Below are 96,559 nucleotides of genomic sequence, written 5' to 3'. Positions count from 1 at the left end.
CTGTATGCGCAGACGCTGGCGGAACAAGGATTTGTTACCCTGGCATTCGATCCCTCTTACACGGGGGAAAGCGGCGGCTATCCGCGAAACGTCGCCTCACCGGATATCAACACTGAAGATTTCAGCGCGGCGGTGGATTTCTTAGGGCTGCAAAAAGAGGTGGATCGCAACCGTATCGGGCTGCTCGGTATTTGTGGCTGGGGCGGCATGGCGCTGAACGATGCCGCGATGGATACCCGCGTTAAAGCGGTGGCTACCAGCGTGATGTACGACATGAGCCGGGCGATGGGCCATGGTGTGGGGGATGGCAAAGACCGTTATTCCACCGCCGACCGTCGTGCTGTTCTGCAATATCTGAATGAACAGCGCTGGAAGGATGCGCAGAGCGGCACGTTCGCACACGGTGCTCATGATATTAACGTCGACAGCAACGGCAAGGCCAGCGCGGGCGAGCGCGTTCTGCCAGAAACGCTGCCGGCAAATCCGCATCCGATACTGAAAGAGTTCTTCGATTACTATCGCATGCCGCGCGGCTTCCACGAGCGTTCCGTTAACTCGACCGGGGCGTGGACGGCAACGATGCCACTGTCGTTTATGAATATGCCGCTGCTGAGCTACGCCAGTGAAATCACCATCCCAACGCTTATTGTGACCGGTGAGAAAGCGCATTCACGCTATTTTGCTGAAGATGCTTTCAAGGCGATTGGCAGTAAAGACAAAGAACTGGTAGTGGTGCCAGGGGCAAATCATGTGGACCTCTACGATAACGTGGCCGGAAAAATACCTTTCGCGAAGTTCGAACAATTTTTCCAGACCAAACTGAAATAAACCCTCTCCTGAATTGATGCAAAGCCACCGGCCTCTGGCGGGTGGCTTTTATCCTGATCTTCGTGAAATTTCACTATGTCGACGCTAAACCAAACACCATCACATCCTCATCAGCGCGCATACTGGGGCGGTATTTTTGCCATGACCCTGTGCGTGTTTGTGCTGATTGCTTCTGAATTTATGCCCGTCAGCCTGCTCACGCCGATTGCCCGCGATTTAGGCGTGACGGAGGGGCTGGCAGGCCAGGGGATTGCCATCTCCGGCGCACTGGCGGTTCTGACCAGCCTGACGCTTTCAACGCTAGCAGGAAAGATGAATCGTAAATTCCTGCTGCTGGGAATGACGGTTCTGATGGCCGTATCGGGGCTTATTATTGCGCTGGCTTCCAGTTATCTGATGTATATGATCGGTCGCGCGATGATCGGTATGGCGATTGGCGGATTCTGGTCGATGTCTGCGGCAACGGCGATTCGTCTGGTGCCGCAGCAACAGGTCACGCGTGCGCTGGCGATTTTCAATGCCGGTAATGCGCTGGCGACGGTCGTGGCCGCGCCGCTGGGAAGCTATCTGGGTGCCACGGTCGGATGGCGAGGCGCTTTCTTGTGCCTGGTGCCCATCGCGGTGGTCGCCTTTATCTGGCAGTGCATCAGCCTGCCCAGTATGGATGCGAATAAAAGCCGCACGTCACCTGGCGATGTATTCCGCATACTTAGCCGCCGCGTGGTTGCGGTTGGCATGCTGGCCTGCGGCCTGTTTTTCATGGGCCAGTTTACGCTATTTACCTATGTGCGCCCGTTCCTGGAGACCGTGACGCGGGTTGATTCCTCAGGCTTGTCGTTGATTTTGCTGATTATCGGCGTAGCCGGTTTTATCGGCACGCTGGTTGTTTCGACATTCCTCAACAGAAAATTCTATCCCACGCTGATGGTCATACCCGGACTGATGGCCGTCATTGCCATCGGCCTGATGCTGACCGGGCATCTGGTCTGGACGGTTTCGTTGCTGTTAGGGCTCTGGGGCATGCTGGCCACCGCTGCGCCAACCGGATGGTGGACATGGATTGCGCGTACGTTGCCTGATAACGCAGAAGCCGGAGGCGGGCTCATGGTCGCGGTGATTCAGCTCTCCATCGCCCTTGGATCAACGGCAGGAGGCATCGTGTTTGACCACCTCGGTTGGCAGAGCACGTTTGCCATGAGTAGCGTGCTGCTCCTTTGCGCGGGCGTACTGACCTTTTTTACCGCACGCCAGAAGGCCGGTGCGCGTTAATCCGGCGAGGGCCCGCGCTCCAGAAAAGTGGAAAGCGCAATATAGCTGCGTACGGAACGTACGCCCTCAAGGCTCTGAATCTCCATCAGGAAATTTTCCAGCGATTCGGTATCGGCGGCGCGTACTTTGATAAAGACGCAGCCGTCGCCGGCAACGGTATGCAATTCTTCCACCTCCTTGCGGCTGGTGAACTGCAAAAGGGCGCGCGTCGCCTGATAGCTACTGGTGTCGATAACCAGAAACGTTAACAGCGTCCGTCCCAGCTTGCAGCCATCCAGGACCGCCACGGTACCCTTGATCACCCCATCGCGCTTCAGTCGTTTTACGCGATCGTGAACCGCCGGGGCTGATAAGTTCACAATCTCACTCAATTCCGTGTAGCTGCGTCCTGCATCCTCTGCCAGGGCACTTAATATTTTTCGGTCAATGGCATCCAATTCCGCCGGTTTATGTCTTGTCTGCCGAATACCATCTTTTTCTTTATCAAATGCGCTCATAGGGCTTCTCAATCTGAATAAAAATATGAATATACTTAATTCTACCTAATATTATTAAGCCATAAAACGAATAATGGAGTTGCAATGCCTATCGCACTTTTCGCCCTCGCCGTGGGCGCATTTGGTATCGGCCTGACGGAATTTGTCATCGCCGGGATCCTGCCACAAATCGCAGCAGAATTTAGCGTCAGTATCCCGAAGGCGGGAATGATGGCGACGTCATACGCGCTGGGCGTATTTATTGGTGCACCGCTGTTAACGATTATTGGCGCGAGGATCCCCCGCAAGGCCATGCTGATTACGCTGGCGGGTATTTTTACGGTCGGTAATATCATTACGGCCATCGCGCCGACGATGGCGATAGCAATTGTCGGTCGTATTATTACCTCTTTTAATCACGGTGCCTTTTTTGGTATCGGCTCGATTATTGCCGCATCGCTGGTGGCACCCGGACGCCAGGCAAGCGCCATTGCCTTTATGTTTTCGGGGCTGACGTTAGCCAATCTGCTTGGCGTTCCGGTGGGTACGTGGCTTGCGCAAACCTTTAGCTGGCGGCTGGTATTCTGGATCATTGCTGGTATCGGGGTGCTGACGATGGCAAGCATAGCCGTGCTGGTTCCGCATATTGCGAAAGGCAAAGCTATTGCTTTACGCAACGAACTGAGAGCCTTTGTTGACCCGCAGGTGCTGCTGGTCATGGGGATCACGATTTTCGGTCCGGCCGCCTTTTTCACCTCGATTACCTATATTGCGCCAATGATGGTGCAGGAGGCCGGTTTCTCCTCAGGCGGCGTGGCAGGGTTAATGGTGCTGTTTGGTCTGGGACTTGCTGTCGGTAACTGGATTGGTGGACGCTTCGCTGACCGCTCTCTGTTTGGCACGCTGTTCGTTACCCTCGCGGCTCAGGGGTTGGTGCTGCTGGTCTTCTGGGCGGGTGTTGAAAGCCAGTGGGTTGCCGGCATCTCAGTCTTCCTGATGGCGGCCTTCGGCTTCGCGACGGTCTCACCGATTCAGAAACTGGTTATGGAGCGCGCCAGCCATGCGGGAGCCCCGACAATGGCGGCCTCGGTCAATATCGGCATGTTTAATCTGGGAAATGCGCTGGGGGCATGGGCCGGTGGGGTAACCATTGCTGCGGGTTTTGGACTGGCTTCTCCGAACTGGGCGGGCGCAATTCTGTCCTTCATTGCGTTGGGCCTCGCTGTTCTTGCATGGCAAAATGCGCGTAAAGGTTATATTTTGCCGGTACTTGAATAAGTTACACAAGGCGATGAGCGCCCACTATGTGTTGGGCGCTCTTTTAAATGATTTAGGTGATTTTCTAAAACGGCTACTGCAAATTTTTCTCTTTCAAGAATTTACTCACCAAATCAGCAATCTGCACATTATTTAAATCAGAGAACGGGAAGTGGGTATTCCCTTTGATTCCCACTTCTGGCAGATGCGTCACAGTGACATCCCCGCCATGCTTGTTCACCACATCACGCCATTCGCGAGCCATCGCCAGACGTACGCGCCAGCTGTCCTGCGCGGGCATGGCGACAGGTTTATCCGGTATGTTATCGCCGTAAATAATCAGAATCGGGATTTTGGTCAGAGCCATAAACTGCTCCATCGGCACCGGCTCACCCTTCAGCGTGTCGAACGCGCTTGGCATAGGGGCTGGGAGTTCTTTTTCCGGGAAGACAAAGCTGCTGCCGGGCTCAAAGGCGACAATGGCTTTGACCTTGTTGTTTTTCAACGCCGTGTACCAGCCTGGTCCACCGCCCTGAGAGTGGGTGAAGAGGATAGCGGGGCCGGATTTATCCACGACGGCGGACATCGCATCAGAGATGACATTGATATCAAACGGCCCGGTGTTCGGGGTCATCTGACGGAAATACTGATTCAGTGCTTCTTTGTCGTGAGAGAACTGAACGTCCTTAAAATACTCTGGCCACACGCCAACGCGGAACTGGTTGAACCACATTTGTTCATCCGGTTTAGGCGTAACCGTACCTTCTACCGTCGTGCGCCCGGCGCTGCCACGGCGTGGCTGATCGACAAGATAGGTTGAGAACCCGCGACGCAGGAATATGTTCTGGAAACCTTCACGACCATCCGGGGTACTTTCCCAGGTACGGGAGAACTGACCTGCGCCGTGCAGCATGACAATAGGGTATTTATGCGGATTCTCCGGGATCTGGTAGAACACAGACGCATGATCGCCATGCCAGGTTTGGCCAGCTGAATCCAGCGGCTTTTTCGCATCAAATGTTCCTGGGGCGGTAATGATGGTGCCACCAGCAGAAAAGCTTCCTTGTTCCTGAATGACCAGCGGCTCGGCATAGACCGACTGAGCCACCAGGCCACCCGCCATTACGCAGATGGCCAGTGTTTTTAAGATTGTCTTCAAGATTACATCCTCTGTTATGTTTGCCGTTCAATCATATCTGAGTTGTCCGCGTTAATTATTTAGCACCCCTGATTGCCCTTATTTGGCAGACTCATGAATGCGGACGATTAACTGCGTATTGTCTCTAACCAGCTGGTGACCGTTTCAGTGGTTCTTCGCTCCTGGTCGCATTCAATGACCAGCGGTTTTTCCCGACGCGCAGTTGGGGCGAGACGGGCAAGGATGTCGTCGCTGTCTCCTTTACCGTAGCCACCGTGAGTAATGAAGGGGATGAGTAATTTGCCCCCAAGGTTGTGGCTGCTGAGAAATGCTTGCACGACAGGCGGCACGCTGGTCCCCCAGATCGGAAAGCCTAAATACACGGTCTCGTAGCGTGAGATATCTGCAACGCTATTTTTTAATGCGGGTTTGACTCCCCGCTCACGCTCATTTTTCGCCTGTTCAACGGTCTGAAAATAGTCTTCCGGATAAGGCGTAGCCGGTTCGATTTCAAACAGATTGGTATTCAGGCTGCGGTGAATGACGCCCGCAATGACGCGTGTATTTCCGCTGCGGGAAAAGTACGCCACCAGAACACGGCTTTTACCCTGCACGTTTGTGGTTTCGGTCGCAGCTGATGCCAAAGAAACGTTCGCCAGCGTCAGCCCGGCAAGTGCGGTGATTAACATTCTGCGGTTGGGATCATGCTCCATAACCCACTCCTAATTGTTTGCGAGCGCCTGCTGCAGCGCCTTTTCAGCCCGCGTTGCTGCATCACTTTCGCCATGTTCACGCAGAACCTGTGCCAGCTGGCGCAGCTGCGCTGCTGTCAGGCCGACCCGCATGCTTGCTCGGGTATGCGACAGCAGTTGTGATTCAACGCCTGGTGTAGCCGCTAATGCGCCAACCGTTGCCAGCTCGCGGCTTTGCCAGTCGAGGTTATCGCGGGCGAAAATGTCACCGAAAAGATGCGTTTGCAGGAACTGGTTAATCACTGGGGCAAAATCAAACAGCGGACCCTGGACGGGAGCGCCTGAGATTTTCGTCTGGTTTGCGGTACCGACACGGCGAAGCTCATCCCCGACAGGGATGGTGGCGACCGGTTCTTTACCTTCAACGTCTTCGATGCCACGTTGTTTACGTGCTTCGACGACCTTCATCAGTTCACTAAGCGCATTCAGGCTACGGGGGAAGCCCGTATAGGCGTAAAGCTGGACGAGAATCTCTTTGGTTTCGTTTATCGTGAGCCCGGCATCCAGTCCCTGATTCAGGGCTGCATTCAGCTTATCCATCTGACTGCTGGCCATTGATGCCGCAATCAGCGGGATGGCCTGTTGGCGGACTGACAGCGTATCTGAAACCGTTTGTTCGTGGTTCATTTCTGAGGCTCCTTTATTGACGGGGGCAGCATGTGCCGCGAGACCAAAACCAAAGGTCAGCAGTACCGCTGCCGCTAATGCTTTAATGGGCGTGGTATTGTTCATCTGTCACTAACTCCTTCCAGTTAACGCTTTTGCCATCCACAATCCCGGTTATCGCCAGATGCGTCATCGCGCTGCCGGGTGCCGCCCCGTGCCAGTGTTTGACGCCCGCCGGGCAAGAGACAACGTCACCGGCGCGGATAACCTGCACCGGCTGGCCTTCTTGTTGGGTGAGCCCCACACCCGAGGTTACAATCAGCCGCTGACCTGCCGGATGCGTATGCCAGGCGGAACGAGCGCCGGGTTCAAACGTGACATAAGCCCCGGAAACAGGGATGTTGTTATCCGGTCTGAAGAGAGGATCAACCCGGACGCGACCGGTAAAGTTCTCGGCGGGCCCATATACCGCGTTCTGACTTCCTGCGGGGGTGATATGGACAGCGGGATTTTGCTCCGCTGCCCAGGATGAAAATGTAATCGGCAGTAACAGCCCGAGGTAACGTAAATGTCTGATCATGCAAAGCGTCCTTATCAATGAAGAGGGGATTGCCTGCGATGATTTTATCGAGAGGGTGATGACGTCAGGCTGACGCCCCCCTGACAATTCTGTCAGTTAACCCGGGTCCCGGCTCAGTGCCGGATTGAGCATTGCCCGCCGCTTTATCCGCTTGTATCGCAAAGGTGAGGCCAAATGTATTGATGCCACCTTCACTACGGGCAAAGACATCTCCCTTGTGCATAATGGCGACGGCACGCACGATCGACAGGCCCAGTCCATGGTGGGTATCACTCCTCGCCCGGGAGGTGTCAACGCGATATAACCGCTCGAAAAGCCGGTGTAAGTGCTCTGGTGCTATCGGATCGCCCAGGTTTGACACTTCAACACAGGCTTGATGACCGGTTACGCTTAACCGCACCGTAACCGTGCTATTGGACGGCGAATGCCTTGCGCTGTTTTCCAGTAAATTAGCCAATGAGCGATGGAACAGACGTCGGTCGATGTGCGCGATCACGTCGCCCTGAACATCCAGAGAGAGCTGTTTTTCAGCAAAAGAAGGTTCAACGTACTCCGCTGTTTTCAGGGTTTCTTCTCGCAGCGACACTTGGGTCAACTGGGACGCATGTTCACCCGCGTGGGCATGGGACAGGAACAGCATGTCGTTAACGATAGACGCCATGCGTTCCAGTTCTTCCAGATTAGAGCCCAATAATTCTTCCAGTTCATCATGCGAGCGTCGGCGCGAGAGCCCCAGTTGCGTCTGGCCGATCAGATTCGTAAGCGGAGTCCGGAGTTCATGCGCAACATCGGCATTAAAGCTGTCGAGCTGTCGCCAGGCGACCTCTTGCCGTTCCAGCACGCCATTAAAAGATGATGCTAACTGCTGTAATTCGTCAGGTAATGCTTCGGTATTCAGGCGCTGGCCATGGTCTCCCGGTGCAAGATGCCGGGCCTGTTTACTGAGCGCCCCAACGGGACGAAGACCGATCCTTGAAACGATGTATCCCAGTAAAGCGACAATCACGACGCCCAGCGCGGTAATGATTAACAGCGTCCGGGTGAAGGCATTCAGTGTGCCCATATACGGCGTGGAGTCGATGGCAACGATATAGCGCAGCTCAGGCCTTTCACCGTTGGCGGGGATCGTTTTCACTAACAGAAACAGCGAGCAGGCACCTTCCGATGCGCCGGGCACTTTATTAAAGCCTTCCTGTAAAGAAGACCACTCAACACCCACCGGTGGTGTTCCCCCCATGCTAAAGCGTGGGTTATCGCTCACTATCCAGTAACGAACGCGTTCACCTTCAGAATTGGTTAACACGGTGAATTTATTGGCAAGCAGTGACCAGCCGTCAGCCGAGGTTCGTGCGGTGATCCACGGACTCATTAATGATTCCCGGAACAGCAGTTCGTTGTGCATCTGCTTTTGCAAAGAGTCATGCAAAGAGCTTCTGAGCAGGATGCCGATAACGGACACAATCAGCAGCGCGGATAAGGCAAACATCAGCGCCAGGTGAACGGAGATGGAACGCTCAGGCAAGCATATCCCCTTCATTTATTTGGACCGGACTTCGAGGACATAACCCATGCCACGAACGGTATGCAGCAGTTTGATATCGAACGGGGCATCCACTTTGGCTCGCAGGCGTTTAATGGCCACTTCAACCACGTTGGCATCGCTATCAAAGTTCATATCCCATATCTGCTCAGCAATCATCATCTTTGACAGGATCTCTCCCTGATGTCGGGCCAGAAGGCTCAACAGGGAAAACTCTTTCGCGGTCAGTTCCAGCCGTGTTCCGGCGCGAAATACCCGACGAGCCAGCAGGTCGAGATGCAGGTCGTGAATTTACAGTTGAGTGATGTCCACGCCATCCGTAGAACGACGACGCACCAGGGCCTGAATACGCGCCACCAGCTCAATAAGCGAAAAGGGCTTGGGCAGATAATCATCCGCGCCAAGACGCAGCCCTTTAACGCGTTCATCGACCGAACCCCGTGCCGAAAGCATCAGCACCGGCGTCTGTTTGGCTGCTCGCACACCCTCAAGTACCCGGTAACCATCCATCCCCGGCAGCATCACATCCAGTATTATCGCGTCGTAGTCGAACTCCAGCGCATAATGAAGACCTTCAGCGCCGTCTGCAGAGACATCTACCGTAAATCCGAACTCGCTCAACGCACGGTTAAGGTATGTTGACGTTTTTTCTTCATCTTCGACTAACAACAGGCGCATAACGGGACTTCCTCTTAGCTTTTCATCGGTGCTTCAATACCTGAACAACCCTGTTACTGAGACCATTTTGCCTTCTGATTGCCAACATAAAGCTGACGGTTACCTGACAAAAATGTTATTTCCGCGTCAGGATGCTGACAGCGCTCGCACCCTAATCTGAGCCTGCAAATTTAATCCGCGAGCCTGAATAACCAGGCTGACACTCATCGGGAGAGACCATGAAATTCACGCTTATCAGCGCAATATTGCTCACGGCAATGGCTGGAGTGACCTCAGCCAATGCGGCCGATTACAAAAAAAATCCATTCACGCTGGCCTATGACGGCGCCATCACTGAGAACGTTAAAGGCAAGGTCAATATTCACCCCGTGAAATACGATCTGCATGGCATCCAGATTGCTGCGAATGTCTATACCCCTGCTAACTACGATCCCGCCAAAAAATATCCTGCCGTGGTGGTGGCACATCCTAATGGCGGCGTAAAAGAACAGGTCGCCGGGTTGTATGCCCAGCGTCTCGCCGAACAGGGCTACATCACGATTACCGCCGACGCGGCTTATCAGGGGGCTAGCGGTGGGATGCCTCGCAGCGTGGATAAACCCGCTAATCGCATTGAGGATATCCACGGTATGGCTGATTACATCAGCCAGTACCCCGGCGTAGATACCGCCCGCCTTGGTCTGCTGGGTATTTGCGGAGGCGGCGGGTATTCACTGGTAGCCGCCGAAACTGACAAGCGGTTCAAATCGATAGCGACCATCAGTATGTTTAATTCAGGCCTGGTGCGACGTAACGGTATGCAGGATTCACAGCTGGATACTATCCAGCAGCGTCTTCAGCAGGCTTCTGACGCACGCGCTCAGGAAGCTGCCGGAGGCGAAGTGCTTTACTCCGGCGATGCCAATCTGACTGATGAACAGATTGCTAAATTACCCTTTGCCTTATATCGCCAGGGCTACGAGTATTACTGGAAAACTCACGCCCACCCGAACTCTACGTTTAAATACACCACCAGCAGTCTGCTGGATTTGATGAGTTTTGACGTCACGGACCATATCAATCTCATCAATCAACCGCTGCTGATGATTGCCGGTACAAAAGCGGATACGCTCTATATGACTGAAGATGCGTTCGCGAAAGCCACCGGTACGAAGGACAAAGAACTCTTATTGATCGATGGCGCTACTCACATCGAGACTTATTGGGTTCCTGAGTACGTTGACCAGGCGATGCAAAAGTTAGATGTCTTTTTTGATAAAAATATTTAATCCGTATCTGTCGATACCCCGAGGGGTATCGACTTATTCAGTATTTATTGTTCAGCTTAACGAAACTGGGCAGAAAGATAATTACGCACATTAAATAGCCGCTATGAATTAAATTCATAAAACAATTGGGCATGTGATGGCTATGTTTACCTGAATAAGTCTGTGAAATGAAAAATCCACGCAATTGCGTGGATTTTATAGTTTTTAGTGATTCTTATGAGATGTATTGAGATCTCATGAGACAGCAGATTTTATTTAGACGTTGAACAGGAAGTTCATCACGTCGCCATCTTTAACGATGTAGTCTTTACCTTCCGCACGCATCTTACCGGCTTCTTTCGCGCCTTGCTCACCCTTGTAGGTGATGAAGTCTTCAAACGCGATGGTTTGCGCACGGATAAAGCCTTTCTCGAAGTCGGTGTGGATCTTACCGGCAGCCTGCGGAGCGGTCGCACCGACAGGGATGGTCCACGCGCGGACTTCTTTCACGCCAGCGGTGAAGTAGGTCTGCAGGTTCAGCAGCTCGTAACCAGCGCGGATAACGCGGTTCAGGCCCGGCTCTTCCAGACCCATTTCAGCCATGAATTCTTCACGGTCAGCATCATCGAGTTCTGCGATGTCAGCTTCAACGGCAGCGCAAACGGCAACAACAACAGACCCTTCTGCCGCCGCGATTTCGCGCACTTTATCGAGGTATGGGTTGTTTTCAAAACCATCTTCGTTGACGTTGGCGATATACATCGTTGGCTTCAGCGTCAGGAAGCTCAGGTATTTGATGGCTGCTTTGTCTTCTTCGGTCAGCGTTTTCAAAGCGCGCAACATGCCGGCGTTTTCCAGCTGTGGCAGGCATTTTTCCAGCGCAGCCAGTTCCGCTTTAGCGTCTTTATCGCCGCCCTTGGCCTTCTTCTGTACGCGATGGATAGCGCGCTCACAGGTATCCAGGTCAGACAGTGCAAGTTCGGTATTGATAACTTCAATGTCGTCAGCCGGATCCACTTTGTTATTAACGTGGATGATGTTGTCGTTTTCAAAGCAGCGAACCACATGGCCGATAGCTTCGGTTTCACGGATGTTGGTCAGAAACTGGTTACCCAGGCCTTCACCTTTGGATGCGCCTTTTACCAGACCGGCAATGTCGACGAATTCCATCGTGGTTGGCAGGATACGCTGCGGTTTGACGATTTCGGCCAGCTGATCCAGACGCGGATCGGGCATCGGGACAACACCCGTGTTCGGCTCGATAGTACAGAACGGGAAGTTTGCCGCTTCAATACCCGCTTTTGTGAGCGCGTTGAACAGGGTAGATTTGCCTACGTTTGGCAAACCGACGATACCGCATTTGAATCCCATGTTTAAATCACCTTAATCTTTTGATATTCAATCTGTTATAGAAAACAGATTGTAGAAAAGTAAATAACTTTGCCTATTATACACAGCACGCGAGAAAAATGCCGCACATCGCTGCTTATTGCGCTTTAAAGGTGTGTAACCGGCTCGTTGCCTTGGTCAGGCCATCTTTGAATAAAATCTCGGTACAACGTGCCGCTTCGTCAATCGCTTCATCGATTAACTTCTGTTCTGAAACAGGCGGTTTGCCTAAAACAAATCCGACAACCTTGTTTTTATCGCCCGGATGCCCAATTCCGACGCGTAAACGATGAAAGTTAGGGTTATTGCCCAACTTACTGATGATGTCTTTCAGGCCATTGTGTCCGCCATGACCGCCGCCAAGCTTAAATTTGGCTACACCAGGCGGCAGGTCTAACTCGTCGTGTGCGACCAAAATTTCATCGGGATTAATTCGATAAAAACTGGCCATCGCGCCGACAGCCTTGCCGCTCAGATTCATAAATGTGGTCGGCACCAGCAAACGAACATCTTCCCCTTCGAGCGTTACTCTGGAGGTATAGCCGAAGAATTTCGGCTCATCGCGCAGGGGAGCGCGTAATCTCTCTGCCAGAAGATCGACATACCATGCGCCTGCGTTGTGTCGCGTTGCCGCATACTCTGCGCCGGGGTTCGCCAGGCCGACAATCAATTTAATCGCCACGTATTTTGTCCTGAGTGTTTCCATAAACGACGTGTAGTTTACTGTCTGAGGCTGCTGTTGACAAAAAACTGCGTACTAATCGCCAAAAGCTGAATAATTGCACAAATGGACTATTAGAAATTGAGTGTGTTCAGTAGCTTATTTGTAAAGTTTTGTTGCGTGAGTGTTTGTAATTGTGATCGCTCCCGCACTTGCGAACGGCAGTGTTGTCTATACTTTACACATAAGGATTAGGGGTATTCCCTGTAACAACCCAAAGTTCCGGAGGTGACACATGAAACGCAAAAACGCTTCGTTACTCGGTAACGTGCTCATGGCTTTAGGGTTGGTGGTGATGGTAGGTGGTGTCGGTTACTCTATTTTAAACCAACTGCCGCAATTTAATCTGCCACAGTTTTTCGCACATGGTGCCGTGCTCAGTATTTTTGTTGGTGGTGTTCTCTGGTTGGCAGGTGCCAGAGTGGGTGGGCATGAACAAATCAGTGACCGTTACTGGTGGGTGCGCCATTATGACAAACGCTGCCGTCGCGGTGATACCAATCATCGTCATAACTAAATAAGTGCTGCGTTAAGAACACAAAGTCCTGGTCGAAAAACCAGGGCTCTGTTTGTTCATTACACTTGCATTAAACGCTCTTCTGTTCACTACCGAATATAAGAAACGTTATTCGAATAATCGATAATGTAACGCCTTAACCGCGCTATCCGCAGCTTCAGCCGGTAACAGAATGCTCAGGTTATCGTTTGACGCACCGTGGCAAATCATTCGCACCGTATGCTCTTCGAGCCAGGCAAAAACGTCTTTGCAAACCCCCGCAGCCTGAGTCAGTTGATTCCCCACCAAAGTGACTAATGCCAGTCCGGTTTCCACTTCCACACGACAGTGCGAGGACAATGCGGTAAACAATGCCGTGGTCAGCACATGGTCTTCACCTGAGGTTGCATGAGTGGCGTCCAGCGCCAACGCAATACTATTCTCTGAGGTTGTAACCAAATCCACCGTGACCGCGTGGCGAGCTAAAATGGCGAAGGACTGTGCCAGGAAAGAACAGAACGGCTGTGCCTCGAGACGATGTAATCGCAACAACGTCTGTTTACGGCGCACGGCAAGCGCACGGTAGCGCGGTGGATTATCGGTGGTATTGTGTACCAGCGTACCTCCGGCGGCAGTATCCTTACTGGAGCCTACAAAGACCGGAATGCTTTTACGCATTGCCGGGAGCAGCGTAGCCGGGTGGAGGACCTTCGCCCCGTAGGCGGCCATATCGCTGGCCTCGGAAAATGAGATGTGGTCGATGCGTTTGGCCCGCGGCGCAATGCGCGGATCGGTGGTGTAGATCCCTGCAACGTCGGTCCAGATGTCCACGCGTGTGGCGTGAAGCGCCTCACCGAGAAGCGTTGCCGTGTAATCACTACCGCCGCGTCCAAGCGTTGTGGTATGCCCAGCGGCATCACGGCCAATAAATCCCTGAGTCACCATAACCGCTTGCTCAAGACGAGGGCGCAAGTGAGTTTCCACCTGGTGGTGCAGGGTGCTAAGTTCGGGTTCCGCGCAGCCGAAGTTCGAATTGGTACGCATTACGCTGCGGGCGTCAAACCACCCGGCCTCAGCATGCCGTTCACGTAACACTTCAGTAAACAGCAAAGAGGACATCAGCTCGCCGTGACTAACCAAATCATCGCTTAGCGCATCGGACGGTGAAACCGTCGCCGTTTGCGCAAGATGACGAATATTGTTGAGAAGATTATCGATTTCCGTACTGATAACGGACGGCTGCTTCAGGCGGGAAATAATGTTGTATTGGATGGCGCGTAAGGTCTCAAGCTTATCTAATTGTTGATGCGTTTCCAGACCTTCAGAAAGCTCGACCAGTAAGTTTGTGACGCCTGCGGAAGCAGACAGTACGACTAAACGGACATCGTGATCAGCAAGGACAATGCTGGCGCTGCGGTTCATCGCATCAAAATCAGCGACGCTGGTGCCGCCAAATTTGGCAACGACGGATGGTGGATAAATGCGAGTCATAACAATCTCATATCAGGGCGCCATAAAAGTATGGCTAGAAAATTTTCATTCTCGGCATAAGGGAACGACGTTCACCTTACGAAATGTCCGCCCGCGAACATTTCTGCTGACAACCCAGGGAATACCTGTTGTCGATACCGCGTGTCGCCTGTACGCGTTATCGGGTGCTGCGCATTAATTTTATCTACATAGCCTGTAAATAAGCGCGCCATACTAAGTGATTTATATTTAGGGATCGACTTTTTTATTCGATTTATCGATAAATAAGTGAAAAATCATGTCGTAACAAGAAAACGCGTACATTATTAATGGTAAAAACGTGTAAAAAAATAATAAAAACATGAAAATTCCATGGTTTTTATTACAACACAGGCGTTGCAACTGGGTACGGTTTTGTAAAATAAATAGCTATATTACTTTATGATTTCGTAATGTTGAATGAGTGTTACGTTTTGAATTTTAAGGTAAAAATGCTTATTTAAGCGACGGGAAAATAAATGATTGAGTCCTGTGCTAAAACAACATATATTAGCCGCGCTTTTTTACAGGTAATCCTTATAACCATTTATTCAATCAGGCGTTAATCTACACCTGGTTGTAGGAGTGATATGATGACGGATAAAGTCCGTATTGATACTTTAAGTGCTAATTCATTACCACAGAGCAATGATACCTTTTTAGCAAGACAGGCTGAGTTTGAATCTAATGTCCGCAGCTATCCGCGTAAACTGCCATTGGCAATTGCCAAAGCACAGGGCGTCTGGATTACTGATGTAGAAAATAATCAATATCTTGATTGTCTGGCAGGCGCCGGAACTCTGGCGCTTGGTCATAACCATCCTGAAGTGCTGCAAAGCATTCAAAGTGTCATCACAAGCGGCTTACCGTTACATACGCTTGACCTTACCACGCCGTTAAAAGATGAATTCTCATCTTATTTACTTTCCTTATTACCGGGCCAGGGCAAAGAATATTGCCTGCAGTTCACCGGGCCGTCCGGCGCTGATGCCGTTGAAGCGGCGCTGAAGCTGGCGAAGAAAGTCACCGGCCGTTCCAGCATCATTAGCTTCTCTGGTGGCTACCACGGGATGACGCACGGTGCGCTGTCCGTGACCGGCAACCTGTCGCCGAAAGAAGCCGTCAGCAACATGATGGCGGAAGTGCAGTTTATGCCGTATCCGCATCAGTACCGCTGCCCGCTGGGTATCGGCGGCGAGGCTGGCGTGAAAGCATTAACCTACTACTTCGAAAACCTGATCAACGACGTTGAAAGCGGCGTGCGTAAACCGGCAGCCGTGATCCTCGAAGCGGTGCAGGGCGAAGGCGGCGTGAACCCGGCTCCGGTCGAGTGGCTGCAGCGCATTCGTAAAGTGACGCAGGAACACGGCATTCTGCTGATTATCGATGAAGTTCAGGCTGGATTCGCGCGTACCGGTAAACTGTTCGCCTTCGAACACGCCGGTATTGAGCCAGACATCATCGTGATGTCCAAAGCGGTTGGCGGCGGTCTGCCGTTGGCGGTGCTGGGTATTAAGAAGCAGTTCGACGCGTGGTCTCCGGGCCACCACACTGGCACCTTCCGCGGTAACCAGCTGGCGATGGCGACCGGTCTGACAACGCTGAAGATCCTCAAAGACGATAAGATTGCCGATAAAGTTGCCGCCCAGGGCGAGTGGCTGAAAGGCAAACTGGCTGACCTGCAGAAACGCTACCCGGTTATCGGCCAGGTGCGTGGCCTCGGTCTGATGATCGGTCTGGAAATCGTGAAGCCGGGCGAAGCGCAGGATCACATGGGCTGCTACCCGGCCGATGGCGAACTGTCCGCGCTGCTGCAGAAAAAATGCTTCGAAAACGGCCTGATTCTGGAGCGCGGTGGTCGCAATGGCTGCGTCCTGCGTCTGCTGCCGTCTCTGCTGATCACCAACGCTGAGCTGGAAATTTTCCTCGATAAATTCGAAAACGCCCTGCTGGGCGCTGGCGTGAAGCCGGTTTAAACGGAGTTGGATCGAATGTCAGACGTAAACCCGATTCTGTCCGGCTCGGCGCAAAGTATCGCTGCCTATCAGGACGCTATCGAGCAGAGTACGCAAGCCGTCGTTGAATGGTTGAAGCAGCCTGAGATGTATCAGGGCAAAACCGTTGAACAGCTGCGTGAACGTATCAACCTGAATTTTACGTCTCAGGGCCTGGGCAACCAGGCCGCTATTGAGCGTGCGGTTGAATACTTTCTGAAAGACAGCTTGTTGGTTCACCATGCGCAGTGCGTCGCGCACCTGCACTGTCCAAGCCTGGTGATTAGCCAGGCGGCGGAAGTGCTGATCAATGCCACCAACCAGAGCATGGACTCCTGGGACCAGAGCCCGTCGGCCACCATCATTGAGATCAAACTGATCGAATGGCTGCGTGAGCAGGTAGGCTACGGCGCAGGCGACGCGGGCGTATTCACCAGCGGCGGCACCCAGAGCAACCTGATGGGTCTGATGCTGGCGCGTGATGCCTTCTTCGCACGCCAGGGGCACTCCATTCAGCAGAATGGTCTGACCGGCGATCTGAGCAAAATCAAAGTGTTCTGCTCTGAAAGTGCGCATTTTTCCGTACAGAAGAACATGGCGCTGATGGGGCTGGGCTACCGTTCCGTCACCCAGGTGAAGACCGATGCCTTCTCACGTATGGATCTGGCAGACCTGAAAGACAAGCTGGCCCAGGCGAAAGCCAACGGCGAGCAGGTGATGGCGATTGTTGCCACGGCCGGAACGACCGATGCGGGCGCAATTGATCCGTTAGCGGATATCGCGGCGCTGGCGGCAGAAAACCAGATCTGGATGCACGTGGATGCGGCATGGGGCGGGGCGCTACTGCTTTCTGAGAAGTATCGTCACTTCCTGAATGGCCTGGAGCTGGCGGATTCCGTCACCCTGGACTTCCACAAGCAGTTCTTCCAGACCATCAGCTGCGGCGCGTTCCTGTTAAAAGACGCGCGTCACTATGAGCTGATGCGCTATCAGGCGGCATACCTGAACTCTGATTTCGATGAAGAGGCTGGCGTGCCAAACCTGGTGTCGAAGTCGCTGCAGACCACGCGTCGTTTCGACGCGCTGAAGCTGTGGATGGGCCTCGAAGCGCTGGGCAAAAAGCAGTATGCCGAAATCATTGATAACGGCGTAACACTGGCGCGTGATGTGGCTGAGTTTGTGAAAACCCAGCCGCATCTGGAACTGGTGATGGAGCCGCAGCTGGCAAGCGTACTGTTCCGCTTCCGCCCGCAAAGTGACGACATGGCCTTCGTTGCGCTGCTGAACCAGCGTATTGGTGACGTTCTGCTGGCTTCCGGTAGCGCCAACGTCGGCGTGACCGAAGCAGATGGCGTCACCTGCCTGAAGCTGACGCTGCTGAATCCTACCGTGTGTCTGGAGGACGTTAAAGTTCTGCTGGCAAGCGTGAAGGCAACGGCTGAGCAACTGCTGAAAGCCTAAGCAATAAGCTTGTTATAAAAATGGCTCCCACATGTGGGAGCCATTTTTTTTTCTGTCATTTGTCGCCCCGGCGGCGCTTCGCCTGGCCGGGCTACGGTTAGATGATGTCTGCCAGCGCGGCGTCTTTATTCGGGAAGAAAGTCAGGCGCCCGGCAATCGGCTGAATGCCTGCGCGCGCCATGGTACGTAGCGGCTGGAATTCCAGATTACTGATGCGTAATTCACAACCTTCCGGCAGCCGTTTGACAAAACGCTGGAAAGCATCCAGACCACCGGCATCCAGTACCGGGACCGCGTCCCACTTCAGGACCACGATGCGTTTACCTGCAATACGTGACTCGAGGTCGGTAAATAATCCTTCCGCAGCGGCAAAGAATAGTGGGCCAATGACGCGCAATACCAGCACATCGTCCGGTACGTCAACGTTGACCGGCGCCAGACGCGTCATGCGTGCAATACGACGCATAAACAGCAGAGAGGCGAGAACGATACCGACGCTGATGGCGATAACCATGTCGAACAGCACCGTCAGCGACATACACATCAGCATGACGATGATGTCGTCTTTCGGCGCATGACGCAGCAGATCCACCACTTTATGCGCTTCACTCATGTTCCATGCCACCATCAGCAGCAGAGCGGCCATGGCGGAAAGCGGCAACCAGGAAAGTAGCGGCGCAAGCACCAGCAGGGCAAGGATCACCAGAATCGCGTGGATAACCGCAGAGATCGGCGAGGTCGCCCCGGCGCGGACGTTTGCCGCAGAACGGGCAATTGCCGCTGTGGCGGTGATACCACCGAAGAACGGCGCGACGATGTTACCCAGTCCCTGACCAATTAGTTCGCTGTTAGCTTTATGTTTGGTGCCGGTCATCCCATCGAGTACGACGGCGCACAGCAGAGATTCGATCGCCCCGAGCATCGCCATCGAGAAGGCCGCCGGTAACAGCGCCTGTAACGAACTCCAGCTCAGGGTAAAGTTTGACTCCGGCATATTCCACGGTAATACCAACTGCGGTAGCAGCTGTGGGATACCATTGCCCTGTGAGCCATCAGCCAGAATGTAGTGGAACTGAGAGCCGATGGTGGCAACATGCCCGCCGGTGAGGTTCACGATCCCCATTACCGCACAGCCTGCCAGCAGTGCAGGAAGGTGACCCGGCAGTCGAATCCCCAGACGCGGCCAGAAAATCAGGATCCCCAGCGTCACTACGCCAATAGCGGCATCGCCAACGTTGATGGTCGGCAGGGCCATAAACAGCGCGCCGACCTTCTGCAGGTAGTGCTCCGGGACATGAGCCATCTGCAGGCCAAGAAAATCCTTAATCTGCATGGTACCGATGGTGATACCAATACCCGAGGTAAAACCTAACGTAACGGACACCGGGATATATTCGATCAGGCGACCAAAGCGGGCGAGGCCGAAAAGGATCAGGAATATCCCGGACATCAGCGTGGCAACCAGCAGGCCTGCCAGCCCAAACTGTTGCGACACCGGATACAGAATCACCACGAAGGCGGCGGTTGGACCTGATACGCTAAAGCGCGATCCCCCGGTAAGGGCGATGACAATCCCAGCGACGGCTGAGGTATACAGGCCGTACTGCGGCGCAACGCCACTGCCTATTGCCAGGGCCATCGCCAGCGGAATGGCAATGATCCCAACGGTAATCCCGGCGATCAGGTCGCGGGTAAAGCGAGAAGCGGTATATTTTTCTTTCCAACAAGCGTCGATGAGGGCGCGGAAAGGCATCACATGTGAGGAAAATAATCTGTTCACAATAATGTTTCATCCATGAGCGCATCATCTGTCAACTAAATGGCAGGTGAAGTAGGCAAAAGTCATACAAATAAGTATTACAGATAAAAAAACCCGCCGCAGCGGGTTTTTGAGCCGGGCTCGATTAATGCTCGAACATGGCAGAGATGGATTCTTCGTTGCTGATACGACGAATCGCTTCGGCCAGCATACCCGACAGGGTCAATGTACGCACGTTTGGCAGTGCTTTGATTTCGTCAGTCAGTGGAATAGTGTCACAGACAACGACTTCGTCAATCACTGAGTTGCGCAGGTTGTTTGCCGCATTACCTGAGAAGATCGGGTGGGTTGCGTAAGCAAATACGCGTTTTGCACCACGTTCTTTCAGTGCTTCTGCTGCTTTACACAGCGTACCGCCGGTATCGATCATGTCATCAACCAGCACGCAGTCACGACCTGCTACGTCACCAATAATGTGCATCACCTGAGAAACGTTTGCACGCGGGCGACGTTTGTCGATGATAGCCATGTCGGTATCGTTCAGCAGTTTAGCGATAGCGCGGGCACGCACGACGCCACCGATATCCGGAGAAACCACAATCGGGTTATCCAGGTTCAGCTGCAGCATGTCTTCTAACAGGATCGGGCTACCGAATACGTTATCAACCGGTACGTCGAAGAAGCCCTGGATCTGTTCAGCATGCAGGTCAACGGTGAGGACGCGGTCAACGCCAACGCTGGACAGGAAATCAGCGACGACTTTAGCGGTAATCGGTACACGAGCGGAACGTACGCGACGATCCTGACGTGCATAGCCGAAGTAAGGAATAACGGCGGTGATACGGCCTGCGGAAGCACGGCGCAGCGCATCAACCATAACGACCAATTCCATCAGGTTGTCGTTAGTAGGGGCACAAGTGGACTGGATGATGAAAATATCACCACCGCGTACATTTTCATTAATTTGTACGCTGACTTCGCCGTCGCTAAAGCGACCTACAGCGGCGTCGCCGAGTGAAGTGTACAGGCGGTTGGCAATACGTTGTGCTAGTTCCGGGGTGGCGTTACCAGCAAAAAGCTTCATATCAGGCACGAGAAGAACCTCAGGCATGCGTCCATTGGTGGAAAGAATCTGCCGAAAACTGTGCGGGCCAGGCAGTATCCTCTCCATGCGGTGTATTAAAGAGCGCGATGCAACGTCTGGAACAGGGTGACGTTGTCACCGCAACTCAGCTTGCCCGGCTTACTCGTGATCCTTCGTGTTTCATGTGCGTTGGCATCAATTTCTCGCACCAGTCACATACTTTTGTATGCTCCTGGCGATTTGTCATCTCGCCATCTTCCTGAAACCCGAATGATTTAGAGTAACGCTCTATGCAATGGGGAGAGGTTGACACCTTTCGCCACAAAGCCTTTGAGCCATTCCGGGGCTTGCTCAAGCACCTGGCGAGCACGAGACTCAGTGTCAAATTCAGCAAAGACACAAGCCCCTGTACCAGTCAGGCGCGACGGCGCGTATTCTAACAGCCAGGAAAGCGCCGCATCAACCTCGCGAAAACGTTTTCTTGCGATAACCTCGCAATCATTGCCGAATTCACATTTTAGTAACGTTTTTATTGACCTTTTTGGCGTGTTACGCGGGAGGTCGGGATCTTTAAAAATCACCGGTGTCGGAATACTGACTCCCGGGTGTGCAACCAGATACCATTTTTCCTCTGGCTCGACCGGTGTCAGAATTTCTCCTACGCCTTCGGCAAAGGCCGCATGGCCACGCACGAACACGGGAACGTCTGCCCCCAGCGTTAAGCCGAGTGCCGCCAGTTCATCAACCGAGAGTCCGCATTGCCAGAGATGATTCAGCGCCACCAGAACGGTCGCCGCATTAGACGAGCCTCCGCCAAGACCGCCGCCCATCGGCAGGCGTTTTTCGATACTGATGTCGGCGCCGCTCCCTTGAGGAAGACGATTGCTTTCAGATGCCACCTTCATCAGCAAACGTGCCGCACGGACGATCAGGTTGTCTTCATGCGCAACGCATTCCACCGGGGTTAACAGGCGAATTTCGCCGTCGCCGCGCGGCGCAATATCTATCGTGTCGCCATAATCAAGAAACTGAAATAACGTCTGCAGCGTGTGGTAACCGTCCGCACGCTGCCCGGTGATGTATAAAAACAGATTCAGTTTTGCCGGAGAGGGCCAATGGGTCATCATTTCACAATCCAGTTATCCATCTTCAGCTTAATACGCTGGGAGCCGTCGGACAGTTCCATGTTTGCCGGCATCGCGGGCTGGGTTTTGCTGTCGTAGGCGCTATAGACCACTTTCCAGCTTTTACCGTCTTTGCTGTAGTTCACCTCACTCAGACGATATTGGTCATCGAGCTTGTAATCGGTGGCGTCACCTGGCAGACCAAGGATCCACTGGCGCAGGCTGTTCAATGGAATAGGCATGCCGGTCAGTTTGCCAATCATCTCTTCGGCGTCGTCGGCGGTGTAATGCTTGCCTTTGTTATCGACAAGTTCGACGCTGCCCGGCCGCGCATTGAGTTCCAGTTCAGTGCTACCCAGCGGGTTGGTCAGCAGGAGACGATAGCGATCCTGTCCGGTTTGTTGCCAGAAAAAGCGGGCATACACTTTCTGTTGATCGGAGATATAAGCAAACGCACCGCGCGTCTGATATTGGTTCAGGGCGCGTACTTCCTGCTGGTGCTGGCGCCACTGTGGCGAGTCGGGGCTTTTGCCGGGACCTTTCGGCGCGTTGATCGTACAAGCGGTAAGAACCAGGGCCGCCAGCGGCAGCAGGCGAATCAGGCGAAAATCGGGCAGGGTCATAATGATGACAAATCCTTGAGATACGTTGCAGTTATAATTCTTAATGCTAGCGCCGCCATCAGACATCGTCTACGTTCAAGTTATCTTAAATCGCTTAAATTTGTGCACTAAGCCATTACTCCAAAAGGGGTCAGTCTCTTTTATTGACCGCACGCATCCTGTATGATGCACCCAGTCTAACCTTATCAACGCTGGTACTATTCCCGCACACATGACCCTTTTAGCGCTTGGTATTAACCATAAAACGGCACCTGTATCGCTGCGAGAACGCGTAACGTTTTCGCCGGATACGCTCGATCAGGCGCTGGACAGCCTGCTCGCGCAGCCAATGGTGCAGGGCGGGGTGGTGTTGTCGACGTGTAACCGCACGGAGCTGTATCTCAGCGTTGAAGAGCAGGATAACCTGCAAGAAGCGCTGGTTCGCTGGCTGTGCGAATACCACAACCTCAATGAAGAAGACCTGCGCAACAGCTTGTACTGGCACCAGGACAACGACGCCGTTAGTCATTTGATGCGTGTTGCCAGCGGTCTGGATTCACTGGTGCTCGGTGAACCACAAATTTTGGGGCAGGTGAAAAAAGCGTTTGCGGATTCGCAAAAAGGCCACCTGAACGCCAGTGCGCTGGAACGCATGTTCCAGAAATCATTCTCTGTCGCTAAACGTGTACGTACAGAAACTGACATCGGCGCCAGCGCCGTGTCGGTGGCGTTTGCCGCCTGTACCCTGGCGCGGCAGATATTTGAATCGCTCTCCACGGTAACCGTGCTGTTAGTGGGCGCAGGCGAAACTATCGAATTGGTGGCGCGACACCTGCGTGAGCACAAAGTGAAGAAGATGATCATCGCCAACCGTACGCGTGAGCGTGCGCAGGTGCTGGCGGATGAAGTCGGCGCTGAGGTGATTTCACTGAGTGATATCGACGCGCGTTTGCAGGATGCTGATATTATTATCAGTTCTACCGCCAGCCCGTTGCCGATTATCGGCAAAGGAATGGTAGAACGCGCGCTTAAAAATCGTCGTAATCAACCTATGCTGCTGGTGGATATCGCCGTACCGCGTGACGTCGAGCCGGAAGTGGGTAAATTGTCTAACGCCTATCTGTACAGCGTAGACGACCTGCAAAGCATCATTTCGCATAACCTGGCCCAGCGCAAAGCGGCGGCCGTGGAAGCCGAAACGATTGTGGAGCAGGAAGCCAGCGAGTTTATGGCCTGGTTACGTGCCCAGGGCGCAAGCGACACTATCCGCGAGTATCGCAGTCAATCAGAACAAATTCGTGATGAACTGACCGCCAAAGCGTTGGCTGCTCTTCAACAGGGTGGTGATGCGCAAGCCATTATGCAGGATCTGGCCTGGAAACTGACCAACCGCCTGATCCATGCACCAACCAAATCACTTCAACAGGCTGCCCGTGACGGGGATAGTGAACGCCTGAATATTCTGCGCGACAGCCTCGGGCTGGAGTAGCAGCACACCAATCTTATTTTTTACAGGGTGCATTTACGCCTATGAAGCCTTCTATCGTTGCCAAACTGGAAGCCCTGCATGAACGCCATGAAGAAGTTCAGGCGCTGCTCGGTGATGCGGGTACTATCGCAGACCAGGACCGCTTTCGTGCACTGTCGCGTGAATATGCGCAATTAAGCGATGTATCTCGCTGTTTTACGGACTGGCAACAGGTTCAGGAAGATATCGAAACGGCTCAGATGATGCTCGACGATCCTGAAATGCGTGAAATGGCGCAGGATGAACTGCGTGAAGCAAAAGAGAAATGCGAGCAGTTGGAGCAACATCTGCAAGTTCTGCTGTTACCTAAAGATCCCGATGACGAACGTAACGCCTTCCTCGAAGTTCGTGCGGGAACTGGTGGTGATGAAGCCGCACTGTTTGCCGGCGATCTGTTCCGCATGTACAGCCGTTATGCTGAGTCCCGTCGCTGGCGGGTTGAGATCATGAGCGCCAGCGAAGGCGAACATGGCGGGTTTAAAGAGGTCATTGCCAAGATTAGCGGTGAAGGCGTTTACGGGCGACTGAAATTTGAGTCCGGCGGCCATCGCGTTCAGCGCGTACCTGCGACGGAATCACAGGGCCGTATTCACACCTCTGCCTGTACGGTCGCGGTTATGCCGGAATTACCGGATGCCGAACTGCCGGACATCAACCCGGCCGATCTGCGTATTGATACCTTCCGCTCATCAGGCGCAGGGGGTCAGCACGTTAACACCACCGACTCCGCAATTCGTATTACCCACTTGCCAACCGGCATTGTGGTAGAATGCCAGGACGAACGTTCGCAGCACAAAAACAAAGCGAAAGCGATGTCGGTGCTGGGGGCGCGAATTCGTGCCGCCGAAGTGGCAAGACGTCAACAGGCGGAAGCCTCTGAACGACGCAACCTGTTGGGTAGCGGCGATCGCAGCGATCGTAACCGTACCTATAACTTCCCGCAGGGTCGCGTGACCGATCACCGCATTAACCTGACGCTCTACCGTCTGGATGAAGCGATGGAAGGTAAACTGGATATGCTCATTGAGCCGATTGTCCAGGAATACCAGGCCGACCAACTGGCGGCGTTGTCCGAGCAGGATTAATGGATTATCAGCACTGGCTGCGTGAAGCGATAAGCCAATTACAGGCAAGCGAAAGCCCGCGCCGTGACGCCGAGATTTTACTCGAGTCTGTTACCGGTAAGGGTCGCACCTTTATTCTGGCTTTCGGCGAAACGGTGTTAACCGAGGCGCAGCGTCAGCAACTCGACACATTACTGGAACGCCGTCAGCGGGGTGAGCCGGTGGCACATCTTACCGGCGTGCGCGAGTTTTGGTCGCTGCCGCTGTTTGTGTCTGCGGCGACGCTTATCCCTCGTCCGGATACCGAGTGTCTGGTGGAGCAGGCGCTGGCTCGCCTGCCGGCCTCAGCGTGTCGTATTCTCGATTTGGGAACCGGCACGGGCGCCATTGCGCTGGCGCTGGCAAGCGAGCGTCCGGATTGTGCGGTGACGGCGGTCGATCGTATGCCGGATGCCGTGGCGCTGGCCATTCGCAACAAACAGCATCTGGGCATCGACAATGTTTGCGTGCTGCAAAGCAACTGGTTCAGTGCATTGCAGGGACAGCGGTTTGATATGATTGTCAGCAATCCGCCGTATATCGACGAGCAGGATCCTCACCTGGCGCAAGGCGACGTTCGCTTTGAACCGCTGTCGGCACTGGTGGCAGGCGATCAGGGACTGGCGGATATCGTACACATCATTGACCAGTCTCAGCATGTGTTAACGCCCGGGGGCTATCTGATGCTGGAGCATGGCTGGCAGCAGGGACAGGCAGTCCGCGACGCCTTTACTCGGGCGGGTTATCAGGCGGTTGAAACCTGCCGTGACTATGGCGGCAACGAGCGAATTACGCTTGGACGCATCCCATCATGAATACTTTCAGTGTGTTACTCAACGTCCATCTCATCAGCATTGCGCTTTCTGTTGGTCTGCTGACGCTGCGTTTTTGGTGGCGTTACACCGACTCGCGTCTTGCCTGCGCGCGCTGGACGCGCGTTGTGCCGCCGGTTGTGGATACCGTTTTATTACTCAGCGGCGTGGCGTTAATGGTTAAAGCGCACATCCTGCCATTCACTGAGCACGGGACATGGCTGACTGAAAAGCTGTTTGGGGTTATCATTTACATCGTTTTGGGTTTTATTGCGCTCGATTATCGTCGGGCGCGCAGTCAGCAGGCGCGATTAATCGCATTTCCGCTGGCGCTGGTGGTGCTGTACATCATCATTAAACTCGCCACCACAAAAATACCGTTACTGGGGTAAGCATGAGGTCGTTAGCTGATTTCGAATTTAATAAAGCGCCATTGTGTGATGGGATGATCCTGGCGTCGGAGTCTATCCGTCTGGATTTTCCAACACAAACTGTCTATGACGAACTGGAACGTCTGGTCAGTCTGGCGCAAGAAGAAATTAGCCAGCTCCTGTCTCAGGATGAGCAACTGGAAAAACTGCTGGCACTTTTTTATGGCGAATGGGGGTTTACGGATACCCACGGCGTCTATCGTCTTTCTGATGCATTATGGCTTGATCAGGTACTGAAAAATCGTCAGGGCAGCGCCGTGTCGTTGGGGGCGATCTTATTGTGGATTGCCAACCGGCTGGAACTGCCGCTGGTGCCGGTGATTTTCCCGACACAACTTATCCTGCGTATCGAATCGCTCGATGGCGAAATGTGGCTAATCAATCCGTTCAATGGCGAAACGTTGAATGAGCACACGCTGGAAGTATGGCTGAAGGGGAATATCAGCCCGGTCGCGGAGTTGTTTAACGAAGACCTGGATGAGGCGGATAATGCAGAAGTCATCCGCAAGCTGCTCGACACGCTGAAATCATCGCTGATGGAAGAGCGGCAAATGGAGCTGGCGCTGCGTGCCAGCGAAGCACTATTACAGTTTAATCCCGAAGATCCGTATGAAATACGCGATCGCGGATTGATATACGCGCAGCTCGAGTGTGAACATGTTGCGCTGACCGACTTAAGTTATTTCGTTGAACAGTGTCCGGAAGACCCGATCAGCGAAATGATTCGTGCGCAGATTAATACTATTTCGCACAAGCAAATTGTATTGCATTGATTAATGACACTTTACCTACCGTTTAAGGCGATCCTATGAAACAAAAAGTGGTTAGCATTGGCGACATCAACGTGGCAAATGACCTGCCGTTCGTGCTGTTTGGCGGAATGAACGTGCTGGAATCCCGCGATCTGGCGATGCGCATTTGTGAGCACTACGTAACCGTTACTCAAAAGCTGGGTATCCCTTACGTGTTCAAAGCCTCCTTTGATAAAGCCAACCGTTCTTCCATCCACTCTTACCGTGGACCGGGCCTTGAAGAAGGGATGAAAATCTTCCAGGAACTGAAGCAGACTTTTGGCGTAAAAGTGATCACCGACGTTCACGAAGCCAGCCAGGCACAGCCTGTTGCTGACGTGGTGGATGTGATTCAACTGCCGGCATTCCTCGCTCGTCAAACCGATCTGGTGGAAGCGATGGCGAAAACCGGTGCCGTTATCAACGTGAAGAAACCGCAGTTCGTAAGCCCGGGCCAGATGGGTAATATCGTGGATAAATTCCATGAGGGCGGTAACGATAAAGTTATTCTGTGCGACCGTGGTGCGAACTTTGGTTATGACAATCTGGTTGTGGACATGCTTGGCTTCAGCGTGATGAAGAAAGTCTCCGGCAATTCACCGGTGATTTTTGACGTCACCCATGCGCTGCAGTGCCGCGACCCGTTTGGCGCAGCAAGCGGTGGTCGTCGCGCGCAGGTTACCGAACTGGCGCGTGCCGGTATGGCGGTAGGCCTGGCAGGTCTGTTTATTGAAGCGCATCCGGATCCAGCCAATGCGAAATGCGATGGCCCATCCGCACTGCCGCTGGCGAAGCTGGAACAGTTCCTGACGCAGATTAAAGCGATTGATGACCTGGTGAAAAGCTTCGACGAGCTGGATACCGAGAACTAAGTCTGGTTTGACCGCCCGAGAGCCCAACGCTTATCGGGCCGACAAAACCGTAAGAAATGAAGTGAAACATACTCCAGGCCGGATAAGACGCATTGCGTCGTATCCGGCTTTTTTTCAGGCAAATATCGTCATCAGATAGGCGATAAACAGCGCCAGATGCGCCGCGCCGTTAAGCACGTTGGTGCGTCCGGTAGAGAAAGAGATATGACACAGTACCAGCGATGAAACCATCACAATCATCTCTGGCGCGCCCAGCGCAAAGACCAAATCATTCCCGGTTGCCCATGCGATCAGCGTTACGACCGGAACGGTCAGTGAAATGGTGGCTAACACCGAACCGAAGAACAAATTCATCGCCCGCTGAACCTGATTACTCAGAACCGCTTTCAGCGCGCCCAGACCCTCAGGAGAGAGGATCAGCAATGCGACCAGGAAACCGGTAAATGCCACTGGGGCATTCAGTTCAGTCAGCAATGTCTCCAGCGGGCTGGCGTTCATCTTGGTCACGGCGATTACAGCGATCAGATGAATGATAAGCCAGGCGGCGTGCCACATATTGCTGTGGGCTGACGGTTTACCGTGATGCGGGTCATCGTCGTCACCCTCGTCTTCATGCTCGTAAATGAACAGGCTCTGGTGGGTTTTAGTTTGTATCAGCAAAAACACGCCGTACATCGCCGCAGAAATTAATGCCACCAGCAGCGCCTGCGCGGTAGTGAAATTCGCTCCCGGTAAAGCCATTGGGAACACCAGTACAATAATGGCCAGCGGGAACAGGGCGATTAAATACTGCTTAATACCAAACAGGTTCATATACTGAGTGGCAAATTTACGACCACCTAACAGTAAAGAAAAACCGACCAGACCGCCGGTTACGATCATTATGATTGAATATAGCGTATCGCGCATGAGCGTAGGCGCAGCATCGCCAGTCGCCATTAATGCGGAGATTAAGCTGACTTCAAGAATAACAACGGACAGGCTGAGGATCAGCGACCCGTAGGGTTCGCCAAGTCGATGCGCTAATACATCCGCATGACGGACAACGCTAAATGCGCTGCTTAATATACCAATAAGGGCCAGCGCATTGATACCGATGACCACTGGTAGTGACTGACTGCTCCCCCAGAAGAACAGTACTACCAGCGCCAAAATCGGGAAGACGAGAGAGGTCTCCTTGTGGCGGGTTTTTACCGCCTCATGTACTTGTGTCATTGAACTAATTTCTCCATCTCTGCAGGTATTTATAATTATAAAAAGTATTAAAGAATGTAAAAAATAACAGAAAACCTGGTTTTGTAGGTGACATTTTACGAAATTTTACTACATCGCTTATTTTTCCTCTCAAAGCGGTCAAAAACAAATTCTTTGTTTATAGACTGTTTAATTAACAGAAGGTTAGATGAAGAAAGTTTCTAAAAATGTCTTTTGTTGGCGTATCGCCGCATTGTTAACCACACTTAAGGTTTAGCCTAAAAAGAGGAGTTCACAATGCCGTATAAATCTAAAAGCGATCTGCCTGACAGCGTGCAGCATGTTCTGCCAGCCCATGCTCAGGACATCTACAAAGAAGCTTTCAACAGCGCCTGGGAACAGTATAAAGATAAATCTGACCGTCGTGATGATGCCACCCGCGAAGAGACGGCGCACAAGGTGGCGTGGGCCGCGGTCAAAAATGATTATCAAAAAGGTGATGATGATAAATGGCATAAAAAGACGTAACAGTATCAATTATAATGCTTTTATGAACTAGCCAGCATCAGGCGTTAGCGAATCGTGCTACGCCGCGCCGTTGCTGGCTTGCAAGCGAGCGGTGAATTGCCTATTGTCCAGCTATTGGTTTCAAAATGAGCAGTAAAAAAGCCCGGAAGGCGTCAAAAAAGTTGTCGCAGGGAAGCTGCAGTGGCGGAGGTGTAAGGTGTTAACGCGTGATTTTTTATTGAATGCCGACTGTAAGACGGCATTTGGTGCTATTGAAGAATCACTACTCTGGTCAGCGGAACAACGTGCAGCCTCACTGGCCGCCACGCTCGCTTGCCGACCAGATGATGGACCGGTGTGGATCTTTGGTTATGGATCGTTGATGTGGAACCCGGCCTTAGAGTTTGAAGAGTCCTGTACCGGGACGTTAGTCGGCTGGCACCGTGCTTTCTGTCTGCGCCTGACGGCGGGGCGAGGAACGGCGTGTCAGCCAGGACGTATGCTGGCCCTGAAAGAAGGAGGACGCACCACCGGTGTGGCCTACCGCTTGCCGGAGGCATCCCTGGAACAAGAGCTTTCGCTGCTGTGGAAGCGAGAAATGATCACCGGCTGTTATCTGCCGACCTGGTGTCAGTTGGCGCTGGATGATGGCAGGACGGTGAACGCGCTGGTCTTTATTATGGATCCGCGTCACCCGCTGTTTGAGTCAGACACGCGTGCGCAGGTGATCGCGCCGCTGATTGCCGCCGCCAGTGGACCTTTAGGCACTAACGCCCAGTATCTGTTCTCGCTGGAACAAGAGCTGGTTAAGTTAGGGATGCAGGATGATTGTCTTAACGATTTGGTGATCACGGTCAAACGATTGTTGGGAGAGAACCTGCCAGAAGGCGTTATGCGACCAGGGTTTGCCTGACTCCAGCCTGGAACTGTATGCCCGAAAGCCAGACGCTCTTCGGGCATTTAACCCTTAGGCTGCAATATAACTTATCGAATGCTCGAGCGACTGGCTGTGGCTGTCGATCAGCACATTCCAGATGCCGGTATAGGGCACGGTCAACCATGCGTTATCACGATCCTGCACGCTTAAAATATCGGACTGCGTGTCTTTGACGTGATTTTTCTCGCTCATCAGATGGATATGACAGCGCTCAGAACAGCGCACCACCACCGTATCGCCACCAAATAACTTTAAACTCGCCTTCACTAATGCCATTTTTCACCCCGTTCTTGAAAACAACGTACTTTCTGTCGAAAGTGCTGCGTGATGTTGTTCACATTTCACTCATGGCATAACACCAAAGGGTGAGCCACAGGATGCTGATTTTGATCAAAAAATGGCATAACGATTAAACAAAAGTGACAAAATCCCTCAAAAGGGTTGAAAGGGCGTGCTAACGTTCAACGAAACCGCGCCCATCTACGATTAAATCCGGAAATTATCGACACTTTCAGTGTGCTTGCCTGAAAGCGGTGTATCAGAAGGTTAGCACTTTATCTGCAGCCAACGTCCATTGAGCCAGTTCTACCAGCGTACCGACGGCGACTCCGTCGATTAACGGCAGCTCCGTTATGCCTCGGCCATCGGTGCAGGTTTTGCACAGTTTTACCGGCACATTTTGCGCCGTCAGAATCTCCAGCATTTGCTGAATATTGTATCCTTCCGCTGGTTTCTGTCCTCGTAATCCCGCGGTTACCGCGTCCGACATTAAAAACAGGCGCAGGTCGAGATCCGATTCTTGTTCGCGCAGGGCGATAGCCAGTCGCAGGCTGTTAAATAAGGATTCACTTCCATAGGCCGCACCGTTCGCGACGATCACTATCTTTTGCATTTTTACTCCTGTTGTCAGGGGGGCATGGATATTGCTTGTCCTCAGGGATAACCCGTTATCGGTGAGGGCAGAGATGATGACAAATGCACAAAATTCCGGCGCGACGCAATGGTTTCGCCATGCCCGCCAGCTTGAGAACACCCAGCTTCGCCAACTGGCGCAGTCCGGTAAGCTGGTGATACGCATCAGCCATCTGGTGCATATGCTACAGTGCGAACGCGGTGCATCCAATATCTGGTTGTGTTCTCAAGGTACGCTTTATGATCGGGAGGTCCGTGCCAGTCGGGCGCTGGTAGATGAGGAGTGTCGGCAACTGCATATCCTTTTCCAGCACATTATGCCGGTGGCGGGCAGTGCGTTGTGTCACCGCATTGCTGGCACCGTCTGGTGTCTCGATCAGCTAACGACGCTGCGTGAGTCTGTCAGCGGACAGATTGTCGATGCGCAGCAGGCGATGGAGCATTATAGCCGGATGTTACGCCATCTGCTGGGTATTGTACCGCAGCTTAACGACAGCATCGATTATCCCCATGTCGCAGGTGGACTGGTAGCGCTGTACAGTTTTATGCAGGGTAAAGAACTGGTGGGGCAAGAGCGGGCATTAGGGGCCATTGGCTTTACCCAGGGCGAGTTTAATCCTCCGATGCGCCAGGAGCTGGTGGACAGAATCGACGGGCAGCAGCTGTGCTTTGACACCTTTATCTCCCTGGCTTCACCTGTGCTGGTGCAGCATTTTCGCCAGCAATGCGAGGCATCGGGCGAGATCGAACAACTGCGACGCCAGGCCTGTACGCGACAACCCCAACTCGATAACGGTGAAAGCGCGCTACGCTGGTTTACCCTACAGACGCAGCGCCTTGAACAATTACGCCATCTCGAAGAGATGCTGATTACCGAATTGCTGAACGCCGTGGCGCGGCGGCTGGCAGAAGAAACCTCCGCCTTGCCGCTCGACAACTGGCTTGATGACCGTGCTGAGGAACCCCTTTCGTTACGTCGGGATAAACAATTATTGTGGGTTGTTCGCCAGCAGGCTCGCCAGCTGGAACAGATGAGCGCCCAGTTGGCCTCATTGCAGGACGCCTTAGAGGAGCGCAAGGTGATTGATAAAGCAAAAAGCATCCTGATGAATCACCAGCAGGTCAGCGAAGAACAGGCGTGGCAGCTATTGCGAAAAATGGCGATGGATAAAAACCAACGGATGGTGGATATCGCCCGGGCACTGCTTACCGTCAAATCCCTGATGCAGGGATAGCAGTTGCACAACGGGCGGGCAGCGGCTGCCATATTTGGGTGCACCACGGCGTCTGCTACGCGTTGAACCCGCTAAAACTGTCAGTGTAATTCTGGCATCTGAATTGCATTCACTCATACAGACAATTTAGCAGCAGGCCAACGGCGGTCTGACTGTTTTTGAGGATAAAGGCGTCCTGCAATGCTTTGGCATTGTTGGACGCCTTTTTTTATGGGGAGCATGTATGGGTGACAGAACAGTTTCGTTAACGCGGCGGCGGTTTTTGCAGGCAAGTGCCGTGATGGGGGCTAGTTCCCTGATTCCAGGACTGATGTCCTCGGTCTGGGCGGCAGGCTCTGATGCGCCGGAGATCACTACCGTTCGGGTCGGTTTTATTCCGCTAACCGACTGCGCGCCGCTGGTTATCGCCGCGTTGAAAGGTTTTGATAAAAAATACGGCATTACGCTGGTGCCGACCAAAGAGGCAAGCTGGGCCGCAGTGCGTGACAAACTGGTCTCTGGAGAGCTGGATGCGGCGCATGTTCTGTACGGCCTGTTGTATGGACTGGAACTGGGGATTGCCAGTAAAGCGCAGCCAATGGCCAATCTGATGACGCTCAATCAGAACGGGCAGGCGATCACGCTCTCCGCAACGCTGCTGGAGCAGGGGATTACCGATGCGTCTGCGCTGAAGAAACTGATCGTCTCGCAGGCGCCTGGAACCTATACCTTCGCGCATACCTTTCCCACCGGCACACATGCCATGTGGCTCTATTACTGGCTGGCCAGCGCTGACATCAATCCTTTCACCGATGTTCGCACCGTCGTGGTACCGCCTCCGCAAATGGTGATGAACATGCGCATTGGCAATATGAGCGGATTCTGCGTCGGCGAGCCGTGGAATGCGCGGGCGATCAACGACCGCATCGGTTTTACCGCGGCGACGTCTCAGGAAATCTGGCCCGACCATCCGGAAAAAGTACTCGGTACGCGCCGGGAGTGGGTAGAAAAATATCCACATACTGCCCGGGCGCTGGTTAGCGCGCTGCTTGAAGCGTCGCGCTGGATAGATGCCAGTGACGCCAACAAACGCGAAACAGCACAAATTCTGGCGCGCCGGGCCTGGCTCAATACCAAAGAAAGCTATCTGACGGGAAGAATGCTGGGTGAGTACGACAACGGGGCAGGTCGTCGCTGGCAGGATCCGCATGCCATACGCTTTTTTCGCGACGGCGAGGTGAGTTTTCCATGGCATTCCGATGGCATGTGGTTTCTGACCCAGTTCCGCCGTTGGGGATTGTTAAAGCAACAACCGGATTATGCAGCCATTGCCGCGCGCATCAACCGGACCGATATCTGGCGCGATGCGGCAGCTGCGGTTGGTGGGATAACACCGCCTGCGCAATTGTTACGTACCAGTACGCTGATGGACGGTTCCGTATGGGATGGCCGCAATCCAGAAGCCTATGCCAACAGTTTTACCCTCCACCGTACAGGAGCCTGAGATGAAACAAAATACGCAGCTTAAATCCCCTGAACCGGCAGTTGGTGAAGTCATAACGCTATCAACGATGAAGGTCAGAAAGCGCAAAATGCCGTGGTCATTATGGTTAAACGCATGGCTCAGGCGAGCCGTACCCGCTCTGCTGGGGATTGCCTTGCTGGTGGTGTGCTGGCAACTGGCCGCTATCAACAGCAAAGGATTTCCTACGCCGCTGAGCACTCTGGATTCAGCCCTGACGCTGTTTGCCGATCCGTTCTATAACGGCGGGCCGAATGATATGGGGATCGGCTGGAACGTGCTGGCGTCGTTGCAACGGGTTGCGATCGGTTTCGGATTAGCGGCGCTGGTGGGGATCCCGCTGGGATTTCTGATTGGGCGTTATACCTTCTTCTCGCACATGTTTTCGCCGCTGATTGCGCTGTTGCGCCCGGTCAGCCCGCTGGCCTGGCTGCCGATTGGACTGCTGTTGTTTCAAAAAGCGGAACCCGCATCGAGCTGGACCATCTTTATCTGTTCTATATGGCCGATGGTGATCAACACCGCCGAAGGGGTGCGGAGAATTCCTGACGATTATCTCAACGTTGCTCGCGTACTGCAGCTCTCAGAGTGGACGGTGATGCGACGGATACTTTTCCCCGCCGTGCTGCCGGCGATCCTCACTGGCATACGCCTGTCTATCGGCATCGCCTGGTTGGTGATTGTGGCAGCCGAAATGCTCACCGGCGGGTTGGGGATTGGTTTTTGGATCTGGAATGAGTGGAACAACCTTAACGTCGAAAACATTCTCATCGCTATCGTCATCATCGGCGTTGTAGGCCTGCTGCTTGAGCAGGGGCTAATGCTGGTGGCACGTCGGTTTAGCTGGCAGGAAAAATAAGGAGACAACATGAAACCCATTATTCAGATCCAGGCGGTCAGCCAGCGTTTCTCGACCGCCAGCGGTGAGTTCCTCGCGCTCCACAATGTCTCTTTTGATATCCATGAAGGGGAGACCGTCAGTTTGATTGGACACTCCGGTTGCGGCAAGTCGACGCTTTTGAATCTGATTGCCGGCATTACGCTGCCTACGGAAGGAGGCCTGATTTGTGATAATCGCGAAATTGCCGGGCCTGGGCCTGAGCGGGCGGTCGTTTTCCAGAATCATTCGCTGCTGCCGTGGCTGACCTGCTTCGACAATGTAGCCCTGGCCGTCGATCAGGTTTTCCGCCACACCATGAGCAAAGCCGAACGACGCGAGTGGATCGAGCACAACCTGCATCGCGTCCAGATGGGCCACGCGATGCATAAACACCCCGGTGAAGTCTCTGGTGGGATGAAGCAGCGCGTGGGTATTGCCCGGGCGCTGGCGATGAAACCCAAAGTCCTGCTCATGGATGAACCGTTTGGCGCACTGGATGCGCTCACCAGGGCGCATCTGCAGGATACGGTGATGCACATTCAACAGTCGCTGAACACCACCATTGTGCTGATCACTCACGACGTTGATGAAGCCGTGCTGCTTTCCGACCGGGTTCTGATGATGACCAACGGGCCGGCGGCGACGGTAGGCGAGATCCTGACGGTTGATTTGCCGCGCCCACGCAATCGGGTCCAGCTCGCCGATGACAGCCGATACCATCAACTACGACAACGCATTCTCCATTTTCTGTATGAGAAACAGCCGAAGGCGGCGTAAGGAGGGTGATATGACGCGACTGGTCATTGTAGGTCATGGCATGGCGGCAACTCGCCTGATTGAGGCGCTTATTACGTACAGGGATTGCAACATTGCCATCACCGTTATCGGTGAAGAGCCGCAGCTTGCTTACAACCGGATCCAACTTTCACCGGTACTGGGGGGAGAAAAGGCCTTTGCGCAAACCTTACTTCACCCGGCGCAGTGGTATCTCGACCACGGCGTGACGGTGCTAAGCGGTGAAACCGTGCTGACTGTTGATGCCGCCAGCCACAGCCTGACCACGACAAAACGGCTTATGTTCTGGGATGAGCTGGTATTTGCCACCGGGTCGTATCCGTTTATTCCGCCCATTCCCGGCGGTAAACAGCCACATGTTCATGCTTTTCGCTCGATGCAGGATGTTGAGGCGATTCTCCAGCGGTCTGGTCCAAAGGTGGTGCTGGGCGGTGGCGTTCTTGGCATAGAGGCGGCGGCAGCATTACACCTTAATGGTGACAACGTCACGTTAATTCATCGCACGGGTAGGCTGATGGAACAACAGCTTGATCAACTGGCCAGCGACCTGTTGCAGGCTCAACTGACGAGTCGTGGCATTCGCTGTGAACTTGGTTCAGGCATCACCAGTATCGAAGCCGACAGCGTCACGTTGCTGGATGGCCAGCGGATTGCGGCGAATGGCGTGGTGATTGCCACGGGGGTAAAACCCAATATCCGCCTGGCGCAGGCGTGCGGCGTAGTTTGTCAGCAGGGGATCGTGGTGGATGATCAACTTCGCACCTCAACGCCCAACATTAGCGCTGTCGGGGAATGCTGCGAGATTAACGGCCAGACGTGGGGGCTGGTCGCGCCGTGTCTGAAGCAGGCAGAGGTGTTGGCTGCGCGACTGGCGGGTTTTACCGGTGCCGGATTTGGCTGGCAGTCGAGCGGAACGCGTCTCAAGGTGACGGGCATTGATCTGTTTAGTGCAGGTGTAACAGACGCGACGGCGACGGATGCCATCCTGAGTACATACGATCCGCTTAGTGGGCACTACCGCCGCTTGCTGACGTGTGACGGAAAACTCCATGGCGTGCTGCTGATGGGCGATTGCCGCAGCGCCGCGCCGTTAACCGATTTGCTGGCCCAGGGGGCGACAGCACAATCAGACTGGCTCTTCGACCGCTTTGATACGCAGCCATCGGCTGCAGGACAGATGACGATGACAAAACCGACGCTGGCTGTTGTGGGACACGGTATGGTTGGCCACCATTTTCTCGAGCAATGCGTAAGCCGTAATCTGCATTTGCATTATCACATCGTGGTGTTTGGCGAGGAACGTTATGCCGCCTATGACCGGGTGCATCTGTCTGAGTATTTCGCCGGGCGCAGCGCGCAATCACTTTCGCTTGTCGCAGATGATTTCTTTGCCCGCAATGGCATCGAGCTACGTTTGGGGCAATGCGTGACCGGGATCGATCGTGAAACGCGCGTCATCCGTAACGCCGACGGACATGAAACCCACTGGGATGCGCTGGTGCTTGCCACCGGATCGTATCCGTTTGTCCCTCCCGTGAAAGGTGGGGATTCTCCATCCTGCTTTGTTTATCGTACGTTGGACGATCTGGATGCCATTGCAGCGAAAGCGAAAAGTGCGCGCCGCGGGGTGGTTATCGGCGGAGGCCTGCTTGGTCTGGAGGCGGCGAACGCGCTGCGTCAGCTTGGGCTGGAAACGCATGTCGTTGAATTTGCGGCTAATCTGATGGCGGTACAACTGGATAACGCCGGTGCTGCGATGCTGCGAGAAAAGATAGAAGCGCTGGGCGTTGGCGTCCACACCGCGAAATCGACCACGGAAATTGAAAGCACTTCTGACGGGCTGGTACTGCACTTTGCCGATGGCGAAAAGCTGGAAACTGAAATGGTGGTCTTTTCTGCGGGGATTCGTCCGCAGGATGCGCTGGCGCGTCGTAGCGGATTAAATATTGGCGAACGCGGTGGGATTTGTATCGATAACCACTGTCGCACGTCAGATGACGCCATTTTTGCAATCGGCGAATGTGCGCTGTGGGAAGGGCGAGTCTTTGGCCTTGTCGCGCCGGGGTATCAAATGGCGCGGGTGGTCGCCGCACAGCTGGCCGGAGACGATGTCAGCTTTAGCGGCGCGGATATGAGTACCAAACTCAAGCTGCTGGGCGTCGATGTCGCTTCTTTTGGCGATGCGCATGCCCGTACGCCGGGCGCGAAAAGTTACCAATGGACGCATGGTCCCGAGCAGATCTACAAAAAAATCGTCGTCAGCGCGGAGGGCAAAACGCTGTTGGGTGGGGTGTTGGTTGGCGATGCTGGCGATTACGCCACGCTACTTCAAATGATGCTCAATGGGATGCCGCTTCCCGGTCAGCCGGAATCGCTGATCCTGCCCTCGCTGGCGGGCGGTGCGTCGAAAGCGCTTGGGGTTGCGGCATTGCCCGATACTGCGCAAATCTGCTCTTGTCATAACGTCAGTAAGGCCGATATATGTCAGGCGGTGAGCGCTGGCGCGACGGACATGGGCGCCATCAAGCAGTGCACGAAGGCTGCGACTGGATGTGGCGGATGCAGCGCGCTGGTTAAACAGGTGATGGAGCACCAACTTGCGGCCCAGGGCGTTGAGGTTAAAAAGGATATCTGTGAACACTTTCCCTGGTCGCGCCAGGAGATTTATCACCTGGTACGGGTGAACCATATTCATACTTTCGAACAGTTGATTAGCCGTTACGGTCATGGTCACGGCTGCGAAATCTGCAAACCTCTGGTGGGGTCAGTGCTGGCGTCCTGCTGGAATGAGTATCTGCTTAAACCTGCGCACTTACCGTTGCAGGACACTAACGATCGCTATTTTGCCAATATTCAAAAAGACGGTTCCTATTCCGTGGTTCCACGTATGCCTGCGGGAGAGGTCACACCAGACGGCCTGATCGCTATAGGCCAGATTGCGAAACGTTTCCAGCTGTACAGCAAAATCACCGGCGGGCAGCGGGTGGATCTTTTCGGTGCGCGTCTGGAGCAGTTACCAGATATCTGGCGCGAGCTGGTGGCGGCGGGGTTTGAAACAGGGCATGCGTACGGGAAGTCGTTGCGTACAGTGAAGTCCTGCGTGGGCTCAACCTGGTGTCGCTACGGCGTACAGGACTCAACGGCAATGGCGTTGATACTCGAAAATCGCTACAAAGGGCTGCGCGCGCCACACAAAATTAAAATGGCGGTTTCCGGTTGTACCCGGGAATGCGCCGAGGCGCAGGGCAAAGATGTCGGCGTCATTGCGACGGATAAAGGCTGGAATCTCTATCTGTGCGGCAACGGAGGAATGAAACCGCGCCATGCCTGTCTGTTTGCCAGTGATTTGGATGATGCCGCGCTGCTGAGTACCATCGACCGTTTCTTGATGTTCTACATTCGCACCGCCGATCGTCTGCAACGTACCAGCACCTGGATGGATAACCTGGAAGGCGGTATTGAATATTTACGTGAGGTGATCCTTGACGACAGTTTAGGTATTGCCAGCGAACTGGAACAAGAGATGGCGCGGGTTGTGGAAAGTTATCAGTGTGAATGGCAAACCACGCTCAGCAGCCCGCAGCGCCTGGCGCTGTTTCGTTCTTACATCAATAGTGATGAGCCGGATGAGACGATTGCACGCGCGCCTTTGCGCGGGCAGCCGCAGTTGGCGGCATCTGCATCCAGAGGTCGGGAGTTATTACCGACAAAACCCTGGCAGGAGATATGCGCCCTTGATGCGATCCCTGAGCAGGCGGGTATTGGTGCACGCCTGGGAGACGTACAAATCGCGTTATTTCGCTTTGGGCAGACGATTTATGCCCTTGATAACCTTGAACCCGGTAGTTCTGCTCAGGTGTTATCACGCGGTATTCTGGGGGACGTGCAGGGTGAGCCGATTGTTATCTCGCCGCTGTATAAACAACGTATTCGTCTGCGCGATGGCCGCCAGTATGACAGCGGAGAACAGGCGGTACGCGCCTGGCCGGTGAAAGTGGAGGCTGGAAAAGTGTGGGTGGGAACTCAGGCGCTGATCCTGCGGGCGGAGGCATCATGAGTGAGACTCGTACAACGTGCCCGTACTGTGGCGTTGGCTGCGGCGTAATTGCGCAGGTGGACAACAATGGTGTCACCGTCAGAGGCGACCCCGAACATCCGGCAAACTTTGGCCGCTTGTGCGTCAAAGGCGCGGCGCTGGCTGAAACCACAGGACTCAGCGGCAGGTTGTTGCAGCCAATGGTGGATGGCGCAACGGCAAGCTGGTCGCAGGCGCTGGATACCGCCGGTGAACGCCTGCGCGCTATCATTGCTCAGCATGGTCCGCATGCCGTGGCCTTTTATGCCTCCGGGCAACTGCTGACGGAGGATTACTATGCGGCGAATAAGCTGATGAAAGGTTTCATTGGCGCGGCCAACATTGATACCAATTCGCGGCTTTGTATGTCGTCTGCGGTGACCGGGTACAAGCGGGCGTTGGGGGCGGATGTGGTGCCCTGCAGCTATGAGGATATCGAATGCAGCGATTTGGTGGTGTTGGTGGGATCGAATGCGGCATGGACGCATCCGGTGCTGTATCAGCGTCTGGTACAGGCGCGTAGTGCCAATCCGTCGATGAAGGTTGTGGTTATCGATCCTCGTCGCACCGCCACCTGTGATATCGCCGATCTGCATCTTTCCCTGCTGCCCGGTAGCGATGCCGGACTGTTTGTTGGCTTACTGAACCGGATTGTGGCTGAGGGTGATGCGCGGGGTGAATTTGATGACGCTGCAGAAACGTTTGCTATCGCCCGCGACTGGAATCTGGAGCGTGTCGCGCAATTTTGCGGGCTGGATGTTGCTGATGTTGTCACCTTCTATGACTGGTTTACGCGCGCGTCAACAGCCATCACGCTTTACACCATGGGCATTAACCAGTCCGCCAGCGGTAGCGACAAATGCAATGCGATTATCAATGTACATCTGGCCAGCGGTAAATTTGGACGGGAGGGGTGCGGCCCATTTTCGCTGACCGGACAACCCAATGCGATGGGCGGACGGGAGGTTGGCGGGCTGGCGACCCAACTGGCGGCGCATATGAATTTTGAACCTCAGGATCTTGCCCGCCTGGCCCGTTTCTGGGGCACCGAAAGGCTGGCGCAGACGCCAGGGTTGATGGCGGTAGATCTGTTTGAGGCGATCGGTAAAGGCGATGTCAAAGCGGTATGGATCATGGGGACTAACCCGGCGGTGTCACTACCGGACAGCCATGCAGTGTGCCAGGCGCTGGCCGCCTGTCCACTGGTGATTGTCTCCGAAGTCGTGGCTGACACGGATACCAGCCGCTATGCGCATATCCGGTTTCCGGCGCAGGCCTGGGGGGAGAAAAACGGTACGGTGACCAACTCAGAACGTCGGATCTCGCGCCAGCGTGCATTTTTAACTGCGCCGGGTGAGACGCGGCCAGACTGGTGGATTGTCGCGCAAATGGCGAAACAGTTGGGATTTGCCCAGGCGTTTGGCTGGCAAAGCGCCTGGGAGGTATTTTGTGAACATGCGGCGCTTTCTGGTTATGAAAACAGAGGTGAACGTGCATTTGATATTGGCGCGTTAGCTGAGCTGACGCACCAACAGTGGGATGAGATGACGCCGGTTCGCTGGCCGGTGAGCACAGGCTCATCAACGCTTAATCTTTGGCAGGGGTGGCGTGGTAACCAACGTTTACGCCTGGTCGCTGTTGCGCCGCAGGGGATGAAAACCACCTGCGATGCCCTCTATCCATTGGTGTTAAATAGTGGTCGCATTCGCGATCAGTGGCACACCATGACGCGCACGGGGACAATTTCACGCCTGATGCAGCATATCAATGAGCCGCTTGTAGAAATTGCACCTGAAGATGCTGGTCGCTTCAAACTTAATGAAGGTGCGCTATGCCGGGTGAATTCCCCGCGCGGCGTGATGGTCGGTAGAGTAACCATCCACCCTGGACAGAGGCCGGGGTGCGTCTTCACCTCAATGCATTGGAATAACCGTTTTGCCCGTCAGGGGCGAGTAAATGCATTGGTTTCCCCGGTTTGCGATCCTGACTCTGGACAGCCGGAAAGCAAACAGACTGCGGTGCGCATTATGGCGTGGCAGCCCCGGTGGCAGGGAGAGCTGTTTTGCCGCTCTACGCTGACGTTGCCGGGATTCGTCCACTGGTGGCGTAAAAGTGCTGACAATGCGTTGCGCTATACCCTTGCGGGTGACAGCGATATTTTCGTCTGGCTACAACAATATTGTGTGGCGCAGGGCTGGCAACTTCAACTGGCGCAATGGGAACGGGGGCTGAATCTGCTGGCCTGGCATGATGGCAACCTGATGCTCGGGTTCTGGTCAGCAGCAACGCCGCCGCAGATTGATGATGAGGCGATCCTCTGCGCATTCATGCAAAAGCCGGAAAATGCTCAGGCTCGTCATGCGCTGTTGGGCGGGAAATCCGGAGGAATTCCGGCTGATAAGGGAGTGACTATTTGCAGTTGTTTTAACGTAGGAGAAAAAGCCATTACCCAGGCTATCGCTAACGGTTGTGATACGGTTCAGGCACTGGGACAGGCATTACGTTGTGGAAGCAATTGCGGCTCATGTATTCCGGAACTGAAGGCATTACTGGCACAAAAAATCACACTCAATGATTAAGGATATTCCTGAAAATTTGAGAAAAGGCTGCAAAGGGGAGCGCGGGCAGGTAGGATTTAAGCTGTGATCCCCAAATTCAATGATATTAAAGCCAGTAACGATTTGAGCCGTATTTTAAGTTGTAGATTTTCTCTTCTCCTACTCTTGCCTTTGGCAGGCGGTACTGCCAGCGCGCAGTCGTCTTTTATTCACCAGGCTGAAAACCCTTTCGACAACAATAGCGATGGCTTGCCCGATCTCGGTATGGCGCCTGAATCGCGGGCAGGTGAAAAGCACTTTGCCGAAATGGTTAAAGCGTTTGGTGAAGCCAGCATGATCGATAACGGGCTTGATACCGGTGAACAGGCGAAGCAGTTCGCCTTTGGCCAGGTGCGTGACACGGTCAGCGAACAGGTGAATCAGCAGTTGGAATCCTGGCTCTCTGTGCGGGGAAACGCCAGCGTCGGGTTGCAGGTTGATAATGAAGGCAGTTTTACCGGAAGTCGGGGAAGTTGGTTTATTCCGTGGCAGGACAATCAACGATTTCTGACCTGGAGCCAGTTGGGTTTGACGCAACAGGATGAAGGCTTAGTCAGTAATGCGGGGATTGGGCAGCGTTGGGTGCGTGACGGTTGGTTAGTGGGTTATAACACCTTTTATGATAACCTGCTGGATGAAAATCTGCCCCGGGGCGGCCTCGGCGCAGAGGCGTGGGGTGAATATTTGCGCTTATCCGCAAACTATTATCAACCGTTGTCCTCCTGGCAGGAGCGTTCAATAACCCAGCAACAAAGGATGGCCCGCGGCTACGATCTGACCGCGCAAATGCGCATGCCGTTTTATCAACACCTCAATACCAGCGTCAGCGTGGAACAGTATTTTGGCGACCAGGTGGATCTGTTTCGTTCGGGAACCGGATATCACAATCCGGTGGCGGTGAACCTCGGACTGAGCTATACGCCGGTGCCGCTGATCACAGTGACAGCACAACACAAACAGGGTGAAAGCGGCATCAGCCAGAATAACCTCGGCTTCACGCTTAATTACCGTTTTGGCGTGCCGCTAAAAAAACAGCTGATGGTCAGCGAGGTGGCAAACAGCCGTTCGCTGCGCGGCAGTCGCTATGATGCTCCGCAGCGTAACAATTTGCCGACGCTGGAATATCGCCAGCGTAAAACGCTGTCGGTATTGTTGGCCACGCCGCCCTGGGATCTCAAACCTGGAGAGACGGTGGCGCTGACGCTGCAGGTCCGTAGTCTGCATGGGATCCGCCATCTGGCGTGGCAGGGCGATACTCAGGCGTTGAGCTTAACGGCTGGCAGCAATAGCCGAAGCGCGCAGGGCTGGACGATTATTATGCCGAAGTGGGACAACAGAGAAGGTGCGATGAACCGCTGGCGGTTGTCTGTGGTGGTAGAAGATGAGCAGGGCCAGCGTGTCTCTTCCAATGAGATCACGCTATCACTGACCGAACCGTTTTTTACGGTTTCGGAAAATGATCCTCGTTAACAATGACGCATGAATGCGTTATCAGAAAATGCGTTCCTGGTGCACCCATACCGCGGCTTCAACGCGTGATTTGAGCTTCATTTTCTTCAGCATATGCTTCACGTGAACTTTTACCGTGCTTTCGGTGATGTCCAGGCGGCGGGCGATCATCTTGTTAGGCAAACCCTGGGCGATGAGCTTAAGAATATCGCGTTCGCGCGGGGTCAGTTGGGTGACATCACGGTCGGACGTTGCGCGATTTGCGCGCAGGCTGGCGGCCAGAACCGGGGTCAGGGCTTCGCTCAGCACCATTTCACCAGCGGCAGCCTGTTGCAATGCTTTCAGTAAATCTTCCGGCTCCATATCTTTCAGCAGATAACCGTCGGCGCCACGCTTCAGTGCGGTAACCACGTCTTCTTCATGATTGGATACGCTAAACACAACGATACGACCCGACAGGGATTTCTCACGCAGTTTGTCGAGCGTTTCCAGACCGTTCATGCCAGGCATGTTCAAATCAAGAAGGATCAGATCGGGATCAAGGGATTCTGCCAGCTCGATACCCTGCTCACCATTGCTGGCTTCGCCGACAACGGTGATATCGGGCGCCATGCTGACAAGCTGTTTCACACCGGTTCGCAGCATCGGATGATCGTCGATCAACAGGATGGTTGCCGGTTCCAGATTACTCATGGGTATCTCCTTGGACTTCTGTGAAGTTTGTTTCGGGAATAAAAGTGACAGCAACTTCAGTACCGCCTGTCTCGCGACGGCGTACACGGCAATCGCCGCGTAAGCTTTGCGCACGGTCGCGCATGATTATCATGCCATAATGGTTACTGCGTTCGGCGTTTTCCGGTACGCCGCAGCCGTTATCTTGCACTGTCAGTTTGACCTGCTTGCCATTTTGCACCACCGTCACGACCACTTCGTCGGCCTGAGAGTGTTTGAGGGCGTTGCTCAGGGCTTCGCGCGCAATTTGTAGCAGGTGTATAGCCTGATGTGAAGGTACCAGGCGCGGCGGCAGCTGATAATCCAGCTTCACCGTAAATCCAAAACGGGCGCTGTATTCCTGACAGCTGGCTTCCAGCGCCGGTCGCAATCCCGGTTCCGTCAGTTGTAAACGGAAAGTGGTTAACAGCTCACGCAATTGCGCCCACGAAGCATTCAGCTCGTTACGAATCTGACTGAGCAGCTCGCGGCAGTTGTCAGAAAGCGCATCGCCCTGCATCTGCAAACAGCTAACCTGCATCTTCATACAGGAGAGCGATTGTGCAATAGAATCATGAAGTTCGCGCGCAATGGTGGCACGCTCTTCCATCACGATCAACTGCTGTTGACGCTCCTGATGCCTGTCGAGCGCAAGCGTGGCGGTCAGTTGCTCCACCAGGGTATCAACCAGTTGCTGCTGATCGTGGCTGAGATGGCGTCCCTTCGGCAAAGTAGCGAGCAGGATACCATACTGGGTATGCGCATCGGTCAGTCGCCATTTCAACGTGATACCGCCGTCAATGGCGGGCAGCGTGCCGCGCGGACACAAATGGCAGCCTTTCTCATCACAGCTGGCATTGGACTGGCAGGTAAATTCCTGATGATTGTCTTCATCTTCCAGGTCATAAACCCGAAGTTCAATATCATGCAGCAGGGTCAAATTTTGCAGGCCGTTCAGTACCGGCGAGAGGCGTTCGCACAACGGTACCTGAGAGTGCAGGCGGCGGTTGGCTTGCCACAGGAAAGAGAGGATCTGGTTTTTGTGCTCCAGGCCCGCCGTTTTCTCCTGTACCCGCTGTTCCAGCACCGCGTAACTTTCGGCCAGTTCCTTCGACATATTATTTAGCGCCGAGCCCAGCGCCGCCATCTCATTGCGCCCGCTGATATTCGCGCGTTGGGTAAAATCACGCTGGCTGACTGCTCGCGCCATCGCCAGCAGCTGTTTCCACGGCTCTAACAGGCGCACGCGCAGCCAGATAATGGTGAAAACCAGCAGTAATGCCATAAATACGGCCATCAGGCGATGCAGCAGGACGACGCGTTCAATGCGTAATTCGGTAGTATGGTCAAAGGCAGTGACCAGCTTATCCAGCCCGTCCACAAAGCGCGTCACATCTTGCGCTACCGCATCAGGCGTTTGCGCATGCGCAAGCCCCGGCGCCAGTTCGGTATGCCAGTAATCCTGTAATGCTTTTAACTGCGCCTGTTGTCCATCACGCTGCGCAGCGCGCGTCAATTCCGGGCTAAACGCCGTTTGCTCCATTTCATCCAGCAGCGATTGATCGCTCGCGTCAAGCGGTACGGCTGCCAGCAGGCGATAGCTCTGCATACGCAGCGAACCCGCTTTGTTGATCGCATGAGCGCTACCTTGAACACCCTGAACCAGCCAGCCAGAGACAGCCATACCCGCCACGCCGATGGCAGTAGACAATAAAACAATCAGCGCCACCTGGTTGACCAGCGTGAGCGGGGAGAGACAACGTTTAAACATGGTGACTAGTTCCTTCGGGTTTTCGCAGTTCAGAAAACCTTATTGAATGACGATTCTGCTGCAGGCAGTGGCGTTATTCTCGGCGATACACTGGAGTATACCCATACCTCAAACGGGCTACCTCTTAATTGCCAGTAGAGGGAGAGTTCCAGGACGAGGGGGAGTAGGGGACGACAGAAGCGTGAAAAACCACATCTTTTTTACCGAAGTTATGTACTCATTAAGGGTAATGATAAATTTTAGGCATGAATAATGACACCTTTTCCTTTGATTTATATCAACTTACCTCCAGCTGTAAACCCTAATGTTGCAGGCATCGAAACAAGTATCAGAGGTGTCTATGAGTCACTCATCTGCCCCGGAAAGGGCATCTGGAGCTGTAATTACCGAATGGCGGCCGGAAGATCCCGCCTTCTGGCAGCAGCGTGGTCAACGAATCGCCAGTCGTAACCTGTGGATTTCCGTCCCTTGCTTGCTGCTGGCGTTTTGCGTGTGGATGTTATTTAGCGCCGTGGCGGTGAACTTACCGAAAGTCGGATTTGATTTCACCACTGAACAGCTGTTCATGCTGACGGCATTACCTTCGGTATCCGGCGCGCTGCTGCGTGTTCCGTACTCCTTTATGGTTCCCCTGTTTGGTGGACGTCGCTGGACGGCGTTTAGCACCGGTATCCTGATCATTCCTTGCGTATGGTTAGGTTTTGCGGTGCAGGATACCTCCACGCCGTTTAGTACCTTTATTATTATCTCCCTGTTGTGCGGCTTCGCTGGTGCGAACTTTGCGTCCAGCATGGCAAACATCAGCTTCTTCTTTCCAAAACAGAAACAGGGTGGTGCGCTGGGTCTGAACGGTGGTCTGGGCAACATGGGCGTCAGCGTGATGCAGTTGGTTGCGCCGCTGGTGGTTTCACTGTCAATCTTTGCCGCATTTGGTAGCCACGGGGTTGAACAACCGGATGGTACGCAGCTGTATCTGGCAAACGCCGCATGGATTTGGGTACCGTTCCTTGCGGTGTTAACGCTGGCTGCATGGTTTGGTATGAATGAACTGGCAACCTCAAAAGCGTCGCTGAAAGAGCAATTGCCGGTGCTGAAACGTGGGCATCTGTGGATTATGAGCCTGCTGTATCTGGCAACCTTCGGTTCATTCATCGGTTTCTCTGCCGGTTTTGCCATGTTGTCAAAAACGCAGTTCCCTGAGGTGCAGATCCTGCATTACGCCTTCTTTGGACCGTTGATTGGCGCGCTGGCTCGTTCAGCGGGCGGGGCTATCTCTGACCGTCTGGGGGGAACCCGCGTTACGCTGGTGAACTTCGTACTGATGGCTATTTTCAGTGCCTTGCTGTTCCTGACGTTGCCATCTAACGGTGTCGGCGGCAACTTTATCGCCTTCTTTGCGGTGTTCCTGGCGTTGTTCCTGACGGCTGGTCTGGGAAGTGGTTCAACCTTCCAGATGATCTCCGTTATCTTCCGTAAGCTGACGATGGACAGAGTGAAAGCTGAAGGGGGTTCTGAAGAGAAAGCAATGCGTGAGGCGGCAACCGACACTGCGGCGGCGCTGGGCTTTATCTCAGCTATTGGTGCGATCGGCGGCTTCTTTATCCCGAAAGCATTTGGTACGTCCCTGGCATTAACCGGATCTCCGGTCGATGCGATGAAAGTATTTCTGATTTTCTATGTCGCTTGTGTGGTTATCACCTGGGCGGTATACGGACGTCATTCTAAAAAGTAAAAAAGCGGTATACACAAAATCATTCGAACTGCATCAAGGCGGCTAGTGAGAAATCCCCAGGAGCTTACTGAAGTAAGTGACTGGGGAGAACGAGCGCAGCCAACGCAGAAGCAGTCTGAAGGATGAAGTGTAGGTTGATTATCCATTGCGCGGTGTTAGACCGCGCTTTTTTTTGTCTGTAATTAGTTACAACATACTTATGTATTGTGACATAAAAACAGCCTGTGAGAGCGGCGATCGCAATATGCTAAGCAGGGGGGATACCCCTTAATACCCACTTATAAAGAATTTAACATTTGTATGATAAGTGATTTTAATAAAATCATTTAAATTCAATATGTTGACTGATTTATTAATATCCCACTAAGGGGGTATGTGAAAATCGACCCTCTGTTTTCATCCCTGCCTGCCTTGATCGTTATCAATTCTCACGCCCTTTCAGAGCGTTACCTTCGCACTCAATCAAGCAATGTCGATTTATCAGAGAGCCGTCAGGCTCCTACAGGAGAAAACCGATGAGTAAATTCCTGGACCGGTTTCGCTACTTCAAGCAGAAGGGCGAAACCTTTGCCGATGGGCATGGCCAGCTTCTCAATACCAACAGGGACTGGGAGGACGGATACCGCCAGCGTTGGCAGCATGACAAAGTCGTACGTTCAACCCACGGGGTAAACTGCACAGGCTCATGCAGCTGGAAAATCTATGTGAAAAATGGTCTGGTGACCTGGGAAACCCAGCAAACTGACTACCCACGCACGCGTCCAGATATGCCTAACCACGAGCCTCGCGGCTGTCCACGTGGTGCAAGCTATTCCTGGTATCTCTACAGCGCTAACCGTCTGAAATACCCACTGATGCGCAAACGTCTGATGAAGATGTGGCGTGAAGCCAAAAAGCTGCACAGCGATCCGGTAGATGCATGGGCATCCATTATCGAAGACGCCGATAAAGCAAAAAGCTTCAAACAAGCGCGTGGTCGTGGTGGGTTTGTTCGCTCTTCATGGCAGGAAGTGAATGAACTGATTGCCGCATCTAACGTATACACCATCAAAACCTATGGTCCTGACCGTGTCGCAGGCTTCTCACCGATCCCGGCGATGTCGATGGTTTCTTATGCTTCCGGCGCACGCTATATGTCGCTGATTGGCGGTACCTGCCTGAGCTTTTATGACTGGTACTGTGACCTGCCGCCGGCTTCCCCACAGACCTGGGGCGAGCAGACTGACGTACCGGAATCTGCTGACTGGTATAACTCCAGCTATATTCTTGCATGGGGCTCTAACGTCCCGCAGACCCGTACTCCGGATGCACACTTCTTTACCGAAGTTCGCTACAAAGGGACCAAAACGGTAGCAATTACCCCGGACTACGCAGAAATCGCCAAACTCTGCGACCTGTGGCTGGCACCGAAGCAGGGAACCGATGCGGCAATGGCAATGGCGATGGGCCACGTCATGCTGCGCGAGTTCCACCTCGATAACCCGAGCCAGTACTTCACCGACTACGTTCGTCGTTATACCGACATGCCAATGCTGGTGATGCTCGAAGAGCGCGACGGCTACTATGCTGCTGGTCGTATGCTGCGTGCAGCGGATCTGGTTGACTCCCTGGGCCAGGAAAATAATCCGGAATGGAAAACCGTCGCTATCAACAGCAACGGCGATATGGTTGCGCCAAACGGTTCAATTGGTTTCCGTTGGGGTGAAAAAGGCAAATGGAACCTCGAGCAGCGCGACGGCACGTCTGGTGATGAAACCGAACTGCAGCTCAGTCTGCTGGGTAGCCAGGATGATATCGCCGAAGTGGGCTTCCCGTACTTTGGCGGCGAAGGCACCGAGCACTTCAGCAAAGTAGAACTGGAAAACATTCTGCTGCATAAATTGCCGGTTAAGCGCCTGCAACTCGCCGATGGCTCTACCGCGCTGGTGACCACCGTTTACGATCTGACTATGGCCAACTACGGCCTGGAACGTGGTCTGAACGATGAAAACTGCGCAACCAGCTACGATGACGTGAAAGCGTACACACCGGCCTGGGCAGAAAAAATCACTGGCGTATCACGCTCTCAGATCGTACGCATCGCCCGCGAATTTGCGGATAACGCCGATAAAACGCACGGTCGTTCGATGATTATCGTCGGTGCGGGTCTGAACCACTGGTATCACCTCGATATGAACTATCGTGGCCTGATCAATATGCTGGTGTTCTGCGGCTGTATCGGCCAGAGCGGCGGCGGTTGGGCCCACTATGTCGGCCAGGAAAAACTGCGCCCGCAAACCGGCTGGCAACCGCTGGCGTTTGCGCTTGACTGGCAGCGTCCGCCTCGTCATATGAACAGCACCTCCTACTTCTATAACCACTCCAGCCAATGGCGCTATGAGACGGTTACTGCGCAGGAACTGCTGTCCCCGATGGCAGACAAATCCCGCTACAGCGGTCATTTGATTGACTTTAACGTTCGCGCTGAACGTATGGGCTGGTTGCCATCTGCGCCGCAGTTAGGGACTAACCCGCTGCGTATCGCCGAAGAAGCGCAGAAAGCAGGCATGACGCCGGTGGACTACACCGTTAAATCCCTGAAAGATGGTTCTATTCGCTTTGCGGCAGAGCAGCCGGAAAACGGTAAAAACCATCCGCGTAACCTGTTTATCTGGCGTTCTAACCTGCTCGGTTCTTCCGGTAAAGGCCACGAGTACATGCTGAAGTATCTGCTGGGTACTGAACATGGTATTCAGGGCAAAGATCTCGGCCAGCAGAGCGGCGTGAAGCCGGAAGAAGTGGAATGGCAGGATAACGGACTGGACGGCAAACTGGATCTGGTCGTTACGCTGGACTTCCGCCTGTCGAGTACTTGTCTGTATTCCGATATCGTGCTGCCGACCGCAACCTGGTATGAAAAAGACGATATGAATACCTCGGATATGCATCCGTTTATTCATCCTCTGTCTGCAGCCGTTGACCCGGCCTGGGAATCGAAGAGCGACTGGGAAATCTATAAAGCTATCGCCAAAAAGTTCTCTGAAGTTTGCGTGGGCCACCTCGGTAAAGAAACCGATGTCGTCACGCTGCCAATTCAGCACGACTCCGCTGCCGAACTGGCGCAGCCGTTAGACGTGAAGGACTGGAAAAAAGGTGAATGTGACCTGATTCCTGGTGTTACCGCGCCGCATATCATGACCGTTGAACGTGATTATCCGGCTACCTACGAGCGTTTCACCTCCATCGGCCCGCTGATGGAAAAAATCGGTAATGGCGGTAAAGGGATTGCCTGGAACACCCAGAGCGAAATGGATCTGCTGCGTAAGCTCAACTACACCAAGGCTGAAGGTCCGGCGAAAGGCCAGCCGATGCTGGATACAGCGATTGATGCCGCAGAGATGATCCTCACCCTGGCGCCGGAAACTAACGGTCAGGTAGCCGTTAAAGCCTGGGCGGCGCTGAGTGAATTTACCGGCCGTGACCATACGCATCTGGCGCTGAATAAAGAAGACGAAAAAATTCGTTTCCGCGATATTCAGGCGCAGCCGCGCAAAATTATCTCCAGCCCGACCTGGTCAGGCCTGGAAGATGAACATGTGTCTTATAACGCCGGTTATACCAACGTTCATGAGCTGATCCCATGGCGTACGCTGTCTGGTCGGCAGCAGTTGTATCAGGATCATCAGTGGATGCGTGACTTCGGTGAAAGCCTGCTGGTTTATCGTCCGCCAATCGACACCCGTTCCGTGAAAGCGGTAATCGGCGAGAAATCTAACGGTAACCCGGAAAAAGCGCTCAACTTCCTGACGCCGCACCAGAAATGGGGTATCCACTCCACCTACAGCGATAACCTGTTGATGCTGACGCTGTCACGCGGTGGCCCGATTGTATGGATGAGCGAAGTCGATGCGAAAGATCTGGGTATTGAAGATAACGACTGGATCGAAGTCTTCAACAGCAACGGCGCACTGACGGCGCGTGCAGTTGTCAGCCAGCGTGTGCCGGCCGGGATGACCATGATGTACCACGCGCAGGAACGTATCGTTAACCTGCCGGGTTCAGAAATCACCCAGCAGCGCGGTGGGATCCACAACTCGGTGACCCGTATTACGCCGAAACCGACCCATATGATCGGCGGCTATGCGCAACTGGCCTACGGCTTTAACTACTACGGTACCGTCGGTTCAAACCGCGATGAGTTCGTAGTTGTACGTAAGATGAAGAACATTAACTGGTTGGATGGCGAAGGCAATGACCAGGTACAGGAGAGCGTAAAATGAAAATTCGTTCACAAGTCGGCATGGTGCTGAATCTCGATAAGTGCATCGGCTGCCACACCTGTTCAGTGACCTGTAAAAACGTCTGGACCAGCCGTGAAGGTATGGAGTACGCCTGGTTCAACAACGTCGAAAGTAAGCCCGGCGTTGGCTTTCCGAATGACTGGGAAAACCAGGAAAAATGGAAGGGCGGTTGGATCCGTAAAATTAATGGCAAACTGCAGCCGCGCATGGGTAACAAAGCGCTGCTGCTGGGTAAAATCTTTGCTAACCCGCATCTGCCGGGTATGGATGATTACTACGAGCCGTTTGATTTTGACTACCAGACGTTGCACAACGCCCCGGCAGACAGTAAGGCGCAGCCGATTGCTCGTCCACGCTCGCTGATCACCGGTCAGCGGATGGATAAAATCACCAGCGGTCCAAACTGGGAAGAAATTCTGGGCGGCGAGTTCGAAAAACGCGCCAAAGACCAGAACTTCGAAAACATGCAGAAGGCGATGTACGGTCAGTTTGAAAACACCTTCATGATGTACCTGCCGCGTCTGTGTGAGCACTGCCTTAACCCGGCGTGCGTGGCGACCTGTCCAAGCGGCGCTATCTACAAGCGTGAAGAAGATGGCATCGTGCTGATCGACCAGGATAAGTGCCGCGGCTGGCGTATGTGTATCACCGGCTGCCCGTACAAGAAGATCTACTTCAACTGGAAGAGCGGGAAGTCTGAGAAGTGCATCTTCTGCTACCCGCGTATCGAAGCCGGTCAACCGACCGTGTGCTCCGAAACCTGCGTCGGTCGTATCCGTTACCTCGGCGTACTGCTGTATGACGCGGATGCGATCGAGAGTGCGGCAAGCACCGAGCACGAGAAAGATCTGTACCAGCGTCAACTGGACGTGTTCCTCGATCCGAACGATCCGGCTGTTATTGAACAGGCGCTGAAGGATGGCATTCCGCTGAGCGTCATTGATGCCGCACAGCAGTCTCCGGTTTACAAAATGGCGATGGACTGGAAGCTGGCGCTGCCGCTGCATCCGGAATATCGCACGCTGCCGATGGTTTGGTACGTGCCGCCATTGTCACCGATTCAGTCTGCCGCCGATGCGGGTGAGCTTGGCAGCAACGGTATTCTGCCGGACGTTGACAGTCTGCGTATCCCGGTTCAGTACCTGGCGAATCTTCTGACCGCAGGCGACACTCAGCCGGTACTGTTAGCGCTGAAACGTATGCTGGCGATGCGTCACTACAAACGCGCGGAAACCGTTGACGGTAAAGTTGATACTCGTGCGCTGGAAGAGGTGGGTTTAAGCGAAGCGCAGGCACAGGAAATGTATCGTTACCTGGCGATTGCCAACTACGAAGATCGTTTCGTGGTACCGAGCAGCCATCGCGAACTGGCGCGTGACGCGTTCCCGGAGAAAAGCGGTTGTGGCTTTACCTTCGGCGACGGTTGCCATGGTTCTGATACTAAATTCAATCTGTTCAACAGCCGCCGCATTGACGCTGTTGATGTGACCAGCAAAACGGAGCCGCACCAATGATTGAACTCGTCATTGTTTCGCGTCTGCTCGAGTACCCGGATGCTGCCCTGTGGCAGCATCAGCAGGAACTTTTCGATGCACTCGCGTCATCTGAGAACCTGGATAAAGAGGATGCCCAGACCCTGGGCGTTTTCCTGCGCGATCTGACCGCGCAGGACATGCTGGATGTACAGGCCGCCTACAGCGAACTGTTTGACCGTGGCCGCGCCACATCGCTGCTGCTGTTTGAACATGTTCACGGTGAGTCCCGCGACCGCGGTCAGGCGATGGTTGATCTGATGGCGCAGTATGAGCAGCACGGTTTGCAGCTAGACAGCCGCGAACTTCCCGATCATCTGCCGCTGTATCTGGAATACCTTGCGCAGTTGCCGAAAAACGAAGCGTTAGGTGGTTTGCAGGATATCGCGCCGATTCTGGCTTTGCTCAGCGCTCGTTTGCAACAGCGTGAAAGCCGTTATGCGGTGCTATTCGATCTGCTGTTAAAACTGGCGAATACCGTTATCGACAGCGACAAAGTGGCTGAAAAAATTGCGGATGAAGCACGTGATGATACCCCACAAGCGCTGGATGCGGTCTGGGAAGAAGAGCAGGTAAAATTCTTCGCCGATCAGGGGTGTGGCGAGTCGGAAATCTCCGCTCACCAGCGTCGTTTTGCCGGGGCCGTTGCGCCGCAGTATCTGAATATCACCACCGGAGGACAGCAATAATGCACTTCCTGAATACGTTCTTCTTTGACATCTATCCGTACATTGCGGGTTCTGTCTTTCTGATCGGCAGCTGGCTGCGTTATGACTATGGGCAATATACCTGGCGTGCGGCCTCCAGCCAGATGCTGGATCGCAAAGGGATGAACCTGGCGTCAAACCTGTTCCATATCGGGATCCTGGGGATTTTTGCCGGGCACTTCCTTGGCATGCTAACGCCACACTGGATGTATGAAGCGTGGTTGCCGCTTGAAGTGAAACAAAAGATGGCAATGTTCGCGGGCGGTGCCAGTGGTTTGATGTGTCTGATTGGTGGCGTACTGCTGCTAAAACGTCGTCTGTTCAGCCCACGCGTGCGGGCGACCACCACCGGAGCGGATATTCTGATCCTCTCGCTGCTGGTGATTCAGTGTGCGCTGGGCCTGCTGACCATTCCGTTCTCCGCCCAGCATATGGACGGTAGCGAGATGATGAAGCTGGTGAACTGGGCGCAGACAGTGGTGACTTTCCAGGGCGGAGCGTCTCAATATCTGGATGGTGTTGCGTTCATTTTCCGTATGCACCTGGTGCTGGGTATGACGCTGTTCCTGTTGTTCCCGTTCTCGCGTCTGGTACACATCTGGAGCGTTCCGGTCGAATATCTGACACGCAAATACCAGATTGTTCGCGCGCGTCACTAATCGGTTATCTGTTCAAGACAAAACCCTGCTCCGGCGGGGTTTTTTTATGCCTGTTTGCCGGATGGCGACGTTAACACCTTATCCGGCCTACACAGGTGTCAGTGAGCTTTGTAGGTCTGATAAGCGCAGCGCATCAGGCAAATTAGGGCATTGCAGATGAATGAGGTGTGTTGCTTTAGGAAGTGATGGTGGTGGGGGAAGGATTACTCAGCGCTGCGCGCTTAGCCCTTCGGGTCGTTGCCTTTGGCAACGCTTTCTCGCTACGCTCGAATCGAACCTTAGTCGAAGTTTCTCATCCTTCCCGCATGGGCAGAATATAGGGCATCGCAGATGAATGAGGTGTGTTGCTTTATGAAGTGATGGTGGTGGGGGAAGGATTCGAACCTTCGAAGTCGATGACGGCAGATTTACAGTCTGCTCCCTTTGGCCGCTCGGGAACCCCACCACAGGGTAAATTCATTATGCTGCTTGCATTCTATAGTGAGAAGGATTATTCGGAGCTAAAGCTCCTCACCCTTCGGGCCGTTGCCTGCGGCAACGTTCTCTCACTATCGCTCGAGTCGAACCTTGAAGTCGTTGACGGCAGATTTGCAGTCAGCTCCCTTATGATCGCTCGGGAACCCCACCAGGGGTAATGCTAGTTACTGGCCTACTTCCGTTGGAAGCGGGGCGCATCATATCAAATGATGCGCCCCTGTAAAGTATTCCGTTGATAAAAAAGAACTGGTTGCCTGATTTTTACGCGTAAAGATGTAAAGGTAACCAATTAAATTATCAATCGATTACAGAATAATCGTTCGGTTGCCGTAAACAAACACGCGTTGAGCCAGCACTTGATACAGTGCGCGGCTTAATACATTTTTCTCAACGTCACGACCCGCACGCATCATGTCTTCTGCGGTGTAGGTGTGATCAACGTGAATCACGTCCTGCATAATGATTGGACCTTCATCGAGGTTATCATTCACGTAGTGAGCCGTTGCGCCGATGATCTTCACACCGCGCTCATAAGCCTGATGGTAAGGACGAGCACCAATAAACGCCGGCAGGAATGAATGGTGGATATTGATAATCTTATTCGGGAAGCGTGAAACAAACGTTGGCGTCAAAACGCGCATGTATTTTGCCAGCACGACATAGTCTGGTTGGTGCGCGTCGATAGCGTCGGCCATTTTCTGGTCGTGTTCGTCACGCGTTAAACCTTCGTGGCTGACCAGCTCAAACGGAATATCAAACCGTTCAACCAAAGGGCGCAGCGTTTCGTGGTTGCCGATAACTGCCGCGATTTCAACATCCAGACCGCCATAATTGGCCTTCATTAACAGGTCGCCCAGACAATGTGCTTCCTTGGTGACCAAAATGACGATACGGCGGCGTCCTGCTGGCGTTAATTCACGAATGGAGCCATCGGGTAGGGCACTATCCAGATCGGCAAGCAGCGTGACGTCGTTAAAAATACCCTCCAGTTCGGTACGCATAAAAAAGCGCCCGGTACGGTGGTCCACGAACTCATTGTTTTGCACGATGTTCAGTTCATGCTTGTAACAGATATTCGTAATGCGTGCGATCAGACCTTTTTGGTCGGGGCAAATAGTACGCAGCACTTTTCGTTGTAATGAATGCATTTGCAGCGGTGATCCTGTTGAGAATGTTTGCAAAATTGATACTGTCGGGCGTTGATTAGCCGCAGCACTTTTTAAATTTTTTACCGGAGCCACAAGGGCAGGTATCGTTTCGTCCAATTTGAGGGCGTGTACCGTCTATATAGTACCACTGACCGTTTTCTTTTAAAAAACGAGAGCGCTCGATAATTGCGCCTGTTTTACCTTGTTCAGAAAACCGTGCAACAAAGCTGACATAGCCGACATTATCTGTGTCTGCCGTGTCTTGTTCAAAAACGTTCAGCCCGAGCCATTCGGTGTGGGCAAATCCTGCGATAATGTCGTCGCGAAACGCGGCGGCATGACAGTCCGGATGCCAGGTTCTGATAAGGTAATCTGCGTCTTTCATCACAAAAGCGCAGTAACGAGAACGCATGAGATGTGACGGCGTAGGTGCTACTTGCGCGCCGGACACATAACGGTAGCAACATAGGCTATACTCGACAGCGCTACCACAGGGACAAAGCTGAGACACAAAGTACTCCCTGGAATAAAAAAACGGCGTAAAAACGCCAGAGTGGCACTATGTTAACTGAGCGGTAGCGATGTTGCTACGTCTGCAAGCCAGGGGAAGTTTGTACGTACAATGAGAAAAATAAAAATTGGGCTGGCGCTAGGTTCCGGCGCGGCGCGAGGTTGGTCGCATATTGGCGTTATTAAAGCCCTAAAGCATATGGGCATTGATGTTGATATCGTGGCAGGGTGCTCCATTGGTTCGCTGGTTGGTGCAGCCTACGCATGCAATAAGTTACCTGCTCTAGAACAGTGGGTTTGTTCTTTCAGCTATTGGGACGTTTTACGTCTGATGGACCTCTCGTGGCGCAGGGGCGGTTTACTGCGTGGTGAACGGGTTTTTAATCAGTACCGTAATGTCATGCCGGTAGAAGCGATTGAGCAATGCACCCGACGTTTCGCCACAGTGGCAACTAATCTGAGTACGGGGCGGGAGCTATGGTTCACCGAAGGTGATTTGCACCTGGCTGTCCGGGCCTCATGCAGTATTCCTGGTTTGATGTCTCCCGTGGCGCATAATGGTTACTGGCTGGTCGATGGCGCGGTGGTGAATCCCGTTCCTGTGTCTCTAACCCGTGCGCTGGGCGCCGACATTGTTATTGCCGTTGATCTGCAACACGATGCGCATCTCATGCAGCAAGATTTACTCTCCTTCAACGTCAGCAGTGATACCGAAACGGGTGAGGATGCTGACGAACTCTCATGGCGTGCCCGCCTGAAAGAGCGCTTGAGCAATATAACGGCCAGGCGTACGGTGACCGCGCCGACGGCGATGGAGATCATGACGACGTCTATTCAGGTTCTGGAAAACCGTCTGAAACGTAACCGTATGGCCGGTGACCCGCCAGATATCCTGATTCAGCCGTTCTGTCCGCAAATATCCACGCTGGATTTTCACCGTGCCAGCGCAGCAATTGCTGCCGGACAACTGGCGGTCGAGAAGAAAATGGATGAGCTTCTACCCCTGGTGAAAACCAACGTCTAACGCATTTTTTTATTAACACTTAAGCAAATTCTGACAGGCGTGAGTAGCAATAGCATGCCACTATTTACTAAAGCCAGTCAGGGGGGAGAATATGACGCAGCCATTGGTCGGAAAACAGATTCTTATCGTTGAGGATGAGCCGGTATTTCGCTCACTCATGGACTCATGGTTTTCCTCTTTGGGAGCGACAACGGCGGTAGCTGGCGACGGACTTGAAGCACTGGATTTACTCGGGCATTTTAAACCCGACCTGATGATCTGCGACCTGGCTATGCCACGCATGAATGGTCTCAAGCTGGTGGAGTATCTGCGTAATCGTGGCGATCAGACCCCAATCCTGGTGATATCAGCGACGGAAAATATGTCCGACATAGCCAAAGCGCTACGATTGGGTGTCGATGACGTCCTGTTAAAGCCGGTGAAAGATCTTAATCGCCTGCGAGAAACGGTTTTTGCCTGCCTGTATCCCAATATGTTTAATTCACGCGTGGAAGAAGAAGAGCGGCTATTTCGCGACTGGGATGCGATGGTTGGTGATCCTGCTGCTGCAGCGAAGCTGTTGCAAGAATTACAGCCTCCGGTGTCGCAAGTGATTTCGCAATGTCGGATCAACTATCGCCAGCTGGTGGCCGCCGATCAGCCGGGGCTGGTACTGGATATTGCGCCGCTATCGGACCATGACCTTGCGTTTTATTGTCTGGATGTGACGCGGGCAGGGGATAATGGCGTTCTGGCGGCATTATTACTGCGTGCGCTATTTAACGGTTTGCTGCAGGAACAACTGGCGCATCAAAACCAACGATTGCCAGAGCTGGGTGCGTTATTGAAACAGGTAAACCATTTATTGCGTCAGGCTAATTTGCCCGGACAATTTCCTCTGCTGGTTGGCTATTACCACAGCGGATTAAAAAACCTGATTTTGGTATCAGCGGGGCTGAATGCGACATTAAATACAGGTTCCCACAATGTACAAATCAGCAATGGCGTTCCGTTGGGAACCTTAGGGAATGCATATCTTAATCAACTGAGCCAACGTTGCGAGTCCTGGCAGTGCCAAATTTGGGGGGCTGGGGGTCGCCTGCGCCTGATGTTGTCTGCGGAATGAACAACCGATAGGAGTGGGAATGAAATTGGCTCACCCCTCTCATGTTGTGAGTGCTACTATCAGCGCAGATTTATTCGTATTTATCTTAATTATACCGATGCGCGTCCTTTTCAGACCAGAAGCTTGTCGCGGTACTGATATACTTGGATGCGATACAGATTGATGAACACGTTCAATACATGAACAGTCCAGGAGAGTTTTAAATGGCTGCCCTTAATTCAAAAGTCAAAAAGGCCGTTATCCCGGTTGCGGGATTAGGAACCAGGATGTTACCGGCTACGAAAGCAATCCCGAAAGAGATGCTACCGTTGGTTGATAAGCCATTAATTCAGTACGTCGTAAACGAATGTATTGCTGCGGGCATCACTGAAATTGTACTTGTAACTCACTCGTCTAAAAATTCTATTGAAAACCACTTCGATACCAGTTTTGAACTTGAAGCTATGCTGGAGAAACGTGTAAAACGCCAGCTTCTGGAAGAAGTGCAATCTATTTGTCCGCCGCATGTCACTATTATGCAGGTGCGTCAGGGGCTGGCCAAAGGTCTGGGCCACGCGGTATTGTGCGCGCACCCGGTTGTTGGTGATGAGCCGGTTGCCGTTATCCTGCCGGACGTGATTCTCGACGAATACGAATCTGATTTATCACGCGACAACCTTGCCGAAATGATTCATCGTTTTGATGAAACAGGCAGCAGCCAGATTATGGTTGAGCCGGTAGAAGATGTTACCGCTTATGGTGTTGTTGATTGTAAAGGCGTGGAATTAGCGCCAGGCGAAAGCGTACCGATGGTTGGCGTTGTTGAAAAACCGAAAGCGAATGTTGCGCCATCTAATCTGGCCGTGGTGGGACGCTACGTCCTTAGTGCGGATATCTGGCCTCTGCTGGCAAAAACGCCTCCGGGAGCGGGTGACGAAATTCAGCTGACCGATGCTATCGATATGCTGATTGAAAAAGAAACGGTTGAAGCTTATCACATGAAGGGCAAAAGCCATGACTGTGGTAATAAGCTGGGCTATATGCAGGCGTTCGTTGAATATGGTATTCGCCATAATACTCTCGGCGCTGAATTTAAAGCCTGGCTGGAAGATGAGATGGGTATTAAGAAGTAACCTCCTGGTATTATCAGGTCTGAACGGTGCTGCTAATCCAGCACCGTTTTTTTATACCTAATCCGGGTAGGGACTGTGTGAAGTACAGGTAAAAAAAATCCCGCCAGTGGCGGGATTTTAAGCAAACTATTTCTGAATTATTCCTTGATCAGGAAATCATCCAGTTGTTTACCTTGTTCTTCCATCGCTTTTTTGATCACAGCCGGTGTACGACCCTGGCCAGTCCAGGTTTTAGTTTCACCGTTTTCGTCAACGTAGCTATATTTAGCCGGACGTGCAGCGCGTTTAGCTTTGGTGCCAGATTTAACAGCAGCCATGCTATTCAGCAGTTCGTTCGGATCAATGCCGTCAGCGATCAGCATTTCACGATATTGTTGCAGTTTACGAGTACGTTCTTCAACTTCAGCAGCTGCAGCGCTTTCTTCTTCACGGCGCTCGCTAACAACAACTTCTAATTTTTCCAGCATTTCTTCAAGCGTTTCCAGAGTACATTCTCTTGCCTGCGCACGAAGAGTACGGATGTTGTTCAGAATTTTAAGTGCTTCGCTCATTGTAGTAATCTCAAACTTATATTGGGGGTGGTTTGTTGAGCTAATAATAGAGCGATAAATTCAGTTGTGCAATAGCCAGGAATGTAAGGAATTCAAAATTGCGCTTTATTTAGTATCAGAATTAATTCATCTGTCTTAAATTCACCACGATGTTGGGCATAAAAAAGGCTTATTGGTGAGGGGGCTTCTCCGCGGCTGAGAGTAAAAATTCAAGATTCAGGTCACATTTTATGGTGTACAAATAGTATCTCTTTGCAGTGATTTCAACCTTTTGTATTAGTTTTGCTTACATGAATTCACTAATACATGGTGACAGTGGGTAGATTCAATAACAATAAGGAAAGGGTTTCTTTATTGCCGCAAGAAGATAAGTGGCATGGATAAATTTCATGAGCACTATTTGTGAAAGAGTGTGTATATACCCGTCCAGTTTCAGGCTGCCTGAGCTATGTCTGAGTGTACTCACGCTCCCTTGTAGCTTAAAGGGTCGGTTATTTAGGCGTCACTGAGCGAGTATGCACGTGCATTTATACGCCTTTGCGGACAACGCTACACCGACACTTTCGTGAAATATGCTACAATCCCGCCCATATTTATTTCCCCGGGTGAGGGCCTACGCTCAATGGCACAGCTATATTTTTACTATTCTGCAATGAATGCCGGTAAGTCGACTGCATTGCTGCAATCTTCGTACAATTATCAGGAACGTGGGATGCGTGCCGTTGTATATACAGCGGAAATTGATGACCGCTTTGGCGCTGGAAAAGTAAGTTCACGTATAGGTCTGTCGTCACCTGCAAAATTGTTTAACCAAAATTCATCATTGTTCGAAGAGATTCGCGCTGAGAATGAACAGCAAAGAATTCACTGCGTACTGGTGGATGAGTCGCAGTTTCTGACTCGACAGCAGGTTTATGAATTATCTGAAGTGGTCGATCGGCTGGATATTCCCGTGCTGTGCTATGGGTTGCGCACAGATTTCCGCGGTGAGTTATTTGGCGGTAGCGAATACCTGCTGGCATGGTCAGATAAACTGGTTGAATTAAAAACCATTTGTTTCTGTGGGCGTAAGGCCAGCATGGTGTTACGACTTGATCAGTCTGGAAGACCTTATAATGAGGGCGAGCAGGTGGTGATCGGTGGGAATGAACGCTATGTATCTGTATGTCGTAAGCATTATAAACAGGCACAGTCTGAGGGTTCTCTGACGGCGATACAAGAACGGCATTGCCACGACTAACTCTACGCGCTTCTGGGCGCTTATTAGCACAGGGTAGGCTTACGACCATTCGCTAATGTTCGCTACCCTGTCAGGCTCTCTCCTGACGATATTCTCATATCCTCCTGGTCACACTTCTCTACATGTCGCTGAATGGGTCATACGCCGATTCTAAAAAAGCAAGACGTAAAAAAAACGGTCCCATCAGGGACCGTTTATGGTGAAACTAAAACTTATCTGGACGAATTAAGCGGATTTCTTCGCTTTCTTCTCAGCTTTCGGTGCTGCTACTGCTTCAGTCTTAGCGGCGGCCTGGCCTTCGCTGTATTCGCGACCGTAGTAGGTATCCAGCAGGATCTGTTTCAGTTCAGCAATCAGCGGATAACGTGGGTTAGCACCAGTACACTGGTCATCAAACGCATCTTCAGACAGTTTGTCCACGTGTGCCAGGAAGTCAGCTTCCTGAACGCCAGCTTCACGGATAGACTTAGGAATACCCAGTTCAGCTTTGATTTCTTCCAGCCAGGCCAGCAGTTTCTGGATTTTTGCAGCAGTACGGTCACCCGGTGCGCTCAGACCCAGATGGTCTGCGATTTCAGCGTAGCGACGACGAGCCTGCGGACGGTCGTACTGGCTGAATGCAGTCTGTTTAGTCGGGTTGTCGTTGGCGTTATAACGAATAACGTTGCTGATCAGCAGGGCGTTCGCCAGACCGTGAGGAATGTGGAACTGAGAACCCAGCTTGTGCGCCATTGAGTGACATACACCCAGGAAGGCGTTAGCAAACGCGATACCGGCGATGGTTGCTGCACTGTGTACACGCTCACGCGCTACCGGGTTTTTAGAACCTTCATGGTAAGACGCTGGCAGGTTTTCTTTCAGCAGTTTCAGCGCTTGCAGAGCCTGACCGTCAGAGAACTCAGAAGCCAGTACGGAAACGTAAGCTTCCAGAGCGTGAGTTACTGCATCCAGACCACCGAACGCACACAGTGACTTCGGCATATCCATAACCAGGTTGGCGTCAACAATCGCCATATCCGGAGTCAGCGCATAGTCAGCCAGCGGATATTTCTGACCCGTTGCATCGTCAGTAACGACCGCAAACGGAGTTACTTCAGAGCCGGTACCGGAAGTGGTGGTGACGGCAACCATCTTCGCTTTCACGCCCATTTTCGGGAACTTGTAGATACGTTTACGGATGTCCATAAAGCGCAGCGCCAGTTCTTCGAAGTGGGTTTCTGGATGTTCGTACATAACCCACATGATTTTCGCGGCGTCCATCGGGGAACCACCACCCAGCGCGATGATCACGTCTGGTTTGAAGGAGTTAGCCAGCTCAGCACCTTTACGTACAACGCTCAGAGTTGGGTCAGCTTCAACTTCAAAGAACACTTCGGTTTCAACGCCAGCAGCTTTCAGAACAGAAGTGATCTGGTCAGCGTAGCCATTGTTAAACAGGAAGCGGTCGGTCACGATCAGCGCACGTTTGTGACCATCGGTAATCACTTCATCCAGTGCGATTGGCAGAGAGCCACGACGGAAGTAGATAGATTTCGGAAGTTTGTGCCACAACATGTTTTCAGCTCGCTTAGCAACGGTTTTCTTGTTGATCAGGTGCTTAGGACCAACGTTTTCAGAGATGGAGTTACCACCCCAGGAACCACAACCCAGAGTCAGGGAAGGCGCGAGTTTGAAGTTGTACAGGTCACCGATACCACCCTGAGATGCTGGGGTGTTAATCAGGATACGTGCGGTTTTCATCATCTGACCGAAGTAAGCAACACGTTCTGGCTGATTGTCCTGGTCGGTGTACAGGCAAGAGGTATGACCGATACCGCCCATCGCAACCAGTTTTTCAGCTTTAATAACGGCGTCTTCGAAATCTTTCGCACGGTACATTGCCAGCGTTGGAGACAGTTTCTCGTGAGCAAACGGTTCGCTTTCGTCAACAACTTTAACTTCACCAATCAGAATCTTAGTGGTTTCTGGTACGGAGAAGCCCGCCAGTTCAGCAATTTTGTATGCCGGCTGACCAACGATAGCCGCGTTCAGCGCGCCATTCTTCAGGATAACGTCCTGGACTGCTTTCAGCTCTTTGCCTTGCAGCATGTAGCCGCCGTGAGTCGCGAAACGCTCACGCACTGCGTCGTAGACGGAGTCAACAACGACAACAGACTGTTCAGAGGCACAAATTACGCCGTTATCGAAGGTTTTAGACATCAGAACAGATGCAACAGCACGTTTGATATCAGCGGTTTCGTCGATAACAACCGGGGTGTTACCTGCGCCTACGCCGATTGCCGGTTTACCAGAGCTGTATGCTGCTTTAACCATGCCTGGGCCACCTGTCGCAAGGATCAGGTTGATATCCGGGTGGTGCATCAGCGCGTTAGACAGTTCTACGGAAGGTTGATCGATCCAGCCGATCAGATCTTTCGGTGCGCCAGCAGCGATGGCTGCCTGCAGAACGATGTCAGCTGCTTTGTTGGTTGCATCTTTAGCACGTGGGTGCGGAGAGAAGATGATGGCGTTACGCGTCTTCAGGCTGATCAGAGATTTGAAGATTGCAGTAGAAGTCGGGTTGGTGGTTGGAACGATACCGCAAATGATACCGATCGGTTCAGCAATGGTAATGGTACCGAAAGTGTCGTCTTCAGACAGCACGCCACAGGTTTTTTCGTCTTTATATGCGTTATAAATGTATTCGGAAGCGAAGTGGTTTTTAATCACTTTATCTTCGACGATGCCCATGCCAGATTCGGCAACGGCCATTTTCGCGAGAGGGATTCGAGCGTCTGCGGCAGCCAGAGCGGCGGCACGGAAGATTTTGTCAACCTGTTCTTGAGTGAAACTGGCATATTCACGCTGGGCTTTTTTTACGCGCTCTACAAGTGCGTTAAGTTCAGCGACATTAGTAACAGCCATAATGCTCTCCTGATAATGTTAAACTTTTTTAGTAAATCATCTGCTCGATACGAGAGTATAGACAGACCGACGAAAATTTGTGTAACGTTTTGAAAATCAAACGGTTAATTAACGTCCACTTTACCTTGATTTACTAAAAGAGCTTATGCACTAGCGCCAGTTAACTCTAACGCGTTATCTCCAGGTGGCGTAAGCAAGATTACTCACTTCTGAGTAGTAATTGCGTGATCTGGATCAAGATTTAGCAAAGCTGACACCTTTCAGCAGGCCCTTTTAGCGTTTATCGGTAAGTGTTAACAAATTGATGGGGTGAATGCTAATTACATTAGCATATTCAATACATATTAATAACACTAACTATTGGTAGCGTATTTACGTAGATATACGCAGATAGGAGGTGAAGTATGCTGACAAAAGGCGTATCTTCAGCGCGGATTTTATCAATTTTTATGACTCATTTTATCCGGCTAACGCTTCGGAGCTAACCGTGACCCAAACGCTATTTGATTTTCCTGTCTATTTTAAATTTTTCATTGGGTTATTTGCATTGGTCAACCCGGTAGGGATCATCCCTGTCTTTATCAGTATGACCAGCTATCAAACGGCTGCTGCGCGAAACAAAACCAACCTCACTGCAAACCTGTCAGTTGCTATCATCCTGTGGACTTCACTGTTCCTTGGCGACGGTATTTTGCAACTCTTCGGTATCTCGATCGATTCGTTCAGGATTGCCGGCGGCATTCTGGTAGTGACTATCGCGATGTCGATGATTAGCGGAAAACTTGGCGAAGATAAGCAAAATAAACAGGAAAAATCAGAAACAGCAATTCGTGAAAGTATTGGTGTAGTGCCACTGGCGTTGCCGCTGATGGCGGGGCCTGGGGCGATAAGCTCAACTATCGTTTGGGGTACGCGCTATCACAGTGCGATTAACCTGTTTGGATTTTTCGTCGCGATTGCGTTGTTTGCCCTGTGCTGTTGGGGGCTGTTTCGCATGGCGCCATGGCTGGTACGACTGTTAGGCCAGACCGGCATCAACGTCATTACGCGTATTATGGGGTTGTTGTTGATGGCTCTGGGGATCGAATTCATCGTGACTGGAATCAAGTCCATTTTCCCCGGTTTGCTTGCCTGATATCCCTCTGCGGGATAAACGGAGCCGCTTGCGGCTCCGTTTCCTTTCATTATTAGTAAAACTTCTCACTAAAGTTGAAAATCAGCATAGTAATAATAAAAAATGCTGATGGTTATTCATTTGTTTATTCATTGATTTTATGAATGTAACACTCATCCGTCCGCCAGAGAGAGTCTGATATCGCTGTTATTTAATTAACATCATACTCTGGGGCTTGCTGAAGGATTATCGAAATGTTATTAGTTATTTCAGCGTTTTTTTCAGTTGAATGTGCTAATTAATAACCAATTGTTAAATTTATGTGCATTTTGGCATGATGTTGACTCCGGACAGGGTAGTTAACACCGTGCTTGATGTAGTGCATTGATTTTTATAGATTTATTATAACAGGCCTTCATTCGTAAGACTTTCTTAGTGAGATTTATTTCCAATAAAAGAGAATTGGTTAACAAATTTGTAAAATGTATTGGCGGTTAAGAAACGCATTTGATACTTTCCGGCCAGGTATTATGCAGAAGAATTCACGTTGATGAGAATCATTTGCAGTTAGTTTCTCTCAACAGGGTAATAGCGTGTTTCCGGCAGGGGGAGGCACGTAGATAATCGACGTAAGGCGGTCATACGAATCGCCAGAATAAATAAAGTCGGTGATAGCAAGCAGTAAAACAAAAAACGACCTGACGGCAGAAAATCTCCGATGCCGTACAGTGATCCTGACAGGATTAACAGTCTGGTTAAAAAACCAGCCATAATAATGAGGGAGTACAAACACAATGACTAACATCACCAAAAAAAGTTTAGTAGCTGCGGGGATCTTAACTGCGCTAGTCGCTGGAAATGTTGCCACGGCGGCAGTTGTGCCAGCGGGAGTACAGCTTGCTGAAAAGCAGACTCTGGTGCGTAATAATGGTTCGGAAGTTCAGTCGCTCGATCCGCATAAAATCGAAGGTGTACCTGAATCCAACATTAGCCGCGATCTGTTTGAAGGTTTATTAATCAGTGATGTCGATGGCAAACCATCGCCTGGCGTGGCTGAGAAATGGGAAAATAAAGATTTTAAAGTCTGGACATTCCATCTGCGTAAAGATGCTAAGTGGTCTGACGGCACGCCTGTCACCGCGCAAGATTTCGTGTATAGCTGGCAACGACTGGCTAACCCAAATACCGCGTCACCGTACGCCAGTTATTTGCAGTACGGTCACATCGTCAATATTGATGATATTATCGCCGGCAAAAAGCCGGTCACCGATCTCGGTGTTAAAGCTCTTGATGACCATACCTTTGAAGTCACTCTGAGCGAGCCTGTTCCTTATTTCTACAAACTGCTTGTGCACTCATCTGTTTCACCGGTTCCTAAAGCAGCGGTTGAAAAATACGGTGAGAAATGGACCCAGCCCGCTAATATCGTCACCAATGGCGCATACAAACTGAAAGATTGGGTGGTCAACGAGCGCATTGTACTTGAACGTAATGCCAATTACTGGGACAACGCTAAAACGGTGATTAACCAGGTGACCTACCTGCCAATTGCTTCTGAAGTGACTGACGTTAACCGCTATCGCAGCGGCGAAATCGACATGACCTATAACAACATGCCGATCGAGTTATTCCAGAAACTGAAAAAAGAAATCCCGAACGAAGTTCACGTTGACCCGTATCTGTGCACCTATTATTACGAAATCAACAACCAGAAAGCACCGTTCAACGATGTTCGTGTTCGTACCGCTCTGAAGCTGGCGATGGATCGCGACATCATCGTCAACAAAGTGAAAAACCAGGGCGACCTGCCTGCCTATAGCTTTACCCCTCCTTACACCGATGGCGCGAAACTGGTTGAGCCAGAGTGGTTCAAATGGTCACAGGAAAAACGCAACGAAGAAGCGAAAAAACTGCTGGCTGAAGCCGGTTATACCGCTGAAAAACCGTTGACCTTTGACCTGCTGTATAATACCTCAGACCTGCACAAGAAGCTGGCTATCGCCGCGGCATCTATCTGGAAGAAAAATCTGGGCGCCAACGTGAAGCTGGAAAATCAGGAGTGGAAAACATTCCTCGATACGCGCCATCAGGGTAACTATGATGTTTCGCGTGCTGGTTGGTGTGCGGATTACAACGAACCAACCTCCTTCCTGAACATGGTGCTTTCCGACAGCTCTAACAACACCGTCCATTATAAGAGCCCGGCGTTTGATAAGCTGATTGCGGATACGCTGAAAGTGACCGACGAAGCACAGCGTAGCGAACTGTATTCAAAAGCAGAGCAGCAGTTGGATAAAGATTCTGCGATTGTACCGGTTTATTACTATGTGAACGCCCGCCTGGTGAAACCATGGGTTGGCGGATACTCCGGTAAAGACCCGATGGATAATATCCACGTTAAAGACTTGTATATTATCAAGCATTAATGGCAAGACGTGGGGCGATCAAGGTTGCCCCACAGTGTCTTTTTCTTCGAACTATAAATACCTCTTTACCTGAACGTCGGGGCAAAAGGGGTATAAAGGCACACGCCAGAAGGTACGGGCAATGTTAAAATTCATATTACGTCGCTGTCTGGAAGCGATTCCGACGCTATTTATTCTTATTACAATTTCATTCTTTATGATGCGCCTTGCGCCGGGAAGCCCATTTACCGGAGAACGCGCGTTACCGCCAGAGGTACTGGCAAATATTGAAGCGAAATATCATCTTAACGATCCTATCTCGACGCAGTACTTCAGCTATCTGAAGCAGCTGGCACATGGCGATTTTGGGCCATCCTTTAAATATAAAGACTATACGGTAAACGACCTCGTTGCCTCGAGCTTTCCGGTTTCTGCGAAGCTTGGCGCTGCCGCCTTTATTCTGGCCGTCCTCGTGGGCGTTAGCGCCGGGGTGATAGCCGCGCTGAAGCAAAATACGCGCTGGGATTACACGGTGATGGGGGTGGCAATGACCGGGGTCGTTATCCCCAGTTTCGTGGTCGCTCCCTTATTGGTCATGATATTTGCCATAACCTTGAAATGGCTACCCGGCGGGGGCTGGAACGGCGGGGCGCTGAAATTTATGATCCTGCCGATGGTGGCCTTGTCACTGGCCTATATCGCCAGTATCGCCCGTATTACTCGCGGCTCGATGATTGAAGTACTGCACTCTAACTTTATTCGTACCGCACGCGCTAAAGGGCTGCCGATGCGGCGGATTATTTTCCGCCATGCGTTAAAACCTGCGCTGTTGCCCGTGCTGTCCTATATGGGGCCAGCATTTGTCGGCATTATCACCGGTTCGATGGTTATTGAAACCATCTATGGTTTGCCGGGCATTGGCCAACTGTTCGTCAATGGCGCGTTAAACCGCGACTATTCGCTGGTTCTGAGCCTGACCATTCTGGTGGGTACGCTGACCATCGTGTTTAACGCGATTGTCGATGTGCTGTATGCCGTTATCGACCCGAAAATTCGTTACTGATACTGGAGCTCGCTATGATGTTAAGTAAGAAAAACAGCGAAGCGCTGGAGAATTTCAGTGAAAAGCTGGAGGTCGAAGGCCGCAGCCTGTGGCAAGACGCGCGTCGACGCTTTATGCATAACCGCGCGGCGGTAGCAAGCCTGGTGGTGCTGGTGATCATTGCGTTGTTTGTGACGCTGGCGCCGATGCTGTCGCAGTTTACCTACTTCGATACCGACTGGGGCATGATGTCCAGCGCGCCGGATACGGAGTCCGGACACTATTTCGGCACCGACTCGTCGGGTCGTGACCTGCTGGTTCGTGTGGCGATTGGCGGGCGTATCTCGCTGATGGTCGGCATTGCCGCGGCGCTGGTGGCGGTAGTCGTTGGTACGCTGTACGGCTCTCTGTCGGGCTATCTCGGCGGTAAAATCGACTCGGTGATGATGCGTCTGCTGGAAATCCTCAACTCCTTCCCTTTCATGTTCTTTGTGATCCTGCTGGTTACCTTCTTTGGACAAAATATCCTGCTGATTTTTGTTGCTATCGGAATGGTCTCCTGGCTCGATATGGCGCGTATCGTGCGTGGACAAACGCTGAGTCTCAAGCGCAAAGAGTTCATTGAAGCAGCACAAGTGGGTGGAGTGTCTACCGTACGCATCGTTATCCGTCATATTGTGCCGAACGTGCTGGGCGTAGTGGTGGTATACGCTTCATTGCTGGTGCCGAGCATGATTCTGTTTGAATCCTTCCTGAGCTTTTTGGGATTAGGTACGCAAGAACCGTTAAGTAGTTGGGGCGCGCTGCTCAGTGATGGTGCCAACTCGATGGAAGTCTCACCATGGCTGCTGCTGTTCCCGGCAGGTTTCCTGGTGGTCACTTTGTTCTGTTTTAACTTTATTGGCGATGGCCTGCGTGATGCCCTCGACCCGAAAGACCGTTAAGGAGTGCAGCCATGAGCGTAATTGAAACCTCTACCGCGCCGCTCGCGCAACAACAGGCTAACGCACTGCTGAACGTAAAAGATCTGCGCGTGACGTTTGCCACCCCCGATGGCGATGTTACCGCAGTAAACGATTTAAATTTTTCTCTGCGAGCCGGAGAAACGTTGGGTATTGTCGGTGAGTCCGGTTCGGGCAAATCGCAAACGGCGTTTGCTCTGATGGGCCTGCTGGCCGCAAATGGCCGTATCGGGGGTTCTGCAACCTTCAATGGGCGTGAAATTCTGAACTTACCGGAACGTGAGCTGAACAAACTGCGCGCCGAGCAAATCTCGATGATTTTCCAGGACCCGATGACTTCTCTCAATCCGTACATGCGGGTCGGCGAGCAGTTGATGGAAGTTCTGATGCTGCATAAAGGCATGAGCAAAGCGGAAGCTTTTGAAGAGTCTGTCAGAATGCTGGATGCGGTGAAAATGCCGGAAGCGCGTAAGCGCATGAAAATGTATCCGCATGAATTCTCCGGCGGCATGCGTCAGCGCGTAATGATCGCCATGGCGCTATTGTGCAGGCCTAAATTACTGATAGCCGATGAGCCGACCACCGCACTCGATGTGACGGTACAGGCGCAAATCATGACGCTGCTGAATGAACTGAAAAGTGAATTCAACACCGCGATTATCATGATCACCCACGACCTGGGGGTTGTTGCCGGTATTTGCGATAAAGTTCTGGTGATGTACGCCGGACGTACTATGGAATACGGTAGCGCGCGGGATGTCTTTTATAAACCCGTTCATCCGTATTCAATTGGTTTGCTGAATGCCGTACCTCGTCTGGATGCCGAAGGGGAAGAGATGCTGACTATCCCTGGCAACCCTCCGAACCTGCTGCGCCTGCCAAAAGGCTGTCCATTCCAACCGCGTTGCCCGCATGCGATGGACATCTGTAGCAGCGCTCCGCCACTGGAGGAATTTAGTCCGGGCCGTCTGCGCGCCTGCTTTAAACCGGTGGAGGAACTGGTATGAATGCGGTCACCGAACAACGAAAAGTGCTCCTGGAGATTGCCGATCTTAAAGTCCATTTCGACATTAAAGATGGCAAACAGTGGTTCTGGCAACCGTCTAAAACCCTGAAGGCGGTTGATGGCGTAACCCTACGGCTGTATGAAGGTGAAACCCTGGGCGTGGTAGGCGAATCAGGCTGCGGAAAATCGACCTTTGCCCGTGCGATCATTGGCCTGGTGAAAGCCACTGATGGAAAGGTCGCCTGGCTGGGTAAAGATTTACTGGGCATGAAACCCGATGAGTGGCGCGAGGTGCGCAGCGATATCCAGATGATTTTCCAGGATCCGCTGGCATCGTTAAACCCGCGTATGACCATTGGCGAAATCATTGCCGAACCGCTGCGGACTTATCATCCAAACCTGCCGGGTCAGGAAGTCCGCGACCGTGTGAAGGCGATGATGATGAAGGTTGGATTACTGCCCAACCTGATTAACCGCTACCCGCATGAGTTTTCTGGTGGTCAGTGTCAGCGTATTGGTATTGCCCGTGCGTTGATCCTCGAACCGAAGCTGATTATTTGCGATGAACCCGTTTCGGCGCTGGACGTATCCATTCAGGCCCAGGTGGTGAACCTGCTGCAACAGCTTCAACGTGAAATGGGATTATCGTTAATCTTTATTGCCCACGACCTGGCGGTGGTTAAACACATCTCCGACCGCGTGCTGGTTATGTATCTCGGCCATGCCGTGGAATTGGGGACCTATGACGAGGTGTACCATAACCCGCTGCATCCATATACCAAAGCGCTGATGTCTGCGGTGCCGATCCCCGATCCGGATCAGGAAAGGAACAAGGTTATCCAGTTGCTGGAAGGCGAATTACCGTCGCCGATAAACCCTCCTTCCGGCTGCGTGTTCCGTACGCGCTGCCCGATTGCCGGACCGGAATGCGCAAAAACGCGTCCGGTTCTCGAAGGAAGTTTCCGACACGCCGTTTCCTGCCTGAAAGTAGACCCGCTATAATCGTGAGGGCTGACAAAGGTCAGCCCTTATTTTTGGTGAGGTATCTGTGCCAGGTTTAGTCTCTTCCGTCCGCCGCGCGCTCTATCGCAAGTTATTCGATTTAAACACCCGTTCCGGGCGTCGCTTTGAAGGTCTGTGCGCGCTGTTCGCCTTGCTCAGCGTTATTGTTATCTTCATTGAGTCCGGAGTAGGGACGCAATACCATTTAACTTACGATGAGTGGCATATTTTTGTCTGGCTGGAGATCTTTATCACTCTGGTCTTTACTCTCGAATATCTTCTGCGCTTATGCTGCTGGGCCAACCCTGCTAAATATGTGTTTAGCTTCTGGGGGATAATCGACCTGGCCACTATTCTGCCACTGTATGTGATGTGGCTATGGCCTGAAATAAGTCTGAGTTATGTCTTCGCCTGGCGGGCGATGCGCGTCCTGCGCGTCCTGCGCATTCTCAAGTTGCTGCGCTTTATGCCTTCCCTGCGTGTGTTCTGGAATGCGTTAAAAAGCGCCCGGCATCAGTTGATGCTGTTCTATTCTTTTATTGCCATTCTGATGGTGGTTTTTGGCGCGATGATGTATCTGATAGAAGGGCCAAAATATGGCTTTACTACGCTGAATGCGTCGGTGTATTGGGCCATTGTAACGGTCACTACCGTCGGCTATGGCGATATCACTCCTCACACACCGTTGGGACGTATGGTCGCGTCTGTGCTTATCCTGATTGGTTACTCGGTGATTGCGATACCGACGGGATTGATTACCACACACATGAGCAGTGCTTTCCAGCATCGACAGAATGAACGTAAATGTCCCCAGTGCCAGCAGGCGCAGCACGAACATAGCGCGCAGTTTTGTAACCGCTGCGGAAGTAAACTACCGGGCTAAAAATGAAAAAAGCTGCGAGAGCAGCTTTTTTGTTAGATTATTCACGCCAGAGAATATGGCAGAGTTTGTGATCTTTTTCGCGACATAATAAAACGCGCGCAAAAATATCGTTAATCTCGCCATCTTCTGTATCTGCCAGACCAATCACCACTTCGGCAAAGAAATCAGGGTTCAGGTCAAAATCAACATGCTCCTGCCAGTCTTCTGCCGGATCGAATAACTCGGCACCGCCGCGCTCTTCAAACTGCAAATTGAACAGAATGATATCTGCCGGATCGAGGTTGTCCACAGCCAGTTCGAGAAAAATATCGTAAGCCTGCTCAAGCGTTTCGTCTTCAGTCAGACGATTGTTCAAATCCATATCCATAATGACTACCTGTTTACTGTCTGATGGGCACGTTTTACAGCAACGGGCTAAAGAAGTAAAACAGTCGCTCGGCGATCCGCTGCCAGAGAGGTCGTTTTACCCACAAACGGGCATCAAGCAGGCGGGAACGCGAAATATAATCATCCTGCACGGCGGCGAGATCGCCGCCGAATCCGGCATCGTCAATGACCAGCGTGATTTCAAAATTGAGCCACAGACTGCGCATATCCAGGTTAACGGTACCGACCAGGCTCAGCTCGCCATCAACCAGTACGCTCTTGGTGTGCAACAGGCCGCCTTCGAACTGATAGATTTTGACGCCTGCCGCCAGCAGTTCAGTGAAAAAGGCCCGGCTTGCCCAGCCAACCAACAGGGAATCATTCTTACGCGGAAGAATGATACTGACGTCGACCCCACGCTGCGCCGCCGTACAGATGGCGTGCAGCAAATCGTCGCTGGGAACAAAGTAGGGCGTGGTCATAATTAAATATTCACGTGCTGAATAAGCAGCAGTCAATAACGCCTGATGAATCAAATCTTCAGGGAAACCAGGACCCGAGGCGATAGTGTGAATGGTGTGGCCGCTGGCCTGCTCAAACGGCATGATATTGACGTCCGGCGGCGGGGGTAAAATGCGCTTTCCGGTCTCAATTTCCCAGTCGCAGGAATAGACGATGCCCATAGCGGTGGCTACCGGACCTTCCATTCTTGCCATCAAATCAACCCATTGCCCAACGCCTGCATCTTGTTTGAAGAAGCGCGGATCGACCATGTTCATGCTGCCGGTATACGCAATGTAGTTGTCGATCATGATCATTTTGCGGTGCTGGCGCAGGTCCATCCGGCGTAAAAACACACGCATCAGGTTCACTTTCAGCGCTTCAACAACCTCGATCCCTGCGTTACGCATCATCGCCGCCCATGGGCTACGGAAGAACGCCACGCTGCCCGCCGAGTCCAGCATCAGGCGGCAGTGAATCCCGCGTCTGGCGGCGGCCATTAATGATTCGGCGACCTGATCGGCCATACCGCCCGGCTGCCAGATGTAGAACACCATCTCTATGTTGTGGCGCGCGAGTTGAATATCACGGATTAATGCCTGCATCACGTCATCTGAACTGGTGAGCAGCTGCAGCTGATTTCCCTTAACGCCGGCAATTCCTTGACGCCGCTCGCACAGTTTAAATAAGGATGAGGCGACGCTGCTGTTTTCCTGCGCAAAAATATGCTTACAGGCTTTAAGGTCGTTCAGCCACTTGGCCGTTGACGGCCACATTGCCCGGGCACGCTCCGCGCGACGTTTACCCAGGTGGAGCTCACCGAAGGACAGATAAGCAATGATCCCTACCAATGGCAGAATATAGATGATCAAAAGCCAGGCCATTGCGGAGGGCACTGCGCGTCGTTTCATTAGAATGCGTAATGTTACGCCAGCAATGAGTACCCAGTAACCCAGAATGACCAGCCAACTCACCACGGTGTAGAAGGTTGTCATAAATTTAAAAATCCTTTTGAAAGCGTATTGTTAAGAGTTTACGCATCAGGATTAATCTGGCAAATAAAAACACGGGAAAACCGCTGGTCTGCATTCGGTGTGGCGTTATAATGGCCACTCAGTGACTGAAAGAGTAGTAAACATGAAGCGTAGTAGAACGGAAGTGGGACGCTGGCGGATGCTGCGTCAGGCTAGCCGCCGTAAAGCACGTTGGCTTGAAGGACAATCGCGTCGTAATATGCGTATCCACACTATCAGAAAGTGCATTCTCAACCATCAACGCAACTCGTTGCTGTTTGCGATCCACAGTATCTGATCTAAAAGGGCACCGCTGGCGGTGCCCAATGTCTGCTTTTCGTTCTGTTTTTAAAAAACCTTTTTGTATTGTCATTCGGCTTATTTCGAAGAATTCCGCGTAAAAACGTTCTGTTACGCTAAAGCCTTCTATTACCTGCCTTCCGGTCATCTAATCATCACACTTTGAGTACAAGTGTTACATTGCGGGTAGCTTAGAGCAACGAGTTTTGTGTACACTTTTGTGTACTCAAAAGCCAAATGTGTACCCATTCAATGATCACTGACACAAAGCTCAGGAAGGCCCTTGGCAAGAAGCGCGATGATATCGAAACCATTTCAGATTCTCACGGACTAAACGCAAGGATTAGCCAGGCTGGAAAAGTTTCTTTCTTCTACCGATACAGATGGGCTGGTAAAGCTGTAAAACTCAATGTCGGTGATTATCCGGCAATGAGCATTGCTCAGGCAAGGGAAAGGCGTCAGCAGTTCAGAACGTGGCTAACTGAAGGTTTAGATCCTCGCGAGCAAGTGAAGCTGGAAAAATTATCTCGCGAAGGTTCTATGACTGTGGCTGAAGCCTTCGATTATTGGATCGAGAAACACTGCATCGCGAATCAACTCACAAAGACGGATTATTATCAGCTGGTATTCGCCAAGCATATCGCCGAACCGATGCGGAACGTCAAAGTCGATAACTCGACAAAAATGCACTGGATAGATGTATTTGATCAGATTGAAAGCAGGGTAATGGCCCATTATATGCTTTCGCTGTGCAAACGTTCATTCAGATTCTGTATTAACCGAGGCGTAATATCTACCAATCCGCTTGAGGGATTGCTACCCACTGACGTTGGTCAAAAACCGAAAAAGAGAACGCGGCGCTTGGATGATAGTGAGCTGGTGGCTATTTATCGGTGGCTGCAAAACCGCATGTCGATAGAGTCCGTGTTTCTTGTGAAATTTATTATGTTGACCGGTTGTAGGACGGCAGAGATTCGGTTGAGCGAAAGGTCATGGTTCAAGCTGGATGAAAATGTGTGGATAGTTCCTGCTGGAAGTTACAAAACGCGAGTGCACATGAGAAGGGCTCTTTCTGATGCTGCTGTGGGACTGGTAAAAAACCATCTTGAGAAGATCAACACAAAGCATTTAGTCACTTCACAGCGCTTACTGGATGGGGAAATTAAAGATGTCCCGGTTCATCCGCCAGTTGCTTCGAACTACGCCAGGTATATTTGGTCAGAATCCGGTATGGAGCCTTGGTCTCTCCATGATATGAGAAGAACAATCGCAACAAATCTTTCAGAACTTGGCTGTCCGCCGCATGTGATTGAAAAACTACTTGGTCATCAGATGGTCGGTGTAATGGCTCACTACAATCTGCACGACTACATCGATGACCAAAAACACTGGCTCCACGTTTGGCAGAGCCATCTTGAAAGTATCATTGGTGAGCCATTCAGTTAATTGGCTGTTTCACACCTTCCCACTCTTTGACTGACTCCGACTTCCAGCGGTTTGGGTTACCAGGAAAATCAGGAGCAGGGAACGGCTTCGCAAAACCCCGCGGCATAGTTTCTGTGCTTTGCCATGACCAAAGGGTTTTACGTGAGATTTTGTATCGACTGGTCAGGTCTGACGTCAGCAAAATATCATCCATCGTTTTTCTCCAATGGCCCGTACTGGGCCATTTATAAAAGTAATATCAACTCACCTGACCCGGCAGCGCTCGCAATCTGCGCATGCCTGTCATCGCCGTGGCCACGTAACTCGCCTTGCGGTTCACTACCTCCACCCAGACCTTCACACCTTCAACTCTCACCGTGTACGTTTCCTTCATCTTGCTGCGTCCGTAGTCGCCGTAGCGTTCGTGATGAGTGGCCAGCGCGATGTCGCATGCCTGACGCGCTATCGGGGATTGCTGATTGCCGCGGTTAATCAGTTTCATGCTTCACCGCCATCTGGGTTGGATGATTGACGGAAAATTGCTCGGGACGGCGACCAATCGCAATATGTATCAGTTTCGGTATGCCCGAAAATTGTCTTACAGCGGCGGATATGGGCGCAGTCGCCGCAAGTCTTACCCTTCGGGAGTTTCATTTTGTCGGGGTCTGCCGGGTTATAATTCAGCTCAGTCATTCCAGGCCTCCAGCTCGTTCTGAATTTCCTCGTCGATCTCGTCATTGGTGGCATCATGATTGAGATATGTGAGAGCTTCTTTCCGATACTGTGCGCGGCGTTCGCTGTACCATGCTGAAAACTCAGGTGACCAGCCTCGACCATTACCCTGAAAATCTACAAGAGCGTTGTCCTCTGCCATGCGCTCAACCATGCAGTCGGCAGTTGTCAGGGCGCACTCACGGATATACCGGCGTAGATCCCGCTTGCGCCAGTACGGGCTATATTTCGAGTCGCAACGACCTTTAAATTCGACGGCCCAGCGACGGATGCAACGTGCATTTAATGATTTGCTCATCTCGTTACCGGGAGGGCGAACCCTCCCGCCTCCCTCAGCCCACGTATTCCGGTTTCATGTCTGCCAGGGTGATGCTGAACTGATCGTGCAGCTCATCACCCAGATGACGTTTCGCTGCCGCTAGAACTCGCTCAACTTCCCCAAATCGGTCCGCTGCATCCGGCTCATCCGGAGATGGCAGGGAGTTGATCGCGGCTTCTACTTTGTTGCGGTGATCCACCAGGTAATAGCGCTTCACAGCTTTATTTTTCAGCTCTGTGAACAGTGCAGTGCCAAGCAGTGCTTTCTGCGATTCAATATCAGCTCGGATTGCCTTGGCCTGGTCTACAGTGCTGGACGTATCGATGCGTTCGCGGATCTCATTTGCTAGTGCGTCCACGTTCGCTGCTGACTCCTGCACGCTGGTGGTGATATCAACCTCGCTGGTGATCTCTTCCACAGACATTCTCTGCGCTGGAGCCGGATTGATTTCACGTTCGGTGCGCTGCTCAACTTCGTCTGGGGTATAGACGCCAAGAATCACTTCCGGGCAATACAGTCGCGCCCAATACTTCACGCCCAGGTATGCAATTTGCTGTTTAGGATTGGACACCCACAGAGGGGAATTGCGAGTTACAACACCAGACAGGTAAAGAGGTTCACCCCAGGTGATTTCTACCTCGCCGCGAAGAATGGCGCCAACCTGAACAAACAGGCCGATCTCATCCTCATCAGTCCAGCCGCGGACGCGCTCGGTGACGGTGTATTTCCCATTTTTTCCGTTCTTGTCTCGCGTAATTTCCTGTGTTCTGGTGCAGCGCTCCCAATCTCCGCCATAACGATAGTGAAAACGCCCGTGGATAGCGCTGGAACTCGCGATTACAGCGTTGACCAGTTGTGCTTCGTAACCAAGAACACCGTTCACCAGGTGTGTTTTCTGCGCTACTGCGTATGGATTCATGCCCCATTGCATTGCCTGCATAACAATCGCCATACAGTCAGCTGGTTTTCCGGCAAGGTGTGCCGGGACCGTCACCTGAGAATCGGCCATCAGGTTAGCGAATGCGGTTAACTGGCCCAGTGCCTGTACGTTAAAAATCGCGTTACTGGCTGAAATGGTGTTAGGTGCCTGCTGTTCAGCGGTAACAATATTGGTGTTTTCCATGATTTATCCCCTTATGCCTGAGTACGCAGCGCTTCAAGGCGGCGAAGGTCGAAGTCGTTGAGTTCGTCGGTGTAGTCGGCGGTAATCGGCGCTGGCCACTCGCCAGTGTCAAAGCCGGTAGCGATAGCACGCATCGCCTCGCGGTACTCGAGCATGCCCAGTTCCAGTAGTTCGGCGGATGCCTCGATGATGGCGATCCAGTGGTAGTTCTCGTCTTTGTTGACGAAAATCCAGAAGAACTGGTCCAGTGCTGCGGTCTCGCAATACATAGCCGCGCTCAGGTGGTAGTCACGGTCGATGATTTCCCGGTGCAGTTTGGCGCGCAGGCCTTCCTGCTTAATGTTCCACATGCTGATGGTTTTCAGGTCGGCACCGATGCGCACACCGTCCAGATCGATTTCCAGATCTGGACGTACGCGGACTTCGAGTCCGGTTTCGTCGTCGAAGCCAAAGTAGCTGACTTCTACTGCGCGGCTCGGGTGTGTCAGTAGCTTGCCCGCGGTCGGGTGCTGGAGCAGGGCTTTCTGAATGCTCAGTGCAGTGCTCAGTTGCTGGCGGGTGACCAGCACTTTCCCATGCGGATTCTCGCGCCACGCATCCAACAGCTCGTCGGCGAAGACGGCTTCCGGATTAACAGACTTCACAGCCTGAATCAGATCTGCTTTGGTACCGGACACTTTCAGCGGCGCCAGTTTCTGTGCTTCCTGTGCAACCAGGTCAGGATTGATGATTGCCAACTGCTCGAGTAACGCATCACGGCTACCACTGGTTTTCACCTGTGCAGGCAGAGTGGCGTTGTATTCCTTGATGCAGGCTTTCATCGCCGCTGCGGTCTGCTTCTGATCCGCTTCGATACGCTGGTACTCTTCGGGCAGCGACATATAACTCTGGCCGGTTTCTTCCAGCGACCCGCCGAGCGGCAGTTGTGCCGGCAGCGTGGCGTTGTGTTCTTCTAGCAAAGCTTTGATATCGTCTGCGCTCAGTTGCGCTGGCAGGTTGGCGTTGTACTCATCAATAAACGCGCGGATAGTTGCCGTGGTGGTAAATGCGCCTTCCGGAATTACGGGTTCAACGCTGAATTCTTCATCGAGTTGCTCTGGCTGCAACGCCAGCGCATGTACCAGGTTACCCATGTCCAGAACCGGAGAGCGTTCTTTGATGATGGTTTTCTCTACGTGACGCGCATTGAAGTACATCAGCGAAACACGTGCGTCTTTCACCTGGGTAGAGCTGATTCCGTTCGCTGCGTGATAAACCTCGTTCGGTAGACCTTCATAGCGACCTGGCTCGAAGTAAGCGGGGTACAAAACAGCTGGTTCGTCAGATTGCGCTTCTGGCTCGGTTTGTGCTGCAACTGGTTCGGTTTGGTTTACAGAATCGCTGTTTTGGGCGACAGAATCCGCATTCTGGTTTACATCGGCTTGCTGGCTGGTATCTGACTCTTCACCAGTTTCCACACTGCTCTTGCCTGTATGCAGCGCATCACCAGCCTGTTTTTCATCACTGACAGTTTCTTGAACCTGCACATTGCTGGTGGTCTCCGTAGCTTTTTTCGTGCCATGAGTTGCTGAGTTCTGCAGCAAAGCCGTAACGTCGAATATTCCGTTACCGACATTTTTAACCAGTTGTTGTTCGACTTTCTGCGGTTGTGCTGCAGCTTCCTCTGCGCGGCGGCGTGTTCCTTCTTCACGCACGCGTTGTAGGTTCTCTTCGTGAGTGCAGAAGGATTTGCGCGGAGACTCCTTGCTTTCAGGTTGGGAAATTTCCTGTGCTGCGGGTTCAGCCTCATGTAATGGCAATAACTTGACCGCGGAATTGAACTCGGCTGTCATGGTCTGGTTAACAAATTCCAGGTGAGCGACAGGAGTGAGATGAATATTTTCCGGCGCGATACGTACCAGGTTAAAAATAGCCGTGCGGTTAACGCCAAGAACGCCGGGCTGATTGCGCAGAATGCTGCTCCATGATTTCCACGGTTCTTCTTTTTTTGTCACGATTTCTTTAGCGCGACGAAGAATGCTGCCCGGGATCTCAAAGTGGTTGAAGTCCATAGGCAGAAGGGCACAGGCTATCTCTAAATCGAGAGTGTCAAGGGTGTGGTGTGCATCAGGTCCACGGTCAGTGACGTAACCGCCGTCGGCATTGGTGCCGGAATCAGTACGTTGCACGCTGCTGATGCGATTACCGGCGGCCCATTCGCGAACGAGGATACCGCGGTCGATGTGATCTGTAGCGAACCACAATTTCAAAAACTGGATTAAGGTTGCGAGTTCAGGGATTTTTCCATCGACAGGGAAGACTTTCTTAACGGCATTCACGACTTTATGAATATCGTGCTCAATGGCTTTTTTGAATGCTTCCACATTCTCAGCAGCCAGCAGCAGGTTCTGGACGTACGAGTCATCAGTGTCCATCTCAAGGCGGACAATCTCATTCTTCTGGTCAGCGTCGACGTGATAGAGATATTCACCATCACCGATGAACTGAGCCAGAACTCGATGACGGAAAGGCATGGTAGCGATAACAGTGAGAGCAGGCGTTGAAGTATTGCCTGTATTCTTGCTATCAACAGCACCTGCGCTTTCCTCCAGGATTTCGCCGGTATTGGTATCCACGCCGTTAACGATATGCTGACGTGCTTCGGCAGCTGCATCAGAAGAAGGCAACATAACGCCGGGGATTTGTTCCCATGTCATATTGTCGTCGCGGAGGCGGTAGAAATCGCAAAACGTTAAGCTGAGTTCGCCTTCTGGAGGCAACTCATTAACGACAGGAAAATTAGTGGCTACAGCTTTGAAATAATCTTTCAGCTTCGCGCCAGTTTTAATCAACAAATAATCCAGCGTTGCATTTGCAGCCTCAAAATCATCGCTGCACCAGAGCACCGCATCTTTATTACCGGATTGTTTTTTTGCTCTGCGGACTAAAAATACAGGATTAGTTCCACTCATTACTTTATCCTCGATTCGTGTAGAATGGAGGTGCCTTAACAGCACCCCGATATATCAGGTTGTTATGTCCGGTGCGCTTTGGTCGGTTGGACCGGACAGGGCACGCCCGCTTCGGTGGGCGTTTTATTAATGAACAGTGATGAAAACTCTTTCTGAGTAATCGAGTTTGTAGCTACGGTAGTTACCAAACCCGGCCTTATCGCCATCGTTTACCTGAACCGCAAGCAGTGAAATAGCTGTTACTGCACAGTGAGGGCAATCGAACTGACCGAGCACATAGCCGCCATCGAGAACGACGGTTGTTGCACCGTTTTTGGTTGAGTGAATAACACCAGACACTTTCTTTTCGCAGTTGAATAAAGCGATTTCTTTATTTACTGCTTTCAGATTTAATTCGACTTTTACGATTTGCATATATTATTCCTGTTGGTTTATTCAGGGTGTAAGAATCCACGCCAAACTAATGGCGAATTATTTATTTCATATTTCGGGACTGCTATTTAGCCTTCGTGCGCCATCTGGTCGTAAGAAGCACAGCGCTTGGAACAATACTCTTTCTCTTTGCGCGCCAGCTGTGAGCCGTTGCGATAGAGAAGGGTGCTTTTGACTACCTCTTCCGTTTTAACCGGCTTGCCGCAATATCCGCATTTCTTGTCTAACATGACATCCTCCGCTAGTGGCTGAGTCCATGCCCCAGACCGTTCAGATAAACTTCAACCAGCAAATCCTTGGTGTAAGTCATTTCTACGCCGCGATGCAGATACAAACGTCCGCGAGCGTTAGCTGATGCCGTCCAGGTTGAGTCTTTGTGTTTGACGAGCATCCCCGGCTGAACTGCGCCGCGGTTTACTGTCTGTGTACCGTAGTGCTGATGAACCATGATGTTCTCCAGTTTTTCTGAGTGAACTTCGCTGGTGGTGCCGTGACGCTGATCTTCACGGTTGAGCGTTTTAACTCTGCAGTTCACCACCGCGAAGCTCACTCCTGTGCTTTGCCCTTGTCGCCAGGCTGGCGGAACGTTTCAAACCTACTGCGCGTTAATCTCACCACCTCATTCCGGTCTTCGTATGCCCCGGACGGCTACTTCGTGGGCGTCCTGCCTCGATGGTTGTGTTGATGAACAGAGTAAAACACCACTTTACTTTTTAGTCAAGTATTGCGGATTAATAAAGTAAAGTGATGCTGTACCTGTGCGAAATTTATGCAGATTATTGCTGCGAAAGTGGGCTTAAAATGTATATGATTAAAAAAACATCAATGAGGGTGAGTTATGGATCGTGACGAACTGGAAGAAGACCGCGCAGCGTTTATTGCGGGGGAGATTGGTGGCGCAGTTGTCAGTCTGATAGCTAACGGGATAGTGATCAGCCGTGATGCAATTGTGAATAGCCTAGAGGCTAAGCGAAGGGCAGTGGGAAATGTGATTCACAAAGGTGTATTGCGGGATGCAGCTGCTATGGTGAAAAAAGGGCAATAAAAACCCGGCACACTGACCGGGTTAACCTTAAATTGCCTGTCTGGCAAAAGAAACTATTGCACTTTCATCTCTGAAATCAACATGACTTATTTGGTTGATTGTGAAAGTTTTTCTAATTTCCTGCATAGCTTTAACTTCTAAAGCACTAGGATTTGCAGGTGGGTCTATCGTGAAAAGAACATCTGACAACTGCAAAACACGCTCGCTCGCTGCTCGGAGTATTTTTGCAGTCCAGGAGTCACAATGCTCCATCATTTTCTCAGGCTTATCCTGAGTAAATGTTATCGGCTTTATTGCACAAACCACATCACCCTCTTGTTTAGCAACAAATGGGATAGTAAACCTTGTTAACTCGCCACCAAGGGTCTCTTTTTTAAGTGCATTCTTTAAGTCATTGTAATGAGAGAATCTATTTCTAAGTTCACGGGTCAAAATTAACTCCCGCGACTCTTTAGTAACCTCGGAATGATTAACGAATTTGTTAAACAATTTGATAGTTAAAGCTTCGGGATCGTCCGCCATTACCACTCTTGAAGAGCTGAAATAAATTACAGATTCTTTTCTGGCAATCAGATAGTTAAAGAAGTTTGCCAGTCTCTCTGGTGAATGGAGAGTTGCTGCTTGTTCTTGTGCAAAACTCAGTTCTCGACCGATTGCATCCTTTGCATGAGGGAAGATGATGTCATCTTTGAAGAAATTCTTAATTCTCGCATTATTGCTTTGCGTGAGCTGATAACAAAAGATGTTCTTTTTGGGAGCGCACAGGACCACGCCCACATTAGCAAACTCTTCAGTTTCCGCATATGGTGCATACCTAATTATGCTGTATAGGCATGGGGTGGTCATATCACACTACTCCAAAATTCACGTTCATTAATCTTCGCGAGAGAGTCTCTGATTTGGTTAAAAAAAACGCTATTTTCAACATCGCTTTCAGCTAGCCAGCTTGGCGGAATTTCATCGATTATTGAATCTATGGTGTTGTATGCAGCTATAGATAAATCTTGAAGTTCCTCATAATCAACTAGATCGTATGTCCATTGTCTTCTACTTGGTGAGTAAACGTGGACATCATACTCATCGGCAGTTACAGATTGATCGAAAGCAAGGTTGTGGTCAATCAGGTAATGCCTATTATTCAACGCATCGAAGATTATGTTGACATTACCACCATGCTCGGTCAAAGACCTGTCAGTATTCAATATCCAGCGGTCAAAAAAGTAAATTTTCTTCTGGTCACTGATGTTCACTGCATTTCTGGCCTGTTGAAGATTCAGCGTAGAAGCACCTTCAATATAGGCTGTGGCAAACGCTAAACCTGGATCCAACTGTCCACGTAAATCAGGCATAAACTCAATAAGCTGTGCATCAACATCGACTATGAAATGCTGTGGAATTTGTAGTCCTATCGCTTGGGCTAAAGAAGCACATATCCATTCAGCCGCTAACTCAGACCGACGCAGTTTCGGTCGCCCTTTAACGATGTATGAATTTCCATCATCGCAACCACAAAGAAATGGTTGAGTAATCCCATCATTCATTCTTCGAGTATAGGATGTTACGTGTAAGATGTTGCCTGGCATTGGCAATACCATTCCTTATGTAAGTTTGAATCCAGACCATATGTAACATACTTGATTTCACTGCAATTACTACTAACTCTAAGTGATATCAATCTTGTTGTGACCGAATCCGCCCCTTCATGTACTTCTCATACAACTCATCCAGCTCTTTCAGGCGAATGGCGAAGATGCGGAGCATATTTTTTTGTTCTTCTTCTGGCAGTTGGCGGTAGAGCTCCAGCAGGCGCTGTTCGTCAGGCTTAAGGCCATCCTTCTCCCCGACATCCTCGCCAAGTAACCAGGGGACGGATACCCCAGCTGCATCAGCAACCGCTAATGCAGAACTTTTGCTGATTCTTCCTGTTTTGAACCAACTGGAAACAGCCTGCTTACTGACACCAGCAACCCTGGCCATCTCTGTTTTAGAGAAACCTTTCCGGTTCAGTTCTGTAAGCCTGGAGATCAGCCCAGCAGTCATTGTGTTTTCGCTCATTTCACTAGTGTAAATGATTGCTTTACCAGTAGGTAGGCATTCAACGATTGACTCATTGGTAAAATGATGCTTTACTTTTTCCATCTAAGGAGGTCCTATGACTGGTATTGAGAAAGCTATTCAAAAGTTCGGCACAGGTGCGGCACTCGGAAGAGCGCTTGGATTTTCAAAAATGACAATTTCCAACTGGAAAAAAACTGGCATTCCGCCCGATCACATTCGCTCTGTTTTTGAGCTTACGGGAGTCACCCCGCATGAGTTGCGGCCTGACTTATATCCCAATCCAACCGATGCCTTACCAGTGCAAGAAACGAGGACGTAAACGTGCAATCACTATCACTTCATCAAAATAGCGGATATCAACCGGCTGCGATGATAAATCGCAATCAACCTGTCTCGGTAGATAAACATGACCAGATCCGCGATGCCGTTCGTGCGTGGGCGGGTGTAGATGGTCAGGATGTCGTTTCTGCTCTGATCATCGAAGAGTACCAGGCTCAAGGGGGAGACGAGATCACTTTCCCTGATGACCTCAGCCGACAGCGTCAGAAGCTTTTCCGCTTTCTGGATAACCATTTCAACAGCGAACGGTACCGCGAAAACGTTCGCCAGCTGACTCCGGCAATCCTCGCTGTCCTGCCGATTGAATACCGCAATCGTCTGCTACCAGAAGACAACGTAATGGCTCGTCTGGCAAGGCTGGAGAAGGAAACCAGCGAAGCGAAGATTGCTGTCGCGATGGATGCTCCACGACATCAGAAGCTGAAAGAGCTGAGCGAGGGGATCGTGGAAATGTACCGCGTTGACCCTGGGTTAACCGGTCCACTGATGGAGATGGTGCAGATGATGCTGGGGGCTATATGACCGGTTCAAAAATGGCGAAAGCCGCGGTGCGCGAACACCAACGGCTTTCAGGTGCAATTCGTTGCGTACTTATTGCGAGGAAATTATGTCAGAAAAATCAGCCTTCAGAAAGATAGATGGGCCGCCACTTTAGCGATTAAGAGGTTTTTATGCGTGATTACGCAACCGTTGCGCCTCAGTTCTGGCTTGGAAAAACAGGCCGAGAACTGAGGAAACAAGGCGCGGAGGCGCAGGTGGTCTCGTTCTATCTGATGACCTCGCCACACGCAAACATGCTCGGGTTGTATTACCTGCCAATTCTGTACATAGCCCATGAAACGGGTCTGGGCTTGGAAGGGGCTTCGAAGGGGCTAAAAAGCTCCATTGAAGCGGGATTTTGTAGCTATGACGAGGACACTGAGATGGTTTGGGTGCATGAAATGGCCGCTTATCAGGTTGGTCGATCGCTGAAGCCAGGGGATAACCGCTGTGCTGGTGTCAGGAATGAATATATGTCATTACCTGAAAACCCTTTTTTATCATCATTTTATGAACGTTATAAAACAGATTTTCACCTCAACTTAAAACGTGAATCGCGCCAAATTTCTGAAGGGGCTTCGAAGGGGCTACGAAGCCAAGATCAGGAACAGGATCAGGAACAAGATCAGGATAAAGATATTTTGGGGCATGGCTCGGCCATTCCCCGGGGGAGAAATACTTACCCGGATGATTTTGAACTGGCGTGGCAGGAATACCCCAAACGCGCTGGTGGTAACAGCAAGGCTGATGCGTTCAAAGCCTGGACTGCACGGATTAAATCCGGCGCAACAGTGCAGGAGCTTACTGATGGTGTTCGGCGATACGCGGATTACGTAACTGCCGCTGGGAAACTTAACACCGAGTATGTGAAACAGGCATCCACGTTTTTTGGCCCCTCAAAGCACTACGAAGAGTCGTGGTCTTTCGCGGCGCCAGATGGAAAAAGGGATCCGAACAAAATTTCTCAGCCCGATAAAGCGATTCCGACCGGATTCAGGGGGTAGCGATGAAAAACATGGTTGGTACAGGAAGTGCGCTTGAGCGCCTGAAAAAACTCATTCCACCAGGCGTTCAGCCGAAGTTCACCAGCGCAGCAGAGCTGCTGGAGTGGCAACGGGAAGAAGGCCTGAAGCGGTGTGAAGAACTGGACAGGCTGAATCAGAAAGCCCGGACAGAGAAAATCTTTGGCCGCTCAGGAATCCAAAGCCTACATCGCAGCTGCACGTTCGCGAATTACCAGGTATCTGGGGAAGGGCAGCGCAAAGCCTTCACGATGGCAAAGAGCTACGCACAGAATTTCGGTGCTGGGTTCACGAGCTTCGTGTTTAGCGGTGGCCCTGGTACCGGGAAAAACCATCTCGCTGCAGCAATCGGAAATCATTTGCTTTCTGGCGGGCATAGCGTGCTGGTCGTCACTATCCCTGACCTGATGCTACGCGTTCGCGAGTGCTACGACGGTGGGCAGTCAGAGGCTTCGCTTCTGGATGACCTCTGCAAAGTCGATCTGCTGGTACTGGATGAAGTCGGTATTCAGCGCGGAAGCAACGGCGAGAAAGTCATTCTGAATCAGGTTATCGACCGTCGCCTGTCGTCGATGCGTCCGGTGGGGATCCTGACGAACCTGAACCACGAAGAACTTCTCGGAGCGTTGGGCGCGCGGGTTATCGACCGTCTCCAGATGGATGGCGGAATGTGGGTGAACTTTGACTGGGGCAGCTATCGCAAGAACGTTAGCCATCTCCGGATCGTTAAATAACTTCGAGGGCAAATCACTATGGCAAGCAAATCACTGTGGGCAATTGTCGATTTTCTTCAGGTTAACCAGACCGTAACGCCGCGTCAGGTTCAGAGACTGCTGGGATGCGATTGCAAGAAGGCACACAACCTGCTGCTTCACCTGGTACGCAAAACGGTAGTAATCCGCACTGGCGAGCCGCATCGCCCGGTCTATTCGCTTCAGCCCGGTGGCGAGCAGAATATCAAGCAACTCAAATCGAAAGTGAGAAAAAACATGGTCACATCCGTATGCCGCACAAGTCCGGCTATGCAGCGTGTACTGGCGTTTTACGGGAGAGCATCAGCATGAAACCAACATACGAACAACTTGAACAGCAGGTGCTCGAACAGGCGGTACAGCTCGCTAACGCAGAGAGCAAGTGCAGGGAGCTGGCGTTGGAGAATGAATACATCCGCAACCGGTACAAAGAACTGGACTTGTTAATCGGGAAAAACATCCTGGTCATGCAGGCAGCGATTATCGAATGGCAGGCAACTGGCGACGCTAAGAACGGGCTGTCATGGATTTATAACACCCTGTTTGGGCCTGGTGAATTGCCTGACGAATCTGAGAAAGATGCTCAGGCCTACTTTGACCGCAAATATGCACCGATTAACGAAGAGTTGATGGCACTTCACAAGTGGTTTTGGGAACAAAGTGAAGCTGAACGTGCCGCCGCTGGCTTTGGCGTGAAGGGTGAGTGAGATGGCAGAAGTAACTCTTCGCAATGCCGACTGTTTCGACGTCTTCCCACAACTTGAAGACGGTACCGTTGATCTGGTTTGCGCTGATATTCCCTACGGCACTACCCAGTGCCGCTGGGATTCGGTGCTAGACCTGCAGGTTATGTGGCAGCAACTCTACCGCATAGCCAATCCAACAGCGGCTATCGTGCTGTTTTCCGCTCAGCCTTTTACCAGCGTGTTGGTTGCCAGCAACTTACGAGACTGGCGTGCGGAATGGGTGTGGGAAAAGGGAAACGCCACGGGATTTCTGAATGCCAAAAAGCAGCCGCTTCGCGCACATGAAAATATCGAGGTTTTTTACCGCCGCCAGCCGACCTACAACCCGCAGATGACCGATGGCCACACACGCAAGACCAGTAAGAGAAAGACCGTCAATTCAGAGTGCTACGGTAAGGCTCTGTCGCTGACAGAATACGATTCAACTCAGCGGTATCCGAGAGATGTTCAGTTCTTCTCGAGCGACAAACAAACGGGAAACTATCATCCGACTCAGAAGCCACTGGCACTGGTTCAGTATCTTATCGAAACGTACAGCAATCCTGGTGATACGGTACTGGATTTCACAATGGGTAGTGGTACCGCGGGTGTTGCCTGCCAGCAGACTGGGCGAAATTTTATCGGCATTGAGAAAGACGCCACAATTTTCCAAACCGCATGCCAGCGCATGGGAATTAAACAGGAGTATGCAGCATGACAACTAACAACCACCCGGCGCACGGTCCTGTGTCACTCGATCGCCTGCGCCAGATAAGCGAAATACTCAGCAAAGCAACAGCACAAAGCGACGGCGGCAATCTCGGCTACGCAATGGCTGATGCTGTGAAGGTGATTGCTGGGGTGTTTGCCCGCGAACTGGTACGTCGTGAGCATGCGGTATGGTCACAGGCTACTTTCGGCGATGTCGGTCCAGTTGGTCCGCTGAATCACCTTTCCAAAGAAGCGCTCGAGGCTGCTGCGGAACCAGGCGACCTGAGCGAATGGGCTGACATGCAATTCCTGTTATGGGATGCGCAACGTCGTGCCGGTATCAGTGACGAGCAGATTAACCAGGCGATGGTAGAAAAGCTGGCTGTTAACAAACAGCGCCAATGGCCAGAGCCGAAAGACGGAGAACCGCGACTGCATATCAAAACTGAACAGCATCAGGGAGAGAAGTGATGGAACCCAACTGTAATACGCTATAAAACGTTTCATCTGACTGAAAATCCTGCTTTTATCAAGGTTGGTAAGAATAAGATATTTTACATCGTAAAATTCTGGAAAATTTCATCATAAATTAAAAGTTAATGGTCTTATAAAGTGTGTACATTGAAAATGAGGTATATATGAAAAAGGCCATTGCTTACATGCGCTTCTCGTCAGCAAATCAGGACAAAGGGGATTCATTAAGGAGACAGAAAAAACTAATAGATGATTGGCTTAAAAATAATCCGCAATATACTCTTGACCCAACCACATATGAAGATTTGGGATTAAGTGCTTTTAAGGGGAAACATGCAAGAGAAGGTGCATTTAGTGAGTTTATTGATGCTCTGGAGAATGGGCTCATCATTCCTGGTACAGTTTTACTCGTTGAAAGTTTGGACCGGCTTTCTCGAGAGAAAATCGGAGAGGCTACAGAAAGACTAAAATATATCTTAAAATGTGGTGTTGATGTCATCACACTTAGTGATAATACCCAATATTCTGAGGAATCTCTCGATGACCCCTATGCACTCATCAAAGCAATTCTAATTGCTCAGAGAGCTAATGAAGAGAGCGAAATAAAATCAAGCAGGGTGAGGCTCTCATGGAAAAAGAAAAGGGATGAGGCCGAGTTAAACGGTAGGATAATGACAAAAGCATGTCCTCGCTGGTTAAGAGTCAGTCCTGACTACAGCCATTTTGAAGTGATAGAATCAAAGGTGAAGGTGATTAAGAAAATTTTTTCATTACGTAAAGAAAATAAATCTCTGACAGCTATTACTAAATACCTTAATGACAGGTTGATTGAAAATATGACTGGTACCCCTGGTGAGTGGAGTCCCTCTGTTATCGAAAAAATCCTTGGTAACAAAGCACTTATTGGTATTTGCAGACCAACATATAGAGGACGTGCAAAAGGCGTTAATGAAATAATTGATTATTACCCCAAAGTCCTTACTGATGATGAATTTTATGCTGTTCAGGAGGTGCGATTGTCTCCATTCGGTTTCAACTCTCACAGCGGTAACCCATATCTTATAAACCTGCTGCGAACCGTGATGAAGTGTAAATGTTGTGGGAATACCATGATTATCACTGCAGTTAGTAAATCTGGAAAAGGTTATTATGTATGCCCTATGAGAAGGCTTCATCGGTGTAAGAGTCCATCGATTAAAAGAGAACTTGTCGATGTTAATCTGATTGAAGAGATACTTTTCAATTTTGATAAGTTACAGATTGAGTCAAATCAGGTAAGTTTGCAGGAAACATTAGAAAAAAATAGCATTGATTTGCAGTTTCAAATAAACAGTCTCGTACAGGCACTTACAATAGCTCCTGAAGTAAACGTTTTGGCTGGTAAAGTTCGTGAACTGGATCGTAAGTTAAAGAAAATCGAAACTACAATCAAAGTTCTGAAAAATAAAGCTAAGAAGGATAAAAGTCGCGGGAGTAAAGAGCTAAATTTGTCACTAAAAGAAGATAGGGAGATATGCAGGCGACTTGCTTTTAAATCATTCAGGGAAGTTTATATAGATACAGAGACGAAGCAATGTGACATTTTTTTTACAAATGGTCTTGTTTTCAAAAATTTCCCACTAAGTAAGAGATGTCGTGCGGACAGTATTATTTCAACTTTGAAGTATATGGATGAAAACACTGTTTACTTTTAGAGTCTTAATAAACACATATCTAATAACGTGTGCGCACTCTATCGATAAGCTGCATTCTTACTATTTGCAATGTAGCTGGAGAGATTCACTTACCTGAATGATTCTCCATATGGCATGACTATACCAAACCCCGTTCAGGCACTGAGGTAGCCATATAAATCAAGTTCTGGACGGGTTTTCGCTCCTTTCAGCCCCTGTGTAACTGATTTAGTAAATTCCAAATACTCGGAAAAACTCAGCGTATACAACGGCATGGCTTTGGCGAAAAGTGCTATTAACCACTTGAATATGAGGTTCAATAGGTATACTGTATGAATGTACAGTATATTGATGTAGAGGGAATTATGAAGATAGAACTTACCATCAACAAATCAAAAGACCTGCCGCGCGGCGCCATACCCGCACTTGAGAAAGAGTTGCTTAAACGACTTCATAATCAGTATGAAAATTGTTCTCTGGTTATCCGCAGAGCTGGCGGTGATAGCCTGACTGTTTTTGGTGGCGATAAGGGCGATAAAACTAAGGTGGAGGAAATCCTGCAGGAAACATGGGAAAGCGCCGACGACTGGTTTTACTGAACTTGGGTTAGCCGGCGCGCATTTATCAGAATACCAAAATGTGTATCCCTTTGATGCTGCTGCCGACATTCTTTAATCGCGTCTGTATGTCGCTCGAAGGGAGAACATAAATGTGAGTGATTCAGCTTTGCAAACGTCAGAAGACAACTGGTATGACATTGTAAGAAGGTCTGACGGCTGCGTGGTGTTTAGCTTTCCTTCATCGGGCAGGCATCTAATTTATCGCGTCAATGGCATGGTTTCTATGCGGCCTTTGCTGGATGATGAAGAGGTCTTTACTCCTAATGGTTTTATGCAGTTTATTCACCGTCTCGGCTACCGGGTAACCCCACCTTCTGATAATATGAAATCAACGGTCTGAACAACCGTAACCTACTGCGCCACGGAGAGAAACCATGGCGCACGAACTACAACTCATCAAGCAGTCCTCAGGAATCCTGATCCCCGCGACGCCGGAGACCAGCGATATTCTGCAATCAAAAATCAAACTCGGCGCCGTGCTGGTGGCAGAGTTCCGGCAGGTACGCAACCCGGCGTTTCACCGTCGCTTTTTCGCGTTACTCAATCTCGGTTTCGAATACTGGGAGCCTACTGGCGGGGCGATCTCCTCCAACGAGCGCAAACTGGTAACCGGCTACGCCAAATTCCTTGCCTCATTCGCGGGAAGCGAAGCCGCACTCCTGGACGCCGCCGAGCAATATCTCGACCGTATCGCAGATAAGCGCGCTGGAAGTATCAGCATCTGCAAATCTTATGATGCATACCGTGCGTGGGTGATCGTCGAGTCTGGCCACTACGACGCCATACAGCTCCCTGACGGCACCCTCCGTAAACACCCCCGCAGCATAGCTTTCGCCAACATGGACGAAACCGAGTTCCAGCAACTTTACAAAGCCGCGCTTGATGTTCTGTGGCGCTGGGTATTGTCCCGGGCATTCAAGGACCAGCGTGAAGCGGAAAACGCTGCATCGCAGCTCATGAGCTTTGCGGGGTGATGACCATGAAATATTCCTGGTTCCATCATCACGAATGCACAACCGAACAGGCAGACGAGTTGGTGGCGAGTTATCGCCGCCGTGGCGCCACGGTAGAACGCAGCCTGTACCGCGACAACATCACCTGGACTGTCAGTGCAAAATTACCTGAATGCGAACATCCGGCGCGTACGCCAAGAACCTTTCGGCAAAAGGTCTGGGGGTGATTATGGCTAAGTTACCTCGCCGTAAGTGTGCCAATAAGGAATGTCGCCAATGGTTCCATCCGGTGCGTGAAACGCAGACCGTTTGCGGTTACGAGTGCGCCAGCGCCGTCGGCAAGGAGCAGACCAGAAAAGCCCGGGAGGCAGCACAGCGCAAGGAGTCTGCCAAGCAACGCGCCACTGAGAAGAAAGAGTGTGCAGCCTGGCGCCAGCGTAAAGCTGCAGTTAAGCCGCTGAAGCACTGGATTGACCTGACGCAGCGCGCCGTAAATGACATTTGCCGCGAGAAGGAGTTGGCAGAGGGGCGGGGCTGCATTTCCTGCGGAACTAAAACGGCGTTCGCCTGGCATGCTGGCCATTATCGGACTACGGCAGCCGCTGGGCATCTGCGCTTCACTCGCTTCAACATCCATCTTCAGTGTGATGTCTGCAACGTCTACAAATCCGGGAATATCGAAGCATACCGAGCCGCGCTGGTGGAACGTTATGGCGAAGAGCTGGTACTAGCGCTCGAGAACAATAACGCTCCGCATCGTTGGACTATTGAAGAACTGAAGGAAATCAGACTGACCGCGCTGGCTGACCTGCGCGCGCTGAAAAAGCAGGAGGCAGCATGACATTCGAATCCTATTTTGCCGATCACCTCCGCGTTCGTTGGCAACGATTGCGCTTATACCACTTTCCGGGCTCTGTGCTGACGGATTACCGAATACTGAAGAACTACATCAAAACCATAGGCGGTGCAGCATGAATACTCAATTTCTCGAATACGTGCGCCAGCAGTTGATGGTGGCCACCGCCGATTTAAGTGGTGCGACGAAAGGGCAGTTGATGGCGTGGCTTGAAAACGCGCAGTTCGATACGGGAACGTTTAAACGTAAAAAGCCTCGAGTGCTGGATGAAGTGACCGGGAAAATGATTACGCTGGATAACCCACCAATACCGGGCAAACAATCACATGCCAAGGGTTCACATATTCCTCTTGTGCAGCCGGTTGAATATTCCACCGCATCGTGGCGCCGTGCTCTGATGTCACTCGAAGAGCACCAGAAGGCCTGGTTGCTGTGGAGCTACAGCGAAAACACCGGTTGGGACAATCAGGTCGCCATAACACGCTGGGCTTGGGAGCAGTTCAGCCAACAGCTGGAAGGGAAGCGAGTAGCGAAGAAGACGATAGGCCGTTTACGTCAGCTTATCTGGCTGGCGGCGCAGGATGTGAAGGCGGAGTTGGCTGGGCGGGAGACGTACGAATACCAGAAGTTGGCAGAGCTGGTGGGCGTAAACCCAAAGAACTGGTCAGAGACGTTTACGGACCGCTGGGTGGATATGAGGCGTATCTACCAGCGACTGGATTGCGACGCATTATTGCAGGTAACGCGATCACGTTCACAACAAAAGGCGACAAATTTGGATGTAAGTCTTGCAAAACTGGATTGAAACGCATATATTTCGTGTAAATCTGATATTGTGCCATTGTTGTATGCACTGGCAGTAAATGAGTTTTCGAGCCCGAGGTTAACGCCTTGGACTTTTGCGTTTCTGGTACTGACTGATAAAATAGAGGCACATGGCTACTTACCACTCATGTGCTGTGCCGCCACTAGCTCATCGTGATAGAGCATCAACCTTCTAAGTTGACGGTACGAGGTTCAAGTCCTCGGTGGCGGACCAACGCCGACTTAGCTCAGTAGGTAGAGCAACTGACTTGTAATCAGTAGGTCACCAGTTCGATTCCGGTAGTCGGCACCAGAATCCAATGGATAGTCAGTCCGAGCATGACTCTAAATAAGGCAAGCGGTGACTGTGGGGAACAGACCCGCAAAACAGCGGCTATCGTATAATGGCTATTACCTCACCCTTCCAGGCTGATGAAGCGGGTTCGATTCCCGCTGACCGCTCCATTTTTGAATGGTCGCTGCTTTTTGCAAAATTGCTGTGTAAAAATACTGACCTTTTGGTTCAGCGCTCATCCAAAAGCACTCCGTTAAAATCCTGATAACCGTGGGTGGTTTGTTGGATGGAGTGCCTCTGAACAATAAAACTCTCGTCATAAAGGCTGCGCATTGCGTGGCCTTTTTCATTTCACGCTCACGGGAATCATCCGTTACGTGCTTTGTTGATAAATCCAGCCCGTGAAGCCTGACCCTTTCATCACACACAGCGCCATCCGAAAAATCGGAGGTGAGGCTATGACCAGAATGAGCACCATTTACAGCAGACTTTCATATGGAACAGGCACCACGCTGACCGGCTGC

The 96,559-nt window shown here is 51.8% G+C and carries 90 protein-coding genes, 4 tRNA genes, 2 other RNA genes and 4 pseudogenes; 60 read left to right on the top strand and 40 right to left on the bottom strand.

Annotated features, from left to right (window positions below; all coding sequences use genetic code 11):
- Together OGW16_RS18510 and OGW16_RS18505 are read left to right on the top strand one after the other, a co-directional pair.
- A partial coding sequence (locus OGW16_RS18510; protein ID WP_286518065.1) for an alpha/beta hydrolase occupies positions 1 to 828 on the top strand: 828 nt, incomplete at its 5' end.
- Positions 829 to 969: 141 nt separating this feature from the next.
- Positions 970 to 2,097: an MFS transporter gene (locus OGW16_RS18505; RefSeq protein WP_043017892.1), complete on the top strand. Its 1,128-nt coding sequence runs from the start codon at positions 970 to 972 to the stop codon at positions 2,095 to 2,097.
- On the opposite strand, the gene OGW16_RS18500 is transcribed toward OGW16_RS18505, so the two are convergent.
- Positions 2,094 to 2,594, bottom strand: coding sequence for an Lrp/AsnC family transcriptional regulator (locus OGW16_RS18500; RefSeq protein ID WP_087050470.1), 501 nt, complete (start codon positions 2,592 to 2,594; stop codon positions 2,094 to 2,096). The genes OGW16_RS18505 and OGW16_RS18500 overlap by 4 nt on opposite strands.
- An 84-nt stretch (positions 2,595 to 2,678) precedes the next feature.
- On the opposite strand from OGW16_RS18500, the gene OGW16_RS18495 reads away from it, so the two are divergent.
- Positions 2,679 to 3,851 (top strand): MFS transporter, encoded by a 1,173-nt coding sequence (locus OGW16_RS18495; protein WP_172862956.1) that lies wholly within the window; start codon positions 2,679 to 2,681, stop codon positions 3,849 to 3,851.
- A 73-nt stretch (positions 3,852 to 3,924) separates the two neighbouring features.
- On the opposite strand, the gene OGW16_RS18490 is transcribed toward OGW16_RS18495, so the two are convergent.
- The 6 genes and pseudogenes from OGW16_RS18490 to OGW16_RS18465 form a co-directional block, all read right to left on the bottom strand.
- Positions 3,925 to 4,989 carry an alpha/beta hydrolase gene (locus OGW16_RS18490; RefSeq protein WP_172862957.1) on the bottom strand — a complete coding sequence of 355 codons (1,065 nt, stop codon included), beginning with the start codon at positions 4,987 to 4,989 and terminating at the stop codon, positions 3,925 to 3,927.
- Positions 4,990 to 5,096: 107 nt separating this feature from the next.
- Entirely contained in the window at positions 5,097 to 5,681 is a 585-nt protein-coding gene (locus OGW16_RS18485; RefSeq protein ID WP_105529697.1) for a flavodoxin, read from the bottom strand.
- 9 nt (positions 5,682 to 5,690) lie between these two features.
- Positions 5,691 to 6,452, bottom strand: coding sequence for a carboxymuconolactone decarboxylase family protein (locus OGW16_RS18480; protein ID WP_172862958.1), 762 nt, complete (start codon positions 6,450 to 6,452; stop codon positions 5,691 to 5,693).
- Positions 6,430 to 6,906 (bottom strand): (R)-mandelonitrile lyase, encoded by a 477-nt coding sequence (locus OGW16_RS18475; protein WP_043016104.1) that lies wholly within the window; start codon positions 6,904 to 6,906, stop codon positions 6,430 to 6,432. The genes OGW16_RS18480 and OGW16_RS18475 overlap by 23 nt, the downstream gene beginning before the upstream one ends.
- Positions 6,907 to 6,970: 64 nt before the next feature.
- Entirely contained in the window at positions 6,971 to 8,428 is a 1,458-nt protein-coding gene (locus tag OGW16_RS18470) for a heavy metal sensor histidine kinase (RefSeq protein ID WP_172862959.1), read from the bottom strand.
- Positions 8,429 to 8,443: 15 nt separating this feature from the next.
- Positions 8,444 to 9,124, bottom strand: a pseudogene (locus OGW16_RS18465) (heavy metal response regulator transcription factor).
- Positions 9,125 to 9,342: 218 nt separating this feature from the next.
- Here OGW16_RS18465 and OGW16_RS18460 point away from each other — a divergent pair.
- Positions 9,343 to 10,392, top strand: coding sequence for an alpha/beta hydrolase (locus tag OGW16_RS18460; RefSeq protein WP_100194285.1), 1,050 nt, complete (start codon positions 9,343 to 9,345; stop codon positions 10,390 to 10,392).
- A 255-nt stretch (positions 10,393 to 10,647) separates the two neighbouring features.
- Here the strand turns inward: OGW16_RS18460 and ychF are convergent, their stop codons facing one another.
- Together ychF and pth are read right to left on the bottom strand one after the other, a co-directional pair.
- Positions 10,648 to 11,742 (bottom strand): redox-regulated ATPase YchF, encoded by a 1,095-nt coding sequence (gene ychF / locus OGW16_RS18455; protein ID WP_043016108.1) that lies wholly within the window; start codon positions 11,740 to 11,742, stop codon positions 10,648 to 10,650.
- A 115-nt stretch (positions 11,743 to 11,857) separates the two neighbouring features.
- Positions 11,858 to 12,442, bottom strand: a complete 585-nt coding sequence (pth, locus tag OGW16_RS18450) for an aminoacyl-tRNA hydrolase (protein ID WP_003020814.1) — start codon at positions 12,440 to 12,442, stop codon at positions 11,858 to 11,860.
- A 274-nt stretch (positions 12,443 to 12,716) separates the two neighbouring features.
- Between pth and ychH the strand changes: the two genes are divergently transcribed.
- Complete coding sequence (gene ychH, locus OGW16_RS18445) at positions 12,717 to 12,998, top strand: stress-induced protein YchH (protein ID WP_003833480.1); 282 nt, start codon at positions 12,717 to 12,719, stop codon at positions 12,996 to 12,998.
- Between the two features lie 108 nt (positions 12,999 to 13,106).
- On the opposite strand, the gene lysC is transcribed toward ychH, so the two are convergent.
- Entirely contained in the window at positions 13,107 to 14,468 is a 1,362-nt protein-coding gene (gene lysC / locus OGW16_RS18440; protein ID WP_199994766.1) for a lysine-sensitive aspartokinase 3, read from the bottom strand.
- A gap of 608 nt (positions 14,469 to 15,076) precedes the next feature.
- On the opposite strand from lysC, the gene OGW16_RS18435 reads away from it, so the two are divergent.
- Positions 15,077 to 16,462, top strand: coding sequence for a diaminobutyrate--2-oxoglutarate transaminase (locus OGW16_RS18435; protein WP_100194287.1), 1,386 nt, complete (start codon positions 15,077 to 15,079; stop codon positions 16,460 to 16,462).
- A 15-nt stretch (positions 16,463 to 16,477) separates the two neighbouring features.
- A complete protein-coding gene (locus tag OGW16_RS18430) occupies positions 16,478 to 17,941 on the top strand; it encodes a pyridoxal phosphate-dependent decarboxylase family protein (RefSeq protein ID WP_100194288.1) in 1,464 nt (487 codons plus the stop codon).
- A 97-nt stretch (positions 17,942 to 18,038) separates the two neighbouring features.
- Here the strand turns inward: OGW16_RS18430 and dauA are convergent, their stop codons facing one another.
- The 4 genes from dauA to lolB form a co-directional block, all read right to left on the bottom strand.
- Complete coding sequence (dauA, locus tag OGW16_RS18425) at positions 18,039 to 19,721, bottom strand: C4-dicarboxylic acid transporter DauA (RefSeq protein WP_072033928.1); 1,683 nt, start codon at positions 19,719 to 19,721, stop codon at positions 18,039 to 18,041.
- Positions 19,722 to 19,845: 124 nt separating this feature from the next.
- The gene (prs, locus tag OGW16_RS18420; RefSeq protein WP_001518537.1) at positions 19,846 to 20,793 is read right to left on the bottom strand and encodes a ribose-phosphate diphosphokinase; all 948 of its coding nucleotides are present in this window, start codon (positions 20,791 to 20,793) and stop codon (positions 19,846 to 19,848) included.
- A 266-nt stretch (positions 20,794 to 21,059) separates the two neighbouring features.
- Positions 21,060 to 21,911: a 4-(cytidine 5'-diphospho)-2-C-methyl-D-erythritol kinase gene (gene ispE, locus OGW16_RS18415; protein WP_213732985.1), complete on the bottom strand. Its 852-nt coding sequence runs from the start codon at positions 21,909 to 21,911 to the stop codon at positions 21,060 to 21,062.
- A complete protein-coding gene (lolB, locus tag OGW16_RS18410; RefSeq protein ID WP_213732454.1) occupies positions 21,908 to 22,531 on the bottom strand; it encodes a lipoprotein insertase outer membrane protein LolB in 624 nt (207 codons plus the stop codon). The genes ispE and lolB overlap by 4 nt, the downstream gene beginning before the upstream one ends.
- A 211-nt stretch (positions 22,532 to 22,742) precedes the next feature.
- On the opposite strand from lolB, the gene hemA reads away from it, so the two are divergent.
- From hemA to kdsA, 6 genes are read left to right on the top strand one after another with little or no spacing between them, the layout of a single operon-like run.
- The gene (gene hemA / locus OGW16_RS18405; protein WP_003833420.1) at positions 22,743 to 23,999 is read left to right on the top strand and encodes a glutamyl-tRNA reductase; all 1,257 of its coding nucleotides are present in this window, start codon (positions 22,743 to 22,745) and stop codon (positions 23,997 to 23,999) included.
- 41 nt (positions 24,000 to 24,040) lie between these two features.
- Positions 24,041 to 25,123, top strand: a complete 1,083-nt coding sequence (gene prfA, locus OGW16_RS18400) for a peptide chain release factor 1 (protein WP_003020786.1) — start codon at positions 24,041 to 24,043, stop codon at positions 25,121 to 25,123.
- Entirely contained in the window at positions 25,123 to 25,956 is an 834-nt protein-coding gene (gene prmC, locus OGW16_RS18395) for a peptide chain release factor N(5)-glutamine methyltransferase (RefSeq protein ID WP_087050477.1), read from the top strand. The genes prfA and prmC overlap by 1 nt, the downstream gene beginning before the upstream one ends.
- Positions 25,953 to 26,345 (top strand): invasion regulator SirB2, encoded by a 393-nt coding sequence (sirB2, locus tag OGW16_RS18390; RefSeq protein WP_043016117.1) that lies wholly within the window; start codon positions 25,953 to 25,955, stop codon positions 26,343 to 26,345. The genes prmC and sirB2 overlap by 4 nt, the downstream gene beginning before the upstream one ends.
- A 2-nt stretch (positions 26,346 to 26,347) precedes the next feature.
- Positions 26,348 to 27,157, top strand: a complete 810-nt coding sequence (sirB1, locus tag OGW16_RS18385) for an invasion regulator SirB1 (protein WP_003020775.1) — start codon at positions 26,348 to 26,350, stop codon at positions 27,155 to 27,157.
- Positions 27,158 to 27,192: 35 nt separating this feature from the next.
- Positions 27,193 to 28,047, top strand: a complete 855-nt coding sequence (gene kdsA / locus OGW16_RS18380) for a 3-deoxy-8-phosphooctulonate synthase (RefSeq protein WP_003020772.1) — start codon at positions 27,193 to 27,195, stop codon at positions 28,045 to 28,047.
- Between the two features lie 114 nt (positions 28,048 to 28,161).
- Here the strand turns inward: kdsA and chaA are convergent, their stop codons facing one another.
- Positions 28,162 to 29,262 (bottom strand): sodium-potassium/proton antiporter ChaA, encoded by a 1,101-nt coding sequence (chaA, locus tag OGW16_RS18375; RefSeq protein WP_003020769.1) that lies wholly within the window; start codon positions 29,260 to 29,262, stop codon positions 28,162 to 28,164.
- A 276-nt stretch (positions 29,263 to 29,538) separates the two neighbouring features.
- On the opposite strand from chaA, the gene chaB reads away from it, so the two are divergent.
- Together chaB and OGW16_RS18365 are read left to right on the top strand one after the other, a co-directional pair.
- Complete coding sequence (chaB, locus tag OGW16_RS18370) at positions 29,539 to 29,769, top strand: putative cation transport regulator ChaB (RefSeq protein WP_043016118.1); 231 nt, start codon at positions 29,539 to 29,541, stop codon at positions 29,767 to 29,769.
- Between the two features lie 196 nt (positions 29,770 to 29,965).
- Positions 29,966 to 30,661 (top strand): gamma-glutamylcyclotransferase, encoded by a 696-nt coding sequence (locus OGW16_RS18365; RefSeq protein ID WP_060682116.1) that lies wholly within the window; start codon positions 29,966 to 29,968, stop codon positions 30,659 to 30,661.
- A gap of 54 nt (positions 30,662 to 30,715) precedes the next feature.
- Here OGW16_RS18365 and OGW16_RS18360 read toward each other — a convergent pair whose 3' ends face one another.
- Positions 30,716 to 30,961: a DUF1883 domain-containing protein gene (locus OGW16_RS18360; RefSeq protein ID WP_003020763.1), complete on the bottom strand. Its 246-nt coding sequence runs from the start codon at positions 30,959 to 30,961 to the stop codon at positions 30,716 to 30,718.
- 262 nt (positions 30,962 to 31,223) lie between these two features.
- Positions 31,224 to 31,577, bottom strand: coding sequence for a DsrE/DsrF/TusD sulfur relay family protein (locus OGW16_RS18355; RefSeq protein ID WP_043016119.1), 354 nt, complete (start codon positions 31,575 to 31,577; stop codon positions 31,224 to 31,226).
- A 73-nt stretch (positions 31,578 to 31,650) separates the two neighbouring features.
- Here OGW16_RS18355 and nasR point away from each other — a divergent pair, with 73 nt between their 5' ends.
- The 7 genes from nasR to OGW16_RS18320 all read left to right on the top strand — a co-directional run bounded on the left by nasR (position 31,651) and on the right by OGW16_RS18320 (position 44,150).
- Positions 31,651 to 32,832, top strand: coding sequence for a nitrate regulatory protein NasR (gene nasR, locus OGW16_RS18350; RefSeq protein WP_213732986.1), 1,182 nt, complete (start codon positions 31,651 to 31,653; stop codon positions 32,830 to 32,832).
- A gap of 223 nt (positions 32,833 to 33,055) precedes the next feature.
- Entirely contained in the window at positions 33,056 to 34,315 is a 1,260-nt protein-coding gene (locus OGW16_RS18345) for a CmpA/NrtA family ABC transporter substrate-binding protein (protein ID WP_047410736.1), read from the top strand.
- A gap of 1 nt (position 34,316) precedes the next feature.
- Complete coding sequence (ntrB, locus tag OGW16_RS18340) at positions 34,317 to 35,192, top strand: nitrate ABC transporter permease (protein ID WP_047410740.1); 876 nt, start codon at positions 34,317 to 34,319, stop codon at positions 35,190 to 35,192.
- A 9-nt stretch (positions 35,193 to 35,201) separates the two neighbouring features.
- Positions 35,202 to 35,990, top strand: coding sequence for an ABC transporter ATP-binding protein (locus OGW16_RS18335; RefSeq protein WP_043016122.1), 789 nt, complete (start codon positions 35,202 to 35,204; stop codon positions 35,988 to 35,990).
- A 10-nt stretch (positions 35,991 to 36,000) separates the two neighbouring features.
- Positions 36,001 to 40,065, top strand: coding sequence for a nitrite reductase large subunit NirB (gene nirB / locus OGW16_RS18330; RefSeq protein ID WP_286518682.1), 4,065 nt, complete (start codon positions 36,001 to 36,003; stop codon positions 40,063 to 40,065).
- Positions 40,062 to 42,662: a nitrate reductase gene (locus tag OGW16_RS18325; RefSeq protein ID WP_286518681.1), complete on the top strand. Its 2,601-nt coding sequence runs from the start codon at positions 40,062 to 40,064 to the stop codon at positions 42,660 to 42,662. The genes nirB and OGW16_RS18325 overlap by 4 nt, the downstream gene beginning before the upstream one ends.
- A gap of 84 nt (positions 42,663 to 42,746) precedes the next feature.
- On the top strand, positions 42,747 to 44,150 hold the full coding sequence (locus OGW16_RS18320) for a YchO/YchP family invasin (RefSeq protein ID WP_181231531.1): 1,404 nt from the start codon (positions 42,747 to 42,749) through the stop codon (positions 44,148 to 44,150).
- Positions 44,151 to 44,171: 21 nt separating this feature from the next.
- On the opposite strand, the gene narL is transcribed toward OGW16_RS18320, so the two are convergent.
- Both narL and narX read right to left on the bottom strand, forming a co-directional pair.
- Positions 44,172 to 44,822 carry a two-component system response regulator NarL gene (gene narL, locus OGW16_RS18315; RefSeq protein ID WP_003020756.1) on the bottom strand — a complete coding sequence of 217 codons (651 nt, stop codon included), beginning with the start codon at positions 44,820 to 44,822 and terminating at the stop codon, positions 44,172 to 44,174.
- A complete protein-coding gene (gene narX / locus OGW16_RS18310; protein WP_043016124.1) occupies positions 44,815 to 46,611 on the bottom strand; it encodes a nitrate/nitrite two-component system sensor histidine kinase NarX in 1,797 nt (598 codons plus the stop codon). The genes narL and narX overlap by 8 nt, the downstream gene beginning before the upstream one ends.
- Before the next feature lie 340 nt (positions 46,612 to 46,951).
- Between narX and OGW16_RS18305 the strand changes: the two genes are divergently transcribed.
- The 5 genes from OGW16_RS18305 (at position 46,952) to narI (ending at position 55,521) form a co-directional block, all read left to right on the top strand.
- Entirely contained in the window at positions 46,952 to 48,343 is a 1,392-nt protein-coding gene (locus tag OGW16_RS18305; RefSeq protein WP_003833390.1) for a NarK family nitrate/nitrite MFS transporter, read from the top strand.
- Between the two features lie 515 nt (positions 48,344 to 48,858).
- Positions 48,859 to 52,602, top strand: coding sequence for a nitrate reductase subunit alpha (locus tag OGW16_RS18300; RefSeq protein ID WP_047410758.1), 3,744 nt, complete (start codon positions 48,859 to 48,861; stop codon positions 52,600 to 52,602).
- Positions 52,599 to 54,137: a nitrate reductase subunit beta gene (gene narH / locus OGW16_RS18295; RefSeq protein ID WP_003833388.1), complete on the top strand. Its 1,539-nt coding sequence runs from the start codon at positions 52,599 to 52,601 to the stop codon at positions 54,135 to 54,137. Before OGW16_RS18300 ends, narH begins: the two co-directional genes overlap by 4 nt.
- Positions 54,134 to 54,844, top strand: coding sequence for a nitrate reductase molybdenum cofactor assembly chaperone (narJ, locus tag OGW16_RS18290; RefSeq protein WP_286518680.1), 711 nt, complete (start codon positions 54,134 to 54,136; stop codon positions 54,842 to 54,844). The genes narH and narJ overlap by 4 nt, the downstream gene beginning before the upstream one ends.
- Positions 54,844 to 55,521, top strand: a complete 678-nt coding sequence (gene narI, locus OGW16_RS18285; RefSeq protein WP_003833386.1) for a respiratory nitrate reductase subunit gamma — start codon at positions 54,844 to 54,846, stop codon at positions 55,519 to 55,521. The genes narJ and narI overlap by 1 nt, the downstream gene beginning before the upstream one ends.
- A gap of 186 nt (positions 55,522 to 55,707) precedes the next feature.
- On the opposite strand, the gene OGW16_RS18280 is transcribed toward narI, so the two are convergent.
- The 5 genes from OGW16_RS18280 to OGW16_RS18260 all read right to left on the bottom strand — a co-directional run bounded on the left by OGW16_RS18280 (position 55,708) and on the right by OGW16_RS18260 (position 57,657).
- Positions 55,708 to 55,838, bottom strand: a non-coding RNA gene (locus OGW16_RS18280) — RtT sRNA.
- 43 nt (positions 55,839 to 55,881) lie between these two features.
- Positions 55,882 to 55,966 (bottom strand) — tRNA-Tyr (locus OGW16_RS18275).
- Between the two features lie 28 nt (positions 55,967 to 55,994).
- Positions 55,995 to 56,136, bottom strand: a non-coding RNA gene (locus tag OGW16_RS18270) — RtT sRNA.
- Positions 56,137 to 56,303: 167 nt separating this feature from the next.
- Positions 56,304 to 57,146 carry a formyltetrahydrofolate deformylase gene (gene purU / locus OGW16_RS18265; protein WP_006684274.1) on the bottom strand — a complete coding sequence of 281 codons (843 nt, stop codon included), beginning with the start codon at positions 57,144 to 57,146 and terminating at the stop codon, positions 56,304 to 56,306.
- A gap of 55 nt (positions 57,147 to 57,201) precedes the next feature.
- The gene (locus OGW16_RS18260) at positions 57,202 to 57,657 is read right to left on the bottom strand and encodes a YchJ family protein (RefSeq protein WP_043016127.1); all 456 of its coding nucleotides are present in this window, start codon (positions 57,655 to 57,657) and stop codon (positions 57,202 to 57,204) included.
- A gap of 111 nt (positions 57,658 to 57,768) precedes the next feature.
- Between OGW16_RS18260 and rssA the strand changes: the two genes are divergently transcribed.
- The 3 genes from rssA (at position 57,769) to galU (ending at position 60,897) form a co-directional block, all read left to right on the top strand.
- Entirely contained in the window at positions 57,769 to 58,680 is a 912-nt protein-coding gene (rssA, locus tag OGW16_RS18255) for a patatin-like phospholipase RssA (protein ID WP_043016128.1), read from the top strand.
- A gap of 91 nt (positions 58,681 to 58,771) precedes the next feature.
- A complete protein-coding gene (gene rssB / locus OGW16_RS18250; protein WP_043016129.1) occupies positions 58,772 to 59,785 on the top strand; it encodes a two-component system response regulator RssB in 1,014 nt (337 codons plus the stop codon).
- A 203-nt stretch (positions 59,786 to 59,988) separates the two neighbouring features.
- Complete coding sequence (gene galU, locus OGW16_RS18245; protein WP_016153274.1) at positions 59,989 to 60,897, top strand: UTP--glucose-1-phosphate uridylyltransferase GalU; 909 nt, start codon at positions 59,989 to 59,991, stop codon at positions 60,895 to 60,897.
- Positions 60,898 to 61,034: 137 nt separating this feature from the next.
- Here the strand turns inward: galU and hns are convergent, their stop codons facing one another.
- Complete coding sequence (hns, locus tag OGW16_RS18240; RefSeq protein WP_003020723.1) at positions 61,035 to 61,448, bottom strand: histone-like nucleoid-structuring protein H-NS; 414 nt, start codon at positions 61,446 to 61,448, stop codon at positions 61,035 to 61,037.
- Between the two features lie 622 nt (positions 61,449 to 62,070).
- Between hns and tdk the strand changes: the two genes are divergently transcribed.
- On the top strand, positions 62,071 to 62,688 hold the full coding sequence (gene tdk, locus OGW16_RS18235; RefSeq protein ID WP_043016130.1) for a thymidine kinase: 618 nt from the start codon (positions 62,071 to 62,073) through the stop codon (positions 62,686 to 62,688).
- Between the two features lie 225 nt (positions 62,689 to 62,913).
- On the opposite strand, the gene adhE is transcribed toward tdk, so the two are convergent.
- Positions 62,914 to 65,592, bottom strand: coding sequence for a bifunctional acetaldehyde-CoA/alcohol dehydrogenase (gene adhE, locus OGW16_RS18230; protein ID WP_043016131.1), 2,679 nt, complete (start codon positions 65,590 to 65,592; stop codon positions 62,914 to 62,916).
- Positions 65,593 to 66,079: 487 nt separating this feature from the next.
- Here adhE and ychE point away from each other — a divergent pair, with 487 nt between their 5' ends.
- From ychE to OGW16_RS18195, 7 genes are all read left to right on the top strand, one after another.
- Complete coding sequence (ychE, locus tag OGW16_RS18225) at positions 66,080 to 66,727, top strand: NAAT family transporter YchE (protein WP_047413468.1); 648 nt, start codon at positions 66,080 to 66,082, stop codon at positions 66,725 to 66,727.
- A gap of 773 nt (positions 66,728 to 67,500) precedes the next feature.
- A complete protein-coding gene (gene oppA / locus OGW16_RS18220; protein WP_043016132.1) occupies positions 67,501 to 69,132 on the top strand; it encodes an oligopeptide ABC transporter substrate-binding protein OppA in 1,632 nt (543 codons plus the stop codon).
- A 121-nt stretch (positions 69,133 to 69,253) separates the two neighbouring features.
- Positions 69,254 to 70,174: an oligopeptide ABC transporter permease OppB gene (oppB, locus tag OGW16_RS18215; RefSeq protein ID WP_003020708.1), complete on the top strand. Its 921-nt coding sequence runs from the start codon at positions 69,254 to 69,256 to the stop codon at positions 70,172 to 70,174.
- A 14-nt stretch (positions 70,175 to 70,188) separates the two neighbouring features.
- Positions 70,189 to 71,097, top strand: coding sequence for an oligopeptide ABC transporter permease OppC (gene oppC, locus OGW16_RS18210; protein WP_003020701.1), 909 nt, complete (start codon positions 70,189 to 70,191; stop codon positions 71,095 to 71,097).
- An 11-nt stretch (positions 71,098 to 71,108) separates the two neighbouring features.
- A complete protein-coding gene (oppD, locus tag OGW16_RS18205; RefSeq protein WP_043016133.1) occupies positions 71,109 to 72,122 on the top strand; it encodes a murein tripeptide/oligopeptide ABC transporter ATP-binding protein OppD in 1,014 nt (337 codons plus the stop codon).
- Positions 72,119 to 73,123 carry a murein tripeptide/oligopeptide ABC transporter ATP-binding protein OppF gene (oppF, locus tag OGW16_RS18200; protein ID WP_003020696.1) on the top strand — a complete coding sequence of 335 codons (1,005 nt, stop codon included), beginning with the start codon at positions 72,119 to 72,121 and terminating at the stop codon, positions 73,121 to 73,123. The genes oppD and oppF overlap by 4 nt, the downstream gene beginning before the upstream one ends.
- Before the next feature lie 46 nt (positions 73,124 to 73,169).
- On the top strand, positions 73,170 to 74,006 hold the full coding sequence (locus OGW16_RS18195; protein ID WP_043016134.1) for an ion transporter: 837 nt from the start codon (positions 73,170 to 73,172) through the stop codon (positions 74,004 to 74,006).
- Positions 74,007 to 74,043: 37 nt separating this feature from the next.
- Here OGW16_RS18195 and OGW16_RS18190 read toward each other — a convergent pair whose 3' ends face one another.
- Both OGW16_RS18190 and cls read right to left on the bottom strand, forming a co-directional pair.
- Positions 74,044 to 74,373 carry an HI1450 family dsDNA-mimic protein gene (locus tag OGW16_RS18190; RefSeq protein WP_043016135.1) on the bottom strand — a complete coding sequence of 110 codons (330 nt, stop codon included), beginning with the start codon at positions 74,371 to 74,373 and terminating at the stop codon, positions 74,044 to 74,046.
- Positions 74,374 to 74,407: 34 nt separating this feature from the next.
- Positions 74,408 to 75,868: a cardiolipin synthase gene (gene cls / locus OGW16_RS18185; RefSeq protein WP_003020687.1), complete on the bottom strand. Its 1,461-nt coding sequence runs from the start codon at positions 75,866 to 75,868 to the stop codon at positions 74,408 to 74,410.
- 142 nt (positions 75,869 to 76,010) lie between these two features.
- Here cls and OGW16_RS18180 point away from each other — a divergent pair, with 142 nt between their 5' ends.
- Both OGW16_RS18180 and OGW16_RS18175 read left to right on the top strand, forming a co-directional pair.
- A complete protein-coding gene (locus OGW16_RS18180) occupies positions 76,011 to 76,184 on the top strand; it encodes a YciY family protein (protein ID WP_003020684.1) in 174 nt (57 codons plus the stop codon).
- A 254-nt stretch (positions 76,185 to 76,438) separates the two neighbouring features.
- Positions 76,439 to 77,632: a tyrosine-type recombinase/integrase gene (locus tag OGW16_RS18175; RefSeq protein WP_016156726.1), complete on the top strand. Its 1,194-nt coding sequence runs from the start codon at positions 76,439 to 76,441 to the stop codon at positions 77,630 to 77,632.
- On the opposite strand, the gene OGW16_RS18170 is transcribed toward OGW16_RS18175, so the two are convergent.
- The 9 genes and pseudogenes from OGW16_RS18170 to OGW16_RS18130 form a co-directional block, all read right to left on the bottom strand.
- Entirely contained in the window at positions 77,625 to 77,825 is a 201-nt protein-coding gene (locus OGW16_RS18170) for a hypothetical protein (RefSeq protein WP_016156725.1), read from the bottom strand. The genes OGW16_RS18175 and OGW16_RS18170 overlap by 8 nt on opposite strands.
- A 45-nt stretch (positions 77,826 to 77,870) precedes the next feature.
- Positions 77,871 to 78,113, bottom strand: coding sequence for a DUF4060 family protein (locus tag OGW16_RS18165; RefSeq protein WP_016156724.1), 243 nt, complete (start codon positions 78,111 to 78,113; stop codon positions 77,871 to 77,873).
- Positions 78,110 to 78,304 (bottom strand): hypothetical protein, encoded by a 195-nt coding sequence (locus OGW16_RS18160; protein WP_016156723.1) that lies wholly within the window; start codon positions 78,302 to 78,304, stop codon positions 78,110 to 78,112. Before OGW16_RS18160 ends, OGW16_RS18165 begins: the two co-directional genes overlap by 4 nt.
- Positions 78,297 to 78,641, bottom strand: coding sequence for a hypothetical protein (locus OGW16_RS18155; RefSeq protein ID WP_016156722.1), 345 nt, complete (start codon positions 78,639 to 78,641; stop codon positions 78,297 to 78,299). The genes OGW16_RS18160 and OGW16_RS18155 overlap by 8 nt, the downstream gene beginning before the upstream one ends.
- 34 nt (positions 78,642 to 78,675) lie before the next feature.
- A pseudogene (locus tag OGW16_RS18150) lies at positions 78,676 to 79,822 on the bottom strand (RecT family recombinase).
- Positions 79,797 to 82,736: a RecE family exodeoxyribonuclease gene (locus OGW16_RS18145; RefSeq protein WP_200000535.1), complete on the bottom strand. Its 2,940-nt coding sequence runs from the start codon at positions 82,734 to 82,736 to the stop codon at positions 79,797 to 79,799. Before OGW16_RS18145 ends, OGW16_RS18150 begins: the two are co-directional and overlap by 26 nt.
- A 126-nt stretch (positions 82,737 to 82,862) precedes the next feature.
- Positions 82,863 to 83,215: pseudogene (locus tag OGW16_RS18140) on the bottom strand (DNA breaking-rejoining protein).
- Positions 83,216 to 83,236: 21 nt separating this feature from the next.
- Positions 83,237 to 83,398, bottom strand: coding sequence for a YdaE family protein (locus tag OGW16_RS18135; protein ID WP_200000538.1), 162 nt, complete (start codon positions 83,396 to 83,398; stop codon positions 83,237 to 83,239).
- Between the two features lie 11 nt (positions 83,399 to 83,409).
- Positions 83,410 to 83,616 (bottom strand): hypothetical protein, encoded by a 207-nt coding sequence (locus OGW16_RS18130; RefSeq protein ID WP_001568763.1) that lies wholly within the window; start codon positions 83,614 to 83,616, stop codon positions 83,410 to 83,412.
- A 390-nt stretch (positions 83,617 to 84,006) separates the two neighbouring features.
- Between OGW16_RS18130 and OGW16_RS18125 the strand changes: the two genes are divergently transcribed.
- The gene (locus OGW16_RS18125; RefSeq protein WP_200000540.1) at positions 84,007 to 84,213 is read left to right on the top strand and encodes a hypothetical protein; all 207 of its coding nucleotides are present in this window, start codon (positions 84,007 to 84,009) and stop codon (positions 84,211 to 84,213) included.
- A 27-nt stretch (positions 84,214 to 84,240) separates the two neighbouring features.
- Here OGW16_RS18125 and OGW16_RS18120 read toward each other — a convergent pair whose 3' ends face one another.
- The 3 genes from OGW16_RS18120 to OGW16_RS18110 form a co-directional block, all read right to left on the bottom strand.
- Positions 84,241 to 85,059 carry a DUF3037 domain-containing protein gene (locus OGW16_RS18120; protein WP_200000542.1) on the bottom strand — a complete coding sequence of 273 codons (819 nt, stop codon included), beginning with the start codon at positions 85,057 to 85,059 and terminating at the stop codon, positions 84,241 to 84,243.
- The gene (locus OGW16_RS18115) at positions 85,056 to 85,796 is read right to left on the bottom strand and encodes a HipA family kinase (protein WP_200000544.1); all 741 of its coding nucleotides are present in this window, start codon (positions 85,794 to 85,796) and stop codon (positions 85,056 to 85,058) included. The genes OGW16_RS18120 and OGW16_RS18115 overlap by 4 nt, the downstream gene beginning before the upstream one ends.
- Positions 85,797 to 85,884: 88 nt before the next feature.
- Positions 85,885 to 86,352 (bottom strand): helix-turn-helix domain-containing protein, encoded by a 468-nt coding sequence (locus tag OGW16_RS18110; RefSeq protein ID WP_286518679.1) that lies wholly within the window; start codon positions 86,350 to 86,352, stop codon positions 85,885 to 85,887.
- Between the two features lie 13 nt (positions 86,353 to 86,365).
- Here OGW16_RS18110 and OGW16_RS18105 point away from each other — a divergent pair, with 13 nt between their 5' ends.
- The 19 genes and pseudogenes from OGW16_RS18105 (at position 86,366) to OGW16_RS18015 (ending at position 96,205) form a co-directional block, all read left to right on the top strand.
- Positions 86,366 to 86,590 (top strand): transcriptional regulator, encoded by a 225-nt coding sequence (locus OGW16_RS18105; protein ID WP_171859123.1) that lies wholly within the window; start codon positions 86,366 to 86,368, stop codon positions 86,588 to 86,590.
- A 2-nt stretch (positions 86,591 to 86,592) separates the two neighbouring features.
- Positions 86,593 to 87,132, top strand: a complete 540-nt coding sequence (locus OGW16_RS18100) for a toxin YdaT domain-containing protein (RefSeq protein WP_097724860.1) — start codon at positions 86,593 to 86,595, stop codon at positions 87,130 to 87,132.
- 149 nt (positions 87,133 to 87,281) lie between these two features.
- Positions 87,282 to 88,154, top strand: coding sequence for an LvrA C-terminal domain-related protein (locus OGW16_RS18095; RefSeq protein ID WP_200000549.1), 873 nt, complete (start codon positions 87,282 to 87,284; stop codon positions 88,152 to 88,154).
- A gap of 2 nt (positions 88,155 to 88,156) precedes the next feature.
- Positions 88,157 to 88,906: an ATP-binding protein gene (locus OGW16_RS18090; protein WP_200000551.1), complete on the top strand. Its 750-nt coding sequence runs from the start codon at positions 88,157 to 88,159 to the stop codon at positions 88,904 to 88,906.
- 18 nt (positions 88,907 to 88,924) lie between these two features.
- The gene (locus tag OGW16_RS18085; RefSeq protein ID WP_071684485.1) at positions 88,925 to 89,236 is read left to right on the top strand and encodes a hypothetical protein; all 312 of its coding nucleotides are present in this window, start codon (positions 88,925 to 88,927) and stop codon (positions 89,234 to 89,236) included.
- Between the two features lie 80 nt (positions 89,237 to 89,316).
- Positions 89,317 to 89,631, top strand: a pseudogene (locus tag OGW16_RS18080) (ead/Ea22-like family protein); the annotation flags it as partial.
- A gap of 1 nt (position 89,632) precedes the next feature.
- Entirely contained in the window at positions 89,633 to 90,367 is a 735-nt protein-coding gene (locus tag OGW16_RS18075; RefSeq protein WP_087051077.1) for a DNA-methyltransferase, read from the top strand.
- Positions 90,364 to 90,831: a DUF550 domain-containing protein gene (locus tag OGW16_RS18070; protein ID WP_200000553.1), complete on the top strand. Its 468-nt coding sequence runs from the start codon at positions 90,364 to 90,366 to the stop codon at positions 90,829 to 90,831. Before OGW16_RS18075 ends, OGW16_RS18070 begins: the two co-directional genes overlap by 4 nt.
- Before the next feature lie 167 nt (positions 90,832 to 90,998).
- The gene (locus OGW16_RS18065; RefSeq protein WP_200000555.1) at positions 90,999 to 92,528 is read left to right on the top strand and encodes a recombinase family protein; all 1,530 of its coding nucleotides are present in this window, start codon (positions 90,999 to 91,001) and stop codon (positions 92,526 to 92,528) included.
- 344 nt (positions 92,529 to 92,872) lie between these two features.
- The gene (locus OGW16_RS18060; protein WP_200000768.1) at positions 92,873 to 93,106 is read left to right on the top strand and encodes a DinI family protein; all 234 of its coding nucleotides are present in this window, start codon (positions 92,873 to 92,875) and stop codon (positions 93,104 to 93,106) included.
- Positions 93,107 to 93,218: 112 nt separating this feature from the next.
- On the top strand, positions 93,219 to 93,467 hold the full coding sequence (locus tag OGW16_RS18055) for a hypothetical protein (RefSeq protein ID WP_001568777.1): 249 nt from the start codon (positions 93,219 to 93,221) through the stop codon (positions 93,465 to 93,467).
- A gap of 34 nt (positions 93,468 to 93,501) precedes the next feature.
- The gene (locus OGW16_RS18050; RefSeq protein ID WP_137397341.1) at positions 93,502 to 94,101 is read left to right on the top strand and encodes a DUF1367 family protein; all 600 of its coding nucleotides are present in this window, start codon (positions 93,502 to 93,504) and stop codon (positions 94,099 to 94,101) included.
- Positions 94,101 to 94,307 (top strand): hypothetical protein, encoded by a 207-nt coding sequence (locus tag OGW16_RS18045; RefSeq protein ID WP_200000557.1) that lies wholly within the window; start codon positions 94,101 to 94,103, stop codon positions 94,305 to 94,307. The genes OGW16_RS18050 and OGW16_RS18045 overlap by 1 nt, the downstream gene beginning before the upstream one ends.
- 2 nt (positions 94,308 to 94,309) lie before the next feature.
- On the top strand, positions 94,310 to 94,921 hold the full coding sequence (locus OGW16_RS18040; protein ID WP_286518678.1) for a recombination protein NinG: 612 nt from the start codon (positions 94,310 to 94,312) through the stop codon (positions 94,919 to 94,921).
- Positions 94,918 to 95,055 carry a YlcG family protein gene (locus tag OGW16_RS18035; RefSeq protein WP_200000561.1) on the top strand — a complete coding sequence of 46 codons (138 nt, stop codon included), beginning with the start codon at positions 94,918 to 94,920 and terminating at the stop codon, positions 95,053 to 95,055. The genes OGW16_RS18040 and OGW16_RS18035 overlap by 4 nt, the downstream gene beginning before the upstream one ends.
- Positions 95,052 to 95,741, top strand: coding sequence for a bacteriophage antitermination protein Q (locus OGW16_RS18030; RefSeq protein ID WP_200000563.1), 690 nt, complete (start codon positions 95,052 to 95,054; stop codon positions 95,739 to 95,741). The genes OGW16_RS18035 and OGW16_RS18030 overlap by 4 nt, the downstream gene beginning before the upstream one ends.
- A 157-nt stretch (positions 95,742 to 95,898) precedes the next feature.
- Positions 95,899 to 95,975: transfer RNA gene (locus OGW16_RS18025), tRNA-Arg, on the top strand.
- Positions 95,976 to 95,977: 2 nt separating this feature from the next.
- Positions 95,978 to 96,053 (top strand) — tRNA-Thr (locus OGW16_RS18020).
- Positions 96,054 to 96,130: 77 nt separating this feature from the next.
- Positions 96,131 to 96,205: transfer RNA gene (locus OGW16_RS18015), tRNA-Gly, on the top strand.
- Positions 96,206 to 96,559: the final 354 nt, after the last annotated feature.

It is taken from the genome of Citrobacter sp. Ce104 (assembly GCF_030334595.1).
Taxonomy (GTDB): domain Bacteria; phylum Pseudomonadota; class Gammaproteobacteria; order Enterobacterales; family Enterobacteriaceae; genus Citrobacter; species Citrobacter europaeus.
The sequence above is the reverse complement of the archived record's forward strand: the minus strand, read 5'-3'. Positions and strand labels throughout refer to the sequence as shown.

What these genes read in the sequence shown, in the direction of transcription:
- OGW16_RS18505 (WP_043017892.1), top strand. Translation starts at nt 970, where the DNA reads ATGACCCTGTGCGTGTTTGTGCTGATTGCTTCTGAATTTATGCCCGTC.
- OGW16_RS18500 (WP_087050470.1), bottom strand. Translation starts at nt 2,594, where the DNA reads ATGAGCGCATTTGATAAAGAAAAAGATGGTATTCGGCAGACAAGACAT.
- OGW16_RS18495 (WP_172862956.1), top strand. Translation starts at nt 2,679, where the DNA reads ATGCCTATCGCACTTTTCGCCCTCGCCGTGGGCGCATTTGGTATCGGC.
- OGW16_RS18485 (WP_105529697.1), bottom strand. Translation starts at nt 5,681, where the DNA reads ATGGAGCATGATCCCAACCGCAGAATGTTAATCACCGCACTTGCCGGG.
- OGW16_RS18480 (WP_172862958.1), bottom strand. Translation starts at nt 6,452, where the DNA reads ATGAACAATACCACGCCCATTAAAGCATTAGCGGCAGCGGTACTGCTG.
- OGW16_RS18475 (WP_043016104.1), bottom strand. Translation starts at nt 6,906, where the DNA reads ATGATCAGACATTTACGTTACCTCGGGCTGTTACTGCCGATTACATTT.
- OGW16_RS18460 (WP_100194285.1), top strand. Translation starts at nt 9,343, where the DNA reads ATGAAATTCACGCTTATCAGCGCAATATTGCTCACGGCAATGGCTGGA.
- ychF (WP_043016108.1), bottom strand. Translation starts at nt 11,742, where the DNA reads ATGGGATTCAAATGCGGTATCGTCGGTTTGCCAAACGTAGGCAAATCT.
- ychH (WP_003833480.1), top strand. Translation starts at nt 12,717, where the DNA reads ATGAAACGCAAAAACGCTTCGTTACTCGGTAACGTGCTCATGGCTTTA.
- lysC (WP_199994766.1), bottom strand. Translation starts at nt 14,468, where the DNA reads ATGACTCGCATTTATCCACCATCCGTCGTTGCCAAATTTGGCGGCACC.
- OGW16_RS18435 (WP_100194287.1), top strand. Translation starts at nt 15,077, where the DNA reads ATGATGACGGATAAAGTCCGTATTGATACTTTAAGTGCTAATTCATTA.
- OGW16_RS18430 (WP_100194288.1), top strand. Translation starts at nt 16,478, where the DNA reads ATGTCAGACGTAAACCCGATTCTGTCCGGCTCGGCGCAAAGTATCGCT.
- ispE (WP_213732985.1), bottom strand. Translation starts at nt 21,911, where the DNA reads ATGATGACCCATTGGCCCTCTCCGGCAAAACTGAATCTGTTTTTATAC.
- lolB (WP_213732454.1), bottom strand. Translation starts at nt 22,531, where the DNA reads ATGACCCTGCCCGATTTTCGCCTGATTCGCCTGCTGCCGCTGGCGGCC.
- hemA (WP_003833420.1), top strand. Translation starts at nt 22,743, where the DNA reads ATGACCCTTTTAGCGCTTGGTATTAACCATAAAACGGCACCTGTATCG.
- prfA (WP_003020786.1), top strand. Translation starts at nt 24,041, where the DNA reads ATGAAGCCTTCTATCGTTGCCAAACTGGAAGCCCTGCATGAACGCCAT.
- prmC (WP_087050477.1), top strand. Translation starts at nt 25,123, where the DNA reads ATGGATTATCAGCACTGGCTGCGTGAAGCGATAAGCCAATTACAGGCA.
- sirB2 (WP_043016117.1), top strand. Translation starts at nt 25,953, where the DNA reads ATGAATACTTTCAGTGTGTTACTCAACGTCCATCTCATCAGCATTGCG.
- sirB1 (WP_003020775.1), top strand. Translation starts at nt 26,348, where the DNA reads ATGAGGTCGTTAGCTGATTTCGAATTTAATAAAGCGCCATTGTGTGAT.
- kdsA (WP_003020772.1), top strand. Translation starts at nt 27,193, where the DNA reads ATGAAACAAAAAGTGGTTAGCATTGGCGACATCAACGTGGCAAATGAC.
- chaA (WP_003020769.1), bottom strand. Translation starts at nt 29,262, where the DNA reads ATGACACAAGTACATGAGGCGGTAAAAACCCGCCACAAGGAGACCTCT.
- chaB (WP_043016118.1), top strand. Translation starts at nt 29,539, where the DNA reads ATGCCGTATAAATCTAAAAGCGATCTGCCTGACAGCGTGCAGCATGTT.
- OGW16_RS18360 (WP_003020763.1), bottom strand. Translation starts at nt 30,961, where the DNA reads ATGGCATTAGTGAAGGCGAGTTTAAAGTTATTTGGTGGCGATACGGTG.
- OGW16_RS18355 (WP_043016119.1), bottom strand. Translation starts at nt 31,577, where the DNA reads ATGCAAAAGATAGTGATCGTCGCGAACGGTGCGGCCTATGGAAGTGAA.
- nasR (WP_213732986.1), top strand. Translation starts at nt 31,651, where the DNA reads ATGATGACAAATGCACAAAATTCCGGCGCGACGCAATGGTTTCGCCAT.
- OGW16_RS18345 (WP_047410736.1), top strand. Translation starts at nt 33,056, where the DNA reads ATGGGTGACAGAACAGTTTCGTTAACGCGGCGGCGGTTTTTGCAGGCA.
- ntrB (WP_047410740.1), top strand. Translation starts at nt 34,317, where the DNA reads ATGAAACAAAATACGCAGCTTAAATCCCCTGAACCGGCAGTTGGTGAA.
- OGW16_RS18335 (WP_043016122.1), top strand. Translation starts at nt 35,202, where the DNA reads ATGAAACCCATTATTCAGATCCAGGCGGTCAGCCAGCGTTTCTCGACC.
- nirB (WP_286518682.1), top strand. Translation starts at nt 36,001, where the DNA reads ATGACGCGACTGGTCATTGTAGGTCATGGCATGGCGGCAACTCGCCTG.
- OGW16_RS18325 (WP_286518681.1), top strand. Translation starts at nt 40,062, where the DNA reads ATGAGTGAGACTCGTACAACGTGCCCGTACTGTGGCGTTGGCTGCGGC.
- narL (WP_003020756.1), bottom strand. Translation starts at nt 44,822, where the DNA reads ATGAGTAATCTGGAACCGGCAACCATCCTGTTGATCGACGATCATCCG.
- narX (WP_043016124.1), bottom strand. Translation starts at nt 46,611, where the DNA reads ATGTTTAAACGTTGTCTCTCCCCGCTCACGCTGGTCAACCAGGTGGCG.
- OGW16_RS18305 (WP_003833390.1), top strand. Translation starts at nt 46,952, where the DNA reads ATGAGTCACTCATCTGCCCCGGAAAGGGCATCTGGAGCTGTAATTACC.
- OGW16_RS18300 (WP_047410758.1), top strand. Translation starts at nt 48,859, where the DNA reads ATGAGTAAATTCCTGGACCGGTTTCGCTACTTCAAGCAGAAGGGCGAA.
- narH (WP_003833388.1), top strand. Translation starts at nt 52,599, where the DNA reads ATGAAAATTCGTTCACAAGTCGGCATGGTGCTGAATCTCGATAAGTGC.
- narJ (WP_286518680.1), top strand. Translation starts at nt 54,134, where the DNA reads ATGATTGAACTCGTCATTGTTTCGCGTCTGCTCGAGTACCCGGATGCT.
- narI (WP_003833386.1), top strand. Translation starts at nt 54,844, where the DNA reads ATGCACTTCCTGAATACGTTCTTCTTTGACATCTATCCGTACATTGCG.
- purU (WP_006684274.1), bottom strand. Translation starts at nt 57,146, where the DNA reads ATGCATTCATTACAACGAAAAGTGCTGCGTACTATTTGCCCCGACCAA.
- rssA (WP_043016128.1), top strand. Translation starts at nt 57,769, where the DNA reads ATGAGAAAAATAAAAATTGGGCTGGCGCTAGGTTCCGGCGCGGCGCGA.
- rssB (WP_043016129.1), top strand. Translation starts at nt 58,772, where the DNA reads ATGACGCAGCCATTGGTCGGAAAACAGATTCTTATCGTTGAGGATGAG.
- galU (WP_016153274.1), top strand. Translation starts at nt 59,989, where the DNA reads ATGGCTGCCCTTAATTCAAAAGTCAAAAAGGCCGTTATCCCGGTTGCG.
- hns (WP_003020723.1), bottom strand. Translation starts at nt 61,448, where the DNA reads ATGAGCGAAGCACTTAAAATTCTGAACAACATCCGTACTCTTCGTGCG.
- tdk (WP_043016130.1), top strand. Translation starts at nt 62,071, where the DNA reads ATGGCACAGCTATATTTTTACTATTCTGCAATGAATGCCGGTAAGTCG.
- adhE (WP_043016131.1), bottom strand. Translation starts at nt 65,592, where the DNA reads ATGGCTGTTACTAATGTCGCTGAACTTAACGCACTTGTAGAGCGCGTA.
- oppA (WP_043016132.1), top strand. Translation starts at nt 67,501, where the DNA reads ATGACTAACATCACCAAAAAAAGTTTAGTAGCTGCGGGGATCTTAACT.
- oppB (WP_003020708.1), top strand. Translation starts at nt 69,254, where the DNA reads ATGTTAAAATTCATATTACGTCGCTGTCTGGAAGCGATTCCGACGCTA.
- oppC (WP_003020701.1), top strand. Translation starts at nt 70,189, where the DNA reads ATGATGTTAAGTAAGAAAAACAGCGAAGCGCTGGAGAATTTCAGTGAA.
- oppD (WP_043016133.1), top strand. Translation starts at nt 71,109, where the DNA reads ATGAGCGTAATTGAAACCTCTACCGCGCCGCTCGCGCAACAACAGGCT.
- oppF (WP_003020696.1), top strand. Translation starts at nt 72,119, where the DNA reads ATGAATGCGGTCACCGAACAACGAAAAGTGCTCCTGGAGATTGCCGAT.
- OGW16_RS18190 (WP_043016135.1), bottom strand. Translation starts at nt 74,373, where the DNA reads ATGGATATGGATTTGAACAATCGTCTGACTGAAGACGAAACGCTTGAG.
- cls (WP_003020687.1), bottom strand. Translation starts at nt 75,868, where the DNA reads ATGACAACCTTCTACACCGTGGTGAGTTGGCTGGTCATTCTGGGTTAC.
- OGW16_RS18180 (WP_003020684.1), top strand. Translation starts at nt 76,011, where the DNA reads ATGAAGCGTAGTAGAACGGAAGTGGGACGCTGGCGGATGCTGCGTCAG.
- OGW16_RS18175 (WP_016156726.1), top strand. Translation starts at nt 76,439, where the DNA reads ATGATCACTGACACAAAGCTCAGGAAGGCCCTTGGCAAGAAGCGCGAT.
- OGW16_RS18170 (WP_016156725.1), bottom strand. Translation starts at nt 77,825, where the DNA reads ATGGATGATATTTTGCTGACGTCAGACCTGACCAGTCGATACAAAATC.
- OGW16_RS18165 (WP_016156724.1), bottom strand. Translation starts at nt 78,113, where the DNA reads ATGAAACTGATTAACCGCGGCAATCAGCAATCCCCGATAGCGCGTCAG.
- OGW16_RS18160 (WP_016156723.1), bottom strand. Translation starts at nt 78,304, where the DNA reads ATGACTGAGCTGAATTATAACCCGGCAGACCCCGACAAAATGAAACTC.
- OGW16_RS18155 (WP_016156722.1), bottom strand. Translation starts at nt 78,641, where the DNA reads ATGAGCAAATCATTAAATGCACGTTGCATCCGTCGCTGGGCCGTCGAA.
- OGW16_RS18145 (WP_200000535.1), bottom strand. Translation starts at nt 82,736, where the DNA reads ATGAGTGGAACTAATCCTGTATTTTTAGTCCGCAGAGCAAAAAAACAA.
- OGW16_RS18135 (WP_200000538.1), bottom strand. Translation starts at nt 83,398, where the DNA reads ATGTTAGACAAGAAATGCGGATATTGCGGCAAGCCGGTTAAAACGGAA.
- OGW16_RS18130 (WP_001568763.1), bottom strand. Translation starts at nt 83,616, where the DNA reads ATGGTTCATCAGCACTACGGTACACAGACAGTAAACCGCGGCGCAGTT.
- OGW16_RS18125 (WP_200000540.1), top strand. Translation starts at nt 84,007, where the DNA reads ATGGATCGTGACGAACTGGAAGAAGACCGCGCAGCGTTTATTGCGGGG.
- OGW16_RS18120 (WP_200000542.1), bottom strand. Translation starts at nt 85,059, where the DNA reads ATGACCACCCCATGCCTATACAGCATAATTAGGTATGCACCATATGCG.
- OGW16_RS18115 (WP_200000544.1), bottom strand. Translation starts at nt 85,796, where the DNA reads ATGCCAGGCAACATCTTACACGTAACATCCTATACTCGAAGAATGAAT.
- OGW16_RS18110 (WP_286518679.1), bottom strand. Translation starts at nt 86,352, where the DNA reads ATGGAAAAAGTAAAGCATCATTTTACCAATGAGTCAATCGTTGAATGC.
- OGW16_RS18105 (WP_171859123.1), top strand. Translation starts at nt 86,366, where the DNA reads ATGACTGGTATTGAGAAAGCTATTCAAAAGTTCGGCACAGGTGCGGCA.
- OGW16_RS18095 (WP_200000549.1), top strand. Translation starts at nt 87,282, where the DNA reads ATGCGTGATTACGCAACCGTTGCGCCTCAGTTCTGGCTTGGAAAAACA.
- OGW16_RS18090 (WP_200000551.1), top strand. Translation starts at nt 88,157, where the DNA reads ATGAAAAACATGGTTGGTACAGGAAGTGCGCTTGAGCGCCTGAAAAAA.
- OGW16_RS18085 (WP_071684485.1), top strand. Translation starts at nt 88,925, where the DNA reads ATGGCAAGCAAATCACTGTGGGCAATTGTCGATTTTCTTCAGGTTAAC.
- OGW16_RS18075 (WP_087051077.1), top strand. Translation starts at nt 89,633, where the DNA reads ATGGCAGAAGTAACTCTTCGCAATGCCGACTGTTTCGACGTCTTCCCA.
- OGW16_RS18070 (WP_200000553.1), top strand. Translation starts at nt 90,364, where the DNA reads ATGACAACTAACAACCACCCGGCGCACGGTCCTGTGTCACTCGATCGC.
- OGW16_RS18065 (WP_200000555.1), top strand. Translation starts at nt 90,999, where the DNA reads ATGAAAAAGGCCATTGCTTACATGCGCTTCTCGTCAGCAAATCAGGAC.
- OGW16_RS18060 (WP_200000768.1), top strand. Translation starts at nt 92,873, where the DNA reads ATGAAGATAGAACTTACCATCAACAAATCAAAAGACCTGCCGCGCGGC.
- OGW16_RS18050 (WP_137397341.1), top strand. Translation starts at nt 93,502, where the DNA reads ATGGCGCACGAACTACAACTCATCAAGCAGTCCTCAGGAATCCTGATC.
- OGW16_RS18045 (WP_200000557.1), top strand. Translation starts at nt 94,101, where the DNA reads ATGACCATGAAATATTCCTGGTTCCATCATCACGAATGCACAACCGAA.
- OGW16_RS18040 (WP_286518678.1), top strand. Translation starts at nt 94,310, where the DNA reads ATGGCTAAGTTACCTCGCCGTAAGTGTGCCAATAAGGAATGTCGCCAA.
- OGW16_RS18035 (WP_200000561.1), top strand. Translation starts at nt 94,918, where the DNA reads ATGACATTCGAATCCTATTTTGCCGATCACCTCCGCGTTCGTTGGCAA.
- OGW16_RS18030 (WP_200000563.1), top strand. Translation starts at nt 95,052, where the DNA reads ATGAATACTCAATTTCTCGAATACGTGCGCCAGCAGTTGATGGTGGCC.